The sequence below is a fragment of the Nonomuraea sp. K271 genome, assembly GCF_009908215.1.
Lineage (GTDB): Bacteria > Actinomycetota > Actinomycetes > Streptosporangiales > Streptosporangiaceae > Nonomuraea > Nonomuraea longispora.
The window spans coordinates 1-81,052 of record NZ_JAAAHR010000025.1; the positions used below are offsets into that span (position 1 = coordinate 1).

79 protein-coding genes and 1 pseudogene are annotated in these 81,052 nt (G+C 69.9%); 49 read left to right on the forward strand and 31 right to left on the reverse strand.

Annotation, left to right across the window (positions count from 1 at the left end; translation table 11 throughout):
- The 12 genes from GUY59_RS11620 to GUY59_RS48525 all read left to right on the forward strand — a co-directional run.
- Nucleotides 1–376, forward strand: a 376-nt coding sequence (locus GUY59_RS11620) for a membrane dipeptidase (RefSeq protein ID WP_201760759.1), incomplete at its 5' end; no start/stop codon positions are given.
- Nucleotides 373–1,992, forward strand: a complete 1,620-nt coding sequence (locus tag GUY59_RS11625; protein WP_252375020.1) for an ABC transporter substrate-binding protein — start codon at nt 373–375, stop codon at nt 1,990–1,992. The genes GUY59_RS11620 and GUY59_RS11625, both read left to right, overlap by 4 nt.
- Nucleotides 1,993–2,013: 21 nt before the next feature.
- Nucleotides 2,014–2,967 (forward strand): ABC transporter permease, encoded by a 954-nt coding sequence (locus GUY59_RS11630; protein WP_138202148.1) that lies wholly within the window; start codon nt 2,014–2,016, stop codon nt 2,965–2,967.
- A complete protein-coding gene (locus tag GUY59_RS11635; RefSeq protein ID WP_138202149.1) occupies nt 2,964–3,839 on the forward strand; it encodes an ABC transporter permease in 876 nt (291 codons plus the stop codon). The genes GUY59_RS11630 and GUY59_RS11635 overlap by 4 nt, the downstream gene beginning before the upstream one ends.
- Before the next feature lie 3 nt (nt 3,840–3,842).
- Nucleotides 3,843–5,018 carry a M24 family metallopeptidase gene (locus tag GUY59_RS11640; protein WP_138202150.1) on the forward strand — a complete coding sequence of 392 codons (1,176 nt, stop codon included), beginning with the start codon at nt 3,843–3,845 and terminating at the stop codon, nt 5,016–5,018.
- Nucleotides 5,015–5,860, forward strand: coding sequence for an alpha/beta fold hydrolase (locus tag GUY59_RS11645; RefSeq protein ID WP_252375021.1), 846 nt, complete (start codon nt 5,015–5,017; stop codon nt 5,858–5,860). Before GUY59_RS11640 ends, GUY59_RS11645 begins: the two co-directional genes overlap by 4 nt.
- The gene (locus tag GUY59_RS11650; protein WP_138202151.1) at nt 5,857–6,852 is read left to right on the forward strand and encodes an ABC transporter ATP-binding protein; all 996 of its coding nucleotides are present in this window, start codon (nt 5,857–5,859) and stop codon (nt 6,850–6,852) included. The genes GUY59_RS11645 and GUY59_RS11650 overlap by 4 nt, the downstream gene beginning before the upstream one ends.
- Nucleotides 6,839–7,849, forward strand: coding sequence for an ABC transporter ATP-binding protein (locus GUY59_RS11655; protein WP_132334645.1), 1,011 nt, complete (start codon nt 6,839–6,841; stop codon nt 7,847–7,849). Before GUY59_RS11650 ends, GUY59_RS11655 begins: the two co-directional genes overlap by 14 nt.
- A gap of 30 nt (nt 7,850–7,879) precedes the next feature.
- Nucleotides 7,880–9,079, forward strand: a complete 1,200-nt coding sequence (locus tag GUY59_RS11660; RefSeq protein ID WP_138202152.1) for a dipeptidase — start codon at nt 7,880–7,882, stop codon at nt 9,077–9,079.
- A 41-nt stretch (nt 9,080–9,120) separates the two neighbouring features.
- Entirely contained in the window at nt 9,121–9,840 is a 720-nt protein-coding gene (locus GUY59_RS11665; RefSeq protein WP_138202153.1) for a GntR family transcriptional regulator, read from the forward strand.
- Between the two features lie 222 nt (nt 9,841–10,062).
- On the forward strand, nt 10,063–10,650 hold the full coding sequence (locus GUY59_RS48520) for a TetR/AcrR family transcriptional regulator (protein ID WP_138202154.1): 588 nt from the start codon (nt 10,063–10,065) through the stop codon (nt 10,648–10,650).
- The gene (locus tag GUY59_RS48525) at nt 10,638–11,834 is read left to right on the forward strand and encodes an FAD-dependent monooxygenase (protein ID WP_138202155.1); all 1,197 of its coding nucleotides are present in this window, start codon (nt 10,638–10,640) and stop codon (nt 11,832–11,834) included. Before GUY59_RS48520 ends, GUY59_RS48525 begins: the two co-directional genes overlap by 13 nt.
- A gap of 2 nt (nt 11,835–11,836) precedes the next feature.
- Here GUY59_RS48525 and GUY59_RS11680 read toward each other — a convergent pair whose 3' ends face one another.
- On the reverse strand, nt 11,837–12,304 hold the full coding sequence (locus GUY59_RS11680) for a hypothetical protein (protein WP_138202156.1): 468 nt from the start codon (nt 12,302–12,304) through the stop codon (nt 11,837–11,839).
- Between the two features lie 272 nt (nt 12,305–12,576).
- On the opposite strand from GUY59_RS11680, the gene GUY59_RS11685 reads away from it, so the two are divergent.
- Nucleotides 12,577–13,884 (forward strand): MFS transporter, encoded by a 1,308-nt coding sequence (locus tag GUY59_RS11685; protein WP_138202157.1) that lies wholly within the window; start codon nt 12,577–12,579, stop codon nt 13,882–13,884.
- Nucleotides 13,885–13,967: 83 nt separating this feature from the next.
- Here GUY59_RS11685 and GUY59_RS50655 read toward each other — a convergent pair whose 3' ends face one another.
- On the reverse strand, nt 13,968–15,089 hold the full coding sequence (locus GUY59_RS50655) for a helix-turn-helix transcriptional regulator (RefSeq protein ID WP_138202158.1): 1,122 nt from the start codon (nt 15,087–15,089) through the stop codon (nt 13,968–13,970).
- A 130-nt stretch (nt 15,090–15,219) separates the two neighbouring features.
- Between GUY59_RS50655 and GUY59_RS11695 the strand changes: the two genes are divergently transcribed.
- From GUY59_RS11695 to GUY59_RS11705, 3 genes are read left to right on the forward strand one after another with little or no spacing between them, the layout of a single operon-like run.
- Entirely contained in the window at nt 15,220–15,777 is a 558-nt protein-coding gene (locus GUY59_RS11695; RefSeq protein ID WP_138202159.1) for a YceI family protein, read from the forward strand.
- 41 nt (nt 15,778–15,818) lie between these two features.
- Nucleotides 15,819–16,421: a dihydrofolate reductase family protein gene (locus GUY59_RS11700; RefSeq protein ID WP_212746223.1), complete on the forward strand. Its 603-nt coding sequence runs from the start codon at nt 15,819–15,821 to the stop codon at nt 16,419–16,421.
- Between the two features lie 3 nt (nt 16,422–16,424).
- The gene (locus GUY59_RS11705; RefSeq protein WP_171055442.1) at nt 16,425–17,012 is read left to right on the forward strand and encodes a dihydrofolate reductase family protein; all 588 of its coding nucleotides are present in this window, start codon (nt 16,425–16,427) and stop codon (nt 17,010–17,012) included.
- A gap of 77 nt (nt 17,013–17,089) precedes the next feature.
- On the opposite strand, the gene GUY59_RS11710 is transcribed toward GUY59_RS11705, so the two are convergent.
- Nucleotides 17,090–17,326, reverse strand: a complete 237-nt coding sequence (locus tag GUY59_RS11710) for a hypothetical protein (RefSeq protein WP_138202162.1) — start codon at nt 17,324–17,326, stop codon at nt 17,090–17,092.
- A gap of 214 nt (nt 17,327–17,540) precedes the next feature.
- Here GUY59_RS11710 and GUY59_RS11715 point away from each other — a divergent pair, with 214 nt between their 5' ends.
- A complete protein-coding gene (locus tag GUY59_RS11715; protein ID WP_161714489.1) occupies nt 17,541–20,345 on the forward strand; it encodes an AfsR/SARP family transcriptional regulator in 2,805 nt (934 codons plus the stop codon).
- A 268-nt stretch (nt 20,346–20,613) separates the two neighbouring features.
- The gene (locus GUY59_RS11720; RefSeq protein WP_161714490.1) at nt 20,614–21,222 is read left to right on the forward strand and encodes an SRPBCC family protein; all 609 of its coding nucleotides are present in this window, start codon (nt 20,614–20,616) and stop codon (nt 21,220–21,222) included.
- Here the strand turns inward: GUY59_RS11720 and GUY59_RS11725 are convergent.
- Nucleotides 21,219–21,998, reverse strand: coding sequence for a DeoR/GlpR family DNA-binding transcription regulator (locus tag GUY59_RS11725; protein ID WP_161714491.1), 780 nt, complete (start codon nt 21,996–21,998; stop codon nt 21,219–21,221). The two genes, GUY59_RS11720 and GUY59_RS11725, sit on opposite strands and share 4 nt — an antisense overlap.
- Before the next feature lie 137 nt (nt 21,999–22,135).
- Here GUY59_RS11725 and GUY59_RS48535 point away from each other — a divergent pair, with 137 nt between their 5' ends.
- The 5 genes from GUY59_RS48535 to GUY59_RS11750 all read left to right on the forward strand — a co-directional run bounded on the left by GUY59_RS48535 (nt 22,136) and on the right by GUY59_RS11750 (nt 26,860).
- Nucleotides 22,136–23,116 (forward strand): carbohydrate ABC transporter permease, encoded by a 981-nt coding sequence (locus tag GUY59_RS48535; RefSeq protein WP_138202166.1) that lies wholly within the window; start codon nt 22,136–22,138, stop codon nt 23,114–23,116.
- Nucleotides 23,116–23,991 (forward strand): carbohydrate ABC transporter permease, encoded by an 876-nt coding sequence (locus tag GUY59_RS11735; RefSeq protein ID WP_201760750.1) that lies wholly within the window; start codon nt 23,116–23,118, stop codon nt 23,989–23,991. Before GUY59_RS48535 ends, GUY59_RS11735 begins: the two co-directional genes overlap by 1 nt.
- Nucleotides 23,992–24,028: 37 nt before the next feature.
- On the forward strand, nt 24,029–25,366 hold the full coding sequence (locus tag GUY59_RS11740; RefSeq protein WP_161714492.1) for an ABC transporter substrate-binding protein: 1,338 nt from the start codon (nt 24,029–24,031) through the stop codon (nt 25,364–25,366).
- A gap of 82 nt (nt 25,367–25,448) precedes the next feature.
- A complete protein-coding gene (locus tag GUY59_RS11745; RefSeq protein ID WP_201760751.1) occupies nt 25,449–26,174 on the forward strand; it encodes a glycerophosphodiester phosphodiesterase in 726 nt (241 codons plus the stop codon).
- On the forward strand, nt 26,171–26,860 hold the full coding sequence (locus GUY59_RS11750; RefSeq protein ID WP_201760752.1) for an HAD family hydrolase: 690 nt from the start codon (nt 26,171–26,173) through the stop codon (nt 26,858–26,860). Before GUY59_RS11745 ends, GUY59_RS11750 begins: the two co-directional genes overlap by 4 nt.
- Before the next feature lie 232 nt (nt 26,861–27,092).
- Here GUY59_RS11750 and GUY59_RS11755 read toward each other — a convergent pair whose 3' ends face one another.
- Nucleotides 27,093–27,674: a hypothetical protein gene (locus GUY59_RS11755; RefSeq protein ID WP_138202168.1), complete on the reverse strand. Its 582-nt coding sequence runs from the start codon at nt 27,672–27,674 to the stop codon at nt 27,093–27,095.
- A 111-nt stretch (nt 27,675–27,785) separates the two neighbouring features.
- Between GUY59_RS11755 and GUY59_RS11760 the strand changes: the two genes are divergently transcribed.
- On the forward strand, nt 27,786–28,280 hold the full coding sequence (locus tag GUY59_RS11760) for a hypothetical protein (protein ID WP_138202169.1): 495 nt from the start codon (nt 27,786–27,788) through the stop codon (nt 28,278–28,280).
- Nucleotides 28,281–28,362: 82 nt separating this feature from the next.
- Here GUY59_RS11760 and GUY59_RS11765 read toward each other — a convergent pair whose 3' ends face one another.
- Nucleotides 28,363–28,809, reverse strand: coding sequence for a DUF5980 family protein (locus GUY59_RS11765; protein WP_138202170.1), 447 nt, complete (start codon nt 28,807–28,809; stop codon nt 28,363–28,365).
- Between the two features lie 702 nt (nt 28,810–29,511).
- Here GUY59_RS11765 and GUY59_RS49950 point away from each other — a divergent pair.
- Complete coding sequence (locus GUY59_RS49950; RefSeq protein ID WP_161714493.1) at nt 29,512–30,684, forward strand: sensor histidine kinase; 1,173 nt, start codon at nt 29,512–29,514, stop codon at nt 30,682–30,684.
- Complete coding sequence (locus GUY59_RS11775) at nt 30,681–31,358, forward strand: response regulator (RefSeq protein ID WP_132334615.1); 678 nt, start codon at nt 30,681–30,683, stop codon at nt 31,356–31,358. The genes GUY59_RS49950 and GUY59_RS11775 overlap by 4 nt, the downstream gene beginning before the upstream one ends.
- A gap of 163 nt (nt 31,359–31,521) precedes the next feature.
- Here GUY59_RS11775 and GUY59_RS11780 read toward each other — a convergent pair whose 3' ends face one another.
- Nucleotides 31,522–32,082, reverse strand: a complete 561-nt coding sequence (locus tag GUY59_RS11780) for a hypothetical protein (protein ID WP_161714494.1) — start codon at nt 32,080–32,082, stop codon at nt 31,522–31,524.
- A 210-nt stretch (nt 32,083–32,292) separates the two neighbouring features.
- Here GUY59_RS11780 and GUY59_RS11785 point away from each other — a divergent pair, with 210 nt between their 5' ends.
- Complete coding sequence (locus tag GUY59_RS11785) at nt 32,293–33,498, forward strand: sensor histidine kinase (protein WP_161714495.1); 1,206 nt, start codon at nt 32,293–32,295, stop codon at nt 33,496–33,498.
- The gene (locus tag GUY59_RS11790; RefSeq protein ID WP_138202173.1) at nt 33,495–34,133 is read left to right on the forward strand and encodes a response regulator transcription factor; all 639 of its coding nucleotides are present in this window, start codon (nt 33,495–33,497) and stop codon (nt 34,131–34,133) included. Before GUY59_RS11785 ends, GUY59_RS11790 begins: the two co-directional genes overlap by 4 nt.
- On the opposite strand, the gene GUY59_RS11795 is transcribed toward GUY59_RS11790, so the two are convergent.
- Nucleotides 34,118–35,149 (reverse strand): hypothetical protein, encoded by a 1,032-nt coding sequence (locus tag GUY59_RS11795; protein ID WP_161714496.1) that lies wholly within the window; start codon nt 35,147–35,149, stop codon nt 34,118–34,120. The genes GUY59_RS11790 and GUY59_RS11795 overlap by 16 nt on opposite strands.
- 275 nt (nt 35,150–35,424) lie before the next feature.
- Here GUY59_RS11795 and GUY59_RS11800 point away from each other — a divergent pair, with 275 nt between their 5' ends.
- The 3 genes from GUY59_RS11800 to GUY59_RS11810 all read left to right on the forward strand — a co-directional run bounded on the left by GUY59_RS11800 (nt 35,425) and on the right by GUY59_RS11810 (nt 40,656).
- The gene (locus tag GUY59_RS11800; protein ID WP_138202175.1) at nt 35,425–36,276 is read left to right on the forward strand and encodes an alpha/beta fold hydrolase; all 852 of its coding nucleotides are present in this window, start codon (nt 35,425–35,427) and stop codon (nt 36,274–36,276) included.
- A 70-nt stretch (nt 36,277–36,346) separates the two neighbouring features.
- Nucleotides 36,347–36,967, forward strand: coding sequence for a TetR/AcrR family transcriptional regulator (locus GUY59_RS11805; RefSeq protein WP_138202176.1), 621 nt, complete (start codon nt 36,347–36,349; stop codon nt 36,965–36,967).
- 512 nt (nt 36,968–37,479) lie between these two features.
- A complete protein-coding gene (locus tag GUY59_RS11810; protein ID WP_161714497.1) occupies nt 37,480–40,656 on the forward strand; it encodes a BTAD domain-containing putative transcriptional regulator in 3,177 nt (1,058 codons plus the stop codon).
- 4 nt (nt 40,657–40,660) lie between these two features.
- Here GUY59_RS11810 and GUY59_RS11815 read toward each other — a convergent pair whose 3' ends face one another.
- The 3 genes from GUY59_RS11815 to GUY59_RS11825 all read right to left on the reverse strand — a co-directional run bounded on the left by GUY59_RS11815 (nt 40,661) and on the right by GUY59_RS11825 (nt 44,986).
- On the reverse strand, nt 40,661–42,922 hold the full coding sequence (locus GUY59_RS11815; RefSeq protein WP_138204568.1) for a S9 family peptidase: 2,262 nt from the start codon (nt 42,920–42,922) through the stop codon (nt 40,661–40,663).
- Nucleotides 42,923–42,944: 22 nt separating this feature from the next.
- Nucleotides 42,945–44,414 (reverse strand): MFS transporter, encoded by a 1,470-nt coding sequence (locus GUY59_RS11820; RefSeq protein ID WP_138204570.1) that lies wholly within the window; start codon nt 44,412–44,414, stop codon nt 42,945–42,947.
- Between the two features lie 179 nt (nt 44,415–44,593).
- Nucleotides 44,594–44,986: a winged helix-turn-helix transcriptional regulator gene (locus GUY59_RS11825; protein ID WP_138204572.1), complete on the reverse strand. Its 393-nt coding sequence runs from the start codon at nt 44,984–44,986 to the stop codon at nt 44,594–44,596.
- On the opposite strand from GUY59_RS11825, the gene GUY59_RS49955 reads away from it, so the two are divergent.
- Nucleotides 44,985–45,119: a hypothetical protein gene (locus tag GUY59_RS49955; RefSeq protein ID WP_269128764.1), complete on the forward strand. Its 135-nt coding sequence runs from the start codon at nt 44,985–44,987 to the stop codon at nt 45,117–45,119. The two genes, GUY59_RS11825 and GUY59_RS49955, sit on opposite strands and share 2 nt — an antisense overlap.
- Nucleotides 45,120–45,190: 71 nt before the next feature.
- On the opposite strand, the gene GUY59_RS11835 is transcribed toward GUY59_RS49955, so the two are convergent.
- From GUY59_RS11835 to GUY59_RS11845, 3 genes are all read right to left on the reverse strand, one after another.
- A complete protein-coding gene (locus GUY59_RS11835) occupies nt 45,191–46,147 on the reverse strand; it encodes a cyclase family protein (protein WP_236667062.1) in 957 nt (318 codons plus the stop codon).
- An 83-nt stretch (nt 46,148–46,230) separates the two neighbouring features.
- A complete protein-coding gene (locus tag GUY59_RS11840; protein WP_138204574.1) occupies nt 46,231–46,647 on the reverse strand; it encodes an acyl-CoA-like ligand-binding transcription factor in 417 nt (138 codons plus the stop codon).
- Complete coding sequence (locus GUY59_RS11845; RefSeq protein ID WP_201760753.1) at nt 46,626–46,904, reverse strand: TetR/AcrR family transcriptional regulator; 279 nt, start codon at nt 46,902–46,904, stop codon at nt 46,626–46,628. The genes GUY59_RS11840 and GUY59_RS11845 overlap by 22 nt, the downstream gene beginning before the upstream one ends.
- 415 nt (nt 46,905–47,319) lie before the next feature.
- Between GUY59_RS11845 and GUY59_RS11850 the strand changes: the two genes are divergently transcribed.
- Entirely contained in the window at nt 47,320–48,348 is a 1,029-nt protein-coding gene (locus GUY59_RS11850) for a TerC family protein (protein WP_330849157.1), read from the forward strand.
- A gap of 635 nt (nt 48,349–48,983) precedes the next feature.
- Nucleotides 48,984–50,147, forward strand: coding sequence for an endo-1,4-beta-xylanase (locus GUY59_RS11855; RefSeq protein ID WP_161714498.1), 1,164 nt, complete (start codon nt 48,984–48,986; stop codon nt 50,145–50,147).
- Between the two features lie 94 nt (nt 50,148–50,241).
- Here GUY59_RS11855 and GUY59_RS11860 read toward each other — a convergent pair whose 3' ends face one another.
- A complete protein-coding gene (locus GUY59_RS11860; protein WP_138204578.1) occupies nt 50,242–51,390 on the reverse strand; it encodes an amidohydrolase family protein in 1,149 nt (382 codons plus the stop codon).
- A 103-nt stretch (nt 51,391–51,493) separates the two neighbouring features.
- Here GUY59_RS11860 and GUY59_RS11865 point away from each other — a divergent pair, with 103 nt between their 5' ends.
- Complete coding sequence (locus GUY59_RS11865; RefSeq protein ID WP_138204580.1) at nt 51,494–51,844, forward strand: Rieske (2Fe-2S) protein; 351 nt, start codon at nt 51,494–51,496, stop codon at nt 51,842–51,844.
- Nucleotides 51,845–51,847: 3 nt separating this feature from the next.
- Here GUY59_RS11865 and GUY59_RS11870 read toward each other — a convergent pair whose 3' ends face one another.
- The 5 genes from GUY59_RS11870 to GUY59_RS11890 form a co-directional block, all read right to left on the reverse strand.
- On the reverse strand, nt 51,848–53,047 hold the full coding sequence (locus tag GUY59_RS11870; protein WP_138204582.1) for a hypothetical protein: 1,200 nt from the start codon (nt 53,045–53,047) through the stop codon (nt 51,848–51,850).
- Between the two features lie 2 nt (nt 53,048–53,049).
- Nucleotides 53,050–54,033 carry a carbohydrate ABC transporter permease gene (locus GUY59_RS11875; RefSeq protein WP_138204584.1) on the reverse strand — a complete coding sequence of 328 codons (984 nt, stop codon included), beginning with the start codon at nt 54,031–54,033 and terminating at the stop codon, nt 53,050–53,052.
- Nucleotides 54,021–55,022 (reverse strand): carbohydrate ABC transporter permease, encoded by a 1,002-nt coding sequence (locus tag GUY59_RS11880; protein ID WP_138204586.1) that lies wholly within the window; start codon nt 55,020–55,022, stop codon nt 54,021–54,023. The genes GUY59_RS11875 and GUY59_RS11880 overlap by 13 nt, the downstream gene beginning before the upstream one ends.
- A 61-nt stretch (nt 55,023–55,083) precedes the next feature.
- Nucleotides 55,084–56,403, reverse strand: a complete 1,320-nt coding sequence (locus GUY59_RS11885) for an ABC transporter substrate-binding protein (protein WP_138204588.1) — start codon at nt 56,401–56,403, stop codon at nt 55,084–55,086.
- Between the two features lie 125 nt (nt 56,404–56,528).
- Nucleotides 56,529–57,419 (reverse strand): AraC family transcriptional regulator, encoded by an 891-nt coding sequence (locus tag GUY59_RS11890; protein WP_161714499.1) that lies wholly within the window; start codon nt 57,417–57,419, stop codon nt 56,529–56,531.
- 61 nt (nt 57,420–57,480) lie between these two features.
- Between GUY59_RS11890 and GUY59_RS11895 the strand changes: the two genes are divergently transcribed.
- Complete coding sequence (locus GUY59_RS11895; protein WP_161714500.1) at nt 57,481–58,464, forward strand: LacI family DNA-binding transcriptional regulator; 984 nt, start codon at nt 57,481–57,483, stop codon at nt 58,462–58,464.
- A 25-nt stretch (nt 58,465–58,489) separates the two neighbouring features.
- On the opposite strand, the gene GUY59_RS11900 is transcribed toward GUY59_RS11895, so the two are convergent.
- The 8 genes from GUY59_RS11900 to GUY59_RS11935 all read right to left on the reverse strand — a co-directional run bounded on the left by GUY59_RS11900 (nt 58,490) and on the right by GUY59_RS11935 (nt 66,973).
- Nucleotides 58,490–59,443 carry a zinc-binding dehydrogenase gene (locus GUY59_RS11900; RefSeq protein WP_138204592.1) on the reverse strand — a complete coding sequence of 318 codons (954 nt, stop codon included), beginning with the start codon at nt 59,441–59,443 and terminating at the stop codon, nt 58,490–58,492.
- Nucleotides 59,440–61,509 (reverse strand): hypothetical protein, encoded by a 2,070-nt coding sequence (locus GUY59_RS11905; RefSeq protein ID WP_161714501.1) that lies wholly within the window; start codon nt 61,507–61,509, stop codon nt 59,440–59,442. Before GUY59_RS11905 ends, GUY59_RS11900 begins: the two co-directional genes overlap by 4 nt.
- Before the next feature lie 24 nt (nt 61,510–61,533).
- Entirely contained in the window at nt 61,534–62,451 is a 918-nt protein-coding gene (locus GUY59_RS11910; RefSeq protein ID WP_138204598.1) for a sugar phosphate isomerase/epimerase family protein, read from the reverse strand.
- Nucleotides 62,452–62,461: 10 nt separating this feature from the next.
- Complete coding sequence (locus GUY59_RS11915; protein WP_138204600.1) at nt 62,462–63,208, reverse strand: phytanoyl-CoA dioxygenase family protein; 747 nt, start codon at nt 63,206–63,208, stop codon at nt 62,462–62,464.
- A gap of 137 nt (nt 63,209–63,345) precedes the next feature.
- Complete coding sequence (locus GUY59_RS11920) at nt 63,346–64,419, reverse strand: Gfo/Idh/MocA family protein (RefSeq protein ID WP_138204602.1); 1,074 nt, start codon at nt 64,417–64,419, stop codon at nt 63,346–63,348.
- Between the two features lie 248 nt (nt 64,420–64,667).
- Nucleotides 64,668–65,570, reverse strand: a complete 903-nt coding sequence (locus GUY59_RS11925; protein WP_138204604.1) for a nucleoside hydrolase — start codon at nt 65,568–65,570, stop codon at nt 64,668–64,670.
- Nucleotides 65,555–66,223: a ThuA domain-containing protein gene (locus GUY59_RS11930; RefSeq protein ID WP_138204606.1), complete on the reverse strand. Its 669-nt coding sequence runs from the start codon at nt 66,221–66,223 to the stop codon at nt 65,555–65,557. Before GUY59_RS11930 ends, GUY59_RS11925 begins: the two co-directional genes overlap by 16 nt.
- A gap of 138 nt (nt 66,224–66,361) precedes the next feature.
- The gene (locus GUY59_RS11935; protein ID WP_138204608.1) at nt 66,362–66,973 is read right to left on the reverse strand and encodes a TetR/AcrR family transcriptional regulator; all 612 of its coding nucleotides are present in this window, start codon (nt 66,971–66,973) and stop codon (nt 66,362–66,364) included.
- Between the two features lie 86 nt (nt 66,974–67,059).
- Here GUY59_RS11935 and GUY59_RS11940 point away from each other — a divergent pair, with 86 nt between their 5' ends.
- Complete coding sequence (locus GUY59_RS11940) at nt 67,060–68,562, forward strand: carboxylesterase/lipase family protein (RefSeq protein WP_201760754.1); 1,503 nt, start codon at nt 67,060–67,062, stop codon at nt 68,560–68,562.
- A 17-nt stretch (nt 68,563–68,579) separates the two neighbouring features.
- Here GUY59_RS11940 and GUY59_RS11945 read toward each other — a convergent pair whose 3' ends face one another.
- The gene (locus GUY59_RS11945; RefSeq protein WP_138200519.1) at nt 68,580–69,221 is read right to left on the reverse strand and encodes a class I SAM-dependent methyltransferase; all 642 of its coding nucleotides are present in this window, start codon (nt 69,219–69,221) and stop codon (nt 68,580–68,582) included.
- A gap of 180 nt (nt 69,222–69,401) precedes the next feature.
- Here GUY59_RS11945 and GUY59_RS11950 point away from each other — a divergent pair, with 180 nt between their 5' ends.
- The 3 genes from GUY59_RS11950 to GUY59_RS11960 all read left to right on the forward strand — a co-directional run bounded on the left by GUY59_RS11950 (nt 69,402) and on the right by GUY59_RS11960 (nt 71,031).
- Nucleotides 69,402–70,121, forward strand: coding sequence for a hypothetical protein (locus GUY59_RS11950; RefSeq protein WP_138200518.1), 720 nt, complete (start codon nt 69,402–69,404; stop codon nt 70,119–70,121).
- A gap of 87 nt (nt 70,122–70,208) precedes the next feature.
- Nucleotides 70,209–70,385, forward strand: coding sequence for a methyltransferase (locus GUY59_RS11955; protein ID WP_201760755.1), 177 nt, complete (start codon nt 70,209–70,211; stop codon nt 70,383–70,385).
- Nucleotides 70,386–70,533: 148 nt separating this feature from the next.
- Nucleotides 70,534–71,031 (forward strand): pyridoxamine 5'-phosphate oxidase family protein, encoded by a 498-nt coding sequence (locus GUY59_RS11960; RefSeq protein WP_138200517.1) that lies wholly within the window; start codon nt 70,534–70,536, stop codon nt 71,029–71,031.
- 159 nt (nt 71,032–71,190) lie between these two features.
- On the opposite strand, the gene GUY59_RS11965 is transcribed toward GUY59_RS11960, so the two are convergent.
- A complete protein-coding gene (locus GUY59_RS11965; protein ID WP_138200527.1) occupies nt 71,191–71,586 on the reverse strand; it encodes a RidA family protein in 396 nt (131 codons plus the stop codon).
- 110 nt (nt 71,587–71,696) lie between these two features.
- On the opposite strand from GUY59_RS11965, the gene GUY59_RS11970 reads away from it, so the two are divergent.
- The 7 genes from GUY59_RS11970 (at nt 71,697) to GUY59_RS12000 (ending at nt 79,277) form a co-directional block, all read left to right on the forward strand.
- On the forward strand, nt 71,697–72,671 hold the full coding sequence (locus GUY59_RS11970; RefSeq protein WP_138200516.1) for a helix-turn-helix transcriptional regulator: 975 nt from the start codon (nt 71,697–71,699) through the stop codon (nt 72,669–72,671).
- 91 nt (nt 72,672–72,762) lie between these two features.
- Entirely contained in the window at nt 72,763–72,930 is a 168-nt protein-coding gene (locus GUY59_RS11975) for a hypothetical protein (RefSeq protein ID WP_161714502.1), read from the forward strand.
- A 371-nt stretch (nt 72,931–73,301) separates the two neighbouring features.
- A complete protein-coding gene (locus GUY59_RS11980; RefSeq protein WP_201760757.1) occupies nt 73,302–74,885 on the forward strand; it encodes an ABC transporter substrate-binding protein in 1,584 nt (527 codons plus the stop codon).
- The gene (locus tag GUY59_RS11985; RefSeq protein ID WP_138200514.1) at nt 74,882–75,826 is read left to right on the forward strand and encodes an ABC transporter permease; all 945 of its coding nucleotides are present in this window, start codon (nt 74,882–74,884) and stop codon (nt 75,824–75,826) included. The genes GUY59_RS11980 and GUY59_RS11985 overlap by 4 nt, the downstream gene beginning before the upstream one ends.
- 2 nt (nt 75,827–75,828) lie before the next feature.
- Nucleotides 75,829–76,722, forward strand: coding sequence for an ABC transporter permease (locus tag GUY59_RS11990; protein ID WP_138200513.1), 894 nt, complete (start codon nt 75,829–75,831; stop codon nt 76,720–76,722).
- Nucleotides 76,723–76,751: 29 nt separating this feature from the next.
- The gene (locus GUY59_RS11995) at nt 76,752–77,549 is read left to right on the forward strand and encodes a creatininase family protein (RefSeq protein ID WP_201760758.1); all 798 of its coding nucleotides are present in this window, start codon (nt 76,752–76,754) and stop codon (nt 77,547–77,549) included.
- A 39-nt stretch (nt 77,550–77,588) separates the two neighbouring features.
- Complete coding sequence (locus GUY59_RS12000; RefSeq protein ID WP_138200512.1) at nt 77,589–79,277, forward strand: ABC transporter ATP-binding protein; 1,689 nt, start codon at nt 77,589–77,591, stop codon at nt 79,275–79,277.
- 29 nt (nt 79,278–79,306) lie between these two features.
- Here the strand turns inward: GUY59_RS12000 and GUY59_RS12005 are convergent, their stop codons facing one another.
- A complete protein-coding gene (locus tag GUY59_RS12005; protein WP_138200511.1) occupies nt 79,307–79,987 on the reverse strand; it encodes a GntR family transcriptional regulator in 681 nt (226 codons plus the stop codon).
- Between the two features lie 55 nt (nt 79,988–80,042).
- Here GUY59_RS12005 and GUY59_RS12010 point away from each other — a divergent pair, with 55 nt between their 5' ends.
- Both GUY59_RS12010 and GUY59_RS12015 read left to right on the forward strand, forming a co-directional pair.
- A complete protein-coding gene (locus tag GUY59_RS12010) occupies nt 80,043–80,792 on the forward strand; it encodes an HpcH/HpaI aldolase family protein (RefSeq protein WP_138200510.1) in 750 nt (249 codons plus the stop codon).
- A 39-nt stretch (nt 80,793–80,831) separates the two neighbouring features.
- A pseudogene (locus GUY59_RS12015) lies at nt 80,832–81,052 on the forward strand (sulfite exporter TauE/SafE family protein); the annotation flags it as partial.

An 81,052-nucleotide genomic window follows, 5' to 3' on the forward strand; every position in this document is an offset into this window, starting at 1 on the left:
CGGCGGCGTCATCGGCCTCGAGGCCGCCCCCCACACCACCCTCTCCGGCCAGCACCCCAAGCACTCGCTGGAATCCGTCATGGACCACTTCACCTACTGCGTGGACCTCGTCGGAATCGACCACGTCGCCTTCGGACCGGACACCAACTTCGGCGACCACGTCGGGCTGCACGACTCCTTCACCGGCCACCTGTCCATCGCCAACGCGCACGGCCACGTCGAGCACCCCCGGGTGCCGTACGTCGAAGGCATGGAGAACCCGGCGGAGAACTTCACCAACATCGTCGGCTGGCTCGTCAAGCACGACTACGGCGACGACGAGATCGGCAAGGTCATCGGCGGGAACATCCTGCGCGTACTCCGGGAGGTCTGGTGAACAGAGGCAAGCGCTGGTCGGCGGCGGTCGTGGGACTGGTGGCCACGGTCGTGCTCGCGTCGTGCGCCCTCAACGAGGGCAACGGCGAGCCGGGCGCCTCCGGCGGCGGCGCCACGACGTTGCGCATCGGCACCACCACCGACGTGGCGAACTTCAACCCGCTGCAGTCGCTGAGCAAGACCGACAACTGGATTCTGAACGCGATGTATCCGCATCTGCTGCGCATCGACGGCAATGCCAGGAAGGTGCCGGAGCTGGCGCAGAAGTACGAGTACCAGGACGGCGGCAACAAGGCCGTCTTCACCCTGCGCGACGACTTCGTCTGGAGCGACGGCAAGCCGGTGACCTCGGCCGACGTGAAATACTCGGCCGAGATGATCATGAAGCACGAGCTCGGAAACGTGGCGGCCAAGCTCGGCTTGGTCGAGAGCATCGACACCCCCGACGACACCACCGTGACGTTCGACCTCGAACGGCCCTACGCGCCGTTCGCCGAGGGCGTCGGTTTCTGGATGGCGATCGTGCCCAAGCACGTCTTCGAGAAGGCGGGCGACGTGTCGAAGTTCGCCAACGACTCCGAGTGGGTCGGGGCGGGGGCGTACATCCTGCAGAGCGCCACACCCGGCCAGCGCTACGTGATGAAACGCAATGACCAGTACCCTTACGCCCCCAAGGGCGGCGCGGCGGTCGAGACCGTCGAGTACCGGGTCTACCCGGACGTCAACACCATGCAACTGGCCCTGCGCAACGGCGACATCGACCTCATGGGGACGCCGGTCCCCGCCTCGGCGGTGGCCTCCTTCAGCGGCGACCAGAAGATCAAGCTGCAGGAGGTCGGCTCGCTGGGCTTCGCCCACATCACCTACAACGTCAACAACAAGCACCTGGCCAAGCAGGAGGTGCGCCAGGCGCTGTCGATGGTCGTGGACACCCAGTCGATCATCAAGACGGTGCTCCAGGGCGAGGCGGAACCCATGGTGGGCCCGATCTCGCCGATCTTCGACGAGTACGACAACACCGGCCTCAAGCCGTACCCGTTCGACCCGGCGGGCGCGCGCAAGCTGCTCGAAGAGGCCGGATACGCCGACGAGAACGGCGACGGCAAGCTCGACGGCCTGAACCTGGAGATGGTCTGCGACCAGAGCAACCCGAACCTGACCAGGGTCGCGCAGGTCGTCCGCGAGGACGCGGCGAAGGCCGGCGTGGAGCTCACCGCGTCGTGCGTCGAGCGCAACACGTTCCTGAGCAGGACCAAGAGCGGCGACTACGACATCGACGTCTCGCAGTGGGCGGTCTTCGACAACCCGATGGACCAACTCCGCAGCACGTACCTGTCGAGCAACCCCGGCGGCATCAACTACAACCTGGTCAAGGACGACAAGCTCGACGACCTCATCGACGCCGCAGCGGGGACGACCGAGCACGAGCAACTCGTGACGAGGGTGAAAGAGATCGACGCCTACGTGCACGACCAGGCGCTGCTCACGCCGCTGTACGTGGAGAAGATCCGCTTCGCCTACGACGGCAGCAAGTTCACCGGCTTCCAGCCCTCGCCCAGCGACCTGCTCGGCATGGTGACCGGGTTCTCGCTGTCGCAGGTCAAGCCGGTCACCTGAGGATCGGACAGAGGCTTCACCATGGTCGAATTCACCGTCCGGCGGGCGCTACGCGCGGTCCTGACGATCTGGATCGCCGTCACCGTGACGTTCTTCCTGCTGCGGCTGCTGCCAGGAGATCCCACTCTCCTGGTCGTCGAGGGGGACATGACCCCCGAGATGCAGCAGGCGCTGCGCGTGCAGTACGGGCTGGACAAGCCGATGCTCACGCAGTACTGGCTGTATCTGACCGAGCTGGTGCAGGGGAACTTCGGCACCTCGTTCCGGCAGCTCCAGCCGGTCACCGAGATCATCGTCGCGCGGGTGCCGTGGACGCTGATGCTCGCCGGGTCGGCGTTCGTGCTGACGATCCTGCTCGGCATCCCCCTCGGCGTGTACGCGGCGGCCCACCGCGGCAGGCGGCTGGACCGGATCGTCCAGATGTTCGGCATCACCGGGCACGCGCTGTTCGTGCCGAGCATCGCGATCCTGCTGCTGGTGGTGGCCGGCTCCTGGCTCGGCTGGTTCCCGATCGGCGGCGCGATCGACCCGGACACGCGCGGCCTGGCCGCTTACCTGAGCCTGTTCCACCACCTCGCGCTCCCGCTGATCAGTCTCGTGATCGTGCAACTCGGACCGTACGCGCTGACGTTGCGCACGAACATGCTGGAGGTGCTGGGCGAGGACTATGTCAAGAGCGCGCGGGGCCGGGGCCTGTCGACACGGCGCACGTTGTGGAAGCACGCGCTGCGCAACGCCATCCTCCCGGCGCTGACGCTCATGGGCCTCCAGCTCGGCACCCTGGTCGGCGGCGCGGTGCTCACCGAGACCGTGTTCGCCTACCCGGGGGTCGGCCGGCTGATCTTCGAGGCCGTCGGCCAACTCGACTACCCGCTGCTGCAGGGAGCGTTCATCATGCTCGCGATCACCGTGGTCGTCGCGAATCTGATCACCGACGTGGTCGGCATGCTGCTCAACCCGAGGATCCGCACATGAGCGCGCCGATCCCGGAGAGCACCCGGACTGTGACGGCCCCGTCCCGGACGGCCGGCCTGCGCAGGTTCGTCGCCCAGCCCACCGGTGCGCTGTCGCTGGCGGTGTTGCTGGTGTTCGTGGTGACGGGCGTGTTCGGGCCGCTGTTCGTGGACCGGCCGGGCGGGCTCGGCAGTGAGATCCTCCAGGCCCCGTCGTCCGCACATTGGTTCGGCACCGACGACCTGGGGCAGGACGTGTTCGCGCAGGTCGTGTGGGGCACCCGCGTCAGCCTCACGGTCGGGGCGGCGGCCTCGGGCCTGGCCATATTCATCGGCACCGCGCTGGGTCTGCTGGGCGCGTACTCACGGCGCGCCGACGCCTGGATCACCACGGTGACCGACCTGATGTTGTCGCTCCCGCTGCTGCCGCTGATGATCATTGTGACCGCGGTGGCGGGGCCCAGCATCCTGACGCTGACCGTGGTGATCGGGCTGTTCTCCTGGCCGGAAGTGACCCGGCTCATCCGGTCCAACGGCATGGTCGTGGTGGCGATGCCGTACATCGACGGAGCCCGCGCGCTCGGCGCCGGCGGGTGGCGGATCGTCACCCGGGAGGTGCTGCCGGCCGTGGTGCCGCTGATCGTCGTGAGCGTGCTGCTCACCGCGGCCCGCGCGGTGATCTCCGAGGCCGGGCTGAGCTTCCTCGGCCTCGGTGACCCCGACTCCTGGTCGTGGGGACGGATCATGCTCAACGCCCAGCGCAGCGGCGTGTTGTCCACCGCCTGGTGGCAGACGCTCTTCCCGTCCCTGGCCATCCTGCTGCTCGTGCTCGCGGCGACGGTCGCCGGGGTGCGCTTCAACGACTCCCGAGACCCGCGGCTGAAGGACCGGTGATCCATGCGCCTCTCCCCCGCCCACTACGCCGGCGTCCACGCCTCACTGCGGCGCGCGCTCGACGAGGACGGCCTGGACGGCTTCCTCGCCACCGCGCCCGCGGACGTCGCCTATCTCGCCGGTTTCTTCTACGCGGTCACAGAACGGCCTGTCTACCTCTGGTTCCCCCGTGAGGGGCGGCCGGTGTGCCTGGTGCCGCAGCTCGATGACGAGTACGCCCGTCTCCAGCGCATCGAGGCCGACCTGGCCACCTACGCCGAGTACCCCGGTGTGGACCCCGCCGAGCGAGTGCTGGCCCGGCTGATCGCCGGCGCAGGGCGGTCCGCCGCCAGGATCGGCGTCTCCGGCGGCCTCACGCTCGCCGCGCTCGCGCTGCTGACGGCCGCCCTGCCCGGCAGCACGTTCGAGACCAGCACGGCGGTGTCGCGGCTGCGTGTCGTCAAGCGCCCTGAGGAACTGGAGCGGCACCGCGAGGCGGCGGCGATCTGCGACGAGATGCTGGCGGCCGGCCGTGCTCTCATCGAGGACGCGCTGCGCTCCGGCGGGCCGCTGCCCAGTGAGGGCGATCTGGCACGGCACGTCATCGGTCACGGCACCGACGCGATGTACCAGCGCTACGACCACGTCATCTACACCACCAAGCTGGCCGGCGGCCTGGTGTACGCGGGGCCCAACTCGGCCCACCCGCACGGCCTGCCGAGCCGGCGCAGGTTGGAGCCGGGCGACACGGTCATTCTGTCCCTCGGCGCCGCGGTCGGCAGCCGGTTCGTCGAGAGCGAGCGTACGTTCGTCATCGGCGAGCCCTCCGCCGATCAGCGCCGCTACTTCGCCGCCGCCGCGCAGGCCCAGGAGGTGGGCACGGCGGGCCTGCGCGCCGGGCGCTCCTGCGCGGAGGTGAACCGCGAATGCCTCGATGTGATCAGAGGACACGGGCTCGGCGCGTACCTCCGCCACCGCCAAGGCCACGGCATCGGCGTGCAGAACCACGAGCCGCCCTGGGTCGAGGACGGCGATGACACGGTCATCGGCGCCGGGATGGTGCTGTCCAGCGAGCCCGGCGTGTACGTGCCGGGGCACGGCGGCTACCGCATCTCCGACACCGTGCTGATCACCGAGGACGGGCCTGAACGGCTCACCCACTATCCACGCGCACTTGAGGAGAACGTGATCGCGCCGTGAAGACGACCGTGGAGATCAACGGAACCCGCCTGGTCGCGGAGGTCATGGGGCCCGAGGGGGCGCCCGCGATGGTCGTGCACCACGGCGCCCCCGGTCTCGGCAGCCGTGCCGAGCCGCGCCGGTCGTTCGGCCCTTTCTCCGACACCATGCGCGTCGTCGTCTTCGACGCGCGCGGGTCGGGCGAGTCGGGCGACGACGGCCCTTTCACCCACGCCCAGTGGGTCGCCGACGTCGAGGCGGTGCGCCGGCACTTCGACCTCGGCCGCATCGTGATGGCCGGCGGCTCGTACGGCGGATTCATCGCGATGGAGTACGCCCTGGCCCATCCGGAGAACGTGGCCGCGCTCGTGCTCCGGGACACGGCGGCCAACACCGACTACGACCATCTCGCGGTCGAGCGAGCGAGGACCACCGACCGGGTGACGATCCCCGAATGGGTCATCGACCGCATCGGCACGGGTAATTTCACCAGCAATGAGCAGTTCAGGGAGTATTGGCGGGCGATCCTCCCGTTGTACGACCACACGTACGATCCGGATGCGGTCGAGCGGAGGGCCGCCGCGACGTCGTACCACTACCGCACCCACAATGCGGCCTTCGGCGAGAACCTGCCCGTCTACGACCTCACGCCCCGGCTGCCGGAGATCGCCTGTCCGGCGCTGGTGACCGTCGGCCGGCACGACTGGCGCACGCCTGTACCCGCCTCGCAGGTGATCGCGGACCTGGTCCCGGACAGCGAGCTTGTCGTCTTCGAGGAATCGGGCCACTCGCCGCAGTTGGAGGAGCCCGAGAAGTTCCAGCGGGTGGTCAGGGACTTCCTGGTCAGGGCGGGCGTGTCATGAACGCGGACGAGGCCGCCCTCAGCGTGCGCGCCCTCAGCGTGGAGTTCGCCACCCGCGAAGGACCCGTGCGGGCCGTCCGCGACGTCGCGCTCGACGTGTACGCCGGCCGCACGCTGGCCATCCTCGGCGAGTCCGGCTCTGGCAAGTCCGTGACCGCTCTGACGATCATGGGCCTGCTCGACTCGCCACCGGCCCGCGTCACCTCGGGCAGCATCATGTTCGAGGGCGCCGACCTGGTGACCTCGACCGAGCGCACCCGCATGCGGGTCAACGGTGAGGGCATCGCCATGGTCTTCCAGGACGCGCTGTCGGCGCTGAACCCGGTCTACACGGTGGGCAACCAGATCAGCGAGCTGCTGCGGGTGCGGCGCGGGCTGTCCCGCACCGCCGCCAGGGCCCAGGCGATCGAGCTGATGGAACGGGTCCGCATCCCGGCCGCCGCCCGCCGGGTGGACGACTATCCGCACCAGTTCTCCGGCGGCATGCGCCAGCGCATCATGATCGCGCTGGCGGTGGCGCTCGATCCGCGCGTGCTCATCGCCGACGAGCCCACCACCGCCCTGGACGTCACCGTGCAGGCGCAGATCATGGAGCTGCTGACCGAGCTGCGGCGCGAGAACGGGATGGGGCTCGTGCTCATCACCCACGACCTCGGCGTGGTCGCGGAGGTGGCAGACGACGTCACCGTCATGTACTCGGGCCGCATCGTCGAGCGCGGCACCGTGGAGGAGCTCTTCCAGCGGCCGGCGCATCCGTACACGCGCGGACTGCTGCGCTCGATGCCGCGGCCCGACCGGCAGGACGACGAGTTGTGGGCCATCCCCGGCGCTCCGCCCAGCTCTCTGCACGCCCCGGGCGGCTGCCCCTTCCACCCACGCTGCGACGCGGCCGTGGACAGGTGCCGGTCCGACCAACCCGAGTTCGAGTTGATCGCGGCGGGCCGCGGCAGCGCGTGCCACCGGAGTCAGGAGGTGTTCGATGGCCGAGCGTGAGGTCGTCCTGGAGGTGGACTCCCTGGTGCGGCACTTCCCGATCAAGGGCGGGCTGCTGAGGCGCGGGCGCTCGTCCGTGCAAGCCGTGGACGGTGTGTCGTTCACGCTCGGGCGCGGCGAGACGCTGGGCGTGGTCGGCGAGTCGGGCTGCGGCAAGTCGACGCTGGCCCGCACGATCGTCGGGCTCGACGCGCCGACCTCGGGCAGCGTGCGTTACCGGGGCACCGACGTGCACCGGACGTCCGCGCGGGGGCTGCGCGAGATGCGGCGCAGCGTCCAGATCGTGCTCCAGGACCCCTACACCTCGCTCAACCCCAGGAAGACGCTGCGCGACCTGCTCGCGCAGCCGTTCGAGATCCATCCGGACGTGCTGCCGCGCGAACGACGGCTCACCCGGATCAAGGAGCTCGTCGAGCTGGTCGGGCTGGACCCCGATCACCTCGATCGGTACCCGTTCCAGTTCTCCGGCGGACAACGCCAGCGCATCGGGATCGCCCGCGCGCTCGCGCTCGAACCCGAGGTCGTCGTCTGCGACGAGCCCGTCTCCGCGCTGGACGTGTCCGTGCAGGCGCAGGTGGTCAACCTGCTGCGGCGGTTGCAGCGCGAGCTCGGCCTGTCGTACGTGTTCATCGCGCACGACCTGTCCGTGGTCCGGCACATCTCCGACCGGGTGGCGGTGATGTACCTGGGCAAGATCGTGGAGCTGGGCGAGCGGCGGCAGGTGTACGAGCGGCCGCGGCACCCGTATACGCGGGCCCTGCTCGAAGCCGTGCCGATCCCCGACCCGGTCGGCCGGGACGAGCGCGCCCGCACCCTGCTGGCCGGAGACCCGCCGAGCCCGGTGGACCCTCCGTCGGGCTGCCGATTCCGTACCCGGTGCCCCAAGGCCGAGGACGTGTGCGCGCGTACCGAACCGACGCTCGAAGCGGAGCCGGGCACCACCGAAGCCGCCTGTCACTTTCCCCACCGCAACTCGCTGGCGCGTCTCGGCGCCTAGCAACCCGATATTTCCGGAGGAATCACCCTTATGCAGCCAGAGTCCGCCTCCTACCGGGGCTACACGGCCTACGGCTACCTTGAGCCGGGCGTGGACTACGCCGCCTTCAAGCTCGCCGAGCAGATCGGCCGGGTCCCCGCCTACGACGGCGGCCTGTCGGCCGAGCAGGAGGAGCGGGTCGGCCGGATCCTGGCCGAGCACGTCGCGATCTCGCTGCACGAGCACGCGGTGGTGTTGCCGGAAGACACCGGCGAGATCCGCGCGTACAACAGGACGGGCCGGCAGCGCACCGCGTACGAAGGGCTGGCCCGCTCGGGCCTGACCGCCGTCTTCGACAACTTCATGGCCGGGGCGTCCTGCGTCACCAGCGAGAACGGCTGGAAGTGGAGCGACATGATCTACGCCCTCGGCTTCCGCCTCGCCGACCTGGCCAAGCAGGACTTCCTCACGCACGCCACGACCGTGGCCGACATCCGGGCCGCCAAGCGTGACGGCCGGGTCGCGCTGGTGGCGGGCCTGGAATCGTCCACCATGATTGAGAACGAGCTGGACCGGCTGGACATCCTGTACGGCTTCGGCGTGCGGCAGATGGGCGTCGCCTACTCCCAGGCGAACCAGTTGGGCGGTGGCCTGTCGGAGAGCTCGGACGGCGGCCTGACCCATTTCGGCCGCCGGGCCGTGACCCGCATGAACAAACTCGGCATGGCCATCGACATCTCCCACTCCGGCGACCGCACCTGCCTCGACGTCATCGAGCACTCCAACGTGCCCGTCTTCATCACCCACGCCGGAGCCCGCGCCGTCTGGCCCACCAACCGCATGAAACCCGACGACGTCATCCGCGCCTGCGCCGAACGCGGCGGCGTCATCGGCCTCGAGGCCGCCCCCCACACCACCCTCTCCGGCCAGCACCCCAAGCACTCGCTGGAATCCGTCATGGACCACTTCACCTACTGCGTGGACCTCGTCGGAATCGACCACGTCACTTTTGGGCCCGACACGATGTTCGGCGATCATGTGGGAGTGCACATGACCTATTCGGGCAACTACGGTCACGATCGCAGCGGCGCCCCCGACCACCCCCGCGTGCCGTACGTCGACGGCCTGGAGAACCCGGCGGAGTGCTTCACCAACATCGTCGGCTGGCTCGTCAAGCACGACTACAGCGACGACGAGATCGGCAAGGTCATCGGCGGGAATACGCTCAGAGTCCTCGAACATGTCTGGTAGAACGGCGTTCCACGGCCGCGTGGCCGGGAGGGGAGCCCGGTATGGGTCGGCGTGACACCGCAGTGCAGGCCGCGCTGGCGGGCTTGCGGGCGCTGCTGGAGGCGAAGTTCGAGCCGGGCGACCGGCTGCCCACCGAGCAGGATCTCGCCGACCTGCTCGACGTGAGCCGGGGCACGGTCAGAGAGGCGCTGGGCGTCCTGGCCATCGAGGGGGCGATCATCCGGCGCTGGGGGGTCGGGACGTTCGTGTCCAGCAAGCCGGACATGGCCCAGCTCAGCATGGCGAAGATCGCCGGTTTCCGTGACCGGATCCAGATGGCGGGCCACACGGTGGAGCTGATCTCGTCGTCGTGCCAGACGACCCCGTGCCCGCGGCCGGTGGCCGAGGCACTGGGACTGCCGACGCGCGAGCCGGTGTGGCTGGTGACCCGGACCTTCAGCGTCGACGGGACCGCCGCCGCGTACTTGCAGGACTACCTGCCGTCGCAGATCGGCGGCGACGCGATCGACCCGCATCCCATGCTGGAGGTCGACACGGACCTGTTCACCTATCTGGAGCGGGCGGGCCATCCGGCCGGCAACGCGGTCACCGACCTGGAGGCCGTGCTCGCCGCGGACCGGGGGGCGGAGTCCCTGCGGGTGCCGGTGGGCTTTCCGCTGGTGCGGTCGTTGCAGACGGTGTACGGCCGGGGAGAGGAGCCCATCGCGTACGGCATCACCCTCAACCGCACGGACGTCATGCGCATCCGGATCATACGCTGACGGGCTGCGGGCCTCCCGGAGACGGCTGAACGGTCCTGATCGGCGGTCTCCGGCGGCCGGCCGGCATGTCACGCCTGGCGTTCCTGGTGTTCCCGGTGTTCCTGGTGAAGCGGGCGAAGGTGCGCCGCCGGACTTCATCCGATTTGACTTGGGCATGGCCACGCGCGAGCATGCAACTAGGGCAGTCGTACAGGACGAGTGCCCTGGAGAGGAGAGGGAGCCATGGTCTCCCCAGCGGCCGAGCGCGGGCGCGCGGTGCGGGAACGACTGCTTCATGCAGCGGCGGAGCTCATCCCCGAACGCGGCTGGACGGCGGTGAGCACCCGGATACTCGCCGAGCGCGCCGGGGTGACGCCGAGCGTGGTGCACTACCACTTCCCCTCGCTGCCGAGCCTGCTGAACGAGGCCGCGACCGGCGAGATGAGGAAAATGCTGGCCGGGCTGAACGAGCTGCTGGAAACCACCCGCTCGCCCGGCGACGCGATCGAGACGATGGCCGCGTCGGTCGAGCAGTACACCGGCGCCGACGCCGCCTCGCTGCTGTTCGTCGAGGCATACCTGGCGAGCACCCGCGACGACGCCCTGCGCGAGCGGATCGCCGAGCTGGTCGCCGAGTTCCGGCAGCGGTTCGGCGGGTGGCTGGAGCGGCACGGGGTGCCCGCCCCGTTGGAGACCGCCGCCGTGCTGGCGGCCTGCGTGGACGGCCTGCTGCTGCACCGCGGCCTGGGCCTGCAGGCGAGCGATCCCTCGGCGGTGCTGCGCAGGCTCCTTTCCACGGCCCCCGAGGAGGAACGACAGTGCGAACAGTGATCTGCGGCGCCGGCATCAGCGGCCTGGCCCTGGCCCATCGGCTCGCCGCCCTGGGCGGCGAGGTCGTGGTGGTCGAGCGGGCCCCCGGACCACGCCCCCAGGGATACATGATCGACTTCTTCGGCCCCGGGCTGGAGGCGGTCGAGGCCATGGGGCTGCTGCCCCCGTTCGAACGAGCCGCCTACCACTATGACGAAGGGCGCCTGGTCGACCGGAACGGTCGCCGCCGCGCCACCATCCGGACCAAGAGCTTCGCGCGCGGCCGGCTGCTCAACCTCCTGCGTCCCGACATCGAGGCCGTGCTGGCCGAAAACCTTCCTGCCGAGGTCGAGCTGCGCTACGACACCGCGCTGACCGAGGTGGCCGACCGCCCCGACGGCGTGACGGTGACGCTGGAGGACGGCACCGTCCTGGACGCCGATCTGCTCGTGGGCGCGGACGGGATCCATTCGACCGTCCGCCGGCTGGTGTTCGGGCCGGAAGACCGCTACCTGCGCTACCTGGGCCTGCACACGGCGGCGTTCACCTTCGACGCGCCGGACGTGCACGCCGCCACCGAGGACGCGTTCTGCCTCACCGACTCCATCGACCGGCAGATGGGCTTGTACGCGCTGCGCGACGGCCGGGTCGCCGCGTTCGCGGTGCACCGCAGCGCCGACCCCACGATTCCGGACGATCTCCGAGGGGCGATCCAGCGAGCCTACACCGGTCTGGGCTGGGTGACGCCGCGCGCGCTGGAGCAGTGCCCGCCACCCGAGGAGATCTACTACGACCAGGTCGCGCAGATCGAGCTCCCGGAGTGGAGCACCGGCCGGGTCGTCCTGCTCGGAGACGCCGCCTGCGCGGTGTCGCTGATCGCCGGGCAGGGCGCGTCGCTCGGCATCGCCGGTGCCTTCCTGCTCGCCGACCGGCTCGCGCACGCGCCGGCGATCGAACGGGCCACCGCCGAGTTCGAGCACCTGTGGCGGCCCGTGGTCGAGGACAAACAACGCAACGCCCGATCGATGGCCCGCTGGTTCCTGCCCTCCTCGCCGACCGACCTGCGAATCCGGCGCATCATGCTCAGCCTGACCCGAGTGCCCTTCGTCACCGGCTACCTGAGCTCCGTCCTCGCAGGCAAGGACACCAAGCTCGCCGACGTCATGCGCCAGGCATCCGGCACCACCGAACCGGCGGTCGCGTAGGCTCATACGCCACGCAGATCGCGACTGCGGAAGCCGTACCGGCCGATGAGAAGCAGGCCCCCCGCGAGCGCGGTGAGCACCACCAGCGGGGTGAGTCGGAAGTCCTCGACCGGCATCCGGGGAATGTGGTCGAACGGGGACAACCCCCGTACCCAGTCCGGCAGGTCCGCGCCCCAGAAGCGCATCATCGCGCCGAGCGCGAGCACGGCCCAGGCCAGGGCGACGGCCCTGGGCGCGAGCCCGAACAGTGTGGCGGCGATGCCCAGGAGGAAGAGGATCTCCGGAGTGCGGGCGATCACGGCGGCGACCGCCGCTCCCGCACGGGCGACGTCGCCGAGCGCCAGAGCCGTGCCGGCAGCCATGGACAGGCCGGACACCATCAGCAGCGCGACGGCGGCGGACCCGGTGGCCAGGAGTGACGAGCCCAGCCACGCCCATCGACCGGTCGGGGTGGTCGGCAGCGGCGCCACCCGCCCGCGGTCTGATTTCAGCGGACATGTAGGTCCTTCGGTCGCTAGAGTCGCAGCTGTTGCGGAATCCCGTCCGCCTGGGGAATCGAAAGGCACTGATGGCTACGACCGGAGCTCCCGTTCGCCCCTTGGCGACCGCGGTCGCAGGCTTGTAACGCCGCGCCTGTAGCAGCGAAGGCAGCACACATCCCGGTCGCCGGGGCGAGGTGACACGTGTCACCGGCCCTTGGCGCTGTTTGGCGTCTCCGTTCGCCTTCTCCGGGAGTTCTGCTGTGTCCGCTCGTCGTGCTTCACTGCTCCGTGCACGTGTCCTGGTCGCACATCTGATCGCTGCTCCGTTCGGCAGGAAATCCCGACGGTCGAGGCCGGCTCCGCCTGCTCCGAGCTCCGCCGATCAGACCGTCAACCGCAATGTCCGCCTGCTGAGCTGGTTCAACTTCTTCGGCGACTTCCGCATGTACGGGCCGATCATGGTCATCTACTTCGCGCAAGTCACCGGCTCGTACGCCGCTGCCGCCAGCCTCCTGGCGGTGAAGATGCTGTCTTCGGCAGCGTTCGAAGTACCTACCGGGGTGTTCTCCGACCGCCTCGGCCGACGCGGCACGATGATCGCCGGTGCCGTCGTCATGGTGGCCGCCCATCTCGGGTACGCCGGTGCTTCGGGCTACGGCCTCCTCCTGGCAGCTGTTGTGCTGGAGGGACTGGCGACCTCATTGTGGAGCGGCAACAACGAGTCTCTGCTCTACGACACGTTGCTCGAAGCCGGCCGGGAGGAGGAGTTCCCCCGGCACTCGGGCCGGGTGAACTCGATGTTCCAGATCGCGCTCGCTCTGGCGGCAGCCATAGGTGGCGTGGTCGCCGGCGCGTGGTCGCTGCGCGCGGTGGTCATGCTGTCGGTCGTGCCGCAGGTGCTGTGCGTGCTCGTCGCCTTGCGGGTCCGGGAACCGCGGGTGCACGCCCCGCTGGAATCGAACGTGCTGCGGCATCTCGGATCGGCCCTGCGCGGCATCCGCCGTAATCCGGTGCTCCGCCGGATGACTCTGGTGTCGGCGCTTCGCTACAGCAGCGAAAGCGCGGCCCAGTTGTCGCCTGTTTTCGTGGCAGGGCTGTGGCCACTGTGGGCGCTGGGCCTGTGGCGCACCTTCGGCCATGGCGTGGCCTTCGTCGGCTTCCGCGTCAGTGGTTGGGTGATCGGCCGGGTGGGCGCGGCCCGCACTTTGCTGTTCGGTGAGCTGTTCGACAACGTGGCGAACTTCGTGGCGCTGGTCAAGCCGACGGCGTTCTCGCCCGTGCTGCTCGGGTCACCGGCCTACGGCATGTCGACAACTGCCCAGCAGACGTTGCTGCAGCGCGAGTTCACCGACCGGGAACGCGCGACCATGGGTTCGCTGGCGTCGCTGCTCGGCAGCGCGCTCTACGCGCTCGTCGCCCTGGGAGCCGGCGTGGTGGCAGACCGCTGGGGCATCGTTGCGGCGTTGCTCGGGATCCAGGCGGTGGTGCTGATCGCACTTCCGCTCGCCTGGTGGGTGCACGCACACGCTTCTTCGCTCCGCGCGGGTGCTGGGACGGTGACGGAATGAGCACCTTCTCGACCCCGGCCGGGCGGCGCAGGGCACCGCACCGGGATCGTGGCACGGCGCGCACATGCCTCCTTCGGAGGCCTTCACATGTGGGCCGCGACTCCCGACGTCAAGGAGGCGGCATGGTGATCGAGGAAGAGCCGGGCGATCAGGTCGCCGCGTGAACCGGTGCCCGACTTGGCGAAAATCGACTTCAGGTGGTCCTGCACGGTGTACGACGACACGTGCAGCCGGCCGGCGATCTGCTTGGTGGACAAGCCCTTGGCCACCAGTTCGGTGACCCGGCGCTCGCTGTCGGTGAACCCGTAGGCAGCGACCATCAGGGGTGCCATCTCGGCGGGGCGAGCGACCTCCAGCATCACCGCGACCTGTGGTTCCGGACCGTTGTTCAGCAGCGAGCCTCGGGCTATCAGCCACTGACCGGCCCGGGTGCGCGCTCGGGCTCTGGCCGGCCGGAGATCGGTCGGCGCAGGTGCCCCACTCGGGGCCGTGCCGCAGAGGGAACGGGCCTGGCGGGCGACGGCGGAGATCACCAGAGGCAGCCGAGCGCCCGCTCTGTCACCGGTGCCCAGCTCGTCCAGCCAACGATCCGCTGCCTTGTCGGACATACGCACGCCGTCATCGGCGTCGAGGATCAGCAGACCGGCGTCGTCGTCACCGGCCTGTGCGCCACCGAGCAACAGGCCGCGCCGTAGTCCATCAGTGATCAGGCGGGCGATCGACGATACGAATTCCACCTCGGCCGGGGAGAAGTACGGGCGCTTCGCCTCTCTGAACACGGTCAGCTGCCCCCATGTCCCCGTGCTGCCGGCGAGCACCACCCGCAACTCGTCGGAGAATCCCCCAGGGCTGCGAATCTCCCGCTGGCGCAGGCTACGGTCGAGGTCTCCGGCGGTGGCTTCGCTCAGGCTGCCGGCCGGGCGGCCGGCATGGGCGAGCTGTACCCACGTGTTGAAGTCCGGCTCACGCACCTCGATCTCCACGAGCCGGAGCAGCTCTGCCGCGGGCAGGCCGTTCTCCACGAACTCGGCTGTCGGGAGCATGGTCGCCGGGTCGGTCGTCATGAGGCAGGTGCCTTCGGCGGGCACGGCCCGGCGCAAGGCATCGCCGACGGCCCGCGAGAACTCAGGCACGGACAACCCTCGGTGAACCAGCCTGACGATTTCTTCGCGGACGCGTGCATGCGCCGCCATCGCGTTGACCACGATCGGGATCTTATGACGATCGGCGGCATCATCCCAGAAATCTGGGATTCAGCCCGGCTGGACGATCTCGCATGCTGGGCGCATATCAGTAATCGCCCGGGCAGGCCGGGCCGCACCAAGGGAGCACTCCATGATCACCGTCGATCGGACCCTCGCCGCCGGCACCTGGGTCGGCGATCCCGTTCATTCCGACATCTCGTTCAAGGTCCGTCACATGGGCGTCGGCAAGGTCCGGGGGACTTTCGCGCTCGCCTCTGCGGCCTTGAGCGTCGGCGAGGGCGGCGGCCGGGTGACCGCCCTCATCGACCCCGCCTCGGTGCGCACCGGTAACGAACAGCGCGACCAGCACATCCGGTCGGCCGATTTCCTGGACGTGGAGAAGTACAGGCAGATCGAGTTCGCCTCGACCGAGGTCCGCGGCTTCGACGGCGAGACCTTCATCCTGGTGGGCGAGCTGACCCTGCACGGTGTCACCAGGACCGTTGAGATGGAGGCCGAGTACCTCGGCGTCGTCGACGACCCGTCCGGCGCGCAGCGGACCGGGTTCTCGGCTAGGACCACCATCAGCCGTGCCGCGTTCGGCGTCGACATCCAGCTCGGCTTCGGCGCCGGGAACGCCGTGGTCGCCGACACCATCGAGATCGCCATCGAGATCGAGTTCACGACCACCGAATCGGATCCGCGGTGACTCTCATGGCACCCGTTGGACGTACTGAAAGGTCCGGAAACGTGAGTAAGACCGTGCTGTACATGTCGATGTCGGTGGACGGGTTCATCGCCGGGCCGAACGCGGCGCCGGGCAACGGGCTCGGCGACAAAGGGCATCGGCTGCATGAGTGGTTCCTGCCGGATGCCGACGCCGATGACAGGAGAGACCTCGACCGCCTGGCGGGCGCGAACCGTGAGGTCATGGACGAGGCCATGGCCACCGGGGCGGTCGTCGTCGGCCGGCGGACGTTCGAGCTCGCCGACGGCTGGGGCGGCGACCACCACGATGGCGTGCCGATCTTCGTCCTGAGCCGCCGAAAGCCCGATTCCGAGCTGCAATGGCCCGGGGTCACCTATGTGAGCGACGTAACGGCCGCGATGAACATGGCCAGGGACGTGGCCGGCGACAAGGACGTCCTGGTCCACGGAGCCCGTACCGCTCGGCTGGCACTCGCCGCCGGCGTCCTCGACGAACTGCGGATTCACCTGGTCCCGGTTCTGATCGGACAGGGTGAACCACTCTTCGAGGACATGCCGCCCGGGCACATCGAGCTCGAACTGCTCAGTGCCACGGACGGGCCGGGCGTGACGCACCTGCGCTACCGCGTGAGGGCGGAGGGCTGAGTGATGGCGCTCATCCGGCTGTACATGACCATGTCCCTGGACGGTTACGTCACGGGGCCGCAGGACAGCGCGGACGCCCCGATGGGAATCGGCGGGTTCCGGCTCTTCAACTGGCTCGACCGGCGCAACGCCCCCGGACCCAGCGGACAGGTGTACGCCGAGGTGCTGGCGACCCGCGCCGTCATCGCCGGCCGCCGCACCTACGAGCACGCCCACCGCTGGCAGGGCGACCATCACGACGGCGTCCCCGTCTTCGTCCTGACCCACGACGTGCCGGACGACCCGCCGCCGGGCAGTGTCCGCTACGTCACCGACGTCCGTGACTGCGCCGCACGGGCCCGCGCGGCGGCCGGGGACGACGACGTGATGGTGCACGGCGCCGGGGCGGCGCAGGCGCTGCTGCGGGCAGGGCAGCTTGACGAGCTCGAACTCCACGTCGTACCCGTCCTGCTCGGGCAGGGACGCCGGCTGTTCGACGGCCTGCCGGCCGAGCACATCGAACTCGACCTGGTCCGCAGGTTGGCCACGCCGCAGACCGGCGACCTCACACAGCGCGTCACGCACCTGCGCTACCGCATCCGCCGCCGTTGACCCGCGAAGTCCCGCCCGATCCTCAGCTACCGGGCGTGCGTGGCGAGGCCACTTCCCTGAGGGAAGTGGCCCTTTGCTCACGGCCGCGCGAGAGCGTACACCCTCGTGCCACCGATGGTGACCACCGTGCAGTAGTACTCGGGGCCCGCGGCGTTGGCGGCGGTGTTGCAGGACTTCGCGCCTGCGGTGGTGTACGGGTACCACCGGACGATCACCTCCGCGGAGGCCGGCCCCGGTGCGAGGATGGCGACCATCGCGGCGGTGGTGACGGCGGCCGACATGCCCAGCGAGATACGCCTCACGACAGTTCTCATACGGCGATCCTTTCGATTCATGGAGCCTTCCCCGAAAGAAAAGCGCCAATTCCTCCGGCTCCATTCACGGAATTTCGGTTTGATCGTATGAAGCGCGCGCCTGATTTCCGCCTGTTCTCCGCACGCCGCCGACCGGCGGGGTGATCCTCAGGCACCGGTGCCTCGGCCATAGACTCGTACGATGTCCGGAGGTGGGGAGGGCCGGGAGCCACTGGTGGGAAGGCGAGACAGCGGGATGCCGGCGTTCCTCTTCCGCCTCCTCGGGCCCGTCGAGCTGGAGGCGGGCGCCGGGCGGGTCGCCTTCCGCGGCAAGCAGGCGGCCCTGCTCACGGCGCTGCTGCTGCAGGCCGGTCGGGTGGTCTCGACCCAGCGCCTGGCGGAGGCCGTCTGGGACCGGACGCTGCCCCGCAACCCGGCCTCGCGGGTCAGGATGCTGATCTCCGAGGTACGCCGCGCCTGCGCCGCCCTGGACGCCGATGTGATCGGTACGCAGCAGCCGGGCTACGTGTTACGGCTGGGCGCCGGCCGACTCGACCTCGCCTGCTTCCAGTCCCAGGTGTCGCTCGCCCGGGAGGCGATGGCCAGGGGGCGGTGCGAGGAGGCGCTCGCCCATTATGACGGGGCTCTGGGCTGGTGGCAGGGCCCGCCGCTGGGCGGGATCAGCGGCTCGTTCGCCGAGGCGCAGGCCGAGTGGCTGGACGGGCTGCGGCTCGACGCGCTGGAGGAGCGGCAGTCGGTGCTGCTGGAGCTGGGCAGGGACACCGAGGTCGTCACCGAGGCACGCGCGCTGGCCGCAGAGGCCCCGCTCAGGGAACGCCTGCACGGGCAGCTCATGCGGGCGCTGCACCGCAGTGGGCGGCGCGGCGAGGCGCTGGAGGTCTACCGGCAGTTCCGCGCCCGGTTGGTCGAGGAGCTGGGCCTGGAGCCCACCGACGAACTGCAGCAGGTGCAGCGGCAGATCCTGCAGTCCGACGCGGCCCCGCCACGGCGGCAGGACGGGGCGGCGCCGGAGACTTTCCTGCCCGTGCCGGGCCAGCTTCCGGCCGCGCCCGCCGCGTTCACCAACCGGAGCCGCGAGCTGCGCGAGCTGGACCTGCACCTGGCCTGCGGCGCCGGCAACGTGGGCGTGGCCGTGATCAGCGGGCCGGGGGGCATCGGCAAGACCTGGCTGGCGCTGCACTGGGCGCACACCCGTCGTGACCGCTATCCCGATGGTCAGCTGTACGTGAACCTGCGCGGTTTCGACAACGCCGAGGAGCAGCTGTCCCCGAGCGCCGTACTGCGCCATTTCCTGACGGCACTGGGCGTGCCGCCCACGGTGATCCCCGCGGACCAGGAGGCGCAGGCCGCACTGTACCGGTCGGCGCTGGCCGAGCGCCGGATGCTGGTCGTCCTGGACAACGCCAGGGACAGCGCCCAGGTGACCCCGCTCATCCCGGGCAGGCCGGGCTGCCCGGTGCTGGTGACCAGCCGCAACCGGCTCGTGAGCCTGCACGCCACTCACTCGGCCCGTCTGCTGGAGGTGGGCGCCTTCTCCGACGAGGAGGCCTACCGGATGCTCTCCCACCACGTCGGCCGGCAGACGCTGGCCGACGACCCCGCCTCAACCGCCGCGCTGCTGGAGCACAGCGGCGGCCTGCCGCTGGCGTTGGGCGTGCTGGCCGCCCGCGCCAGCGCGCAGCCCGCCTTTCCCCTGGCCGTGCTCGCCGAGGAACTGCGCGATCCGGCCACCAGGCTCGACGCGCTGCAGACCGACGACCTGGGCGCGGGCCTGCGCGCGGTGTTCGCCTCCTCGTACGCGGCACTGGACGCGCGGGCCGCCCGGCTGTTCCTGCTGTTGGGGACGGCTCCCGGCCCGGACATCGGCCTGCCGGGGGCGGCCGCGCTCGCCGGGCTGCCGAGCGCCGAGACCCGCGCGCTGCTGTCCATGCTGGAGACCGCCAACCTGGTCAGGCAGCCCTCCCCCGGCCGGTACTGGATGCACGACCTCGTCCGGCTCTACGCCGCCGAGCGGGCCGAGGCCGACCTGCCGTCGGAGACGCGGGATCAGGCCCTGGTGCGGCTGGTCGAGACCTACACGGCCATGGCCCGTGCCGCGGACCGGACGCTCTCCCCGTACCGTCCGGCCGTCGCCGTTCCTCCCGCGGCCGTGAACGTGCCGGCCTTCCAGGACGCCGCCACCGCGCTGGCCTGGTTCGAGACCGAGCTGCCGTGCCTGCTGGCCGCGCAGCCGCTGGCCCTGGAGCTGGGCCTGGACGTGGCGACCTGGCAACTCGCCTGGGGCATGAACACCTTTCTGCTGCGCCGCTTCCACAACCGCGAGCGGCTCGCCGCCTGGCAACTCGCGCTGACGGCGGCGGAACGCCTGGACGATCCGCACACCACCGCCGTCGTCCTCTGGCACACGGGGTACGCCCACGCGGCGCGCGACCGGATCGACGAGGCGCTCGACCACCTGGAGCGGGCGCTGGAGCTGTTCGAACAGGCCGGGGACCGCCCCCTGCTGGCCCAGGTGCACCACACGATGGGCTGGATGTGGAGCGTACGCGGGCAGCCGCGGCGCGGGCTCGGCCACGCAGAGTTCGCGCTGCGGCTCCAGCGCGAGGCCGGTGACCCCATATGGGAGGCCAGTGCCCTCGGCGCCGTGGGCTGGATCCGCCTGCAACTAGGCGAGCACGAGGCGGCCCGCGACGCCTGCGAGCAGGCCCTGACGATCTTCCGCCGGCACCGCGACCGCGACGGCGAGGCCGCCACTCTCGACAGCCTTGGCAAGCTCGCCTTCCACCGGGGCGACCACGAGCGCGCGCTGGAGTACTACGGGCAGTGCCTCGACCTGCGCAAGTGCACCGGCAACGCCTTCCAGAGCGCCGACACGCTGGTATCCCTGGGCGACGCGCATCTGGCACTCGGCGACGACGCCGAGGCGCGGGCCGCCTGGCGCGACGCGCTGAGCCTGTACGACTCCCAGCATCGCCGGGCCGACAGCGAGCGGGTGAGGGAGAGGCTGGCGAACACGTGAAGCGCAGGATCACAGGGTCGGGCGCGATCCGCCACGGGGCCGGCCAGCCGTCGGTCGAACCACGCGCGGGTGCGCCGCAGCACATCGACCTGGTGGTCGCGCTCCCGGATCACATGGCCCTCTCTCGGATGGACCACGACCTCGTGCGCCCCGCGAGGTTCCAGCCCCAGGAGAGGTCGACACCAGATCGTCAACGACCCGGGCGACTTTCCGCTGCCCGGCTCGAAGGCTGCGGACCCTGCGGATCTCCTGCGGGCTCATGCCACCGATGTGGACGTTGCCGTCGTCGAGTTCGAAGCTCGCCGTGACCACGTCCGGTTGCCCGTCCGCGGAGACGGTGGCGATGAGTTTTCCCGTCACGCCTGGTCCAACTCTTCAGACGCCGAGCAATCAGGAGGACATTGTGAAAGGCGGCCAACAGCCACCGGAGGGTCAGTACGCCCTCGACGTTGAGCGCGTGATCGACGCGCCGGCGGAGTCGGTTTTCGACGCCTTCATCGCGCTGTACGACAGCCGACGGCCGGACTGGGTGACCCGTTCCGAGCTCGATCTGCGACCAGGCGGGCGCTGGTCGGTAGCCTTCCAGGTACCGAACGGGCCGGCCTTCCGGGAGGAGCGCGTCATCACGGCTGTCGAGCAGCCTCACCGGCTGGCCTACGATATGACCGCGATATACGAGGATGCCCCCAGCTTCTCCACCACAGTCGAGATCACGATCGACGCCGCGCCGGACGGGCAGCGGATACGTCTGGTCCAGCGGGGTTTTCCCACGGCGGAGACCCGTGACGACTTCGCCGGCGGGTGGCCGGACGTACTGGACGAACTCGCTCGCCGAACATCCATGCGAAGAGGGGGCGGCGAGCAGAGCGAGTACTAGACGCGCAGCACTTTGGGGCCGGAGGCGCCGTAGCGTTGCGCGGTGGCCCGGGACAACTGCTTGCCCGTGATGACATAGGTCAGCTGCTCGATGTCGGCGAACTTGGCGAAGCTGGCCACCCCGAACTTGGTGTGCTCGCACACCAGTACGGTCTGACGGGCCGCCTGCAGCGCCGCCGTCTTGGCCTGCGCCACGGCCGGGTCCGGAGTGGTCAGCCCGCGGTCGAGCGACACGCCGTTGGTGCCCATGAATGCCAGGTCGACGTTCAGCTCCGCGAGCATCCCGGTCGCCCATCGGTCGACGGTTCCCATGGTCTTCGGTCGTAGCCGGCCGCCGACCATGATGACGTCGTGGTCGGTCAGGCGGTTGAGTTCGGCGGCGATGGTCAGCGATCGGGTCACGACGGTCATCCGCTGCAGCCGGCGCATCGGCCCGACCAGATCTTCCGGCAGCGCTCCCTCGTCGAGGAAGACCGTGTCGACGTCGACCATCATGGCGACCGCGGCTTCGGCGATCATCAGCCGCTCCTCGGTCTTGGCCTTGCGCCGGTGCTCCACCGGCGTCTCGAAACGGCCGATGTCCGTGGGGTAGAAGACGCCGTAGGACCGGGCGATCAGCCGCTGCGCCTCAAGCGCCCGCAGGTCCCGGCGCAGCGTCGCGGGCGAGATCGAGAACAGGTCGGCGATGTCGGAGACGACCGCGCGGCCCTCGCTCCTGACATAGGTGAGGATCCGCTGCTGACGATCGAAGGCACGGCCGCGAAACGAGCTTGACACCTTGTTGACACCTTTGCACATCTGGACGAAACGTTCGCGCAATGGTCACAGATTTGCTGACTTATGAACAGATTCGACCACGTGACCGCCAGTAAAGTCTGCACCTGTTCGTCCTCGATGCGGATGGGTGGTAGCCCGTGAGCAGTGGAGCAAGCGATCTCGACTCGAGATCAGCACTCCCCGACAGCGCCCGCCAAACGCCCGATTCCAGGGGAACGACGTCCGAGTGGCGGCGCGTTGCGGCACGCCGACGCCGGCGCGGGTACCTGCTGTTCGCCGCTTTCGCACTGCCCAACCTGGCGTTGATCGCCGTGTTCTCCTACTGGCCGATCGTCGAGAACGTCTATCTGAGCTTCACCACCTGGGACTTCATCTCGTCGCAGGCCGACTGGGTCGGCCTGCTCAACTACCAGGCTCTGTTCAGCAGCTGGTCATTCCCCGAGGTGTTGTTGCGCACGCTGGTGTGGGTGGTCGTCGTCGTTGTCGTGACCCTGGTGCTCGGCCTGGCGCTGGCGCTCTTGTTCGCCCAGCGCATCCGGGGCGCCACCGCGGTGCAGACGCTCGCCTTCGCGCCGCACGTGCTGTCCGGGGCGGCGATCGCGACCATCTGGCTGTTCATCTTCGATCCGAATCACGGCCTCAGCCGGCTGGTGTTCGAGGCGTTCGGAGCGAGCTCGCCGGCCTGGACGACCGACGACTCCTGGGCACTATGGGCGTTGATCATCGTTTCCATCTGGAAGGGGCTCGGCTTCGTCGCGATCGTCTACCTGGTGGGCATCCAGCAGATTCCGGCCGAGGTGCTGGAAGCGGCCAGGATCGACGGTGCCGGCCGGTGGACGCAGTTCCGGCGAATGATCTTCCCGCTGCTCTCCCCGACCACCTTCTTCCTGGTGATCACACAGACGATCTCGGCCTTCCAGGCCTTCGACGTGATCGCCATGATGACCAACGGCGGTCCCGCCCGATCCACCACCACGTTGAGCTGGTTCATCTACGACGAGGCGTTCAACCGCACCAACGTCGGGGGCTCCAGCGCGGCTTCCATGATCATGTTCGTGGTGCTGATGGCGATCACCGTGTTGCAGTTCCGATTCGTCGAGCGGAGGGTTCACTACTGATGACGGTCATGCCGACCGCGGTGGCAACCGAGCCCACCTCGCGGAAGTCGTCCGGCTCTCGCCGTACGCGCTGGTGGGGCGTACTCGCCCTGACGATCACCGCCCTGGTCTTCCTCATCCCGCTCTACCTCTTCGTCAGTACGGCGTTCAAGACCAACGCCGATATCAACAGCTGGCCGCTGCGGCTGATCCCGCGATCGCTGACCCTGGAGAACTTCGTCAACGCCTGGACGTTGGCCCCGTTCGGCCAGTTCCTGGTCAACTCGGTCGTGGTGGCGGCGATCGGGACGGTGCTCAAGGTGGTGCTGGCGATCTCCACCGCCTACGCCTTCGCCTTCCTGCCGTTCCCGGGCAAGCGCTACCTGTTCATCTTCATGCTCGGCGCGCTGATGGTGCCGGGACACGTGACCCTGCTGGTGAACTACATCACCGTCGGCCAGCTGAATCTGCTGAACACCTACGCCGGCCTGATCCTGCCGGGCGTGGCGTCGGCGTTCGGCACCTTCCTGCTCCACCAGTTCTTCCGGTCGCTGCCGTACGAGGTGCTGGAGGCGGCGCAGTTGGACGGCGCCGGGCATCTGCGCAGGATCATCTCGATCATCGTGCCGATGGCCCGGCCGGCGATCATCACGGTCGGGCTGATCGCCCTGATCGACGAGTGGAACGGCTTCGTCTGGCCGCTGATCGTGACCAACTCGGTCAACATGCGGACGCTGCCGATCGGGTTGCTCTACCTCAAGGAGAACGACGGCATCAACGACTGGGGCGCGCTCATGGCCGGAACCCTGTTCGTCGTCCTGCCGGTGGTGATCGTCTTCCTGCTGGCACAGCGCTACATCGTCGCCGGTCTGGCCGGCAGCGCGGTTCGCCGGTGATCACCCTGCGATCCGGTTCGATCAGAAAGGACCCAGCGTGACCGGGACGAGTTTCAGCCGACGCAGGCTGCTGGCCGGTGCCACCGCGGCCGCGGCCAGTCTGGCGCTGACCGGCTGCGTCGGCCGCAGGGACGGCGACTACGCCCAGGTGAGCGGGCAGGTGCCGGAACGGTTCGCCCGCCGCGAGCGGGTCGTGCTGTGGAGTGCGTTCACCTCCCACAACGCCACGGTCCTGCAGTCGATCATCGACGGGTTCAACGCGTCACAACAGGACATCTTCTGCGAGATCCAGCTGTTTCCCGGATACCCCGCGCTCGACTCGAAGCTGGCCGCCAGCTTCGCCGTGGCGCAGGTTCCCGACCTGGTCACGCTCAGCGACGTGAACTGGAACCGCTACTTTCTCGCCGAGACGCTGGAACCGCTGTCCGGCTACTTCGACGCCGGTTTCGGGCCCGACGCGTTCCATCCGAGGTTCCTGGCCGAGGGCACCATCCGGGACCAGGTCTACTGGCTGCCCTGGGCTCGCTCGACGCCCCTCTTCTACTACAACAAGGAGATCTTCGCCGGCGCCGGGCTGCCCGACCGCGGGCCGAAGACCTTCACCGAGCTGCGGGAATGGGGACGCGAGCTCAAGGGCTTCACGTACCGCGGCGCACCGGTCAGGATGCGCGGCTACACCGGCAAGGACGACTGGTATTTCCAGGGCTCGAGCTGGGCCTTCGACGGCAGCTACTCCGACGGCATGGTGTCGAGGCTGAGTTCCGAGCAGACCGTCGCCGCCCTGGAGTTCGACCGGGCGTTCATCCATGACGACCAGATGGCCTACCTGGCCGACGACATCAACGCCGATTTCGCGGCCGGCGTCACGGCGACCATCTGCAACTCCACCGGTGCGCTCACCTCGCTGCTCAAGGCGGCCACGTTCGAGTTCGGCACGGCCTTCCTGCCCGAGCAGGACGCGCCCGGCGTGCCGACCGGAGGCAGTGGGCTGGCGGTCATGCGCAACTCGACCAAGGCGCGCAAGCAGGCGACCTGGGAAGTGATCAGGTACCTCGCCGAGAAGGGCGCGCCCGAGTGGAGCCTCAACACCGGCTATCTCCCGGTGACCGCCAGCTCCCTCGACTCACCGAAGATCAAGGAGCGCAACGCCGCGACCCCCGCGTACCAGGTCGCCCAGGATCAGCTGAGCCGCGCCCGCCAGGCGGATGTGATGCGCCGGTACGTGAACGAGACGATCTCCGAGATGCTGATCGTGCTGCAGAAGGTGTACGCCTCCAACGCCGACCCCGGCGAGACGCTGCGTGAGGCGACCCGGAATCTCGACCCGGCCATCCAGCGGGTGCTGCCGAAGTATCGGCGACTGGTGGCGTCCTGACCTTGCACCTCTCGTGCCGCCGCTCCGTCGGCTGCCGTACGAGATACAACCGACAAGTAGAACTCAGCGAGAAGGGACGATCGTGGCATTTGCCATCGTCGGACACCGCGGCGCCATGGCCGAAGCACCCGAGAACACCATCGCGTCCTACCGCGTGGCGGAAGAGATAGGCGTCGATGAGCTGGAGACCGACGTACGGATCAGTTCCGACGGGCAGCTCCTCATGCTGCACGACGCCACCTTGGACCGCGTCGCGGCCGAGCCGGCCGGCAAGGATCTGGGCCCCGTCGCGGAGCTGACCTGGTCGGCGATCAGCGCGGTCGACGTGGGCGAGGGTGAGCGGGTGCCCACGCTGGAGCAGATGTATCAGGCGACGACGCGGTTCATCCAGCTGGAGATCAAGGACCCGGCCGCCATCGACGGTCTGGCCGGCTTCTTCGCCCGCCATCCCGGCTACGCTGAGCGGACGATCCTGACCGGTTTCTCGGTCGAGGCGATGGCCGCCGTGGCCGAGAAGCTGCCGCAGATCCCGCGGGGCATCATCGTGTCCCAGTGGAGCCACGCCGAGTCCCACCCAGGCGGTTACCGGAAATTGATCGAGGAAACCGGGTCCTGCCGGATCCACAGCGGCGCGGAAGGGCTGACCGCCGAAGTCGTCCAGCAGCTGCAGGACGAGGGCTTCCCGGTGCATGGCTGGCCCACCCGCGACGAGGACGACCTGCGGCGCTGGCTCAAGCTCGGCGTGGACGGGACGACCAGCGACGATCCCCGTACGGCGCGACGCTGGCTCGCCGAGGCCCTCCGGTGACGACGGACGCGGTTGCCCCGGGCGCCGGTCCGCCGGCAGCGGTGCTGTTCGACATGGACGGCACGCTGTTCGACAGTGAACCCCTCTGGGACGTCAGTCTCGCCGAACTCGCCGGGAAGCTCGGCGGCACCCTGTCGCCCCGGACGCGCCATCGGGTGGTCGGCCGGAATCTCCGGGACACCGCCCGGATCGTCCAGGAGGACCTCGGCGTCGACGCCGACGCCGGCGAGTCGTCCGCCTGGCTGCTGGAGCGCACCCGGCAGTTGTTCGCCCTCGGGGTGCCGTGGCGGCCGGCGGCCCCGGCCGTGGTGCAATCCGTACGCCGGCACGGCATTCCCACCGCGCTGGTGACCTCGAGCCACCGCGTACTGGTCGACGAGGTGCTGGCCCAGCTCGATCCCGGCATGTTCGACACCGTGGTCTGCGGCGACGAGGTGACGTACCCGAAGCCCGATCCGGAGGCCTACCTGACGGCGGCCGGGCGGCTGGGCGTCGATCCGCGCGAGTGTGCGGCGCTGGAGGATTCTCCGCCGGGCATCGCGGCGGCGCTGGCCGCGGGCTGCCTGGTCGTGGCCGTGCCAGAGAACGGCGAAGCGCTGGCCGACGGTCACGGTGCCGTGGTGGTTGCGCTGGAAACCGTCACGGTCGATCGGCTGATCTCGCTGCTGGCCGCCCGGATCGGCTGAACCGAAGGAACGCGCACGCCTGCCGATGACGTCATCCGCACCGGCCGTGCGGACAAGCCGATGCCGGTGCCGACGGCATGAACGAGCGGGGCAGTCAGCCGGTCGCCCGTATGGGGGCCGGCTGACCAGGACAGGGTGACGCCCAGTATGAGCCCACATATCCCGAAGGGCCGCGGCCGGCGAGAGAGGGTGACGCCGGCGGGCCTGCGATCACCGACCGATGGGAAACTTCCTAGTCGGACTCACTCCACAGATACCACGGGCCCTGCCAGTGTTCGTAGAGATCCTCGCCCTCAGGGTCGGGCGGCTCGCCCTCAGGGCTCCAGGCGAATCCGGCAGCACCGAAAAACCCGACGCCGTCGATGGCGAAACGCACTCCACCGGGGATCCGCACGGCCCGTTCGACCGGGAACAGCCCTATCCATTCGTCGTCCGCGGGCAGCGGCGCACCATGCGAGAAGGCTTGGGAGCGCCCGTCGAGGGCAGGTCGCGACAGCGCGAAGCGCGCCTTCAGGGGCGCGCCCACGTATACCAGGCCGCAGACCAGCAGAACGATCAGGGGCGGCAGTGACCACACCGGCCATTCACGACGCAACCGCGTTGAAGGTTCATCCCTGAACAGCATGCGGGCCAACGTGAGCACCCATATGAGAGCGATGAAGACCCAGACATTGACCGTCAACGCCAACCACATCGGGTCGCCACCTGGAACGCTCGTCGCCCATACGGTCGCCAGGGCCGCGACGACCGTCGGCATGATCGCCACCGTCCGTCCCGGCCGCCAGGTGTCGAAGCCGGGCTTCGCCGTGTCCATGCCGCCACCATAGAGGTCCACCGGCAGCGTCGAGCACAAGCGTGGGCTCGCCCTGTGTGCGGAGCGCCGCGCTCGACGTGACCGATCACCACGTGCGATCGTCGAACGGTCATGGGCAAGCCGACATGCCTTCCACTGCCGTTCGGGCTCGTCGTGGTCATCGCCGGTTTCTTAGCGGTCCGCGACGTGAACGGACGACTTCCCGCCGCTCCCGTCGAGGCCGGCGAACACGTGGCGCCCGAAGCGATCGCTGCCTTCCTTCCCTTCGCTCCGCCCGTCGTCTACGTCCTCAATCCGGTGACCGGCTACGACGAGCAGCAGTTGCCCGACCCGTCGGGCGGATACGTCACGATGCCGTTCACCATGGGCCCGCTGTCGCCACCGTGGTACCCGCCGCTGCTCGGCCCGATCCTCGCCACCGCGGTCGCCACCGTCCTCGCCGCCGCCGTCGCCCCGTGCCACAGCCCCCCCGGGCCCTTCTGGCAGGCCGACTACGCGCTGGAGCTCATGGTGGAGGCGTGTGCTTTCGCCATCGTGCCTGCCCGCCGCTCTGGCCCTGCACGGCATTCTCCTCCGCTGGCATGGCATGCACCCGCGCTCCGCTGATCGTCGGCGTCCTCACCGTCTTCTACCTGCTGACGCTGCTCGTCGTGGCTTGGGACAACCTGCTGATGTACATGGACGAGCGTCAGGGCCAGATATCCGGGTTCCCCTGTGACCAGCAATCCTCCCGCATGTTGATGCGGATGGGGTTGGTCTGCTCCACGGTTCCGTCCGAGGCCCACAGTTCGGCGACGTAGACGGCGGGCGGGGCCGGTGCGATGGATACGTGGACGAATCCGAGGATGGTGTTGCCGTAATTCTCTCCGGGCCAGACGGCGCCGCCGTTGCTGTACGATCCGGGCGGCAGGTTCCGAATGCCCAGGGTGATCTTGTCCTTCCACTTTCCGTAGACGTACGCGACGAAGTACGTACTGGGATGGCCGCCGGGCGCGCACATGCGCTGCCCGATGTCGCGCAGCTCCCACGTGGCCCCGGCCGTGGCGGCCGAGGCCGGTAAGGTACCGGACAGCGTCAGCGCCACGCCGGCGGCGACGCCGAGCAGCAGCCTGACGGCACGTCGGATTGATCTCACAGAACCTCCAGAAACTCAAGGCGAGGGAACTTGACATCTTCCAGGGACCATTGTCATCCCGTTCGTTGCGAATTCAAGGGTTGAAGTTTTATCAATCCACGAGGCGGGCATGCGACCTGGCCTTTTTCTCGCCATTCTCATGAAATCTTAATTTCGAAATGTTTCGGCGTACTGATGGTGTTACGACAGGCCGGTGAGCGCGCGACACCGCCGGCCGTGCAGGTGGGCGCTGCTCGCGGTCTCCCTCCCACCGCACGGGTAGGAACGCTGCCGCCGAGGCAGCCGCGAGTAGGGCGAACACGACGCTTCACAAAAGAGTGAAACGAGCGATCACGAGGAGATCCTTCCCAGCCAGCCGTCGTCGTTACGTTGCGGTATGGGCCGTGTGCGGTCGATGCCGGGACGGCCCTGGGCCCGCCAGGTCTCGGCCCAGCCGGTCAGTACGCGCAGCGCGTCCTCGCTTGGCCAGACCTGTCACGTTGACCGGGGTGACGAGGTGCCGATCTCCAGCACACGCTGACCGGGGGTGACATCGAGCAGGTCGAGCATGGACGCGATGACCTGGGGCGCTCCCGCGGGGACGAACTCTGCGGCGTGAGCGCGCGCCGGTCCGCCCCGTACGACTTGAGTCGTACGGGGCGGTGGCGAGGATGGGACCTGCGGTGGGTGCGGCGGTCGGCGGCGGTCTGTAGCGTCGCTCGCGTGGTCAGACGTATCGTTGCCCGCGCCCGAGAGCACCCGCGAGTGGTGGACGCCGCATGGGCTGGACTGGTGGTGCTGGCCAACGTCCCCGTGCTGGCCGACGGTCACGCGGGGGTGGTCGGGTGGGGATGGCTGTGCGCGGTCTGCCTTCCGCTGGTCTGGCGGCGGACGGCTCCGGTCCTCGTCCTGTACGTGACGGTCGGCCTCAGCCTGGCGTCCTACGTGGCCGGGGTCCAGGAGGTCCACCCGGTGACCGCCATCGCGGTGGCGGCGTACACGGTCGGCCGGCACCGCCCGTGGCGGCGAGTGCTGCCGCCGGTGGTGGCGCTCGGAACGGCCTATCTCTACGGCACGCTGGTGGCCGGGCTGCGGTGGGACGATGTGGTGACTCTCACCTCGGTCGTGACGGCGGCCGTTCTGCTCGGCGTGACGCTCCAGACCAGACTGGCCTATCTCGCAGGGCTGAGGGAGCGGGCCGAGCGGGTGGAACGCGAGCGTGACCAGCAGGCGCATCTCGCGGTAGCGGCCGAGCGGACCCGGATCGCCCGGGAGGTGCACGACATCGTGACCCACAACCTGGCGGTCATGGTGGCGCTGTCCGACGGGGCCGCATTCACCGCTACGGCTGCTCCCGAGCGGGCCGCCGACACGATGGGGAAGGTGTCGGCTGCGGGCAGGGAGGCGCTCGCGGACATGCGCCGGCTGCTGGGTCTGCTGCGCGACGGCGGGCCGGACACCGCCGGCGAGATGGGCAGGCTGGCCCCGCAGCCCGGCGTGAACGATCTCGATCTGCTCCTCGACCAGGTGAGGGAGGCGGGCGTGCGGGTCACCCTGGTCCGTGAAGGCGTGCCGGACGGCTGGGGGCCGGGCCCCGGGCTGGCCATCTACCGCATCGTGCAGGAGGCTCTGACCAACACGATCAAGCATGCCGGCCCGGATGCCGCCGCCCGGATCCGGCTGAGCTACACGAGCTATGGAGCCGACCTCGAGATCACTGACGACGGCCGCGGCGCTTCCGTCCTGGCCGGCGCGGGGCCGTGGCCTGGCGGTCACGGGCTGGCCGGTATGGCCGAGCGGGCGGCGGCATACGGCGGTCGCATCGAGGCGGGTCCTCTGCCCGATCGAGGCTGGCGGGTGCACACTCGCCTCCGGTTCGGTGACGGAAGCGCGTGAAGATCCGGCTGCTGCTGGTGGATGACCAGCCCATGTTGCGTCTCGGCTTCCGGATGGTGTTCGAGACCCAGCCCGACCTCGAAGTCGTCGGGGAGGCCGGCGACGGCGGGCAGGGTGTCGCGATGACCCGCGCATTGAGACCCGACGTGGTGCTGATGGACGTCCGGATGCCGGTGATGGACGGCATCGAGGCGACCCGGCGGATCGTCGGCTCCGGATCTCCGGCGCGCGTCCTGCTGCTGACCACGTTCAACCTGGACGAGTATGTCTTCTCCGGGCTGCGCGCGGGAGCGAGCGGGTTCCTGCTCAAGGAGGTGCCGCCGCCTGATCTGCTCACCGGTATCCGGGCCGTGGCCTCCGGCGACGCGGTGGTCGCACCGCAGGTGACTCGCCGGCTGATCGACGCCTTCGCCCAGCACCTGCCCGACTCGGCGACCGGCTGCTCGCCTGCCGACCAGCGTCTGGATCAGCTCACCGATCGCGAACGTGAGGTGCTGGCAGAGGTGGTCCGCGGTCACTCCAACGGTGAGATCGCCGAGACGCTGACCGTCTCGGAGGCGACGGTGAAAACTCATGTCGGCAGAATCCTCACCAAACTGCAACTGCGTGACCGGGTGCAGCTCGTCGTCTACGCCTATGAGACGGGCATCGTGCGGCCAGGCCAGGACAGGTGAGCGCGGCAACCAGGCGCCGGTGGTCGTGCTCGCGGCGGCGATGGTGACCGCGCTCGCACGACTGTGCGTGACGGCCGTCATTCGGCGACGGCGGGGGTGGTTGTTCGTGCGCTGGCCGGCCACCATCGGCTGGAGCGATCAGCACCGGATCGGGGGCGGCGTGTCAGCGCGCCACAGCTCGGGATCGGCTTCTGGAGCCTCGACCCCATCCGGTGCGTCCCCACGGCTTCACGATGGACAGCACCGTGGCGAGGAACAGGACGACCAGCATCACGACCGACCCCGCGAGCAAGCCGGGCTCCAAAGAGCCGATGTCGGCCCCCGGGCCGGCCAGGGTCGCCGCGAGCGCGGCCTTCACCCCTTGGGCGGTGTACGCGTATCCGAAGATCATCGCGAAGACGGTGAGCACCAGCTTGGTGACGACCCACCAGTGGTGCAGAACGCGCCACTTGGTGTACAGCGCCAGCACCAGCCCAGTGACCAGGGCCCCCAAGCTCCCGGGGATCATGATCGCTGTGTCGCTGATGTGCAGGAGCTCGTAGGTAGCGGGCCGCAGTGGCTTCCCCGTACTGCTCAGCGCCACGACGCCCATGACGAGCATGGCGTAGCTGCCGCCGAGCCAGCCCACCGAGAGGCTCACGTGCAGCACCAGCCACACCCTGCGCGCGGTGGGCTTCATCGGCCAGGTGACCGATCGCCTTGGTGTGGAGCGAACCGGCTTCACGAGGTGTCCTCCATTGCGCTAGACGACGATGTCTCCAGCACACAGGTGACCGGCTGGTGGGCGAATCACGGCAGGTATGACATTTCTTGGTATAGGTGGCTGTCATGGCACCGGCGGGAAAAGGTTCTAGGCTCCGGCGGTGTGGAGAGCATGCACCCGCGAGAGGCGCTGAGGTCTCGTCCGTCCAGACTCCTGATCTCCTCCGCACCCTTGCGCGCCTGGGCGTATGCGGCGACCGGTGCCCTGCTCGGCGGCGGCACCATGGCGATCGTGCTGATCTTCGTCCTGGTGGGTGCGACACTGGCGCCTTTTGTCATCGGGTTCGTGCCATTGACGGCGGCCGGGCTGGCGGGGATCCCGGTCGGCGCCATCGAACGCCGGCGGCTGCGGTTGCTCGGCTTGCCGGCGCACCCCAGCCCGCACAGGATCCTGCGCAGAACCGGGCCCGTGGCCTGGACAGGCACCAGGCTCCGCGAGAGCGTCTCCTGGCGCGAGTTCGGTTACACCATGGCGCTGATCACTGGACTGTGGTTGCTCGACTACGTCGTCGCGGCCGTCCCGCTGGTCTGTCTCGCCTGTCTCGCCGCGCCGGTCGTCTACCTGGTGTCCGGCCCGGTGGACGTCCTCGGCTCTCACCTCGCGACGCTGGCGGACTCGCTCCTGGTGGCGGGATTCGCAGGGCTCGGACTGGTCGCCGCGGCCTATCTGGCCGTCGCGGTCGCAAGCATGCGCGTCCCGATCGTCCAGGCGCTGCTCGCGGCTCCCCCGTACGAGGTCCCCGACATGGAGACGGTCGGCTCCAGCGGGCGGCTGCTCGACGCCTTCGACGCAGAACGGCGACGCATCGAGCGTGACCTGCACGACGGCACCCAGCAGCGGCTCGTCGCGCTCGGCGTGATGTTGGACATGGCGCGGATGAACGTGGAAGAGCCCGAGCTGCGCAGCCTGCTGTCCCGCGCCCATCGAGAGACGATCACGACGCTGGAAGAGCTGCGCGAGCTCGTCCGCGGCATCCATCCGCGTGTGCTGACCGAGCGTGGCCTCCCCGAAGCCGTCTCCGAGCTGGCAAGGGCCCATCCCATGAGGATCCGGGTGAAGATCAACGTACCGGGCAGGCTCGTGCCAAGCGTGGAGAGTACCGCGTACTTCATGGTGAGCGAGGCTCTGGCGAACGTCGCCAAACACGCCGAAGCCAGCGACTGCTGGGTCAGTGGCTGGATCGTCCATGACATGCTGATCTTGGAGGTGGGCGACAGTGGCAGGGGCGGCCTCGACTCTCGGGCGGACGGAGGCGTGCAGGGGATGGCAGACCGGGTGGCCGCGGTGGGCGGCCAGGTGAAGTTCACCAGCCCCGGCGGCGGGCCGACCATCGTGCGCGCGGAGATCCCCTGCCTGCCGCAGACGGCGACGGCATGAGAGTCGTGCTGGCCGAGGACTCCGGCCTGCTGCGAGAGAGCCTGGTCAATCTCATCACCTACTTCGACCATCAGGTGGTGGCCACCGCGGCCACCGCGGGTGAGCTCCGCACCGCGGCCACGGTCTTTCGGCCTGACATCGTCGTCACCGACGTGCGCATGCCGCCCGACCACACCGACGACGGCCTGCGGGCCGCGATCGCGCTTCGCCGCGATCGCCCTTCGCTGCCGGTGCTGGTCCTCAGCCAGTACGTCGACAGCGCCGCGCTCTCCGAGCTGCTGCGCAGCGGCGATGCCGGCACCGGCTACCTGCTCAAGGACCGGGTGGCCGACGGCGCCCAGTTCGTGGCGACCATGCGGGAGGTGGGTGGCGGCGCAACGGTGATCGACCCGGACGTGGTGCGGCGGCTGCTCACGCGCCGGGACGACCCGCTGCTGCGGCTCAGCACCCGCGAGCTCGAGGTGCTGGCCCTGATGGCGGAGGGCCGGTCCAACGCCGCCATCGGCAGGGAGCTCGTCATCTCCGAGGTGACCGTCTCCAAGCACATCGGCAACATCTTCACCAAGCTGGACCTGCCCGCCGACGAGATCAGTCACCGAAGGGTCCTGGCGGTCCTCAGCTACCTGCGCGGCTGATCCCCCGGGGAGACTGTGCCGTCCGACTGCCCCGCTCGCCCCTGCCGCCGGACAACGAGGGCCAGGGTGCCGAGATAGACGGCGACGAACACAACCCCGGACAGGGCCCTGAAGGCGTCACCGGCCAGCAGGCCGATCAGCAGGACGATGACGGCCGCCTGCGTCGTTCCCGCGCCGAGGACGAACATCGCCGCGGCGGCCCGGGTCGTCGCGGCGATGCGGGCCACCGCCCAGAGGCCCGCCACCACCGCCACCGAGGTGTAGAGCACAACGACCGGCCACGGAGCCTTCACGACGGAGACCAGCATCTCGGTTCCCACGAACCAGATGGCGTAGAGCCCGGCTCCCGACGCGAACGGCAGCCATCGCGCCCCTGGACGATCCGCGCCCGCCTGGACCCGCGGGACCCGGGGAAGGCGCATCGCAACCACATAGGCCACCAGCGCGGCACCGAGCACGGCCGCCAGGTGCAGGAGGAAGGTGGCGCCGTCCTGAACTCCTCGGTTCTCGCCCCAGAACACGAAACGTGCGATCGCCAGCCCGCCGGTGACGATCGCCAGCATCCAGGTGGCCCGTTTCGGCAGCCACGGACTGTCCGCCTGCCGGGGGAACAGCAGGTGCGTCAGGAGCACCGGGGTGAGGAGCGAGAACAGGCCGTGCCAGGGCAGGATGTACAGCGCCCAGGGGATCCGCAGGCCGGCCACAACGCCCAAGGTGCCGTACGCGTCGTTCGCCGGGTCGAGGGGGTGGAACAGCGTTTCCGAGATGAGACCCTCGTTGTACAGGCCGTAGATCATGCCTAAGCACCACAGGCCAATCGGTCCCGTCTTCGCGCGCGTGGCCACCTCGCGCAGCACCAGGATCGGCAGGCCGTACACGAAGATCGTGAAGGGGAGGAACATACCCGGCTGGAAAAAGTCGGTGGCCGGCATGGATCCGCTGAAAACCTCCGCCAGCAGCGGCGAAAGCACCATGAGCAGCAGGATCGGCCACCTGCTCTGACGTAGCGCGTTCATCGTGAGGTGTTTCCTTTCGTCGATCTCCGACGTTAGGGACGACGCTCCTCACGCACGACAACCCGAAGTCGGACTCAGGCACGCCGGCGACATACACCTCAGGTCGCAGTCCGTCCGCCGACGGTCGCATGCACCGACCGCGGGCACCTCGGGCGTGGTGACGCCGGCCATGGCCCGCAGCCCTTCCACCTTCATGACCACATATCCCTCCCGGACCCGCTATGTTGGTCACATGACTTGGTCACGAGACCAACATTTGCGGAGAGGAAGCCCCTATGCGCGTCACGGTGAACGGCACGTCGTTGTTCGTGGACGTCGAAGGCCCCGCCCTCGTGCCCGACGGTGACACGATGCGCGACAAGCCCACGCTCCTCCTGCTGCACGGCGGCCCGGGCCACGACCACTCGATCTTCAAACCGGCGTACGCGCGGCTGGCCGACCTCGTTCAGTTGGTCTACGTCGACCAGCGTGGCAACGGCCGCAGCCAGGACTCCGACCCTTCCACCTGGCACCTCGACCAGTGGGCCGACGACATCCCCGCCCTGTGCGACGCTCTCGGCATCACCAAGCCGATCGTGCTCGGCTGGTCGTTCGGCGGCATCGTCGCCATGCACTACGCCGCCAGGCACCCCGATCACCCCGCGAAGCTGATCCTGCAGAGCACGATGGCCCGCATGGACGTCGACCAGGTCGTCGAAGGCTTCCGCGCGGAGGCGGGCGAGGCGGCGGCGCTGGCGGCCAAGGCATTCCTCACGGAGGGCACACCGGAGACGTTCGGGGAGTTCGGGCGGCTGTGCGCGCCCTCCTACAGCCCGGATCCGGCTTTCCCCTCCCCCGAGGACATCCAGGCGATGACGCGGATGACCCCCAACCCGGAGCTGACGATGAGGTTCATGTCGCGGGAGCGTTTCGACCTGCGAGGCGAGCTCCGCGACGTCCGCTGTCCGGTGCTGGTGGCGGCGGGGGCGCGCGACCCGATCACACCGCTCGCCTCGGCGCGGGAGATCATGACCGGCCTGCCCGCGGGGGCACGGCTGGAGATCTTCGAGGAGTCGGGCCACTTCATCGCCGACACGGAGGGCGAACGGTTCTTCGCGCTCCTGCGCGCCTTCATCGAGGCGCCATGAGGAACTGCGCGGCCGCGGTCGAGCCAGGCGCCGTAACCACCTTCCCGGCCGCGTTCAGCGGGGCGCCGCGATGACGTACCTGTCCGCCGACGAACGGCGGCGCGTCATCGTCGACGCCGCCGTCCGCGTGATCGCCACCGAGGGCCTGTCCCGCGCGACCACCCGCCGCATCGCGGAGGAGGCGGGAGTGCCGCTCGGCACCCTGCACTACTGCTTCCGCAACAAGGACGAGCTCAACCTGCTCATCCTCGGCCGCGGCCGCGCCACGATGCTGGCCGCCTTCGAGGAGCTCGACCAGGGGGCCGGGTTCGAGGCGACCGTACGCGAGGTCGTGGCGACGTACTGGCGGTGGATCCGCGGCCACCACGGGCTGCATCTCGCGCTGATGGAGCTGCTCATGTGGGCCATCCGCAACAAGGAGGCGGTCGTCCCCGGCCGGGACGTCTGGGCCGAGGTCAACGCCCCGCTCGGCGGTGACCTCATCGACTCCGCCCTGACCGCCGCGGCGGAGCGGGACGGCCTGCGCACGGCGGTGCCGGTGCCCGAGCTGGCCCGGTTCCTCATCCACCGGATGGACGGCCTGGTCTTCGAGTTGGCGGAGACGTCGGACGAGGCGAGCTGCGAGCGGCAGACCCTCCTCCTGGCCGACGCGCTCGTCCTCCTGGCCCTGCCGCGTCAGGGTTCGGGGTAGGCGAGCAGGTATCTCAAAGACAGCAGCCATCCGCCTGACATCCTCAAGCCCTCAGCTCACCATGCTGGCTCCGACCTGACCGCCGATGGCGACACCGCCGCCCTCGCGTTCTCCTGTGAGCGCGCCAAGGCGGCCGGCGACGACTACGGCGCCGCCGAGTCGCTGCTGCTGGATTCCCTCCGCGAGGCCGCCGACCTGTCGGGCTGGCCGAAGAAGCTGCTGCCACCGGGTGCCTGGCCGCAGGTCACGCCGGGCAGTCGGTTCGGTGCGGCGCTGAGCGCGCTCGACCGCTACCTCGACCGCCTCACCCTCACCACCGGCGTCCTGGTCATCTTCGACCGCCGCCCCGCAGCCCCACCCTGGAACGAACGAGGAGACTTCGAGCAGGCGACCACACCGTCCGGCCGCCAGGTCACCGTCCTGCGCGTGTGAGAGGTGCCCTGGGCCGGTGGACGCGCCGTCATACCGCCCCAGGCGGCCGGGAGGCGTTCTTCCTCTGAGAAGGTGGAGTGGTGCGGATCGAGTTGCTGGGGCGGATCCGGGTCTTCACCGATGACGGAACACCCGTTGAGGTCGGAGGCCCTCGCGTGCGCATGGTGCTGGCCCGGCTCGCACTGCAGCCGGGACACGTGGTGCCCGCCGAGACGCTGATCGGCGCGATATGGGGCGACGGCCCGCCGGCGGACGCCGCCAACGCGCTGCAGGCGTTGGTGTCCCGGCTGCGCAAGGCCCTGCGCGGGACCGGCGGCGTGCAGTCGCGGCCGGGCGGCTACCGGCTCGTGGCCGGCGCGCAGGACGTGGACGCGCACAGGTTCGAGGAGCTGGCGGCGCGCGGAGGAAGGGAGCTGGCCGCCGACAGGCCGCAGGCGGCCTCCGTCACGCTCGGCGAGGCCCTCGGGCTGTGGCGAGGCGGCGCCGCGCTGGCCGATCTGAGCGATGTGCCCTTCGCCGACGACGCCGCCGCCCGGCTTGAGGAGCTGCGGGTGGCGGCGGCCGAGGACCGGTTCGACGCGGAGGTGCGGCTGGGAAGGCACGATGAGGTGCTGGCCGACCTGGAGGCGGCCGGCAGGCGGCATCCCTTGCGGGAACGGCTCACCGTTGTGCGCATGCGGGCCCTCTACGCGGCAGGGCGGCAGTCCGACGCGCTGACCGTGTACGAGGAGACGCGCGTCGAGCTGGCCGGGCAACTCGGCGTCGATCCCTCCCGGGAACTGCGGGAGACGCAGCTGGCGGTGCTCCGGGGCGAGCTCGACGGTCCGCCCGTCCACGCCGGATCCCGGTTGCCTCGGTGGCTGACCGGCTTCGTCGGCAGGCAGGAGGAGCTCAGGCTGGTCCTGGAGCTGATGGAGACCTCCCGGCTGGTCACCGTCGTCGGCCCGGGCGGAGTCGGCAAGACCCGGCTGGCCGTGCACGCGTTGACCCGGCACCGCACCTGCCGCAGCGGACGGGTGTGGTTCGTCCCCCTGGCCGGGGTGGAGACGTCCGCCGGGTTGCTGGACGCCGTGCTCGGCGCGCTGAGCGCCTCGGGTCCGCGCTCGGTGCAGCCGCTGCGCACCGACCCGCAGGAACCCCTTGACGCGGTGGCCGGTCTGCTCGCGGGTGGGGAGGCGGTGCTGGTGCTCGACAATTGCGAGCGGCTGGTGGCGGACGTCGCGGAACTGGCCGCCCGGTTGCTCGACCGGCTGCCCTACGTGACGATTCTCGCCACCAGCAGGGAGTCGCTGGCGATCGTCGGTGAGGCGCTGTGTCAGCTCGGGCCGTTGGAGGTCCCCGCCACGACGGAGGAGGCCGCCGGGGCGGCATCGGTGCGGCTGTTCCTGGACAGGGCGGCCGGTGTGCGGCCCGGTTTCGTGCTGGATGAGGTCACTGCCGGTCCCGTGGTGGAGATCTGCGGGCGGCTGGACGGGCTGCCGCTGGCGCTGGAGCTGGCCGCCGCCCGGCTGCGTACCATGAGCGTGGAGGAGATCGCGCGGCGGCTGGATGACCGCTTCCGGTTGCTCGCCTCGGGCAACAGGACGGGGCCCGCTCACCAGCGCACGCTGCGCGCGGTGGTCGAGTGGAGCTGGGAGCTCCTGACGGAGGACGAGCGGGCGCTGGCGCGGCGCCTGTCGGTGTTCCCGGGCGGGGCCGGGCGGGACGCGGTGCGGGCGGTGTGTCCGAACGCGGACGGCCCAGACGGCGGGGACGGGAACGGCGGGGACAGCGGCGGCGACGGCGGCGCGTACGTGCTGGACGCGCTGGTCGAGAAGTCCATCGTGGAGGCGAGCGGTGAGGGCCGCCGCAGATATCGCATGCTGGAGACGATGCGAGCGTACGCGGCGCAGGAGTTACTCCTAGCCGGTGAGCGGGAGGCGGTCGAGGCCCGTTTCGTGCGGTACTTCCGGCGGCTGGCCGAGGAGCACGAGCCGTTGCTGCGCTCGCGCGAGCAGGTGCGCTCGGTGGCGGTCTTCGATGCCGAGTACGGCAATCTGGTGCTCGCGCTGCGGATGGCCGTCGCATCCGGGGACGCGGACTCGGCATCGCGGATCCTGCCCGCGCTGAGCTGGTACTGGACCATGGCGCGGTTCGACGCCAGGTCCGAGTCGCTGGTGGAAGCGGTGCTCGGCTTCGGCGACGCCCTGCCCGCCGCCGCGCGGGCGGCCTTCGCCGCGGTGCGCGCGCTGGCCGGCAACAGCGGGTCGCTGCCCGATCGTGAGCCGGCCCGCGCGCTGATCGAGGACTGTGTCCGCTCGGGGGCGATGGACCGATATCCGATCCTGGTGCCGGTGGTGGTGCCGGCGGCGTTCTTCCTGGGTCTTGACGATCTGGCCGAGCGTGAGTTGCGCCGGGCGCGCGATCACCGGGATCCGTGGGCGCGGGCGTGCGCGTGCTGGGTGGAGGCGTACGTGCGCATCGACCGTGGCGACTGGCCGGGCGGCGCCGCGGCGCTGGCGCAGGCCCTGCGGCGCTATGAGGAGGTGGGCGAGCGTCATGGGCTGGCGATGACTCTGATCGTCTCCGCCCACGCCCACGCGGTGCAAGGTGAGCACGAGCCCGCGCTGATCGCCGCAGAACGTGGTGTCGCCCTGGTCGCGGAGCTGGGTTCGCAGGAAGAGGCCGGGTATCGGACCTGGCTGGCCACCGCGCGGATGCGGGCCGGTGACCCGGACGGCGCCTGGCGGGACGTCGCGGCGGCCCGCCGCGCGATCGGCGGCCGGGTGCAGCGGCATTCCGAACTCGAGCTGGAGCGCTGCGTCGCCGAGCTGCACCGGCGTGGCGGCGCCTGGGAATCGTCGGAGCAGGCGCTCGATCGGCTGGAGGCGCTGGCCGGAGAGCTGTCGGTCCCCGAAGAGACGATCGAGGTGCTGGTCGCGCCGGCGCGGGTGGCCAATCTTCTGGCCGCGGGAGCGGCCGCCGAGGCGCGGCGCATGTTCCCGAGCGCGGTCAGAGCCTCGGTCGCCGCGCGCGACGCCGCCGCGGCGGCGCAGTTGCTGGCCCGGTTGCTGCTCGGTGAGGGCGATCCGGCCGGCGCGGCGCACGCCCTCGGGATGAGCCAGGCGATCCGGGGGGTGTTCGACCGGGGTGATCCGGAGGTGGGCGAGCTGGCGGCCGCCCTGGTCGAACGGCTCGGCGCCCCGGCGTACGAGCAGGCGTACCGCCGGGGCGCGGGGCTGTCCAGGGACCAGGCTCTCGGCCTGCTGGCGGGGTGAGGCGTCAGAACCAGGCCGCGAGCAGGTCGGCGTCGAAGACGAGCGGAGTGAGGCGGTGCTCCGGCGGTTCGGCGTCCATCAAATGCCGCACCAGGAAGTCCCACCTGCGCCGGTACACGTGGTGCTCGTAGCCGAGAAAGAGGTGCTCCCCGCCGGGGACGATCAGCATCTCGACGTCCTTGTCCAGGGTGATGAGCCGCTCGGCCAGGCGCATCGTGTGGTCGGGCAGGACGTTGGGGTCCATGCCGCCGTGGATCAGCAGGAGCTTGCCCGCCAGCCGGTCGGCCCTCGCCACGTTGGACACCCGGTCGTAGTCGGCCTCGCCGGGCATGCCGTGGTACAGCTCGGCGTGCCCGGCGTGCAGGTGCCGCAGCTCGTGCGTCCCGCAACTGGAGATTCCGGCCTTGTACAGGTCGGGATGGTCGAGCATGGCGCGCACGGCCTGGTGCCCGCCGGCGGAGATGCCGACGACACCCACCCGCTCGATGTCCATCCAGGGTCTTGTCCGCGCCAGTTGACGCAGCGCGGCGGCCTGGTCGCCGGCGTCGCCCAGGTTGCCGTGGGAGGCGTCGGCGAAGGCCCTGTCTCGTCCCGGTGAGCCCCGCCCGTCGACGGCGACCACGACGAAGCCGAGCGCGGCCATGGCTTCGGCCTCGTGGCCGAGCAGGCCGGGGTCGAAGGTGGGGTGGACGCGGTTGGTCTGAGGGCCGGGATACGGCGTGTCGATGACCGGGTAGCGCCCGGCGGGGTCGAAGTGGTGCGGCCGGTACAGCACACCGTAAAGGTCGGTGACACCGTCGGCGGCCTTGACCCGGAAGCGCTCCGGCGGCGTCCACCCGGTCGCGAGCAGGCGCGTGACATCCGCGCGTTCCAGCTCGACGAGCACGCGCCCGTCCCAGCCACGCACCGTGGTCACGGGCGGGGTGGCGGTGGTCGAGGCCGAGTCGACGAAGTACGCCCCGTTCGGCGCGACCGTCACGTCGTGGTCGAGATCGTCGCCGGTGAGCCGGGCGAAGCCGCGCCCGTCCAGTCCGGTCCGGCACACCGTACGACGGTACGGGTCGTCCGGGACGAGGCCCGCGGCCGTGAAGTACACCACCCGGTCCGTCTCGTCGACGTGCAGGATCTCCCGGACCGCCCACTCGCCGGAGGTCACCTGCCCGAGCAGCGCGCCGGTGCCGGCCTCGTACAGGTACAGGTGTCCCCAGCCGTCACGCTGGGAGTACCACAGCACCTCGGTCCCGCCGCCGATCACCTCGACCATCGGCGCCTGCCCTTCCGCCCACTGGTTGGGCGCCACGCTGGTGTCGCCGGTCTCGGTCAGCAGCGTCGTCACGTGACCGGTGACCGGGTCGAGACGGTGCAACGACAGGCTGCGTCCGTCGCGCGGCTGACTCAGGTAGTACACCGTGCTGCCGTCGGCCGCCCACCACGCCCACCGCGTCATCACCGGCGAGACCACGGACATGGGCAGGGGTTCGGCCGAGGCACGCGCCACGGCGCCGGTGGCGATGTCGAGCACGACCAGCTCGGCCAGCGGCACCCGCTCATCACCCGGGTGGGCATAGCGCTGCGTGTGCAGACGGGGCGGGCCGCCGTCCGCGGGCAGGGCCTCGATCCGGTGGTTACGGCGTACTCCGCGCTGATCAGTGCGATGGGTCAGCACGCGCGTCCCGTCCGGTGACCAGGTCGCGGCCGGCGGCATGGTCGGGAATCCGAGCTTGCGGACCAGGACGGAGTTCTGCCACCAGTCGGGCGCGGTCCCGTACTCGTGGTCCGGACGCCCGTCCGAGGTCAGCGCCCATTCCGTGCCGTCGGCCGGCCGGCGGACCCACAGGTTGTGGTCGCGGCGGAAGACCGCGTGCCGCTGGTCGGGCGAGGCGGCCTCGACGAAGGAGGCGGTCGGGCGCGGCTCACAACCTTCCAGCACGTACGTGTCGAGAGCGCAGCGCCAATGCCGGCCGAACGCGGCGAACTCCACAGCCCGGCCGCTCACCTGGATGGCCGCGAACGGCAGCGCCGCCGCGTCCACGTCCTGCCCGGATGCCGTCGCGAGCGCGGCGGCGAGCCGCTCATGGTCGAAGGCCGGCGCGCGGACGCCCGCTGCCGGGTCGACGAGGACGAACCGTGTGCCCGAGCGATACCAGAAACGGGCACCGCCGTCGGCCCACACCGGCCTGACCCGCCCTCCAGGGACCAGTGCGGAGCGGTGGTGGGGCAGCAGCTGCTCGGCCCTCTGGTAGGCCGTCACCTCAAGGTGTCTCATCTTCAAGGATCTCCTTCTTTTTTCAGTCACGTACGTGTGCGGGAGTACGACGGCGCAGGACGGCAAGGGCCAGCACGGCTCCGGCCACCGACAGCAGGGCGGCGGCGGTGCTCACCAGCGACATGGACGACAGGAAGGCCTCCCGCGCCACCTGCGCCAGACCTGCCGACCCCGTCCGGGCCGCTGTGCCGAGCGCCTCCGCCAGCGACGTCCTGGCCACGTGCGGCACGCCCGCGGGCAGAGCCGCGAGGTAGCCGGCCGACAGCAGGCTGCCCAGAGCGGCCACGCCCAGCGCCATGCCTGCCTGCTGGATGGTGTCGCTGACCGCTGAGCCCACCCCGGCGTGCTGCGGCGGGATGGCGCCCATGAGCGTGGCGAAGACACCGGGTGTCGCCAGCCCGGTGCCGATGCCCATGAGCACCAGCCCCGCGGCCAGGAGCGGATATCCGTCACCAGGGCCGATCAGCGCGAAGACGCCCTGCGAGACGGCGATCACCAGCATTCCCGCCACGATCAGCGTCCTGTTGCTGACGCGCTTGGCCAGCGTGGCGCCCACCAGGTTGAAAGCGGCCACGGCCACGGCCAGCGGCACGAACGCCAGCGCGGCCGTCATCGCGTCATATCCGAGCACCAGCTGGAGGAACTGCGTCAACGCCAGTTGCACCGCCGCGGTGGAGAACACCAGCAGCACCACCGATGCCGCGGCCCCGCTGAAGTTGCGATCGCGGAACATCGCCAACGGCAGCATCGGATGCGGCGCACGGGACTGCCACCGCACGAAGACGACCAGCGCGACGATTGCCGCTCCCAGGGCGATCACGACCGGAGCCGACCAGCCCTCGTGCGGCAGGGAGATGATCGCCCACACCAGGCCAGCCATCCCGGTGATGGACAGCAGCACGCCCAGCGGGTCGGCCCGCCGTGCCGGCCCCCGCGACTCCGGCACGACGGCGTAGGCGCCGACGCCGCCGAGCACGGCGAGAGGCACGTTGACCAGGAAGACCGACCCCCACCAGAAATGCTGGAGCAGCAGCCCGCCGAGGGTGGGACCGGCGACGATGCCGACCATGCTGACCATGCCCCAGATCGACATCGCCTTGCGCCGCTCGCTCTCGTCGAAGACGAGGATGAGGATGGACATGGTGCTGGGCATGGCCAGGGCCGCGCCCGCTCCCATCAGCGCGCGGCACGCGACGAGCTGCCATGGCTGATCGGCGAACACCGCCAGCAGGGACGCCCCGCCGAGCACGCCCAGCCCCATGATCAGGAGCCGGCGACGCCCGTAGCGGTCCGACAGGCTTCCTGCGGTGATCAGCAGCCCCGCGAACACCAGGATGTAGGCGTCGAGGATCCACTGGACGTCGGCCGGGCTCGCGCCCAGCTCACGCATGAGCGCGGGTATGGCCAGCGTGAGGATCATGTTGTCGACGCTGAGCACCAGCAGCGCCAGGCAGAGAACGCCGAGGATCGACCATCGGCGTGGATGAGCCATGAGACTTCTCCTGCATCGTTCGGGGCAGGACCGCCGCTGCGGTCCGTTCTGTGACGCCCTGAACGATGCGCGTCCGCGCTGATAACGACCTGACAAGGCGCGAGAAGCCACTGTCAGGCGCCGTCAGAGCGGACGCCGTCAGAACCCTGGTTCAGCCGTCCGACGCGTTTTCGCCGGCCTCAGCGGGTCGAAGCGCTGTCGTAGGCGCGGCGGGCCCGATCGACCGCGTCGAGGTTGGTGGCGGCCCATTCGGTGAGGTGGGCGAACAGCGGGGCGAGGCTGCGGCCGAGGTCGCTGATCTCGTATTCGACCCGGGGCGGGATCTCGGGGTGGTACGTCCGCACGATCAGGCCGTCGCGTTCGAGCTGCCGCAGGCGCTGGGTCAGCACCTTCGATGTGATCGTGGTGATCCGCCGTTGCAGCTCGACGAAGCGCTGCCGGCCGTACTCGTTGAGGGTCCACAGGATCGGGGTGGTCCACCGGCTGAACACGATGTCGACCACCGGGGCGATCGGGCAGGCCTGCTCCGGGTCGGCCGACGTGGTCGCGGCCTGCCCTGTCGTGTCGCCCATGCGGATCTCGGCCGTCCTGGGCGCGCCCACGCCGGCTGAGCAGAGGGTCAGCCCAGACGTCGAGAGGGTGCTGGGCCGGGCGCCCCGTACCTATGCCGAGTGGGCCCGCGCCAACGTCGCCGCCTTCCGGTGATCAGCACGCGATGACGCCGGGCCGGCCTCCGTGCCGCCCGGTTCCCGGCCGGCACGGCGTGTCCTCACCGTTCAGAAGGTCGCGATCGGGTTGACCGGGCTGCCGGACGTGCCGGCGAAGCGGGCCGGCGCGACCGCGAGGTGGAAGTCCCACTGGCCGAGCTCGGCAGCCGTCGTCGCGCACGCCTCCAGGTCGCAGTTGTCGAGCATCCACAGGCCCATGGCGACGAGGCTCACGGCGTGGACCGGCATCAGCACGTCGTCGTAGCCCGACGGCTGAACGTCCTGGGGGGTGTCGGCGCCGATCAGCGCGACCTGCCGTTCATGCAGCCACGGCAGGCAGGACGCGTGCCAGCCGGCCTGTGTGAAACCGCCGGCCGCACCGGCCTCGTGCCGGGAACGGCCATAGCCGGTACGCAGGAGTACCGCGTCGCCGGGCCGCACCCGTACGCCCTGGCGACGCTCGGCCTCCTCCAGGTCGTCAGGGAACACCCCCTGCCCCGGTTCCAGCCATGGCACCCCGCGAACCTTCGCGATGTCCAGCAGGACACCCCGCGTGATGATTCCGTTCGCCGCCGCCGTGACGGCCGCCCAGGCCGATCCCGTCGCGGCGTCGACGAGCGTGTGAGAGCGCCCGTTGTACATCGTGCCGTCCCAGAAGATGTGGCACGGCGAGTCGAGGTGGGTGAGCGTGTTGCCGTGGAAGGTGATGCCGAGCCGCTCCGACGAGAAGCCCCAGCGCCGGTCGGCGTGGAATGCGGATACCGGCATGTTCTCGGCACCCGGCATGTCGGCGGCGCACGGGCACGCGGTCGTCGACCGCTCCATGTCGTCCGGTACGGCGACCTCCCACGCGCACGACACACTCCTGCCGTGGCGCACAGCCCTCGCCGCCGCCAGCCGGACATCGTCGGTGATGTGATTGAGCGTGCCGAGTTCGTCGTCGTCGCCCCACCGTCCCCAGTTCGACAGCGTGTCGAAGTATCCGAGCACGTCGTCCTGCGTGGGCATCGATCGCTCTGCCGTCATCCCGGCATCGGCTCCTCCGGTTACGCGGCTCAAGGCGCCGCGGGCAGGCTGTCCCGCCGATGGGCGGGCTCGTCGGCGCGAGGTCACAGGCGGAACCCGGTCTGCAGGTGGACGACGGTGTCCTCCAGCACGGCGGGCAGATCGAGTTCGCCGCCCCTGCCGGCGCTGAGCCATGCCATCGTCATGGATCCGCAGAGCATGCGGGTGAGGCTGAGGATCTCCGGGTCGGTGGAGTCGCGTCCTGCCCGTTCGGCGAAGAGTTCGGCCATCGCCCGCATGCTGGTGGTCAGGCTGTCCATGTTCGCTGCCCACACCTCCGGAACGGTCACCACCAGCTGGGCCCTGTTCTGGATGTCCACGTGTTCCTGGCGGCTGGCGCCGGTGTCGTCGAAGGCGATGCGCACGGCGTTGAGCAGCGCGTCGACCACTCCGAGTTCGGCCGGCTGCTCCCGGAAAGCCTCGATACACGGCCTGATCATCATGAGGTCGTCGTCGAGCACGACCAGATCATGCTTGGTGGGAAATAGCGGAAGACCGTGCTCGGCCAGAGATCCGCGGCCTCCGCGACCTGCTCCACCGTGGTCGCGTGGTAGCCCTGCTCATCGAACAGACGCAGCGCGTGCCGCTGGATCTCCTGCCTGGTCCTGGCCCGCTTGCGTTCCCACGGCCCCTTCGGCGACGCGCTCTCGGCCAGCTCACTCATCCCCACGATCGCGATCCACTCCTCAAGCGGACGGCCCACAGCCGCAGCGGTCATCGTACGCCAGCACGCACGATGACCGCTGGCCTGGCGACGCTCGCACCCGACATCGTGGCGTAATTTCCCGTGTGAAGCAGGGCCCGCGTCCCGACCCTGGCGCAGACCCCGGCCGTCTTCGCGGGTGGCGGCCGATGGTAGGCTTCGCGGCCGGAGCGATCGTAGGACGATGTCCCACAAATCCACACGAGTGCCGCGGCCCACTTCGGTCCCTGGCCCCCGCAGAAGATTTACCCAAGGGAATTTCGTCTACCGCATTCCGTATGTATGATCGCACCGAAGTGGAGGGGAGTACTCCTTCGCGGCCACGTCGTCATCACGGACCCTTCCTCGGGACCCGGCGCGGTCGGTCCGCGGCGACGCGGGCGGAGAAGACCTCCGACGGACGTGTCAACGCCAAGTCGGAGGAGCTCTCATGCCCCCACCCATGCCTGTGCCCGCCTGGCTGTGGGCGGCCACCATCGCCGCCCTCCTCGCGCTCATCCTCCTCGACCTGATCATCGTCAACAGGAGGCCCCACAGGGTCACGATCGCCGAGTCGGCGCGCTGGATCGCCTTCTACATCGCCTGTGCCGTCGCTTTCGGCACCGGAGTGTGGATCTTCGGCGGCGATGACCAGGCCGCGGCGTACATCACCGGCTACATCACCGAGTACACGCTGAGCGTCGACAACCTGTTCATCTTCATGCTGATCATGGCGAGCTTCGCCGTGCCCGCGATCCACCAGCACCGCGTGCTGCTCATCGGGATCGTGATGGCGCTGGTCATGCGCGGGGTCTTCATCGCCGTGGGCGCGCAGGCCGTACAACGGTTCAGCTGGGTGTTCTGGCTCTTCGGCGGCGTGCTCATCTACACCGCGTGGAAGTTCGCCTTCAACAACAAGGACGACGAGGATTACGACCCCAACGGCGGCGTCGTACGGCTGGTACGCAGGCTGTTCCCGGTCACCGACGCCTACCACGGCTCGCGGCTGACCATCAAACAGGACGGCCGCCGCCTGCTGACCCCGATGTTCATCGTCATCGTCGCCATCGGCGGCGCGGACCTGGTGTTCGCGGTCGACTCCATCCCCGCGATCTTCGGCATCACCCAGGACGCCTACCTGGTCTTCGCGGCCAACGCGTTCGCGCTGATGGGGCTGAGGCAGCTGTACTTCCTGCTCGGCGGACTGGTGGAGAAACTCGTCTACCTCACCTACGGCCTGGCGGTCATCCTCGGCTTCATCGGCGTGAAGCTCGTCCTGCACGCCCTGCACAGCAACGAACTGCCGTTCATCAACGGCGGCGAGCACGTCACCTGGGCCCCTGAGATCAACAACTGGATCTCGCTGGCCTTCATCGTCACCGTGCTCGCCATCACAACGGTGGCCAGCCTGCTCAAGTCCAGGCGCGACACCCGCCTGGCCGCCACGCCGGCCGTGTCCGAGCCCGCCGACCGCGCCTGATCAGGGAGCAGGCTCGCCGGACGGCGGCGAGCCTGCCTCCGGCGTGGTGAATTCCCGACCCCGCCTTCTCACACCGAACCGCCGCGTCCGCGGAGCCACGTGACGGCATCAAAGCCCGCCACAAACCCGGCGCGCACTCCACCAAGGACCTGGTGGCCGTGTTCACCGCTCCGCCGCCGGCGCGACCCACGCGGACGTGCTGTTCGGTCCGGTGCCGCCGTTCCTCGACGTCCCCATCGGGACCGCGTCGCCCGAACGGTCGAAAGTGACGGCGGGCCGTCGCCTCAACCGCCGCGCCGCCGTCCGAGAGCGGCTGGCCCCGGCGGGCCGAAGTACGCAACAACGAACTCCGGCGGGACGCGGACGGCTACGTGCTGCTCACCTGGACGGTACGCAACCAGGACGGCCGTTCGAGCCCGTCGCCGACGTCCGATCTCCTGGGACCCCGCGCCGGCTGTGCCTCCGCGCGGCCGTGGCGGGCGGAGGCACAGCCGGCGGACCCGTGCTGTTCGAGGCCGTCCCTGTGCGGGTGGCTCGTCCTTGGGCCTTCCCACGACGAGTCGGCGGGTGTATCTGTTATGGAAATCGATTTGCATCGCGCGCGGTTCTTCGGACGACTCGATGAAGGGAATGCGGTGGCAGGTCAGAAAGGTCTCCCTCGAAGATCGTTCCTCGTAGGTAGCGGCCTGGGAGCCGCGGCGCTGCTGGCCGGTGGCGCGTCGCAGTTCATGACCGCCGGTGCGGCCTGGGCCGCGCCCGCGGGCGAACTGCACCAGGCAGCGCTGGCCAAGGGCCTCCGGTACGGCTCCTCGGCCGCGACGTGGCAGGTCCAGTCGGACTCCGCCTACGCGGCGCTGTTCGCCCGCGAGAGCGGGATGTTGCTCACCGAGGACGACCTGCTGTGGTACCGGCTCAAGCCGACGCAGGACTCACCTCTGGACTTCACCTACGGCGACCGGATCGTGTCGTACGCCGCCGGAAACGCACAGCCGGTGCTCGCGGCCCATCTGGTCTGGGACGAGGGGCTGGGCGACGGGTGGGAGCCGGACGCTCTGTACGACCTCGGCACGCAGGAGGCCCGAGACCTCCTCTTCGGGACGATCCAGCAGGAGGTCGCGCACTATGCCGGGCAGGTGACGGCCTGGGTGGTGGCCAACGAGGTGACCGACGGGCGTCGCAAGGACGCCAACGGGTTCTGGACGGAGGAACCCTGGTATCAGACGATCGGGCCGGCCTACGTCGAAGAGGCGTTCGCCCTCGCCCACCAGCACGACCCGGACGCTGTGCTCCTCATCAACGAGTTCGGGTTCGAGACCGGGCCCGACGCGATCGCTCGTCGGAGGTCGATGCTCAAGGCCATCGACCATCTGAAGAGCAGGAACGTGCCGGTGCACGCGCTGGGGATCCAGGCGCACCTGAACGCGGACGGGTTCGCCCGGGAGTTCGACACGGCGGCGTACCGGACCTTCCTGTCGGACGTCGCGGCGCGGGGGTTGTCCGTCTTCATCACCGAGATGGACGTGCAGGACGACGGGCTGGAGGCCGACATCCCCAGCCGCGACGCGGCCGTGGCGGACGTGTACGCGCGCTATCTGTCCGTGGCCCTCCAGGAGCCCGCGGTCAAGGTCGTGCTGAACTTCGGGCTGAGCGACCGCTATACGTGGCTGGAGGAGGACTTCCCGCGCCCGGACGGAGTCGCGCGGCGGCCGCTGCCGTTCGACGAGGACCTTCAGCCGAAGCCGGCGTACACGGCGATCCTGCGGGCCTTCGAGAACGCTCCGGCACGTCCGCCACTCTGATCAGCACCCTCCGGGCTCTGACCGGTGCGCCGGTCAGAGCCCGGCCCGTGGGGCCGCCCGCCCTACGTCGTGGAGCGCGGGTCGGCGCGGCGCGTCACAGCCGGTCGCCGTAGGTCTCGATGGCGTTGTCGCTGCTCACCCGCTGCCTGATCGCCGGCGGGAGCGCCGTCAGCGCGTGCCGCGGGTCGTCGAAGTCCCAGTGCGGGTAGTCGGAGCTGAACATCAGGGTACGGTCCGCGCCGGCGATCTCGCAGAGCACGTGCAGGTGGTGGCGGCGCTTCGGCTCCGGGAGCGGCTGCGTCGTGAACCGGACGTGGTCCACGATGTACTCGCTGGGCAGCCGTCTGACCCACGGCACCTCGTCGCGCAGGCCCCTGACGTTCTTGTCGAGCCGCCACATCACGTCGGGGATCCACCCCAGCCCGCCCTCGGTGATGATCACCTTGAGGTTCGGGAAACGTTCGAAGACACCGTGGCAGACGAGGCTGATCACGTTGGCCTGGAACACCTGGCTCAGCCCGCTGTGCCACTCGACGTAGTACGTCGGCGTCCCGCCCGCCATCGAAGGCGAGGTGCGGAAGATGCCTTCGCCCGAGTTGGGGTGCACGGCGAGCGGGATGCCGACCTCGCTCGCGGCCTCGTAGATCGGGTAGTAGTGCCGCAGCCCCATCAGCAGGTCGGTGAGCGGCAGCAGCACGCCGACGAAGCGCTCGTCCTCGGCGGCGCGCCGGATCTCCTGGGCCGCCAGCACGGGGTCCTGCGCACCGACCACGAGGTAACCGCGGTACCGGTCGTCGGCGTCGAACCAGGTCGTCGCGAGCCACTGGTTGTACGCCGAGGCGATCATCGCCGCGGCGTCCGGGTCGGGCATGGCCCCCAGCCCGAGCACCTCGCCCCCGATGAGCACCGCGCGGTCGATGCCGTGGCCGTCGAGCAGTTGCCGTGCCGTGAACGCCGGGTCGGCTCCCGGCGCGGACCCGTCCGGAGCGCGGGCGTCGTCGCGGAGCACCCCGGCCGGGTTGATGTAGAGCATGTTCCGCGGGATGGACACCGCCTCGCGATGCCCGATCGTGGTGAGGTCGCGGCGCTCGTCGAGGCCCAGGCGGCGCTGCTCGGCCTGGGACAGGAACGGCCGCAGCTCCCCCAGGCCGCTCTTGGTGACCGGGTGGACGTCGCAGTCGACGAGCCGGTAGCGGCTCGGCGCGTGCGTCCCGGCCAGGGGTTGGTCACGCAGGTCGGCCATGGGATCTCCTGTCCGGGCAGTGGTTGCCGAGATGACGCGGAACCGTCATAGTCATGGATAGCAAATCGATTGGCATCGCGGTAGAGAGTCAGTGGGTGGGCGCATGGAAGTTCGGGTCGGCAGCGTCGAGGACGTACGCCGCGACGGATGCCGGACCGTCGAGGTGAACGGGCGGCCGGTCGGCGTCATCAGCGTCGGAGAGAAGTTCTTCGCGATCAGCGACAGATGCCCCCACATGGGTGCGTCGCTGTGCAAGGGCTCGCTGGGCGGCACCTTCGTCGCCGCCGGCCCGCACGAGTACGTCTACGGCAAGGCCGGCCGGGTGATCCGCTGCCCCTGGCACGGCTGGGAGTTCGACATCGAGAGCGGCCGGTCGCTCCTGGAGCCGAAGCGCGTCGGGCTCAAGACCTACAAGGTCACCCAGGAGGACGGCGAGGTCGTGCTGCACGTGTGAGCGTCACCGCGCGCGGCCGGCGATGGACGGCGCGCCCGTGTGCAGGCCGGGTCCGAAGAACAGGAACACCACGAGGCCCTGGTGTCCGGTGTTGACGACCTCGTGGACGCGGGTCGCCGCGTCGTGGGTGACCACCAGCTCGTCCCGGCCGGGCTCGCCGCCGCGCACCTCGTGCCCGGCGAACCTGCCCTCCCCGGCCCAGGCGAACACGCTGTAGACGCCGGGCTCGCGCAGCCGGTGCACGCCGCGCGGCGGGAGGACGAGCCGCTTCCCCGCGTATTTGGTGGTGTTGTAGAAAACCCAGGTCTCCTCGCCGTCGCCGTCCGCGCCGTGCACGGGTTGCGGGCTGAGATGGCGGTTCTCGTAGAACCAGGGGTCGCCGTTGGTCTCCCAGTCCACGAAGCCGAGCGGGAACCGCTCGCCGTGCCGTTCGCGGTCCCGCGGGCGGACGTCCTTGAACAGCAGGTCCTTGGAGATGATCCGGCCGGCGTTCAGCGCCTGGAACATCGACAGGACGTCGGAGTCCTCCTGCAGTTCGAGGGTGAGGGCCGTGCCGGGCGCGTGCAGCACGCCGGACGGCACGTGGAAGCCCTCGCCGGCGACCTGGAGCTCGGCGCGGGCGTGCCGGAGGATGAGGTCGCTGTCCCAGTCGACGAGGTACGGCAGCAGCACCTCGTGCGCGGACCGCTCCGCGATCCACGGGTGCACGCCGAAGAACGTCTCCGGGTGCGCGCCCAGGTCGGCGCCCGGCAGGAAGTGGTACGACTCGTCCTTCGCGTTGCGGCCGACCAGCGCCGCGTATTCCTGGGGCGGATGGATGTGGTAGGGCAGCCGGTCGGCGTAGTCGAAGATCTTCGCGAGCCGGCCGAGCCCTGCGGGGTGTGCGGCGGCGTACGCCGCACCCATGATCGCCGCCGGGTCGGCGGCCACGGCGTCGCGCAGCAGGAGCCGCTCGCCGTGCTCCCCCACGACGTGGCTGAGCCCCTCGTCCTCGGGACCGACGGCGTTGTCCGCCTTCGTCGTCGAGGCGAGCCATCGCTCGCAGACGGCGCCGCGCTCCCCTGCGTCGTAGGCGTGCTCGGGAAGGCCCAGCCGCCGGCCCGGCGGCAGGAAGTCGCGCGCGACCCACGCCGGCTCGCACCTCAGCACGCCGTTCCCGGCTTCGAGCAGCCGGTCGAGCAGGTCCCGATCCGCCTCCGCCATGGTCACCCCTTGATCCCGGTGAGTGCGATGCCCTGCACGAACCTGCGCTGGAAGACGAGGAACACGATGATCATCGGCAGGGTCGCGATCACCGACCCGGCGAACAACAAGGTCCAGGACGTACGGTTCTGCACCACGAACAGGGCGAGCCCCACGGGCGCGGTGATCTTGTCGGGGCTGGACATGATGATCAGGGGCCAGAAGAAGTCCTCCCAGGCCCCCTGGAAGGTGAAGATCGCGTTCGCCGCGAGCGCCGGCCCGCACAGCGGCAGCACGACGGACCGGAAGATCCGGAACTCGCCCGCCCCGTCGATGCGGGCGGCCTCCAGCAGCTGGTCCGGGATCGAGAGCATGTACTGACGGAGGAGGAAGATGCCGAACGCCGACACGATCCCCGGCATGATCAGACCCCAGTAGGAGTCGAGCCAGCCGTGCCCGCCGCTCCCCATCCAGTCGTTGCCGCCGAAGAACGGGATGTGCTGGATGATCAGGTAGTTCGGGATGAGCGTGACCTGCCCGGGGACCATCATCGTGGCCAGGAACAACACGAAGATGGCGTTGCGTCCGGGAAAGCGGCGCTTGGCGAAGGCGTAGGCGCACAGCGCGTTGAAGAACGTCTGCAGCACGGTGATCGTGACCGCGACGAAGGCGCTGTTCGCGAACCACCGCCAGTCACCGTGCCCCTGGCCCTGCTGGGCCTTGGTGAGGTCACCGACGTTCAGGAAGCCCTTGTAGCCTTCCATCGTCGGGTCCTGCGGGATCCAGTGCGGCGTCGTGGAGAAGATCTCCCCCATCGGCTGGAACGAGGCGCTGATCAGCCAGGCGAACGGCGCCAGGAACAGGATGGCGAGCGGGGCGAGCACCAGGTAGGTGACCGTCTTCTGCCGCAGTCCGAAGTGGTTGCTCCCGTTCTGCGGTCTGCGGGCGGGCGCGGTGCGCTCCGGCGCCGCCTGACGCGCGCCCGCTCCGCCGGCTACGCCGCCCATGCGCCGGACTCCCGCCGGGAAAGGCGCAGCTGGAGCGCCGTGAACACGAGCAGCATGAGGAAGAGGGCGAACGCCAAGGTGCTGGCATAGCCCATGTCGAAGTACTTGAACGCCCAGAGATACATGTAATAGACCATCGTCGTCGTCTTGTTGACCGGTCCGCCGCTGGTCATCACGAAGATCTGGGTGAAGACCTGCAGCGAGCTGATGATCCCCATGACGAGCAGGAACAGGGTGGTGGGCCGCAGGGCCGGGATCGTGACGTACCGCAGGCGCTGCCACGCGCCGGCGCCGTCGATGCGGGCCGCCTCGTAGAGCTCACGGGGGATCGCCTGCAGCCCGGCCAGGTAGACCACCATCGAGAACCCGGTGCCTGCCCACACGCTCATCAGGACGACGGCCGGCATCGCGAGGTTCTTGTCCGACAACCACAACAAGGGATCGTCGATGATGTGCGCCTGCAGCAGGTAGTAGTTGAACAGCCCGTAGTCGCCGTTGTAGAGCCACTTCCAGAGGATGGCCGACACGACGAACGGGGTGACGACCGGAAGGTAGAACGCCATCCGGAACAGGCCGCGCATGCGCAGCGGCAGGTTGAGCAGCAGCGCCAGCAGCAACCCGGTCCCCATCGACAGCGGCACGGAGGCGCCGCTGAAGTAGATGGTGTTCAGCACCGACTCGACGAACCGCTCGTCGTGGATCATGTCGCGGTAGTTGGTCAGGCCGACGAACGGCTTGTCCGGCTCGATGATGCTCCACCGGTGAAAGGTCAGGTAGACGGCGAAGACCAGTGCCGCCAGCGTGAAGACCGAGAAGATCAGCATGCCGGGCATCAGGAAGACGTACGCCGACCGTTCCTTCCAGACCCGGGCCGGGAGGCTGCGCCGGTCCGGGTGCGGGAGCGCGGGTCCGGAGCCTCGCCGAGGCCATCGCCCTCCGGTCTTCACCGGCGCCGTGTCCGTCTCGGTCCGCACCAGCGGCTGCGCCATCACTGTCTTCCTTTCTCCGTACGCCGCCGGGCCGGGCCAGGCCGGTCCGGCGCACGCCCGGTCAGCCGCGGGCGAGGATCGCCCTGCCCTGCTGGGCGGCGTTGTCCAGCGCCTCCGCTGCGGTCTGGTCGCCGTAGATGGCCTTGCTGAGCTCCTCGTTGAGGATGGTCTCGACCCGCGGATACTTCGGGTTGGCGACCGTGCTCGCGACACCGCACTCCATCAGGTCGGCGAAGGGCTTGAGCACGGGCTTCTCCTTGGCGAGGTCGTCGCCGTCGAGCAGCGACTTCGTCGGAGGCAGCAGCGTACCCTCGGTCTTGTACGTCCACGCGGCCAGGTTGTCGGGCTGCGAGAGGAACTCCATCCACAACCACGCGGCGTCCGAGACCTTCGTCTGGTTGAACATCACCAGCGAGTCCCCGGCGAGAGTGGTCTTGCACCCGGCGGCCCCTTCGGGCAGCGGCGCCGCCGCCCACTTGCCTTCGATCTTGGGGTACTCGTCGGCGAGCGTGCCGGCGAACCAGGCGCCCGCCACGTACATCGCCACGTCGCCCTTCGCGAACGCCACGCGGCCGTCGTAGGAGTTGGAGTTGAGGTAGTCCTTCGGGGAGTACTTGGCGAGGTCCACGTAGAAGGCGGCCGCCGTCCTGCCCGCCGGGCTGTCGAAGGCGATGTCCTTGCCGTCCTTGGTCAGCGGTTCGCCTCCGGCCTGGTGGAGCCAGGGATAGTAGTAGTAGGCCGCCTCCGAGGCGAACATCTCGAAGCCGTACTTGCCGTTCGGAACGTCGGTGAGCTTCTCGGCGGCGGCCCTGAACTCGTCCCAGGTCTTCGGCGGGCCGTCTATCCCGGCCTCCTTGAAACGGTCGGTCCGGTAGAACAGGCCGGTCGTCTCGCCGTCGAAGGGCAGGCCCCACATCTTGCCGTTCCAGGTGACGAACGTCCTGAAGCCGTCGACGTAGTCGTCCGGCTTCACGACCTCGCTGCGGCTCATGTAGTTGCCGAGGTCGACGAGTGCTCCCCTGGCGGCGTAGTCGCTGGTGTCGCTGGCGTTGATGTAGGCGACGTCGGGGGCCGTGTTGCCGGCGATGCGGGTGCTGAGCACCTGCTGCGCCTGCTCTGCGGGGGCGTTCTCGAACTTGATGGTGATGTTCGGGTGCTTCTTGTGGAACTCGGCGGCCATCTTCTTCATCTGGGGCTCGTTGCCGACCCAGGAGAAGAACGTCACGGTCTGCGGCGAGGCCGGGTCCTTCACCGCACCTGTGCCCTTGCCGAGGTCGGTGTTCGCGTTCTTCGCCTCGCTTCCGCACGCCGAGAGGCTCAGAACGGTCGCGAGCGCCAACATGATGATCGCCGGGGCCGTCCAGGATCCATGGTTTCTCACCACACCGCTCCCTACTGTTCGCTCAGTGGAAGATCAGGGCTTCGACTGATGCAAATCGATTGGCGCCTGGCGGGCAGTCTCGCCAAGAGCTGTGCTTTTTGTCAATGGATTCACGGTGCGCCACCTCACATTGTGACGGCCCCGAGATCCCCGGAAGCGGGGCTGCCCGGCCACCTGGAGCGGTCCGACGGAGCGGTGCCGTACCGGCGCCGGTAGGCACGGCCGAAGTGCGAGAGGGTGTTGAAGCCGGCGGCGTGACACACCTCGGTCACGGACAACGACGTGGAGGCGAGCAGGGAGCGGGCGAAGCGCAGACGGCGCTCCTGGAGGTAGTGCTGGAAGGACGAGCCGGTGTACTCCCGGAACCGCTCGCTGAAGTAGTTCGGCGACAGGTGCGCCCGCCGGGCGGCGTCGGCCAGTGAGATCGGCTCCCGGAAGTTCCTGTCGACGTAGCGGACCGCGGCGCGCAGCTCGCCGGCCACGGCGGGACGGCCGGCCGCCGCCTCGACCGGCTGGCGCCGCGCCAGCTCGACCACCAGGCAGCCCACGAGCGCCTCGACCAGTCGCGCGCTGCCCAGCCGTGGCTCCTCGAACTCGGCCTGGAGCCGGCGCAGGTCTCCTTCCGCGGCGAGGAAGTCGTCGGCGTGCCACGGGAAGTCACCGGCCGAAGGCGGCCCCAGGCCGGCGAGCTGCCGTTCCATGAGCGCCGGGTCGATGACCGTGTTGTAACAGCCGAGCGGCTCGGGACCGGCCGGCCGGATGGCGTGGAAGTCCGCGGGCGACAGCAGGAAGGCACTGCCGCGGCCGATCGGACGCGCGACGCCGTTCACCACGTGGTCGGCCTCTCCCGAGACCACCAGGCACAGCTCGTAGTAGTCGTGCCAGTGCACGTCGACGGTGCGCAGCCGTGGGCGCATCACCCGCGCGCCACGGTCGGGGAGGAGCAGCGACTCGGTGCTGAACCGCTCGACCAGGTCGGTCATGGAGACCCGCCCCATCAAATCGTTTTGCCGCAAGATTCCCCGTAGAATACCCGCCATGTTGAGGAGCGAGGCTGCGTCCAGCCAACACTCTCGCGTGACGATCGCACAGGTCGCCAGCCGCGCCGGGGTGAGCCCCACGACCGTCTCCCACGTGTTGTCCGGCAAGCGCGCGGTCCGGGCCGCCACCCGGGGCACCGTGATGGAGGCCATCCGCGAGCTCGGCTACCGGCCGAACATCGTGGCCCGCAACCTGCGGACGCGGCGGTCGCACATGATCGCAGTCGTCGTTCCCGACATCACCAACCCGTTCTACGCCGTGCTCACCCGGGGCCTGGCGGACGCCGTCGACGCCGCCGGGCACGGGACCTACGTCTGCAACACCGACGGCCAGCACGACCGGGAGCGCAAGTTCTTCCAGGACGCCATGGACCGCGGCGTCGACGGCATCGTCTTCGCGTCCGGCGAGACCGCGTCACAGATCGAGCTGGAGGAGGTCGACCAGCAGATGCCCATCGTCTGCATCGGTGCCCAGCTCGACCATCCCCTCTGCGACGCGGTCATCCCCGACGACGAGACCGGTTCGCGCGCCGCCGGTTCCTTCCTGGCCGCGCGCGGCTACGAGCGGATCGCGATGATCCAGGGCCCGCCGCACTACGGCGTGGCGCGCACCGCGGGCTTCCGCTCGGCCATGCAGGTCGCGAAGCGGAAGGTCCCCGCCGAACGCCTGGTGCGCGGCGACTGGACCCGCAAGGGGGGCTACCAGGCCATGAAGACGCTCATGGCGCTCAAGGACCGGCCCGACGCCGTCTTCTGCGCCAACGACCTGATGGCGATCGGAGCGCTCGACGTGGCCCACGAGCTGGGGCTCTCCGTCCCTGAGGACGTGGCCATCGTCGGCTTCGACGACGTCGACGCCGCCACGATCGTGACGCCGCATCTGACCACGGTCCGCAACCCGGCCTACGAGGCCGGCGGCACGGCGGGCGACCTGCTGATGAGCCGGATGTCGGGCCGCTACACCGGTGCCGGACGCACCGTCGTGCTGCCCTGCCCGCTGATCGAACGCGGCACCGTCTGAGCGGCGGCCCCGGGCCGGCGGGCCGTCACGCGTCCGGGAACGTCACCACCGCCTTCACGAATCCGTCGGGCTTGTCGCGCAGGGTGGCGAAGGCGGCGTTGATCTCCTCCAGCGGGAAGCGGTGACTGACCAGGCCGTCCATCGGCAGCACGCCACCGGCGAGGAGGCGCATGCCGGCCGACATGCCGCGCATGATCACCGCGAGGTCGCGGAAGTGGGCGTTGACGATCGTGAAAGCCATCCAGTTCCAGTAGGCCAGCGGGAGGCTGCGGTCGGCGCCCTGGTGGAAGCCGACGATCGCGATGGTGCCGCTCATCCTGGTGGTGTCACCGCACGCCGTGAGCGCGCTCTGGGTGCCGGTGCACTCGAAGGTGACCTCGGCGCCGCGCCCGCCGGTGAGGGACCGTACGACGTCGGGCAGTGACTCCTTCGTCACGTCCACGGTCCGGGTCGCGCCGAGCCGCGCGGCGCGCTCCAGGGCGTCGGCGCGCGCGTCCGCCACGATCAGGTGCCGCGGCCCTCGCAGCGCGGCGAGCTTCTGCACCAGGTTCCCCATGAATCCGGCCCCGATGACGACCACGTCGTCACCCAGGCGGGGGTTCGCCGCCTCGACGGCGTTGACGGCGCAGGCGATCGGCTCCGCGAGCGCCTCGTCGAGCGGGCCGTCGCCCGCCGGGAAGGAGTGGTCCGCGCGCACGGCGACGTACTCGGCGAAGCCGCGTTCGGCGACCCAGACGCCGACCCGGTCCCCGACCGCCGGCGCCGTCACCTCGGCGCCGGCTCCGGCGACCACGCCGCTGACCTCGTGGCCCAGGTAGCGGGCCTCCCCCGCCGGCGGACCGGTCAGCCACTGGTCCAGGTCCGACGCGCACACGCCCGAGGCCGCGACGCGGACCAGCACCTCGCCCGGCTCGATCGGCGGGATCGGAGCCTGCTCGACCTCGAAGTTCTCGCGCCCGCGCAGCGCCGCGATCCTCACGGCAGCTCCCCCTCGTGGAAGACCACGATCGTGTAGACGCCCAGCGAGCCGAGGCGTACGACGTGGGCGCCGTCCTCGCGGGCCGGCTCCAGCGGTGTACGCGTCCCGTCGCTCGCCACCACGGTGGCCCGTTCCCGGGCCTCGGGCAGCCGCACGCGGAGCGGGACATCGGTGAGCACGCGCACCGCGTCGGCGTCGCGGTCGTAGTCGTAGTTGACCAGGTGCAGCGCGTAGGAGCCGTCGGCCAGGTGCTGGACGTTCGCCGCGACCGGCGCCGTGGTCTCGACCTGCCGCCCGTGCGGGAGCAGCTCGCCGGCCACGGCACGGTGCGCGGTGCGGACGTTCTCGTGCCGCGGCAGCGAGCGCGCCACCCGATCGGTGACGACGACCGTCCCGCCGGCCGCGAGATACCCCTCGACGGCGGCGGCCTGGGCCTCGGTCAGGGCGAAGACGTCCGGCAGGATCACCGTCGAGTACCGCAGCAGCGCCTCGGCGCCCGACCGGTCCGGCGCGGTGACGCCGTCCGTCCAGATCACCACGTCGTACGGCACCGCGGCCTCCGACAGCGTCCTGGTCACGACGCGGTACGGCACCACCACCGACTCGTCGCGCGCGTTGGCGGTGTTGTCGCTGACGTCCGCCTTGCCGATCAGCTCGCGCGTGCACCCGACGCTGAAGACGACCGCGACCTCGTTGACGGTCCGGCGCGCGAACAGCCGCTCGTGCTCGGCCAGAAACGTCTGGATCTCGCGGGCCGGTTCGTGGGGCGCGTAGAAGGAGTCCTCGATGACGCTGCCCATCCACGAGCCGTAGGGCACCGACATGTTCACGCCCATCGCCGCCGCCTCGAACAACGACAGCCGGAACAGGTCGTACCCCTTGCCCTTCCCGAGCAGGGCGATCAGCTCGGGAACGACCCCGCCGTACGGGTTCTCGACCACCACGACGTCCTTGTCCCCGGCGAAGGCCGCGACGTACCGGTACCACTCCGGCTGGCGGTACGTCGTGTTGCGCATCTCCGTGATGACCAGGTCGACGTCGTCGGCGAGGGCGAGGTACATCGGCTCGCAGTTGAAGAAGTTCCCGGAGACGATGATCTCGCGGCCCTGCGAGCGGGCGTACTCGCGGGCGTAGCCGGCGAGCTCGGCGAAGTACTTCTTGATCGACAGGCACTGGAAGGCGTAGTAGTCGCCGAACAGCGGCGCCGACTCGCGGCTCGCCTTGAAGTCGTGGCCCTGCGCGAGCAGCCACTCGCCGTAGTGGAAGGTCGCGAGGTCGGTCCCGTCGAGCACGGGGTCCACCGCCGGGAGCCCCTGGAGGTAGGCGCGGAACCCCTTCACGCAGTCCTTGCAGAAGCAGGCGCCGTACTGGAAGGCGCCCATCGGCAGCTCGGCCTCGTCGAGCTGGATGCCGTCCACGCCGGCGTCGATCTGGATCCTGATCACGGCTTTGAGGTACTCGCGCCAGACCGGGTTGTTGCGGTCCATGTAGAAGCACTGGTGCTCGCGATCCGGGCACTCCACCCAGTGCGCGTGGCAGGGCCGGCCGTGGATGTCGCGGGCCACGCACTCCTCGATCAGGTCGGTGACCCACTCACCCTCGGAGTTCACCAGCCCGCCGGGGAAGTAGTGTTCGAGCGGCTTCCAGAGCTTCGGGTAACGGTTGGACGAGAACTCGCGCAGCCCCATCCAGTCGCGCTTGCCCGCGCCGCGCAGCTCGTTGAGGGCCAGCACGGCGTCCTCCTGCTCGCTCAGCTCGACCGGGAACTCCCAGCCCTGAGCCTCGAACACGATGCCCAGCACCTTGATGCCCCGCTCGTGGCAGGCGGCGATGAACTCGCTGTCGTTGACGAAGCCGTAGAAGCGCGAGCGGGCGTCGACCGGGCCGAACGCCTCCTGCTCAAGGTAGGGCAGGGCCAGCGAGCCGCCGCCCATGGACGCCCACACCAGCATGGTGGCGCGGTAGTCGACGAGATCGTCGATCATGCGCAGACGGCGGGGCGGAAGACTCGGGTGGTAGCAGTGCTGGCGGGGAAACCAGGCGTCGAAGTAGACACCGCGGTGCATGGACGTCCCTCCTGGGCGGACGATTCAGATGTGGACGTGCGGGGCGAGGGTGCGGTGCGCGATGGCCAGGCCCTTGCGGACGCGGCCGGGGTCACCGCTCCAGACCGGGTCCTCGTGCTCGACGGAGACGACGCCCTCGTACCCGTGCTGGTGGAGCGCGTCGATCAGGCGCCGCCAGTCGACCTCGCCGAGGCCGGGGATGCGGTAGCGCCACCACCCGCTCACCCAGGGCCGCCTGCCGAGCACCTGCCCGAACACCCCGTACCGGTCGCGGGCGGTGGCGTGCACCTCGACGTCCTTGGCCTGGACGTGCAGAATGCGTTCGGCGTGCGCCTCCAGCGCGGCCAGCGGGTCGATGCCGAGCCACACCAGGTGCGAGGGGTCGTAGTTGAGCCACAGCCCGAGGCCGGCCATCCAGTCCCAGAGCTCGGGTGAGTACGCCAGGTTGGCCGGGTAGCCGTCGGGGTGCCAGCCCTCCATCGGGCAGTTCTCGATCACCAGGCGCACGTCGCGGGCCGCGGCGTACTCGACCAGCGGCGGCAGCACCCGCTCGGCCAGCCGGAGGTTCTCGGCCGTCGTCAGCGTCACGTCGCGCCCGACGAAGGTGCCGACAAGGCCCACGCCGAGCAGCCGGGCGGCGTCGACGCACCGGCGCAGGTGCGCGTGCGTCGCCTCGCGGACCGCGGGGTCGGCGTGCAGGTTGTTCTCGTAGTACGCGACCGCCGAGATGCTCAGGCCGTGCCGGTCGAGCATCGACGTGACGCGGTCGGCGTCGGCCTGCCCGAACGCCTCGACGTTCAGGTGAGCCGCCTCCCAGTCGCGGCCGGGCCGGTCGGGCCAGGCCGCGACCTCCAGGGAGGCGTATCCGTGATCGCCGGCCCACCGGGCGATGGCCTCAAGGGACTCGCCGGGCAGACAGGCCGTCAGCAGACCCAGTCTCATGAGCCGCGCCTCACACGTTGGCGTAGTCGTTGCCGGCGCGGTCGGCCCCCCGGGCCAGCCAGATCTTCCAGCCTTCGTTCTGCGGGACGTCCCGCATCTTCACCGAGCTCGGGAAGTACCGCATGGTGTAGCCGGTGCGGCGGGTGGCGCTGGTGTTGGCCCGCGCGCCGTGGACGATCCGGCCGTCGTGCATCGAGAACTCGCCGCGCTTCAGCTCGAAGTAGACGGCCTTCGACTCGTCCACACCGGCGAGCTCGGCGTGGAACGTCTGCTCGGTCATGTCGGTCGGCCGGTAGCCGTCCGAGAACCCGCCGTTCAGGTGCGAGCCGGGGATGACCCTCATGCAGCCGTTCTCCTTGTACGAGCCGTCCTCCAGGGCGAGCCAGATCGTGACGATGTTGTCGTAGTCGTCGAAGCGCCCCTCCCAGAAGGCGCTGTCCTCGTGCCACGGGGTCGCCCGGCCGGTGAAGGGGTCCTTGGAGATGAAGTGGCTCGACCAGAGGGCGATGTCCGGGCCGATCAGCGGCTCGACCCAGTCGAGGACCTCGTCGGACAGCAGGTGGTCCAGCAGCCGCTCGTCGCGGTAGTGCGGCGTGTCGAGCTCGTCGGAGAGCTTGTCGCCCTTGTCTCTGAGATGCTCGTTGAAGATCAGCTCCAGGTGCGAGAGCCGATCCTCAGGAAGCAGCCGGCGGCCGGGCAGCAGATAGCCGTTCTCGCGGAAGAACGCCACATCAACGTCGGTCAGGGTCTCGGTCATCGTGGTGCCACCTTTCCAGGCAGAGGGAATCCGGGAACCGGGCGGGAACGACGCTACGTCGCCGTGACCAGGGCCACGACGCCTATCTTCGGCTGGGCTCGGCTTATCTTCCGGGGCCGCGCCGCGCCACGTCGGCGTCAGCCTCTGTCCAGGGCTCGGATGATGTCGGTGAAGAGCTCCATGTCCTGCACGTAGTCCTCCGGGGTCGTCTTGGGCGCCGCACCTGTGGTGACCGCCTCGTGGAAGTGCTCGAGCTCGTAGGTGTAGGGGTCCTTGAGGTGCGGGCGCCGCACGGAACGCTCGTAGGATTCACCGTCGGTGAGCTCCAGATGCAGCGTCGTCGGGAAGTGCCGCACGTAAGGCGTGTCGTACTGCACCTTCATCGTGCCGGTCGCTCCGTACACCTCGATGTAGGTGTCGTAACGCAGCTGATCGTCCACGCCTGTCTCGTAGGTGACGACGAAGTCGCCGTAGTCGAGGAGAGCGACGACGTAGCCGCCGCTGCGCCACATCTTCGCCGCGGAGACCTCTTTCGGGCGGCCGAGCAGTTCCCGCATGGCGGACAGGTCGTGGCTGCCGAGACCGCAGAGCAGCCCGTAGGTCCACTCCAGCTCCTGGGGGACGTCGCCCAGCGCCTCCTTCACCAACGCCGAGCGGCGTGCCCACTTCTCGTCGATCGCGTGCTGGGGGACGTCGCCTGGCCGCTCGACGTACGAGGTCTGGTCGATGATCAGCCGGTTCTGGCCGATCACGTCGTGGACGCGCGCGTAGCGGATCGGGCCGAGCTCGGGCAGCCTCTCGACCGCCTCGGTGAACGCCGGCGCGAAACGCCGCATGTAGGCGACCATCACGGTCCTTCCCGACCGGTCGCGCGCCGCGATGATCTGCTGCGCCTCGCGGGGGCTGAGGCACATCGGCTTCTCGACGAGCACGTCGAGCCCCGCGTCGAGCGCCGCGATCGTGGCCTCGGCGTGGTACTCGTCGCTGTTGAGCACGAGCACACAGTCCAGGCCGCCGGCGGCCAGCATCTCCCGGAAGTCGGTGTGGCGGCGCTCGACCCGATGGCGCTCGCCCAGCCGGTCCAGCAGGCCGGGCGAGATGTCGCAGATGGCCGCGAGCTCGTAGCGGTCGCCTAAGGACTCGATGACGGGCAGGTGGATGATCTGGGCGACCTCGCCCAGTCCGATGACGCCGACGCGCAGCTTGCTCAACTCTGTGCCTTTCGGTGGTGGGTGGTCCGGAAGGGCGACCGGTCAGCCGCCGGAGGAGACCGTGCCGTCGGGCTGATGCGCGCTGATGCTCTCTCCGTAGGCCATGCAAATCGGTTTGCTTCGGCAACGGTAAAGTGCCGCGCACCCTCCGGTCAACGGCCGGTCAGATGCGGCAGGGGCGACGCTCCCGATGCGTCAGGACCTTTCCGCGTCCGCCGGGCGGCTCAGGGCACGGCTCAGGGCACGGCTCACGGCAGGGCCCTCATCCGCTCGTGGAACAGCTCCCGGAAGGCCGGCGCGTCCACCGCTGTCGCGATCCGGCAGTTGGGCTCGGGCGGGTTCTCCCACATCAGCAGGTCGGCCACCGCGACCCCGCGCGTGACCCGGCCGGCCGTCTCGACGGCGACGTGTGCCTCGCTCCAGGTCACCAGGTCAGGACGGGTGACCACCGCGACGGCGAGCGGGTCGTGCAGCGCGCAGCTGCCCTGCTCGATCGCCTCTCGAGGCTTGACCCGCTCCTGGAAGTCGATCCAGGCCTCGGTGTGGCGGGCCGCGATCCGGCCGAACTCCCCTCCGGACGCCAGCGCGCGGGCGTCCTCGCGGCTCAGCCGCACGCGGCGGGTCACGTCCAGGCCGACGAAACGCAGGGTCGCGCCACTTTCGCACACCGCCTGGGCCGCCTCCGGGTCGCACCAGAAGTTGTACTCGCCCGGCATCGCCGCGACGTTCGTCTGTTCGAGGAACACCCCGCCCATGACCACGATCTCGCGGACCGCGCGGGCGACCCCGGGCGCGATCGCGAGCGCACGCGCGACATTGGTCAGCGGTCCGATCGCGACGATGGTCAGCCGCCCCGGCTCGGCGAGCACCCGGCGCGCGATCTCCTCGGCCGCTTCGACGCCGGCCGGGGCGCCCTGCACCACCGGTACGTCGCGGCGCCCGAGCACCCCGAGCAGCTCTCGGGTCAGCCGGGTCGAGCTCACGACGTCGCCGTTGCCGCCGACCGTCGTCACCGTCTCGACACGGAGGCCGGGGTCGGCCAGGGCCAGCGCGAGCGCGAAGCCGTCGTCGACGTCCGCCCCCGGCGCCCCCATGGCCAGGTCCGTGTCGAGGATGATCCGGACCGGCTCCCGGGTCAGCGACTCGCCCACAGCAGACCCCGCTCGGTCAGCGTCCGCACATCAGGGTGGTCGAGGTCCTCCAGCTTGTGGCCGATCGTCGAGACGAAGACCCTGCCCTTCCCCCACTGGCGGGTCCAGACAGCGGGGCAGGTCAGCTCCTCGCGCCACGGCGTATCGTCACCGACGCCGAACGTGGTCGTGGCGAGCACGTCGTTCAGCTCGTCGGTGAGCACCCAGTACTGCTCGGTGTTCAGCTTCCAGCGGTCCAGCCCTTCGACGATCCGGTGCCCGCGCCTGTCCGGCACGACGGCGACCTCGTGCTCGACGAAGCCGCCGGGGTGCGCGGCCCACTGGCCGCCCGTGAGGTGGAGATAGTCGGGCGAGGCCCGGAAGGAGTCGCAGATTCCCCCGTGCCAGCCGGCGAGACCTGTGCCGCCGGCGACCGCGGCGGACAGGCCGAGCACCTGTTCGCCGGTGGCGACGCCCTGGGTGTAGCACTGCACGACGAGGTCGGTCGCGGCGAGCTTCTCGCCGTCGGCGTACACCTCGGCACTTTCGTGCACCTCGACGGCGTAGCCGTGCTCCTTCAGGAACGGGATGAACCGCTCGGTCGCCTCGACCGGGCTGTGCCCCTCCCAGCCGCCCCGGACGATCAAAGCCCTGCGGTTGCGCCCGCTGTCCATGCTTCTCCTTGGTTGAGGATCCGGTTGGGACTGTAGCCAATCGATTTGCAGACCGCCAGGGACGCACTTCGGCACCGGCGATCAACGTCAGGCCGCGGCGTGCGTGGCCGCCCGTTGTCCGGGGCGCGCGGTCGCGGGTCACCTGCTCCGGTCGTTCCGGCTGAACAACCTGTCGAGGTGCAGGTCGATCGCGGCGAGCGCGTCGCGCGGGCTGATCACGCGCAGCTCGATCAGGGGGGTGAACCCGGTGAGGGCGAGGAGCAGGTCGGTCTCGGTCGCCGGGTCGCGGCCGGAGTCGATGTGCCCGTCGGCGATCGCCTGGCGGACCAGCCGCTCGACGAGGGCCCGTCCTTGCACGAGGCCGCGTCGCGCCTGCTCGTGGACGGCCTCGTCGTGCAGCGCCTCCAGGACGTAGGCGGCGCTCATCCGGCTGGTCGCGCGGGCGTCGGCGTGCAGAGGGAGCATTTCCGCGAGCGTCAGTCGCAGCACGTCACGAGGGTGCGGGCGGTCACCGAGCTCGCGCAGGCCCCGCTCCACGCGCAGCGAGGTCTGCTCGGAGGCGAAGTCCATGGCGAAGGAGAGCATGGCGGCCCGGGAGGCGAAATAGTGCTGCAACTGCCCGAGGGACATACCCGCCTCCCGCGCCACCACCCGCATCGTCAACTGCGTGACGCCGCGCTGCTCCACCACCTGCCACAGCGCGCGGGCGATCGCTTCGCGGCGTTCGCGATGATCCACCTGTTTCGGCATCGCCGGCCTCTCCCTCGCAATTCGCAGCCGTTTCCCATACAGTTGACATAATACAGCCGACTTAAAATCTTGAAGGAGGAAACGTCATGCTCGGACCGCTGCCGGAGCGGCCAAGGGTGCGTACCGCCGAAGGTGTGGTGCAGGGGCGCGGGCGGAAGGGACACGCGGTGTTCCGCGGCATCCCCTACGCCCGGCCCCCGGTCGGAGCGCTCCGCTTCGCCGCGCCCGCGCCGCCGCACCGCTGGGAGGGGACGAGGCAGGCGGTCGAGTTCGGCCCCGTGGTGCCGCTGTCCCTGCCGATCGACGTGCCCCCGCAGGGCACCGACTGGCTGACGCTCAACGTCGGCACTCCGGATCCCGGCGCGGCGGGACTGCCGGTGCTGGTGTGGATCCCCGTGGGCGGCTACCTCTCGGCGGCGTCGAGCGACCCGATGTTCGACCCGGCGGCGCTGGCCGAGGCGGGACTCGTCGTGGTGACCATCAACTGCCGCGTCGGCGCGGAGGGATTCGCGTTCCTCGACGACGCGCCGCCCAACCGCGGATTCCTCGACCAGATCGCGGCGCTGGAGTGGGTGCAGCGCAACATCGCCGCCTTCGGAGGCGACCCCGGCCAGGTCACCGTGGCCGGGGTGTCTGCCGGGGCAGGGTCGGTCGCCGCCCTGCTGACGATGAAGCCGGCGCGCGGCCTGTTCCGGCGGGCCATTGCCCACTCGGTGCCGGGGCTGCACAGCACCCCCGCGCTGGCACGGCAGGTCACCGCCGCGTTCGCGGACCGGCTCGGCGCGGCGGCCCCCACCGCCGAGGCGCTGCGCGACATCGACCCATGGCACCTGGCCGCCCAGCTCACCTCCTTCAACGCCGGCCTCCACGCGCACCGGGAGAGCTGGGGACGCCTCACGGAGACCGGCACCGCGCTGTGCCCCGTCGTCGACGGCGAGGTCCTCCCGGAAACGCCCTGGCCCGCGCTGACCGGCGCGCGCGCGAGCGGGACCGAACTGCTCGTCGGCCACACCCGGGACGAATTCCGGTACTTCAGCGTCATGAGCGGACGGTACGGCACCTTCACCGAGGAGGACGCCCACGCAGCCCTGGAACTGCACGCCCCGCAGCCGGACGGCGCGCGGGCCTACCGTGCCGCGTTCCCGCAGGCAGGCCCGGAGGAGCTGGTGGAGACGGTGTACTCCGACGCCCTCTTCCGCATGCCGTCACAGAAGCTGGCCGAGGCGAACGCCGCAGCCGGCGGCACCTCGTACCTGTTCGAACTGTGCTGGAACGCCCCGGTCCTCGGCGGCATCCTGGGCGCCTGCCACAGCCTCGACGTGCCCCTGGCGTTCGGCACGCTGGACAGCCCCGTCGGCACCCAGCTCATCGGCGAGGAGCCCACTCCCGAGGCCGTCGCGCTCTCCCGCGAACTCCAGGAGGCATGGGTCCGCTTCGTCACCACCGGCGACGCGGGCTGGTCCGCCCACCGGCCCGACGGGCATCTCACCCGCGTCCTGGACGCCGAGCCGCAGACCCTCCCCTACCCCGAAGAGGCCTCCCGCCGGATCTGGGATGGCCACCTCCCCGCCCCCTTCGACGTCTCGTAGGGCTGCGCCACCTCGGATCAGCGGCGGTGCAGCGTGAACCAGTACGTCGGCACATCGTTGGTGCCGGGCGTGACGTCGGTGAGGTCCCAGCCGGTGAAACGGGTACGCAGCTCGTCGGCGGTGACGCCGCTCCAGCCGTCGTCGAAGCCTTCAGGCCCGTACCCGAACATCAGCAGCCGGGCGCCCGGCAGGGCACGGCGGGTGATACCGGCGGCGTAGGCTTCCCGGCGGTGGCGGGGGATGCCGCAGTAGCAGCTCAGGTCGAAGAACAGGCTGAACCCGTCGCCGACGTCGAGCTCGTCCAGCCGGGTCACGTCGCCGCACAGCAGCCTCGCCCGCCGACCGGCGGCCTCGGCCTTGGCCCTGGCCTGCTCGACGGCCCGGTCGACCAGGTCCACGCCTACCACGTCCCAGCCGTGGCCGGCGAGGTAGACGGCGTTGGTGCCGGTGCCGCAGCCGAGGTCGAGCACCCGCCCGGGCGGCAACGCCTGCGGCCCCTCCACCGTGTCGACGAGCTCGGGAGCCGGCACGCCGTTGTCCCACGGCGGCCTGCCGGACGCGTAGTAGGCCTGCAACATCTCCTTGACGGCGGCCTCCTGCCCGGCGTCGTCGTCCCTTCCCTGACTGAAGTGCAGCCATGCCGCGCGCTCCAGATCCATTGCGACTCCTTTTCTAGAGTTGGTTACTAGAGATTGTATCTAGTTATACACGCGAGCTCGGTGGCTGTCCAACGTGTCCCCATCGGAGGCGGCCGAGAACAAAGCGAATCGCGCCGGCGTCTAACGTTCCGTGATCAGTGCGACACGTGCTTGCGCCGCCGGACCTGTCCACGGCCCGGCATGACAAACGAACGAGCCCACGACGTGCGGGACGACGCCGGCGCCTTCCGGGTGGCACGCCGTGCCGGCATGCGCGGTGCGCCCGATCCCACCTCCGCTCTCGGCATCGCGGCCGTCGCCATCGGGCTACTGGTGTACTTCGTGTCCATGGCGGCGGGACAGGGCGTCGACTCCCTCACGTCCGACACGGTGCTCTTCGTCGTCTTCCCCCTGGTGCTCGCCGCCGTCACGGGAACCACGGGGGTGCGCGAGGCATCCGTCAGGCTCAGGATGCGGCGGGCATGGCGGCGCGCGGGGAGCGGGGAGGTGGTGCAAGGGCTCACCGGTGTGGCTCTGCGCGAGGGCCGCACGGTGGCGGGCTATCCGGTGCGAACGGTCATCGCCCGGGTGGACGGGCGGGCGCGGTACATCCGCCTGGCGTTCGCACGAGCCGACGAGGCGGGGCGGCTGCCGCCGGGGCCGGTGCAGGTCGACCTGTTCGACGGCCCGCCCGTACGTGGCCCGGCGCGGCTGCGCCCCGGCCACGGGGGTGTGGTCTGGGCGTTCGCGACGCGCCACGGCGACCTGGTCGTCGAGGAGGAGACACGGTACACGGTCGAGGACGGCTGGCCTGACAGCGGCGGAGACGCCGAGCCTTCTACGGGGCCTTCTACGGGGCCTTCTACGGGCTGGCCAGGCGGCTCCGACGGCGACGGGAACGACGGCGACGGCGGGGAGTAGATCGCTGCCCGGCGGGCGGACAGCGCCTAGGCTCCCCGGAGTACTGCCCTGCCACCGAACGCTTGGGAGGAAAGCGTCAACCCGGCGTTGTCCCTGGCGGCCGTCCGGGCCGCCAGGGACAACGCCGGGCGCAACAACGTGGTCGACCGGGTGGAGATCCGCCACAGTGACGTGTTCAGCGAGTCGCGGCCTTTCGACCTGATCGTCTTCGACCCGCCGTTTCGCTGGTTCGCCGCGCCACCTGTTCCAGGCCGCCACCACTGACGAGACGCGCCCGCCGCCTGACAACCGCCGCGTCGAAAAGAGCCGGCGGCCGTGATGTCGAGAACGTGGCGCCGGCTCCGTCCTGGGTACGCGGCCGGCCACGACGGCCCGCGCCGGCCCGGAGAGAACGACGACGAAAGGCACGACCGTGGAACCGTACGAGGTCACCGAAGTTCTGAACCGCCCGCTCAGCCGGGAACTGCTGGCCCGCGACCTGACCCGCCTGGCCTACGTCGCCAAGGACGGCACCCCGCGCAACATACCGATCGGGTTCACCTGGAACGGCTCGCAGATCGTCATGTGCACGGCGAAGAACGCTCCGAAGCTCCCGTCCCTGCGCCGCAACCCGCAGGTCGCCCTGACGATCGACACCGAGGTGCACCCGCCCAAGCTGCTGCTCGTCCGGGGGCGGGCCGAACTGGACGTCGTCGACGGCGTCCCGGAGGAGTACCTCCAGATGAACGGCTCCTACCAGATGACCCCCGAGCAACGGACCGTCTGGGAGAAGCAGGTGCATGCGCTCTACGACGGCATGGTCCGGATCGTCGTGACCCCGACGTGGGCGAAACTGATCGACTTCGAGTCGACCATGCCGACCGCCGTCGAAGAGCTGATCCGGCGGCAGGAGGAACGTCAGCGCGGCTGAGCGGATGTGGGATCATGCTTCCCATCGCGCGTCACGACGGGCGCAGGTGCTCGATCGTGACGTGGTGCCGCTCGGACAGCCGCTGGGCGATCAAACAGCGGTGGCACGCCTCGGGATCGCGCTCGGCGCGGCTCGTACGGGTTCGGACCGGAGGCCGCGTCAGGCGACGGCAGTCCCTTCGAGCTCGACCATCAGATCGGGGATCGCCAGCCGGGTCACCCCGAGCATCGTGGTGGGCGGCGCCACCCCTGCGGCGCCCAGCCGCGACGCCAGCACGCCGTAGTGCTCGAAGAGCCGATCGACGTCGGTGGTGTAGACGTCGAGCCGGACGAGGTTCGCGAGGGACATGCCGGCCTCGCCCAGCACGGCCTGCAGGTTGTCGAGGCTCAGCGCCAGCTGCGCCGCCATGTCACCGGTATGCCGGGGCTTGCCCTCGGCGCTCATCGCGCTCTGCCCGGCGCAGAACAGGGTCCGGGTGTGCCCGGAGACGACCTCTGCCTGGTTGTACCCCAGCTCCAGCGACCACGCCCACGGGTTGACGGCCGTTCGCTCCACTGCCATATCGGTTCCTTTCACGTCGTCGGCCCGGTGGCCGCCGGTTCGTGGTGATCAGCCTCCCAGGGAATCACGACATCTTTTGTCGTATATTTCGGTAGATTCGTCGCATGCGTGCCGACCGGTTGGTCAAGCTGGTCCTGCTGCTGCGCCGGCACGGCCGGCTGTCCGCGACCACGCTGGCCGGCGAGCTGGAGGTGTCCACGCGCACCGTGCTGCGCGACATCGAGGCGCTGTCCGCGGCCGGCGTCCCGGTCTACGCCGAACGCGGCCGGCACGGCGGTTTCGCGTTGTTGCCGGGCTTCCGCACCGAGCTCACCGGCCTGAGCCACGACGAGGCCCTTGCCCTTCTGGTCGCCGGGTCGCGGCGCGGCGCGCAGGCCTTCGGTCTCGGCTCGGCGCTCGCTTCGGCGATGCTCAAGGTGGTCGACGCGCTGCCCGAGAGCTATCGCGACACCGCGGCCGGGGCGGCCGAGCGGCTGCTCATCGACCCGGAGACCGACCTCCTCTCGCGCCGGCTGGTCGGCGAGGAGACGCCGGACGCCGTCACGGCCGCGGTGCTGCGCGCGGTGTTCGCCGGGCACAAGCTGCGCATCCACTACGCGGCCGTGAACCAGAGCACGAAATGGCGCACGGTGGACCCGATCGGCCTGGTCACCGTACGCGACAAGGGCTACCTGCTGGCCACGCGGTCCGGCGAGGACCGCACCTACCGGCTGTCCCGGATCCTGGCCGCCGAGGTGCTGGCCGAGCCGGCGCAGCGGCCTGACCGGGTCGATCTGGACCGGGCCTGGCAGGAACGCGGCACGCGCTTCCGTACCGGCGGCGACCAGGTGACCGTGCTGGCACGGGTGGACCCGCGGCGGCGGGAGGACCTGGTGGGCACCGCGCTGGCCGTCCTCACCGAGGAGGCCGGCCAGGACGGCCGGCTGCGGCTGGAGGTGACCTTCCAGGACCGCCGACACGCCGAATGGGCGTTGTGGCAGCTCGGCGCGTACGCGGAGGCCCTGGCCCCGCAGTGGTTGCGCACTACGCTGCACGACCGCGCCACCGCGATCGCCGCCCGCTACGAAGCGTCCCGTTGACGGGCCGCGCTATCGCCGCGCTAATCGCCCGCCAGCGCCGCGTTCCACAATCGCCGCGACCGTAGCAGGCAATGGCACAAGGAGGCAGGACGTGAGCGTGCTCATCGACAAGGCGCTGGCGCTGGTACTTCCCGAGGTGAAGGCGTCCGCGGCGCCCTGCACGTGGCAGTACAGGTGCTCCCCGGCGGGCTATTACAGGAGGCAGTGCTGCCACATGTGCTCGTCCTGGCAGCGGATCGGCTCGACCTGCCCGGTCTAGGAGCGCCGAAACAGCCGAGCTCCGCGAGGGGCCGGCCCGTTCTTGGCCCGTAGCCGCGCAAGGCCCCCTGTGCCGTGAGGCACAGGGGGCCTTCGCGTGCGGTGACCCGGGTACGCGCCGGTGCGCGCCGACCTCGACACGGACGTGCTCCGAGGAGTCGAAAGGCGCCCTGGTGTGACGCCCGGTTCGGCGAGGGCAGGGGAAGTCGTACGCCCCGCGCCACGCCCGGGTTCCGGGCCGGTAAGGGGGCCGGTTTTCGGTTAACCGTTGACCCTTCGTGTGAACGCCGTGTATACATGCGCCATACACGCTGGATCCCACCCAAGACGGCTCAGTGTCAGGCCCGGCGACCTGGAGATGTCATGGCGATGATGAGCAGGCGAAGCTTCCTCGCGGGGAGTGCCGCCGCGTTGGGGACCACGACTCTGGCGGCCTGTGGCAACCCGGTGACCCTGCCGGAGTCCATGGAGGCCGTCCAGCCCAATGCGGGCGGCCCCAGCCGTGGCGGAGCTCTCTACTTCGGGCTGTCCACCGATCCGGCCAACCTGGATCCGCACGTCTCCACGGGCAGCGCGTCGGACTATCTGCGGCAACTCGCGTACAACGGCCTGGTCCAGTACGACGGGTCCGGCGAGATCATCGCCGACCTCGCGAGCGAGTTCGGCTGGAGCGACAGGCTGACGTACAAGGTGAAGCTGCGCCCGGGTGTGCGGTTCCACGACGGGTCCACCCTGACGGCGGAGGACGTGGTCTTCTCGTTCCGCCGCATGATGGACAAGGAGACCGCGGCGACGTCGGGGCCGCTGCTCGACCAGGTCGACTCCGTCGAGGCCGTGGACGCCACCACCGTGGCCTTCAGGTTCAAGCAGCCCGACGTGGCCTTCCCGTTCGCCCTCGCGGCGCCCACTTCGAACGTCGTGTCCAGGAAGTGGATCGAGTCGGGCGCGAACACCAAGACCCAGATGATGGGCACCGGCCCGTTCCGGTTCGTCGAGCGCATCCCCGGTGTCAGCACCACGTTCGTCCGGTTCGACGACTACTTCGAGCCCGAACTGCCCTACCTCAACGGCATCGTGTTCCAGCCGATGGGCGATGACTACGCGCGGGTGACGGCGCTCCGCACCGCCACCGTCGACATGATCGACTATGTCCCGGCGACCCATGTCGGGGTCATCACCCGCAATCCCCGACTGCGGTTCGCGTCCGACAAGACGTTCGGTTTCGGGTTCGTCGGGTTCGTCACCACGCAGCGGCCGTTCGACGACGTACGGGTCCGCAAGGCGATCGCCCTGTCGATCAACAGGCCGTCGGTCCTCGACACCGCGCTGCTCGGCAACGGGCGGCCCATGGACGGGGCTCTCATGCCCGAGACCTTCGCCCCCTACGCGAGCCGGCTCGACGGCTCCATGCCGTACGACCCCGAGCAGGCGAAGTTCCTGCTCAAGCAGGCGGGCCAGGAGGGACTGACGCTGCCGGTGGTCACCACCAGCTCCTACTCGGTCATCGCCCGGCCGGCGCAGGCGATGCTGCCGGGCCTGCGCGCGGCCGGCATGAACGTCAACCTCACCCAGCAGGAGTGGCTGACCTTCCGGGCCAGCGTGGCCGGCAAGACGTTCCCGGTCCACTCGTGGGGTACGGCGCCGAAGTTCGGCGATCCGGCGTCGCTGAGCGACTTCATCGGCAGCTCCGGCGCCTTCGCGGAGAACCTGGACTTCCGCGACGACAAGATCGACGACCTGCTCGCCCAGGGACGAAGGACGACCGACCCGAACCTGCGGAACGAGATCTACCTCGAGGCCGAGAAACGAGCGCTGGAGCTGGTCCCGATGACCTACACCATCCGCCGCGAGCAGGGCGAGGCTCACTACACCTACGTCAGGGGTTACGAGCATCCGCCGAAAGGCGCGTGGACCGCCACGGCTCTTCGCCGGACCTGGATGGAGAAGACAGCGTGAGTCGTTTCCTTGTCAGACGATTCGGCCAGGCCATCGTCCAGCTGCTGCTCGTCGGGAGCATCGTGTTCTTCCTCGCCCGGCTCATTCCCGGCGACCCCGCCAGGGCCGCGCTGGGCGACGCCGCCACGGAGGAGCAGGTGGCCCTGACCCGGGCCGCGATGCACCTCGACGAGCCCTTCCTCGGGCAGTTCTTCGGATTCTGGGCGCGGCTCTTCCAGGGCGACCTCGGCACCTCCATGATCAGCGGGCGTGCGGTGATGCAGGACCTTCCCTCCCGCATCGGCAACTCCCTCGAACTGGTCCTGCTCGCCCTGGCGGTCTCCCTGGTGGTCGGGATCGTGCTCGGCCGCATCGCCGCCACCCGCGCCGACAAGCCGGCGGACCACGCGCTGGTCGCCGGGTCGATCTTCGGGATCTCCCTTCCCGTCTTCGTCGTCGGGACCCTGCTCCTGCTGGTGTTCGCGGTCCTCTTCCCGATCCTGCCGCCCCGCCGGTTCACCTCGCCGTGGGAGGATCCCGTCGCGCACCTGCAGATCCTCATCCTCCCGGTGGTCACGCTGGCGGCGGCCTCATGCGCCGTGATCACCCGGATGACCAGGGCGGCGATGCTCGAGACGCTCAACGCCGACTACGTCCGTACGGCACGGGCCAAGGGGCTCGCCGAGAAGCGGGTCATCAGGCGTCACGCGCTGCGGACCGCGATGTTGCCGGTGGTCTCCATGACGACCGTCGAGCTGACGACTCTCATCGGCAGCACGGTCCTGGTCGAGACCATCTTCGGCTGGCCGGGAATGAGCTCCCTGCTCATGAACGCCGTGGGGCAGCGCGACTATCCCGTCATCCAGGCCGTCGTTCTCGCCGCGGCGACCATCGTCATCCTGGTCAACCTGGTCGGAGACCTGGCTGTCAGGGTCCTCGATCCTCGGGCGGAGGACAACTGATCATGGCAACCGCTCCGGAGTCAGTGGCGCAGGCCCTTCCTGACACGCCGTCGCGTACGAACGGCGGCAGGAAGCCCTTCTTCAAGCGCATGCTGGCCAACCGCAGGACGTCCGTCGCGGGGGCCTTCCTCCTGCTGATCGTCGTCGTCGCGGTGTTCGCGCCGCTCATCGCCCCCCACGACTACCGCGACATCGTCGGCAAACCGCTGACCTCCGGCGGGGCGCTGGGCATCGACGACTTCGGCCGTGACGTCCTGTCCCGGCTGATCATCGGGCTGCGTACCTCACTCGGCGTGGCCGTGTCGGCGGTCCTGGTGGCGGGGGTCATCGGGGTCGCCCTGGGCCTCGTGGCCGGTTACGTCGGCCGGTGGGTGTCGACGATCATCATGCGCGGCATCGACGTGCTGCTCAGCTTCCCCCCGATCGTGCTGGCGATCGCGGTGGTGGCGATCCTGGGCCCGGCGCTGGTCAACGTCGTGCTCGTCATCGGCGTGCTCTACATCCCGAGGTTCACGCGCATCGTCTACAGCCAGGTGCTGTCGATCAGGAGCATGGAGTACGTCGAGGCCTCGAAGATCATGGGGACGAGACCGGCCGACATCCTCGCCAAGACCATCCTGCCGAACGTGTCCGCGCCGATCACCGTCCAGCTCAGCCTCTCGGTGAGCTTCGCCATCCAGATGGAGGCGGGCCTGAGCTTCCTCGGTCTCGGCGCGCAGCCGCCGCTGCCGTCGCTGGGCACGATGGTCGGCGCGGGGCGCGACTTCCTGGAGGTGCAGCCGACGCTGCTGATCTACCCTTCCGTGCTCATCATTCTCGTCGTCCTCGCGCTCAACGTGTTCGGCGACGGCATGCGCGACCTTCTCGACCCCCGGCACCGCGGCAAGAACTCCTGACCGCTTCCCAGAGAGGAAACTTCATCACCATGGCCCTTCCCGCCACGCACAGGCTCGGCGAGCTCTCCTGGACCCAGGTCAAGGAGTTGGCGGAGCAGGATCCGATCATCCTTCTGCCCATCGGAGCCGTCGAACAGCACGGGCCGCACCTGCCGATCCACGAGGACTCCATCGTGGCCGAGTGGGTCGCGGACAAGCTGGCGAAGGAGAACGGCTGCTATGTCGCGCCGGCCCTCAACTACGGGCACTCCGGCACCTTCCGCGGCTACAACGGCAACCTGTCGCTGAGCCAGGCCACGTTGCGCAACGTCACGTACGAGATCATCGAGGCTCTGGTCCAGTCCGGATTCCGGCGCGTCATCATCGTCGACAACAACGGCGGGAACGTCGGGCCGGTCACCGGCGCCGGCCTTGACGCGAGGCGCGATTTCGGGGTCCTGATCGGGCACCTGTATCCGTGGCAGCTGGGTTACGCGCTCATGCGCGACGTGTACGACGACCCGGCCAAGGCGTACGGCCACGGGGCGGAGCCCGAGCACTCGGCGATGCTGGCGATGTTCCCGGAGCAGGTGCAGAGCGACCTCGCCGTGGCCGGCGGCCTGGAGTCCGCCGACGGCTGGACCCCGACGAGCTACACGGAGGCGGCGATCCCCGGCCACGACGTCCGCGGGACCGTCTTCTGGGACTTCTCCGAGGTCAGCGTCACGGGATGCACGGGCGACGTGAGCCTGGGCAGCGCGAAGACCGGCGAGATCTGGATCGATCGGGTGATCGGCTTCTGCTCGGCGTACATCCAGGAGTACGACCGCAACACCTCGGTGAAGTAGCTGCCGCTCCCTTCCTGTACGAGCACCTGAGGAGAGGCCATGACGACCGGCACGACGACCGGCACGGAAACCGGCACGACCCCTTCCGACACGATCCTCGCGGTCGAGCGGCTCTCGGTGGACTTCCAGATCGCCGGCGAGTGGACGCCGGCCGTGAAGGACGTCAGCTTCTCGGTCGCCAAGGGCGAGGTGGTGGCGCTGGTCGGGGAGTCGGGCTCCGGCAAGTCCGTGAGCTCGATGTCCGTACTCGGGCTGCTGGGGCCGAACGCGCGTCGCCGCGGCAGCATCCGTTTCGGCGGCACCGAGCTGCTCGGACTCGACGAGGAGGCTCTGCGCGCCATCCGGGGCAGGCGGATCGCGATGATCTTCCAGGAGCCGATGACGGCGCTCAACCCCGTCTACACCATCGGCGAGCAGATCGTCGAGGCGATCCAGTGTCACGAGCCCGTACCGGCGGCCGAGGCGCGCGCGCGGACGCTGGAGTTGCTGAAGAAGGTCGGTATCCCGGAGCCGGAGCGCCGCATGCACAGCTACCCGCACCAGCTCTCCGGTGGCCAGCGTCAGCGCGCGATGATCGCCATGGCCGTCTCCGGCTCGCCAGAGGTGATCATCGCCGATGAGCCGACCACGGCGCTCGACGTCACGGTCCAGGCGGAGATCCTCGAACTGCTGCGCCGCCTGCGGGAGGACCTCGGCTCAGCGGTCGTCATCATCACCCACGACATGGGGGTGGTCGCCGATCTCGCCGACCGGGTGGTGGTCATGCGAGAGGGCCAGGTCGTGGAGGAGGCGCCGGTCACCCGGCTCTTCTCCGACCCGCGGCATGAGTACACCAGGAAGCTGCTCTCCGCGGTGCCGCGGCAGCAGCCGGGCGAGGAGCCGGAAGCGGACGCGGACGACGCCGGTGGGAGCACGACTCTCCGGGTCGCCGATCTCGAGGTCGAATACCCGGGGCGGCTGGGCCGTAAGGGCTTCAAGGCCGTACACGGAGTCAGTGTCACCATCGAGAAGGGCAAGGTCCTCGGCCTCGTGGGCGAGTCCGGCTCCGGCAAGTCCACGATCGGCCGGGCGATCGTCGGCCTGGTGCGGGCGTCGGCCGGCTCCATCGAGATCTGCGGCCAGAACGTGACGAGCCTCAAGCCCAAGGAGCTGCGCGGCCTGCGCAGGAAGTACTCGATGGTCTTCCAGGACCCGGGGTCGTCGCTGAACCCGCGCCTGTCGATCGGGGACTCGATCGCAGCCCCCATGATCGTGAACCGCTACGCGGACCGCCGTGCCGTCCAGCAGCGGGTGCTGGACCTGCTCGACCAGGTCGAACTGCCCACGGGCTGGGCCGACCGGTTCCCGCACGAGCTGTCGGGCGGTCAGCGGCAGCGCGTCGGCATCGCCCGCGCGCTGGCGCTCGATCCGGAGCTGCTCATCGCCGACGAGCCGACGTCGGCGCTCGACGTCTCGGTCCAGGCCACCGTCCTGCGGTTGTTCCAGGACCTGCAGGACAGGCTCGGCTTCTCCTGCCTGTTCATCAGCCACGACCTGGGCGTGGTCGAGCTGCTCTCCCACGATGTGGCCGTACTGCAGCACGGGCGGCTTGTGGAGAGCGGCCCCGCCCGTGACGTGCTGCGCGATCCGCGGACGGACTACACCAGGAGGCTGATCGCGGCGGCGCCGGTGCCCGATCCGGTCGAGCAGGCCGAGCGCCGCAGGCTCTGGCGGGAGATGGCCGGGTGAGGGCCCCGGTGGCCCGGGAGCCGCGCCGGTCACCTCAGGTGGGAGACGACCGTCTCGTCGGGGCGCAGGTGATGCCGCAGGGTGCGCTCGGCGGTGTCGTAGTCGTGGTCGGTCAGCGCCTTCAGCAGGGTGCGGTGCTCGGGAGCGATGACCTCGAGGCGTTTGGGGCGCAGGGACACGGCGCTGACCGCGATGCGCTGGTGCCGCGGCTGGAGGCTCGTGTAGAGGTCGATCAGGATGCTGTTGCCGGTCGCCTTGACGAAGGAGAAGTGGAAGAAGAAGTCCATCTTCGCGTGTTCGGCGATGGCGTCCCGGTCACCGGCGCGTACCCGCGCCACCCGCTCCGGGTCCTCCATCCGGTCAAGGTGCTCGGACAGCCGGACGGGGATGTCGATGTTCTTGCCGCAGAGGATCCTGAAGCCGTGGAGCTCCAGCAGCAGTCGCATCTCGTAGGTCTCGAAGAGCTCTCCGGCCGTCACGCGCCGCACCTGGGCGCCTCTCCTGGGGAGCAGGTCGATGAACTTCTCCGCGGCCAGACGATGGAACGCCTCGCGGACGGGAGTCCGTGACACCCCGGCCTCGTCACAGACGAGCTTCTCCTCGAGGAACGTCCCCTCGGGGATCCGCCCGCTGAGGATCGCCTCCCGCGTCCACTGGTAGGCACGCTCGCCGGCTGTGATCGCCCGGCTCTGGCCGAGTGACTGATCCATGCCACCCCCTCACCCTATGTATACACAGTGTATACCAAATCTCCGAAGGAGACCCATGACGCAGGACAGAAGGTACGCCGCCTGGTTGTCAGGTCCCGGTTTCGCCACGGCCGAGATCGTCGCCGGTCTGGGCTACGGCGCCGTGGTCCTCGACATCGAACACGGCGTGTTCGACCTCGCAGACCTGGACCGTTTCATCCCGTTCCTCCGAGGGCTTGGTCTCGAGGTCCTGGCGAAGGTGCTGGGGCCGGAGAGGGGGCCGATCCAGCAGGCTCTCGACTTCGGCGCCACCGCCGTGGTCGTCCCCCATGTCGAGAACGCCGCGCACGCGGCCGCCGTCTGCGCGTACGGCAAGTTCCCGCCGCTGGGCGACAGGAGCTTCGCCGGGGGCAGGACCTCGCGGTACGGCGGCCACGACGACGACTGGATCGCCCGGCAGGACCGCGGAACCCGCGTGTACCCGATGATCGAGGACGCGGGAGCCATCGAGCAGATCGTCGACATCCTGACCCTCCCCACGGTCGACGGCGTCTTCGTCGGCCCCAGCGACCTGTCCATGCGCCGCGGGCGGGGCGCCTACACCCGCTCCGAGAGCGACTTCGCCGACCTCAGGCTCGTGGCGGACGCGGCCCGCGCCGCCGGCAAGCCCTGGGTGCTGCCCGCCTGGTCCGCCTCGGAGAAGACGTTCGCGCTCGAGAACGGAGCCGACCAACTCGTGCTCACGATGGAGCACGGCGCTCTCATGGCCGGGTTCGGGGCGGCGCTCGACGAGACGAACGCCCTGGCCGCCGCCACCCGCCTCTGAGCCTAGGCTCGACAGGCGGGACCGACAGAAGGAAGAGTGATGACCACGCTCGTCGCCGGAGTGGCGCTGATCGCGACACTGGCGGCCTTCGCCCAGGCCCTGAGCGGCTTCGGCTTCGCCCTCGTGGCCGTACCGCTCGTGACGCTCCTGACGGGACCACAGACCGCCGTCACGGTGGTGACGGCCCTCGGATGCGTGCTCGCCCTCGCCATGGGCGTCCAGGAAAGGCGTCACGTGGCGGGGAGGACCGTGGTCCTGGT

Bases quoted from the DNA above. Each gene is read 5' to 3' on its own strand.
- GUY59_RS11630 (WP_138202148.1), top strand. From the start codon at position 2,014: ATGGTCGAATTCACCGTCCGGCGGGCGCTACGCGCGGTCCTGACGATC.
- GUY59_RS11635 (WP_138202149.1), top strand. From the start codon at position 2,964: ATGAGCGCGCCGATCCCGGAGAGCACCCGGACTGTGACGGCCCCGTCC.
- GUY59_RS11640 (WP_138202150.1), top strand. From the start codon at position 3,843: ATGCGCCTCTCCCCCGCCCACTACGCCGGCGTCCACGCCTCACTGCGG.
- GUY59_RS11650 (WP_138202151.1), top strand. From the start codon at position 5,857: ATGAACGCGGACGAGGCCGCCCTCAGCGTGCGCGCCCTCAGCGTGGAG.
- GUY59_RS11655 (WP_132334645.1), top strand. From the start codon at position 6,839: ATGGCCGAGCGTGAGGTCGTCCTGGAGGTGGACTCCCTGGTGCGGCAC.
- GUY59_RS11660 (WP_138202152.1), top strand. From the start codon at position 7,880: ATGCAGCCAGAGTCCGCCTCCTACCGGGGCTACACGGCCTACGGCTAC.
- GUY59_RS11665 (WP_138202153.1), top strand. From the start codon at position 9,121: ATGGGTCGGCGTGACACCGCAGTGCAGGCCGCGCTGGCGGGCTTGCGG.
- GUY59_RS48520 (WP_138202154.1), top strand. From the start codon at position 10,063: ATGGTCTCCCCAGCGGCCGAGCGCGGGCGCGCGGTGCGGGAACGACTG.
- GUY59_RS11695 (WP_138202159.1), top strand. From the start codon at position 15,220: ATGATCACCGTCGATCGGACCCTCGCCGCCGGCACCTGGGTCGGCGAT.
- GUY59_RS11705 (WP_171055442.1), top strand. From the start codon at position 16,425: ATGGCGCTCATCCGGCTGTACATGACCATGTCCCTGGACGGTTACGTC.
- GUY59_RS11710 (WP_138202162.1), bottom strand. From the start codon at position 17,326: ATGAGAACTGTCGTGAGGCGTATCTCGCTGGGCATGTCGGCCGCCGTC.
- GUY59_RS11720 (WP_161714490.1), top strand. From the start codon at position 20,614: ATGTGGACGTTGCCGTCGTCGAGTTCGAAGCTCGCCGTGACCACGTCC.
- GUY59_RS11735 (WP_201760750.1), top strand. From the start codon at position 23,116: ATGACGGTCATGCCGACCGCGGTGGCAACCGAGCCCACCTCGCGGAAG.
- GUY59_RS11755 (WP_138202168.1), bottom strand. From the start codon at position 27,674: ATGGACACGGCGAAGCCCGGCTTCGACACCTGGCGGCCGGGACGGACG.
- GUY59_RS11760 (WP_138202169.1), top strand. From the start codon at position 27,786: ATGGGCAAGCCGACATGCCTTCCACTGCCGTTCGGGCTCGTCGTGGTC.
- GUY59_RS11790 (WP_138202173.1), top strand. From the start codon at position 33,495: ATGAGAGTCGTGCTGGCCGAGGACTCCGGCCTGCTGCGAGAGAGCCTG.
- GUY59_RS11795 (WP_161714496.1), bottom strand. From the start codon at position 35,149: ATGAACGCGCTACGTCAGAGCAGGTGGCCGATCCTGCTGCTCATGGTG.
- GUY59_RS11800 (WP_138202175.1), top strand. From the start codon at position 35,425: ATGCGCGTCACGGTGAACGGCACGTCGTTGTTCGTGGACGTCGAAGGC.
- GUY59_RS11805 (WP_138202176.1), top strand. From the start codon at position 36,347: ATGACGTACCTGTCCGCCGACGAACGGCGGCGCGTCATCGTCGACGCC.
- GUY59_RS11815 (WP_138204568.1), bottom strand. From the start codon at position 42,922: ATGAGACACCTTGAGGTGACGGCCTACCAGAGGGCCGAGCAGCTGCTG.
- GUY59_RS11820 (WP_138204570.1), bottom strand. From the start codon at position 44,414: ATGGCTCATCCACGCCGATGGTCGATCCTCGGCGTTCTCTGCCTGGCG.
- GUY59_RS49955 (WP_269128764.1), top strand. From the start codon at position 44,985: ATGCGGATCTCGGCCGTCCTGGGCGCGCCCACGCCGGCTGAGCAGAGG.
- GUY59_RS11825 (WP_138204572.1), bottom strand. From the start codon at position 44,986: ATGGGCGACACGACAGGGCAGGCCGCGACCACGTCGGCCGACCCGGAG.
- GUY59_RS11835 (WP_236667062.1), bottom strand. From the start codon at position 46,147: ATGACGGCAGAGCGATCGATGCCCACGCAGGACGACGTGCTCGGATAC.
- GUY59_RS11845 (WP_201760753.1), bottom strand. From the start codon at position 46,904: ATGACCGCTGCGGCTGTGGGCCGTCCGCTTGAGGAGTGGATCGCGATC.
- GUY59_RS11850 (WP_330849157.1), top strand. From the start codon at position 47,320: ATGCCCCCACCCATGCCTGTGCCCGCCTGGCTGTGGGCGGCCACCATC.
- GUY59_RS11860 (WP_138204578.1), bottom strand. From the start codon at position 51,390: ATGGCCGACCTGCGTGACCAACCCCTGGCCGGGACGCACGCGCCGAGC.
- GUY59_RS11865 (WP_138204580.1), top strand. From the start codon at position 51,494: ATGGAAGTTCGGGTCGGCAGCGTCGAGGACGTACGCCGCGACGGATGC.
- GUY59_RS11870 (WP_138204582.1), bottom strand. From the start codon at position 53,047: ATGGCGGAGGCGGATCGGGACCTGCTCGACCGGCTGCTCGAAGCCGGG.
- GUY59_RS11875 (WP_138204584.1), bottom strand. From the start codon at position 54,033: ATGGGCGGCGTAGCCGGCGGAGCGGGCGCGCGTCAGGCGGCGCCGGAG.
- GUY59_RS11880 (WP_138204586.1), bottom strand. From the start codon at position 55,022: ATGGCGCAGCCGCTGGTGCGGACCGAGACGGACACGGCGCCGGTGAAG.
- GUY59_RS11905 (WP_161714501.1), bottom strand. From the start codon at position 61,509: ATGCACCGCGGTGTCTACTTCGACGCCTGGTTTCCCCGCCAGCACTGC.
- GUY59_RS11910 (WP_138204598.1), bottom strand. From the start codon at position 62,451: ATGAGACTGGGTCTGCTGACGGCCTGTCTGCCCGGCGAGTCCCTTGAG.
- GUY59_RS11915 (WP_138204600.1), bottom strand. From the start codon at position 63,208: ATGACCGAGACCCTGACCGACGTTGATGTGGCGTTCTTCCGCGAGAAC.
- GUY59_RS11930 (WP_138204606.1), bottom strand. From the start codon at position 66,223: ATGGACAGCGGGCGCAACCGCAGGGCTTTGATCGTCCGGGGCGGCTGG.
- GUY59_RS11935 (WP_138204608.1), bottom strand. From the start codon at position 66,973: ATGCCGAAACAGGTGGATCATCGCGAACGCCGCGAAGCGATCGCCCGC.
- GUY59_RS11940 (WP_201760754.1), top strand. From the start codon at position 67,060: ATGCTCGGACCGCTGCCGGAGCGGCCAAGGGTGCGTACCGCCGAAGGT.
- GUY59_RS11945 (WP_138200519.1), bottom strand. From the start codon at position 69,221: ATGGATCTGGAGCGCGCGGCATGGCTGCACTTCAGTCAGGGAAGGGAC.
- GUY59_RS11950 (WP_138200518.1), top strand. From the start codon at position 69,402: ATGACAAACGAACGAGCCCACGACGTGCGGGACGACGCCGGCGCCTTC.
- GUY59_RS11970 (WP_138200516.1), top strand. From the start codon at position 71,697: ATGCGTGCCGACCGGTTGGTCAAGCTGGTCCTGCTGCTGCGCCGGCAC.
- GUY59_RS11980 (WP_201760757.1), top strand. From the start codon at position 73,302: ATGAGCAGGCGAAGCTTCCTCGCGGGGAGTGCCGCCGCGTTGGGGACC.
- GUY59_RS11990 (WP_138200513.1), top strand. From the start codon at position 75,829: ATGGCAACCGCTCCGGAGTCAGTGGCGCAGGCCCTTCCTGACACGCCG.
- GUY59_RS11995 (WP_201760758.1), top strand. From the start codon at position 76,752: ATGGCCCTTCCCGCCACGCACAGGCTCGGCGAGCTCTCCTGGACCCAG.
- GUY59_RS12000 (WP_138200512.1), top strand. From the start codon at position 77,589: ATGACGACCGGCACGACGACCGGCACGGAAACCGGCACGACCCCTTCC.
- GUY59_RS12005 (WP_138200511.1), bottom strand. From the start codon at position 79,987: ATGGATCAGTCACTCGGCCAGAGCCGGGCGATCACAGCCGGCGAGCGT.
- GUY59_RS12010 (WP_138200510.1), top strand. From the start codon at position 80,043: ATGACGCAGGACAGAAGGTACGCCGCCTGGTTGTCAGGTCCCGGTTTC.